General features: G+C 40.7%; 101 protein-coding genes and 2 tRNA genes (2 of these 103 cut by a window edge). 35 read left to right on the forward strand and 68 right to left on the reverse strand.

Features of this window, described 5'->3' with window-relative positions; all coding sequences use genetic code 11:
- From ABTV71_RS27195 to ABTV71_RS27215, 5 genes are all read left to right on the forward strand, one after another.
- Positions 1-657, forward strand: the 3' portion of a protein-coding gene (locus ABTV71_RS27195) for a glycosyltransferase family 2 protein (RefSeq protein ID WP_433901707.1). It extends 216 nt beyond the left edge of the window; the window shows 657 of its 873 coding nt (coding positions 217-873); the start codon falls outside the window, past its left edge; it ends in the stop codon at positions 655-657.
- 3 nt (positions 658-660) lie between these two features.
- Complete coding sequence (locus ABTV71_RS27200; protein ID WP_433901708.1) at positions 661-1,575, forward strand: glycosyltransferase; 915 nt, start codon at positions 661-663, stop codon at positions 1,573-1,575.
- Between the two features lie 2 nt (positions 1,576-1,577).
- Positions 1,578-2,333 (forward strand): glycosyltransferase family 2 protein, encoded by a 756-nt coding sequence (locus ABTV71_RS27205; protein ID WP_433901709.1) that lies wholly within the window; start codon positions 1,578-1,580, stop codon positions 2,331-2,333.
- The gene (locus ABTV71_RS27210) at positions 2,333-2,548 is read left to right on the forward strand and encodes a DUF3820 family protein (RefSeq protein WP_046673143.1); all 216 of its coding nucleotides are present in this window, start codon (positions 2,333-2,335) and stop codon (positions 2,546-2,548) included. Before ABTV71_RS27205 ends, ABTV71_RS27210 begins: the two co-directional genes overlap by 1 nt.
- Positions 2,549-2,642: 94 nt before the next feature.
- Entirely contained in the window at positions 2,643-3,623 is a 981-nt protein-coding gene (locus tag ABTV71_RS27215) for a rhodanese-related sulfurtransferase (RefSeq protein ID WP_121121273.1), read from the forward strand.
- 150 nt (positions 3,624-3,773) lie between these two features.
- Here the strand turns inward: ABTV71_RS27215 and ABTV71_RS27220 are convergent, their stop codons facing one another.
- The 5 genes from ABTV71_RS27220 to trmB form a co-directional block, all read right to left on the reverse strand.
- Entirely contained in the window at positions 3,774-4,454 is a 681-nt protein-coding gene (locus ABTV71_RS27220; RefSeq protein ID WP_433901710.1) for a DUF937 domain-containing protein, read from the reverse strand.
- 134 nt (positions 4,455-4,588) lie between these two features.
- Positions 4,589-6,115 carry a DUF5689 domain-containing protein gene (locus tag ABTV71_RS27225; RefSeq protein WP_433901711.1) on the reverse strand — a complete coding sequence of 509 codons (1,527 nt, stop codon included), beginning with the start codon at positions 6,113-6,115 and terminating at the stop codon, positions 4,589-4,591.
- A 10-nt stretch (positions 6,116-6,125) separates the two neighbouring features.
- On the reverse strand, positions 6,126-7,658 hold the full coding sequence (locus ABTV71_RS27230; protein ID WP_433901712.1) for a SusD/RagB family nutrient-binding outer membrane lipoprotein: 1,533 nt from the start codon (positions 7,656-7,658) through the stop codon (positions 6,126-6,128).
- A 12-nt stretch (positions 7,659-7,670) separates the two neighbouring features.
- A complete protein-coding gene (locus tag ABTV71_RS27235; protein WP_433901713.1) occupies positions 7,671-10,934 on the reverse strand; it encodes a SusC/RagA family TonB-linked outer membrane protein in 3,264 nt (1,087 codons plus the stop codon).
- A gap of 652 nt (positions 10,935-11,586) precedes the next feature.
- Positions 11,587-12,243, reverse strand: a complete 657-nt coding sequence (gene trmB, locus ABTV71_RS27240; RefSeq protein ID WP_433901714.1) for a tRNA (guanosine(46)-N7)-methyltransferase TrmB — start codon at positions 12,241-12,243, stop codon at positions 11,587-11,589.
- Positions 12,244-12,300: 57 nt separating this feature from the next.
- Here trmB and fcl point away from each other — a divergent pair, with 57 nt between their 5' ends.
- A complete protein-coding gene (fcl, locus tag ABTV71_RS27245) occupies positions 12,301-13,239 on the forward strand; it encodes a GDP-L-fucose synthase (protein WP_433901715.1) in 939 nt (312 codons plus the stop codon).
- Here the strand turns inward: fcl and ABTV71_RS27250 are convergent.
- The 3 genes from ABTV71_RS27250 to ABTV71_RS27260 all read right to left on the reverse strand — a co-directional run bounded on the left by ABTV71_RS27250 (position 13,236) and on the right by ABTV71_RS27260 (position 14,549).
- Entirely contained in the window at positions 13,236-13,739 is a 504-nt protein-coding gene (locus ABTV71_RS27250; protein ID WP_433901716.1) for a hypothetical protein, read from the reverse strand. The two genes, fcl and ABTV71_RS27250, sit on opposite strands and share 4 nt — an antisense overlap.
- Entirely contained in the window at positions 13,732-14,151 is a 420-nt protein-coding gene (locus ABTV71_RS27255) for a hypothetical protein (protein WP_121120998.1), read from the reverse strand. Before ABTV71_RS27255 ends, ABTV71_RS27250 begins: the two co-directional genes overlap by 8 nt.
- 128 nt (positions 14,152-14,279) lie before the next feature.
- On the reverse strand, positions 14,280-14,549 hold the full coding sequence (locus ABTV71_RS27260; protein WP_104383581.1) for a YtxH domain-containing protein: 270 nt from the start codon (positions 14,547-14,549) through the stop codon (positions 14,280-14,282).
- A 239-nt stretch (positions 14,550-14,788) separates the two neighbouring features.
- Here ABTV71_RS27260 and ABTV71_RS27265 point away from each other — a divergent pair, with 239 nt between their 5' ends.
- Positions 14,789-16,333 (forward strand): YifB family Mg chelatase-like AAA ATPase, encoded by a 1,545-nt coding sequence (locus tag ABTV71_RS27265; protein WP_433901717.1) that lies wholly within the window; start codon positions 14,789-14,791, stop codon positions 16,331-16,333.
- Here ABTV71_RS27265 and ABTV71_RS27270 read toward each other — a convergent pair.
- Genes ABTV71_RS27270 through rsfS form a run of 4 tightly spaced genes read right to left on the reverse strand, consistent with a single transcriptional unit; the run spans position 16,330 to position 20,168 of the window.
- Entirely contained in the window at positions 16,330-16,953 is a 624-nt protein-coding gene (locus ABTV71_RS27270; RefSeq protein ID WP_121121002.1) for a rhomboid family intramembrane serine protease, read from the reverse strand. The two genes, ABTV71_RS27265 and ABTV71_RS27270, sit on opposite strands and share 4 nt — an antisense overlap.
- Positions 16,954-16,955: 2 nt before the next feature.
- The gene (locus tag ABTV71_RS27275) at positions 16,956-17,603 is read right to left on the reverse strand and encodes a LutC/YkgG family protein (protein WP_121121004.1); all 648 of its coding nucleotides are present in this window, start codon (positions 17,601-17,603) and stop codon (positions 16,956-16,958) included.
- 57 nt (positions 17,604-17,660) lie between these two features.
- Entirely contained in the window at positions 17,661-19,745 is a 2,085-nt protein-coding gene (gene ftsH / locus ABTV71_RS27280; RefSeq protein ID WP_121121006.1) for an ATP-dependent zinc metalloprotease FtsH, read from the reverse strand.
- A gap of 48 nt (positions 19,746-19,793) precedes the next feature.
- Entirely contained in the window at positions 19,794-20,168 is a 375-nt protein-coding gene (gene rsfS, locus ABTV71_RS27285) for a ribosome silencing factor (RefSeq protein WP_077437259.1), read from the reverse strand.
- A 47-nt stretch (positions 20,169-20,215) separates the two neighbouring features.
- Between rsfS and ABTV71_RS27290 the strand changes: the two genes are divergently transcribed.
- From ABTV71_RS27290 to pfkA, 4 genes are all read left to right on the forward strand, one after another.
- Entirely contained in the window at positions 20,216-20,986 is a 771-nt protein-coding gene (locus ABTV71_RS27290; RefSeq protein ID WP_433901718.1) for a biotin--[acetyl-CoA-carboxylase] ligase, read from the forward strand.
- Between the two features lie 123 nt (positions 20,987-21,109).
- The gene (locus ABTV71_RS27295) at positions 21,110-21,559 is read left to right on the forward strand and encodes a protein-disulfide reductase DsbD N-terminal domain-containing protein (protein WP_108634657.1); all 450 of its coding nucleotides are present in this window, start codon (positions 21,110-21,112) and stop codon (positions 21,557-21,559) included.
- Between the two features lie 86 nt (positions 21,560-21,645).
- Entirely contained in the window at positions 21,646-23,352 is a 1,707-nt protein-coding gene (locus tag ABTV71_RS27300; RefSeq protein ID WP_433901719.1) for a protein-disulfide reductase DsbD family protein, read from the forward strand.
- Between the two features lie 196 nt (positions 23,353-23,548).
- Positions 23,549-24,523: a 6-phosphofructokinase gene (pfkA, locus tag ABTV71_RS27305; RefSeq protein WP_121121012.1), complete on the forward strand. Its 975-nt coding sequence runs from the start codon at positions 23,549-23,551 to the stop codon at positions 24,521-24,523.
- Between the two features lie 118 nt (positions 24,524-24,641).
- Here the strand turns inward: pfkA and ABTV71_RS27310 are convergent, their stop codons facing one another.
- The 5 genes from ABTV71_RS27310 to ABTV71_RS27330 form a co-directional block, all read right to left on the reverse strand.
- Complete coding sequence (locus tag ABTV71_RS27310) at positions 24,642-25,088, reverse strand: hypothetical protein (protein WP_433901720.1); 447 nt, start codon at positions 25,086-25,088, stop codon at positions 24,642-24,644.
- A 235-nt stretch (positions 25,089-25,323) separates the two neighbouring features.
- The gene (locus ABTV71_RS27315; protein WP_121121277.1) at positions 25,324-26,463 is read right to left on the reverse strand and encodes a TlpA disulfide reductase family protein; all 1,140 of its coding nucleotides are present in this window, start codon (positions 26,461-26,463) and stop codon (positions 25,324-25,326) included.
- Between the two features lie 74 nt (positions 26,464-26,537).
- Positions 26,538-27,329, reverse strand: a complete 792-nt coding sequence (locus ABTV71_RS27320) for a TPM domain-containing protein (RefSeq protein ID WP_245971233.1) — start codon at positions 27,327-27,329, stop codon at positions 26,538-26,540.
- Positions 27,330-27,349: 20 nt separating this feature from the next.
- On the reverse strand, positions 27,350-27,778 hold the full coding sequence (locus ABTV71_RS27325) for a TPM domain-containing protein (protein ID WP_317125718.1): 429 nt from the start codon (positions 27,776-27,778) through the stop codon (positions 27,350-27,352).
- A gap of 157 nt (positions 27,779-27,935) precedes the next feature.
- Positions 27,936-28,514 (reverse strand): LemA family protein, encoded by a 579-nt coding sequence (locus tag ABTV71_RS27330; RefSeq protein WP_108635100.1) that lies wholly within the window; start codon positions 28,512-28,514, stop codon positions 27,936-27,938.
- A 166-nt stretch (positions 28,515-28,680) separates the two neighbouring features.
- On the opposite strand from ABTV71_RS27330, the gene ABTV71_RS27335 reads away from it, so the two are divergent.
- Positions 28,681-30,225: an NAD(P)/FAD-dependent oxidoreductase gene (locus ABTV71_RS27335; protein ID WP_433901721.1), complete on the forward strand. Its 1,545-nt coding sequence runs from the start codon at positions 28,681-28,683 to the stop codon at positions 30,223-30,225.
- Between the two features lie 59 nt (positions 30,226-30,284).
- A tRNA-Gly gene (locus tag ABTV71_RS27340) sits at positions 30,285-30,357 on the forward strand.
- 52 nt (positions 30,358-30,409) lie between these two features.
- Here ABTV71_RS27340 and ABTV71_RS27345 read toward each other — a convergent pair.
- From ABTV71_RS27345 to sufB, 4 genes are all read right to left on the reverse strand, one after another.
- On the reverse strand, positions 30,410-31,633 hold the full coding sequence (locus tag ABTV71_RS27345; RefSeq protein ID WP_121121281.1) for an MFS transporter: 1,224 nt from the start codon (positions 31,631-31,633) through the stop codon (positions 30,410-30,412).
- A 420-nt stretch (positions 31,634-32,053) separates the two neighbouring features.
- A complete protein-coding gene (sufD, locus tag ABTV71_RS27350) occupies positions 32,054-33,361 on the reverse strand; it encodes a Fe-S cluster assembly protein SufD (RefSeq protein ID WP_433901722.1) in 1,308 nt (435 codons plus the stop codon).
- A 60-nt stretch (positions 33,362-33,421) separates the two neighbouring features.
- Positions 33,422-34,180, reverse strand: coding sequence for a Fe-S cluster assembly ATPase SufC (gene sufC / locus ABTV71_RS27355; protein ID WP_433901723.1), 759 nt, complete (start codon positions 34,178-34,180; stop codon positions 33,422-33,424).
- A 63-nt stretch (positions 34,181-34,243) separates the two neighbouring features.
- Complete coding sequence (sufB, locus tag ABTV71_RS27360; RefSeq protein ID WP_433901724.1) at positions 34,244-35,695, reverse strand: Fe-S cluster assembly protein SufB; 1,452 nt, start codon at positions 35,693-35,695, stop codon at positions 34,244-34,246.
- A 330-nt stretch (positions 35,696-36,025) separates the two neighbouring features.
- Between sufB and ABTV71_RS27365 the strand changes: the two genes are divergently transcribed.
- On the forward strand, positions 36,026-36,496 hold the full coding sequence (locus ABTV71_RS27365) for an Lrp/AsnC family transcriptional regulator (protein ID WP_028071042.1): 471 nt from the start codon (positions 36,026-36,028) through the stop codon (positions 36,494-36,496).
- Between the two features lie 13 nt (positions 36,497-36,509).
- Complete coding sequence (locus ABTV71_RS27370; RefSeq protein ID WP_433901725.1) at positions 36,510-37,583, forward strand: DUF6695 family protein; 1,074 nt, start codon at positions 36,510-36,512, stop codon at positions 37,581-37,583.
- On the opposite strand, the gene ung is transcribed toward ABTV71_RS27370, so the two are convergent.
- Positions 37,580-38,254 (reverse strand): uracil-DNA glycosylase, encoded by a 675-nt coding sequence (ung, locus tag ABTV71_RS27375; RefSeq protein WP_121121029.1) that lies wholly within the window; start codon positions 38,252-38,254, stop codon positions 37,580-37,582. The two genes, ABTV71_RS27370 and ung, sit on opposite strands and share 4 nt — an antisense overlap.
- Before the next feature lie 232 nt (positions 38,255-38,486).
- Here ung and ABTV71_RS27380 point away from each other — a divergent pair, with 232 nt between their 5' ends.
- On the forward strand, positions 38,487-39,026 hold the full coding sequence (locus tag ABTV71_RS27380) for a tetratricopeptide repeat protein (RefSeq protein ID WP_108634647.1): 540 nt from the start codon (positions 38,487-38,489) through the stop codon (positions 39,024-39,026).
- A gap of 81 nt (positions 39,027-39,107) precedes the next feature.
- Here the strand turns inward: ABTV71_RS27380 and ABTV71_RS27385 are convergent, their stop codons facing one another.
- Both ABTV71_RS27385 and ABTV71_RS27390 read right to left on the reverse strand, forming a co-directional pair.
- Positions 39,108-39,572 (reverse strand): hypothetical protein, encoded by a 465-nt coding sequence (locus ABTV71_RS27385; protein WP_121121031.1) that lies wholly within the window; start codon positions 39,570-39,572, stop codon positions 39,108-39,110.
- Between the two features lie 68 nt (positions 39,573-39,640).
- On the reverse strand, positions 39,641-40,123 hold the full coding sequence (locus ABTV71_RS27390; protein ID WP_121121033.1) for a DUF4293 domain-containing protein: 483 nt from the start codon (positions 40,121-40,123) through the stop codon (positions 39,641-39,643).
- 243 nt (positions 40,124-40,366) lie between these two features.
- On the opposite strand from ABTV71_RS27390, the gene ABTV71_RS27395 reads away from it, so the two are divergent.
- Positions 40,367-40,885, forward strand: coding sequence for a hypothetical protein (locus tag ABTV71_RS27395; RefSeq protein WP_433901726.1), 519 nt, complete (start codon positions 40,367-40,369; stop codon positions 40,883-40,885).
- Between the two features lie 3 nt (positions 40,886-40,888).
- Here ABTV71_RS27395 and ABTV71_RS27400 read toward each other — a convergent pair whose 3' ends face one another.
- The 3 genes from ABTV71_RS27400 to ABTV71_RS27410 all read right to left on the reverse strand — a co-directional run bounded on the left by ABTV71_RS27400 (position 40,889) and on the right by ABTV71_RS27410 (position 45,013).
- Positions 40,889-42,652, reverse strand: coding sequence for an ABC transporter ATP-binding protein (locus tag ABTV71_RS27400; protein WP_433901727.1), 1,764 nt, complete (start codon positions 42,650-42,652; stop codon positions 40,889-40,891).
- Between the two features lie 8 nt (positions 42,653-42,660).
- Complete coding sequence (gene truA / locus ABTV71_RS27405) at positions 42,661-43,416, reverse strand: tRNA pseudouridine(38-40) synthase TruA (RefSeq protein ID WP_433901728.1); 756 nt, start codon at positions 43,414-43,416, stop codon at positions 42,661-42,663.
- Positions 43,417-43,711: 295 nt separating this feature from the next.
- Positions 43,712-45,013 carry a UDP-N-acetylmuramoyl-tripeptide--D-alanyl-D-alanine ligase gene (locus tag ABTV71_RS27410; protein WP_433901729.1) on the reverse strand — a complete coding sequence of 434 codons (1,302 nt, stop codon included), beginning with the start codon at positions 45,011-45,013 and terminating at the stop codon, positions 43,712-43,714.
- A 182-nt stretch (positions 45,014-45,195) separates the two neighbouring features.
- Here ABTV71_RS27410 and ABTV71_RS27415 point away from each other — a divergent pair, with 182 nt between their 5' ends.
- The 11 genes from ABTV71_RS27415 (at position 45,196) to ABTV71_RS27465 (ending at position 59,736) form a co-directional block, all read left to right on the forward strand.
- A complete protein-coding gene (locus tag ABTV71_RS27415) occupies positions 45,196-45,486 on the forward strand; it encodes a hypothetical protein (RefSeq protein ID WP_433901730.1) in 291 nt (96 codons plus the stop codon).
- Positions 45,487-45,584: 98 nt separating this feature from the next.
- Positions 45,585-47,255 (forward strand): glycoside hydrolase family 28 protein, encoded by a 1,671-nt coding sequence (locus ABTV71_RS27420; protein WP_433901731.1) that lies wholly within the window; start codon positions 45,585-45,587, stop codon positions 47,253-47,255.
- Positions 47,256-47,262: 7 nt separating this feature from the next.
- Complete coding sequence (locus tag ABTV71_RS27425) at positions 47,263-49,179, forward strand: glycoside hydrolase family 88/105 protein (RefSeq protein ID WP_433901732.1); 1,917 nt, start codon at positions 47,263-47,265, stop codon at positions 49,177-49,179.
- Positions 49,180-49,183: 4 nt separating this feature from the next.
- Complete coding sequence (pelA, locus tag ABTV71_RS27430) at positions 49,184-50,221, forward strand: pectate lyase (RefSeq protein ID WP_121121048.1); 1,038 nt, start codon at positions 49,184-49,186, stop codon at positions 50,219-50,221.
- Between the two features lie 14 nt (positions 50,222-50,235).
- Positions 50,236-51,753, forward strand: coding sequence for a tagaturonate reductase (locus ABTV71_RS27435; protein ID WP_433901733.1), 1,518 nt, complete (start codon positions 50,236-50,238; stop codon positions 51,751-51,753).
- 12 nt (positions 51,754-51,765) lie between these two features.
- Positions 51,766-53,412 (forward strand): UxaA family hydrolase, encoded by a 1,647-nt coding sequence (locus ABTV71_RS27440; protein ID WP_121121052.1) that lies wholly within the window; start codon positions 51,766-51,768, stop codon positions 53,410-53,412.
- A gap of 14 nt (positions 53,413-53,426) precedes the next feature.
- Positions 53,427-54,827 (forward strand): glucuronate isomerase, encoded by a 1,401-nt coding sequence (uxaC, locus tag ABTV71_RS27445; RefSeq protein ID WP_433901734.1) that lies wholly within the window; start codon positions 53,427-53,429, stop codon positions 54,825-54,827.
- Between the two features lie 5 nt (positions 54,828-54,832).
- Entirely contained in the window at positions 54,833-55,858 is a 1,026-nt protein-coding gene (locus ABTV71_RS27450; RefSeq protein WP_433901735.1) for a PfkB family carbohydrate kinase, read from the forward strand.
- Positions 55,855-56,499, forward strand: coding sequence for a bifunctional 4-hydroxy-2-oxoglutarate aldolase/2-dehydro-3-deoxy-phosphogluconate aldolase (locus tag ABTV71_RS27455; protein WP_433901736.1), 645 nt, complete (start codon positions 55,855-55,857; stop codon positions 56,497-56,499). The genes ABTV71_RS27450 and ABTV71_RS27455 overlap by 4 nt, the downstream gene beginning before the upstream one ends.
- A 103-nt stretch (positions 56,500-56,602) precedes the next feature.
- Positions 56,603-58,045 carry an MFS transporter gene (locus ABTV71_RS27460; RefSeq protein ID WP_394342578.1) on the forward strand — a complete coding sequence of 481 codons (1,443 nt, stop codon included), beginning with the start codon at positions 56,603-56,605 and terminating at the stop codon, positions 58,043-58,045.
- A 71-nt stretch (positions 58,046-58,116) separates the two neighbouring features.
- The gene (locus ABTV71_RS27465) at positions 58,117-59,736 is read left to right on the forward strand and encodes an NADP-dependent glyceraldehyde-3-phosphate dehydrogenase (RefSeq protein ID WP_121121060.1); all 1,620 of its coding nucleotides are present in this window, start codon (positions 58,117-58,119) and stop codon (positions 59,734-59,736) included.
- Between the two features lie 176 nt (positions 59,737-59,912).
- Here ABTV71_RS27465 and ABTV71_RS27470 read toward each other — a convergent pair whose 3' ends face one another.
- Positions 59,913-60,680, reverse strand: a complete 768-nt coding sequence (locus ABTV71_RS27470) for a rhamnogalacturonan acetylesterase (protein WP_433901737.1) — start codon at positions 60,678-60,680, stop codon at positions 59,913-59,915.
- 218 nt (positions 60,681-60,898) lie between these two features.
- Here ABTV71_RS27470 and ABTV71_RS27475 point away from each other — a divergent pair, with 218 nt between their 5' ends.
- Positions 60,899-61,909, forward strand: coding sequence for a LacI family DNA-binding transcriptional regulator (locus ABTV71_RS27475; RefSeq protein WP_121121064.1), 1,011 nt, complete (start codon positions 60,899-60,901; stop codon positions 61,907-61,909).
- Positions 61,910-61,970: 61 nt separating this feature from the next.
- On the opposite strand, the gene ABTV71_RS27480 is transcribed toward ABTV71_RS27475, so the two are convergent.
- From ABTV71_RS27480 to ABTV71_RS27490, 3 genes are all read right to left on the reverse strand, one after another.
- Complete coding sequence (locus tag ABTV71_RS27480) at positions 61,971-64,394, reverse strand: TonB-dependent receptor domain-containing protein (protein ID WP_121121066.1); 2,424 nt, start codon at positions 64,392-64,394, stop codon at positions 61,971-61,973.
- A 145-nt stretch (positions 64,395-64,539) separates the two neighbouring features.
- Positions 64,540-66,210 (reverse strand): PspC domain-containing protein, encoded by a 1,671-nt coding sequence (locus ABTV71_RS27485; protein WP_121121068.1) that lies wholly within the window; start codon positions 66,208-66,210, stop codon positions 64,540-64,542.
- The gene (locus tag ABTV71_RS27490; RefSeq protein WP_104383543.1) at positions 66,203-66,574 is read right to left on the reverse strand and encodes a PadR family transcriptional regulator; all 372 of its coding nucleotides are present in this window, start codon (positions 66,572-66,574) and stop codon (positions 66,203-66,205) included. The genes ABTV71_RS27485 and ABTV71_RS27490 overlap by 8 nt, the downstream gene beginning before the upstream one ends.
- A gap of 154 nt (positions 66,575-66,728) precedes the next feature.
- Between ABTV71_RS27490 and ABTV71_RS27495 the strand changes: the two genes are divergently transcribed.
- Positions 66,729-67,112, forward strand: coding sequence for a VanZ family protein (locus ABTV71_RS27495; protein WP_121121070.1), 384 nt, complete (start codon positions 66,729-66,731; stop codon positions 67,110-67,112).
- Positions 67,113-67,141: 29 nt separating this feature from the next.
- Here the strand turns inward: ABTV71_RS27495 and ABTV71_RS27500 are convergent, their stop codons facing one another.
- The 6 genes from ABTV71_RS27500 to ABTV71_RS27525 all read right to left on the reverse strand — a co-directional run bounded on the left by ABTV71_RS27500 (position 67,142) and on the right by ABTV71_RS27525 (position 74,135).
- Positions 67,142-67,843, reverse strand: coding sequence for a ComF family protein (locus ABTV71_RS27500; protein ID WP_433901738.1), 702 nt, complete (start codon positions 67,841-67,843; stop codon positions 67,142-67,144).
- A gap of 42 nt (positions 67,844-67,885) precedes the next feature.
- A complete protein-coding gene (gene rlmN, locus ABTV71_RS27505) occupies positions 67,886-68,986 on the reverse strand; it encodes a 23S rRNA (adenine(2503)-C(2))-methyltransferase RlmN (RefSeq protein WP_433901739.1) in 1,101 nt (366 codons plus the stop codon).
- Positions 68,987-69,061: 75 nt separating this feature from the next.
- A complete protein-coding gene (locus tag ABTV71_RS27510; protein ID WP_108634623.1) occupies positions 69,062-69,643 on the reverse strand; it encodes a tRNA-(ms[2]io[6]A)-hydroxylase in 582 nt (193 codons plus the stop codon).
- 71 nt (positions 69,644-69,714) lie between these two features.
- Positions 69,715-70,755, reverse strand: a complete 1,041-nt coding sequence (locus ABTV71_RS27515; RefSeq protein ID WP_121121074.1) for an Atu2307/SP_0267 family LLM class monooxygenase — start codon at positions 70,753-70,755, stop codon at positions 69,715-69,717.
- 77 nt (positions 70,756-70,832) lie between these two features.
- Positions 70,833-71,501: an AcvB/VirJ family lysyl-phosphatidylglycerol hydrolase gene (locus tag ABTV71_RS27520; protein WP_433901740.1), complete on the reverse strand. Its 669-nt coding sequence runs from the start codon at positions 71,499-71,501 to the stop codon at positions 70,833-70,835.
- Between the two features lie 39 nt (positions 71,502-71,540).
- The gene (locus ABTV71_RS27525) at positions 71,541-74,135 is read right to left on the reverse strand and encodes a phosphatidylglycerol lysyltransferase domain-containing protein (protein WP_433901741.1); all 2,595 of its coding nucleotides are present in this window, start codon (positions 74,133-74,135) and stop codon (positions 71,541-71,543) included.
- Positions 74,136-74,257: 122 nt separating this feature from the next.
- On the opposite strand from ABTV71_RS27525, the gene ABTV71_RS27530 reads away from it, so the two are divergent.
- Complete coding sequence (locus ABTV71_RS27530; protein ID WP_433901742.1) at positions 74,258-75,496, forward strand: glycosyltransferase; 1,239 nt, start codon at positions 74,258-74,260, stop codon at positions 75,494-75,496.
- Here ABTV71_RS27530 and ABTV71_RS27535 read toward each other — a convergent pair whose 3' ends face one another.
- Together ABTV71_RS27535 and dcd are read right to left on the reverse strand one after the other, a co-directional pair.
- Positions 75,497-76,606 (reverse strand): MBL fold metallo-hydrolase, encoded by a 1,110-nt coding sequence (locus ABTV71_RS27535; RefSeq protein ID WP_433901743.1) that lies wholly within the window; start codon positions 76,604-76,606, stop codon positions 75,497-75,499.
- A gap of 1 nt (position 76,607) precedes the next feature.
- Entirely contained in the window at positions 76,608-77,144 is a 537-nt protein-coding gene (gene dcd / locus ABTV71_RS27540; protein WP_433901744.1) for a dCTP deaminase, read from the reverse strand.
- Positions 77,145-77,310: 166 nt separating this feature from the next.
- Here dcd and ABTV71_RS27545 point away from each other — a divergent pair, with 166 nt between their 5' ends.
- Positions 77,311-77,952 carry a 4'-phosphopantetheinyl transferase family protein gene (locus tag ABTV71_RS27545; RefSeq protein ID WP_433901745.1) on the forward strand — a complete coding sequence of 214 codons (642 nt, stop codon included), beginning with the start codon at positions 77,311-77,313 and terminating at the stop codon, positions 77,950-77,952.
- A gap of 111 nt (positions 77,953-78,063) precedes the next feature.
- Positions 78,064-78,135 (forward strand) — tRNA-Glu (locus ABTV71_RS27550).
- Between the two features lie 98 nt (positions 78,136-78,233).
- On the opposite strand, the gene ABTV71_RS27555 is transcribed toward ABTV71_RS27550, so the two are convergent.
- The 5 genes from ABTV71_RS27555 to ABTV71_RS27575 all read right to left on the reverse strand — a co-directional run bounded on the left by ABTV71_RS27555 (position 78,234) and on the right by ABTV71_RS27575 (position 88,615).
- Complete coding sequence (locus ABTV71_RS27555; RefSeq protein ID WP_433901746.1) at positions 78,234-79,577, reverse strand: ankyrin repeat domain-containing protein; 1,344 nt, start codon at positions 79,575-79,577, stop codon at positions 78,234-78,236.
- A gap of 19 nt (positions 79,578-79,596) precedes the next feature.
- Positions 79,597-80,790 carry an ankyrin repeat domain-containing protein gene (locus ABTV71_RS27560; protein ID WP_433901747.1) on the reverse strand — a complete coding sequence of 398 codons (1,194 nt, stop codon included), beginning with the start codon at positions 80,788-80,790 and terminating at the stop codon, positions 79,597-79,599.
- Between the two features lie 198 nt (positions 80,791-80,988).
- On the reverse strand, positions 80,989-83,778 hold the full coding sequence (locus ABTV71_RS27565; RefSeq protein ID WP_433901748.1) for a sugar-binding domain-containing protein: 2,790 nt from the start codon (positions 83,776-83,778) through the stop codon (positions 80,989-80,991).
- Between the two features lie 8 nt (positions 83,779-83,786).
- Positions 83,787-87,155, reverse strand: coding sequence for a DUF5107 domain-containing protein (locus ABTV71_RS27570; RefSeq protein ID WP_433901749.1), 3,369 nt, complete (start codon positions 87,153-87,155; stop codon positions 83,787-83,789).
- 71 nt (positions 87,156-87,226) lie between these two features.
- The gene (locus tag ABTV71_RS27575; RefSeq protein WP_433901750.1) at positions 87,227-88,615 is read right to left on the reverse strand and encodes a sugar porter family MFS transporter; all 1,389 of its coding nucleotides are present in this window, start codon (positions 88,613-88,615) and stop codon (positions 87,227-87,229) included.
- 126 nt (positions 88,616-88,741) lie between these two features.
- On the opposite strand from ABTV71_RS27575, the gene ABTV71_RS27580 reads away from it, so the two are divergent.
- Positions 88,742-89,635, forward strand: a complete 894-nt coding sequence (locus ABTV71_RS27580; protein WP_433901751.1) for an AraC family transcriptional regulator — start codon at positions 88,742-88,744, stop codon at positions 89,633-89,635.
- A 133-nt stretch (positions 89,636-89,768) separates the two neighbouring features.
- Here the strand turns inward: ABTV71_RS27580 and ABTV71_RS27585 are convergent, their stop codons facing one another.
- From ABTV71_RS27585 to ABTV71_RS27700, 24 genes are all read right to left on the reverse strand, one after another.
- Entirely contained in the window at positions 89,769-90,551 is a 783-nt protein-coding gene (locus ABTV71_RS27585) for an enoyl-CoA hydratase/isomerase family protein (protein WP_433901752.1), read from the reverse strand.
- Positions 90,552-90,555: 4 nt separating this feature from the next.
- Positions 90,556-93,048 carry a DUF5686 family protein gene (locus tag ABTV71_RS27590; protein WP_433901753.1) on the reverse strand — a complete coding sequence of 831 codons (2,493 nt, stop codon included), beginning with the start codon at positions 93,046-93,048 and terminating at the stop codon, positions 90,556-90,558.
- A 174-nt stretch (positions 93,049-93,222) separates the two neighbouring features.
- On the reverse strand, positions 93,223-94,599 hold the full coding sequence (locus tag ABTV71_RS27595; RefSeq protein ID WP_433901754.1) for an NADH-quinone oxidoreductase subunit N: 1,377 nt from the start codon (positions 94,597-94,599) through the stop codon (positions 93,223-93,225).
- A gap of 18 nt (positions 94,600-94,617) precedes the next feature.
- Positions 94,618-96,060: a complex I subunit 4 family protein gene (locus ABTV71_RS27600; RefSeq protein WP_433901755.1), complete on the reverse strand. Its 1,443-nt coding sequence runs from the start codon at positions 96,058-96,060 to the stop codon at positions 94,618-94,620.
- A gap of 15 nt (positions 96,061-96,075) precedes the next feature.
- Positions 96,076-97,998, reverse strand: coding sequence for an NADH-quinone oxidoreductase subunit L (gene nuoL / locus ABTV71_RS27605; RefSeq protein ID WP_433901756.1), 1,923 nt, complete (start codon positions 97,996-97,998; stop codon positions 96,076-96,078).
- A 19-nt stretch (positions 97,999-98,017) separates the two neighbouring features.
- On the reverse strand, positions 98,018-98,347 hold the full coding sequence (gene nuoK, locus ABTV71_RS27610) for an NADH-quinone oxidoreductase subunit NuoK (protein WP_121121104.1): 330 nt from the start codon (positions 98,345-98,347) through the stop codon (positions 98,018-98,020).
- Positions 98,347-98,844, reverse strand: coding sequence for an NADH-quinone oxidoreductase subunit J family protein (locus ABTV71_RS27615; protein ID WP_121121106.1), 498 nt, complete (start codon positions 98,842-98,844; stop codon positions 98,347-98,349). Before ABTV71_RS27615 ends, nuoK begins: the two co-directional genes overlap by 1 nt.
- A gap of 11 nt (positions 98,845-98,855) precedes the next feature.
- Positions 98,856-99,365, reverse strand: coding sequence for a NuoI/complex I 23 kDa subunit family protein (locus ABTV71_RS27620; protein WP_433901757.1), 510 nt, complete (start codon positions 99,363-99,365; stop codon positions 98,856-98,858).
- Between the two features lie 12 nt (positions 99,366-99,377).
- Positions 99,378-100,421 (reverse strand): NADH-quinone oxidoreductase subunit NuoH, encoded by a 1,044-nt coding sequence (nuoH, locus tag ABTV71_RS27625; RefSeq protein ID WP_433901758.1) that lies wholly within the window; start codon positions 100,419-100,421, stop codon positions 99,378-99,380.
- A 9-nt stretch (positions 100,422-100,430) separates the two neighbouring features.
- A complete protein-coding gene (locus tag ABTV71_RS27630; RefSeq protein ID WP_433901759.1) occupies positions 100,431-101,450 on the reverse strand; it encodes a 2Fe-2S iron-sulfur cluster-binding protein in 1,020 nt (339 codons plus the stop codon).
- Between the two features lie 30 nt (positions 101,451-101,480).
- Positions 101,481-102,836, reverse strand: a complete 1,356-nt coding sequence (nuoF, locus tag ABTV71_RS27635; RefSeq protein WP_433901760.1) for an NADH-quinone oxidoreductase subunit NuoF — start codon at positions 102,834-102,836, stop codon at positions 101,481-101,483.
- Position 102,837: 1 nt separating this feature from the next.
- The gene (gene nuoE / locus ABTV71_RS27640) at positions 102,838-103,359 is read right to left on the reverse strand and encodes a complex I 24 kDa subunit family protein (RefSeq protein ID WP_121121113.1); all 522 of its coding nucleotides are present in this window, start codon (positions 103,357-103,359) and stop codon (positions 102,838-102,840) included.
- Positions 103,352-104,587: an NADH-quinone oxidoreductase subunit D gene (locus ABTV71_RS27645; protein WP_183078586.1), complete on the reverse strand. Its 1,236-nt coding sequence runs from the start codon at positions 104,585-104,587 to the stop codon at positions 103,352-103,354. Before ABTV71_RS27645 ends, nuoE begins: the two co-directional genes overlap by 8 nt.
- 10 nt (positions 104,588-104,597) lie before the next feature.
- Positions 104,598-105,092 (reverse strand): NADH-quinone oxidoreductase subunit C, encoded by a 495-nt coding sequence (locus tag ABTV71_RS27650; RefSeq protein ID WP_433901761.1) that lies wholly within the window; start codon positions 105,090-105,092, stop codon positions 104,598-104,600.
- Positions 105,093-105,095: 3 nt separating this feature from the next.
- Positions 105,096-105,647 carry an NADH-quinone oxidoreductase subunit B gene (locus ABTV71_RS27655; RefSeq protein WP_104383484.1) on the reverse strand — a complete coding sequence of 184 codons (552 nt, stop codon included), beginning with the start codon at positions 105,645-105,647 and terminating at the stop codon, positions 105,096-105,098.
- Between the two features lie 61 nt (positions 105,648-105,708).
- Positions 105,709-106,083 carry an NADH-quinone oxidoreductase subunit A gene (locus ABTV71_RS27660; RefSeq protein WP_121121117.1) on the reverse strand — a complete coding sequence of 125 codons (375 nt, stop codon included), beginning with the start codon at positions 106,081-106,083 and terminating at the stop codon, positions 105,709-105,711.
- A gap of 119 nt (positions 106,084-106,202) precedes the next feature.
- Positions 106,203-108,008 (reverse strand): tetratricopeptide repeat protein, encoded by a 1,806-nt coding sequence (locus tag ABTV71_RS27665; protein ID WP_433901762.1) that lies wholly within the window; start codon positions 108,006-108,008, stop codon positions 106,203-106,205.
- 25 nt (positions 108,009-108,033) lie between these two features.
- The gene (locus ABTV71_RS27670) at positions 108,034-108,960 is read right to left on the reverse strand and encodes a PstS family phosphate ABC transporter substrate-binding protein (protein WP_183078587.1); all 927 of its coding nucleotides are present in this window, start codon (positions 108,958-108,960) and stop codon (positions 108,034-108,036) included.
- Between the two features lie 329 nt (positions 108,961-109,289).
- Positions 109,290-110,180: a TonB family protein gene (locus ABTV71_RS27675; RefSeq protein WP_108634594.1), complete on the reverse strand. Its 891-nt coding sequence runs from the start codon at positions 110,178-110,180 to the stop codon at positions 109,290-109,292.
- 33 nt (positions 110,181-110,213) lie between these two features.
- A complete protein-coding gene (locus ABTV71_RS27680; RefSeq protein ID WP_433901763.1) occupies positions 110,214-110,771 on the reverse strand; it encodes an ExbD/TolR family protein in 558 nt (185 codons plus the stop codon).
- A 24-nt stretch (positions 110,772-110,795) separates the two neighbouring features.
- A complete protein-coding gene (locus ABTV71_RS27685; protein ID WP_121121125.1) occupies positions 110,796-111,458 on the reverse strand; it encodes an ExbD/TolR family protein in 663 nt (220 codons plus the stop codon).
- Between the two features lie 103 nt (positions 111,459-111,561).
- Positions 111,562-112,386: a MotA/TolQ/ExbB proton channel family protein gene (locus tag ABTV71_RS27690; RefSeq protein WP_121121127.1), complete on the reverse strand. Its 825-nt coding sequence runs from the start codon at positions 112,384-112,386 to the stop codon at positions 111,562-111,564.
- 432 nt (positions 112,387-112,818) lie between these two features.
- Complete coding sequence (locus ABTV71_RS27695) at positions 112,819-113,169, reverse strand: translation initiation factor (protein WP_121121129.1); 351 nt, start codon at positions 113,167-113,169, stop codon at positions 112,819-112,821.
- Positions 113,170-113,173: 4 nt separating this feature from the next.
- Positions 113,174-114,052 (reverse strand): diacylglycerol/lipid kinase family protein, encoded by an 879-nt coding sequence (locus ABTV71_RS27700; RefSeq protein ID WP_433901764.1) that lies wholly within the window; start codon positions 114,050-114,052, stop codon positions 113,174-113,176.
- Positions 114,053-114,358: 306 nt separating this feature from the next.
- Here ABTV71_RS27700 and metK point away from each other — a divergent pair, with 306 nt between their 5' ends.
- A protein-coding gene (gene metK, locus ABTV71_RS27705; protein WP_121121133.1) for a methionine adenosyltransferase crosses the window boundary here: on the forward strand, positions 114,359-115,343 show its 5' portion. The gene runs 269 nt beyond the window's last position; only the first 985 of its 1,254 coding nucleotides appear in the window; the start codon lies at positions 114,359-114,361; the stop codon falls past the right edge of the window.

The following is a 115,343-nucleotide window of genomic DNA, read 5'->3' on the forward strand; positions in this document are numbered from 1 at the left end:
GGGTTGACCATCGCCCTGAGGGAAGATTATGACTACGCCTTTTTGGTCAATCAGGACGCTTGGGTAGATCAGAACTGCATCGCCAACCTGATCAAAGTGAATACCACAAACATTGGCATTATTTCTCCCATCCACTACGATGGTACGGAGGAAAAACTCGACCATGGATTCTCAGTCTATACGAAACATACGCAGTTTGAAAATTCCTACCGAACCTGCTCATTCGTCAATGCTGCTTTTTGGTTGATACCTAAAGCTGTCATCAAAAAAGTCGGCGGTTTTTCTCCAATTTTCTTCCATTATGGAGAAGATAAAGATTATGCCAACCGCATCCATTATTATGGACTGAACTTTGTGCTGGCTGAAGATGCCCGGGCTTATCACGACAGACAGCAGCGCCAAGTAGATCGCAAAGTTTTTCTAAAAAGCGAATTCGTTTATCATCTGACGGAATATTGCAATATCAATTATACCTTTACAAAGGCTTTTTCGATGGCTATATTGGCGAGCGTAAAGAAAATGCTGTCTTCTTTGGGTAAAGGTCGTATTTTTGAAACAAGAAGTTATCTCAATATCGCTTTTAGACTATTAGGCAAGACCGGAGAAGTCCGGAATACCCGTCGGGCTAATAAAAAAGCTTTTAACAAAATTTTTTGACAGATGGATAGTCCTGCTCCAGTTTTACTCTTTGTGTATAATCGTCCGTCGCATACGTTAAAAACACTCGCTGCCCTGGAGAGAAACAAGTATGCTGATCAGACTGTTCTCTATATTTATTCGGATGCAGCAAAGGATGAACGCGCGGCTCAGGCAGTCGAAGAAGTCCGTAGGATTATTAAAAGACCCTGGCATTTTCAACAGATTAAAATTATCGAACGGGACAAGAACTGGGGCTTGGCCGCCAATGTCATCGATGGTGTGACGAAGGTCGTGCATGAACATGGGCAGATTATCGTTTTAGAAGACGATCTTGAAACATCTGCATTTGCGCTTGATTATTTTAATAAAGCGCTAGACCGTTATCGGGAAGATGAACAGGTCATGCAGATCAGTGGCTACGGTTACCCTGTACAAAACCTACATGAGCTTCCTGAAACGTTTTTCTTTCGGGTAGCCAATAGCTGGGGCTGGGCAACATGGGACCGTGCGTGGCAACATTTTAACCCAGACATCGATGAGCTTGTTTCTGATTTTTCGGAGGAACAGATTCACCAATTCAGTATTGAAGGAAAAGAGAACTTTTGGAAGCAGGTACAGGAACTTCGCAGCGGAAAGATCAACTCCTGGGCAATCCGTTGGTACGCTTCGGTATTCAAAAAAAATGGACTAGTTTTGTATCCGAGGAATTCGATGACACAGAATATCGGCAATGATGGTACTGGCACCCATACAGCAGCAGAATCAACCTATCAGGTTACATTAGCTGATCGTCCTATAGTTTTTTTTCCAACAGAAATAGTGGAGAATACGCAGGCCTATAAAGCGATCAAATATTTTTACGCACATCGGAAAGGTTCTTTACTCAGTCGGGGCATCCGGTTCCTCAGAAAGAAAATTAACAAACTCAATAAATAGACATGGCTGCTCATCCAAAATTTTCAATCATCACTGTCGTTTACAATAATGTGCGGGATATTGAGCACACCATCAAATCGGTTGTTAACCAGACTTACGACAATATTGAATACATCGTCATTGACGGGGAATCATCCGATGGCACTTTAGCCATTATTCAAAAATATCAGGATAAAATTTCGGTCATATTATCTGAAAAAGACAAAGGAATTTACGATGCGATGAACAAAGGCCTTGCTTTGGCTACGGGGGACTATGTCCTCTTTTTGAATTCCGGCGATGAAATATACGATCTCAACAGCATCGAAAACCTAGCAAAGCTCAGTGGTGACGCCGATATCCTCTATGGTGAAACGATACTGATAGATGGCGATAGGACTATTATCGGTGAACGAAGACATAAGGTACCCGCAAATTTCGACTGGAAGAGTTTTCGTTATGGCATGAATATCTGTCACCAGGCCATCTATATCAAACGGAGTATTGCAGAACCATACGACCTCAATTATAAACTCTGCGCGGATATAGACTGGGTCATTCGCTGTGCTAAAAAGGCAAATAAATCTGTTAATGCGCATCAATATGTCGCACGCTATCTCGTCGGCGGGATGTCAAAACAGCGACATAAGGAGTCTCTAAAAGAACGCTTCGCCATCTTCAAACACTATTACGGCACCATTCCCAATTTATTCAATCATGGGATCATCGCTTTAAAAGCGATCTGGTACCGCATTAATTACGGCAAACCCCAAGACTGATGCTAAATCCTGAAATCCTCACTGAACTTGTCACAGTTAAAATGCCTTTCGGCAAATATCAAGGCTACACGTTATGCAATCTTCCGGAGCCTTATTTGGTTTGGTACAATCAAAAAGGGTTCCCTAAAGGCAAATTAGGTCAGCAACTGGCCACACTGTATGAGATCAAGCTAAACGGCCTGGAATATCTTCTGGAACCTTTGAAGAAAAGGTGACGAAGGTCATTTTCTTCCATTTATTATTTTTCGTAGCTTTGCAGTGAATTTATTTTTGCATTAAACGCCGTTTGCAGCGGTATCAATGAATATCATGACACAATATCAAACATTGCTGTACTATTGTTACAGCCCTATCGAAAACGCAGAACAATTTGCGACTGATCACCTTGAATTTTGTAAATCACTTGGCTTAGTAGGACGTATTATCGTCGCTGATGAAGGCTTGAATGGTACCGTTTCGGGTACGATTGAGGCTTGTCGGCAATATATGGATGCCATTTATGCGGATGGTCGTTTTAACAAAACAGAATTTAAGATCGACAATGTTGAAGAACCTTCTTTTATCAAAATGCACTGTCGCTATAAAGCTGAAATCGTGCACTCTGGCCTAAGAGATCCGAAAGAAATCGATCCGAACCGACAAACAGGTGTGCATCTGGAGCCAAAAGATTTCTTGGCCATGAAAGACCAGGAAGATGTCGTTGTATTGGATGTGCGTTCAAACTACGAACATAGTGTAGGTCGCTTTAAAAACGCAGTGACCCTGGACATCGACAATTTCCGCGAGTTTCCAGAAAAGATCAAAGAGCTGGAACAATATAGAGGAAAAAAAATATTGACTTACTGTACTGGCGGGATCAAATGTGAAAAAGCTTCTGCCCTACTATTAAAAGAAGGTTTTGAGGATGTTTACCAATTGCATGGTGGAATCATTAAATATGGCAAAGAAGCGGGTGGCGAAGATTTCGAAGGCCAATGTTATGTCTTTGACAATCGTGTTACAGTAGATGTCAATTCGGTCAATCCATCTGTGGTATCAACCTGTTTCAATTGTGGTAAACAGACCACCAAGATGATCAACTGTGCCAACCCCGTATGTAATGAGCATTTCACCCAATGCGATGAATGTGGCTGGGAAATGGATGGCTGTTGTTCGGCGGCCTGTAAGGAAAGTCCGAATAAGCGGGAATACGATGGCACAGGATACTATGTAAAGATACCACAACCCGTCAATGTAGACAAAATCAGCAAGAGAAAACATAAGAATTTCCCACCTAAAGTGAAGGTCTAAAATTAATTCAATAAAACCTTCATGATTTCGCTAGCACCAACAGCTATGGAAGCAAACTGAAGGTTCTTTCTTGCCAATAGAAACAAATACTTTCATAAAAAAAGTCGGTAACTGATCAGTTACCGACTTTTTTTATGTTGTAAGATTGCTTTACTTCGCAAACATTCCTGCGATTGAATCGAGGATATTTCCTTTGGATTGGCCATCGTTACTTTTGTCAAAGAAACTTCCAGCCAGACCGCCCAACATATCAGTCATACTGCCACCTGCGGAAGCCTGTTGTGTTTCTTGTGCAGGTTCTTCCTGTCCGCCACCTAAAAATGAGCCAAGGATTCCCCCTAGCATACCACCACCTGCACTTTGCTGTCCGCCGCCACCTAGAACAGATCCGATCAGGTCACCAATGCCGCCGCCGTTGGACGTCTGTTTTTGCTGACCAAGATATCCCATGACAATAGGTGCTAGTGTAGCTAGAACACCTGTGACCTGCGCTGAACTGATACCAGCTTTATCGGCAATATTCTGTGTCACCACTTCTGTATTTTGCCCAAACATATGGTTGACAATCTTGTTCCCGTCGTCGGATCCGCCCTGACCAAATAAATCACCTATCTTATCGAAGATACCGCCACCGCTATGTTGATCGATCGCTTTGTCGATGTTTTCCGATTGGCCTTTGTTTTTCGCATTGTAATTCAGTGCTGCGATCATCAAAGGAACAGCCGCTGCCACAATCCATTTTGCTTTGGATTCACTGACGCCTGTCATTTTAGAAATGGCTTCTATTGCTTTCGAGCCAACTCCTCCTGTAACTAAGTCTGTTAAGTTCATAAGTCTTCGTTTATAGTTAAGATGAAGATAACGATTTTTTATGAGGAGTTTAGAAAATATATGCCAACAACAAAAAGCCCTGTGGAGTCTTAACTACACAGGGCGTTTACATCATCAATCTATGCGATATTGTATTACTCGATCAACTTTGTTGAGAACTCATTTTCGATCTCTTTTAACTGCGACTCTTTTGTCAATGAAACATTGTTCTGAACACGGGATTTTGTCCATCGTCCAAGTGTCATATTAAATTCGCCATTAAACTGGATAAAAGTATCCGCTGATGGTGAGACATACACAAATGCTTTGGTATTATCTCCATTTCTATAGAATGGTTGATTGGTTAAATTAACCGGATTAACAATATCGTAAAAATCAGTATTGGCAATGCGGTACCCAGCACTTGCACTGGCTAGAGAACCGCCTGTGCTCACGAAAATGACATCCTCCGGAATAGTTGTATTTATAACTTGAACAGTAGAGAAAATGGCTACTCCAAAAGCATTTCCACTGTTGGCAAGTAAATTACCGGTTTTCGTCCCAAAATCATACCCGCTCTTGTTTGCATAATCATAATTTGTAATCCAATGAGCAGCCGATATATCCGTCGATTTCTCACCACTAATCAATTTATTTGTTCCTCCCACGTAGAAAAACTGACCTTTTTTTACGGAACCAGCAGTCAGATTAATTTTGTATGTTCGTAAGCCGCCTGTAGCCCAACCATCGGTAGGTACGCCTGTCGGAGTTGAGGCATTTGCATTATTCGTAGTTACAACGCTGAAGGGGGTTTTAGAGAAATCGATATCTTCTGTTGCTAAAAACTGCATGTATTCATAGTTTGCATCTGTTGAGCCACTAGGATCATTCAGAAGCCCAGTGACAATAGCCTTCGGAGTTTTGTATTCTGATTTGATCTGTACAAGATCTGACTTTGTTCGCAAGGATTGATAAGGAATAAGGCTATCACCTGACATCTCATTAAATTGAATTCCCCAATAATTCGCCATTTTATATTGAGGCAAATTTGCTAGTTCAGATTTGGGATTAGTTCTAACCGTAATAAAACCGAAGCCGTCATTGATTTTTTGGTCACCAGATAATGTCTGCCCTTCACTTGGAGTATAGCTAAATCCTCCTTTCACAAGAACGATTAATGTACTTTCGTATTTTGTCGGATCTTTCAGGATTTGATCTGCTGTGACACGGAGCGCTTGGTAGCGATTATCACCGGAAATTTTCTCAATTTTACTGCTGGGGAGATCAGTTATCTGCAATATTCCGTTTAACCGCTGCAGTTTACCGCCAACCAAGTCGACTACGATAGAATCTCCCGGAGAGTACTCCTTTGCTTTCTCCCCCAACTGAATTGAGATACCACGCAATAAATCTAATCTCCTACGATCTTGAAGCACTAACACCCCTTCCGGTAAATTGCCAGCGCTATGATCCGAAGTGACAATCCCCGTTATTTTTGAAGACCCGCCCAAAGTCTCTAAATTTAAGTCTATGGGTGCTCCTTTGAATATTGTCCGCACATCATAGATACCAATATAAGGGCTAATCTCACCTCCGGGATAATTTGGACTATCTTTCTTACAGGAATTGAAAAAAAAGATCCCAACAATTCCTAGCATTAAAAAAATTATATGTTTTTTCATGTTTTCTTAATTATGGTTTTTGCCACCAAACTTTGGTATTAATTTCATCAGGTCCTTGCTGCTGAACAGCTAATTTGTAATTGGTCGGATTCGCTGATTGGACAATCACTGGATAATACATCCGTGCAGGCATTTCCCCATTATTCTTTAATCCTTTACCTTTTGGTAGTATAGGATGTCCTGTTCTGCGATATTCATACCATTGTTGCATATCAGCCATAAATAGTGCTTGATATTTCTGAAAATGTATTTGCTCCATCTTCTCAGCGAAAGATACATTATCCTTCCATTCCCTATCCGATTTCGCTAAATGCTCTTTCGCAGTTACCGTCCAAGTTGGTATCCATAATTTTATATTATTTTCAACTCCACTATAAAAGTAATCCTCTATATTTCCTTCAATCCATCCCTTTAATACAGCTTCTGCTTTGATAAATTGCAATTCGGCAAAAGGCATAATCATACCAGTTAACGGTTCAGTCTGCAAACTATTGACACCATTATTTTGATCAAAAGAATAGAAATAGGACATTTTAGAATAATCTTCCGACCCAGCTGCATAGCCACTAGGCACCCCCACATAATTACCTGAGACCGGAGCAATCCCCATTCGATTAATTCCTGATGTTCCATAAGTTGGAATATCAATACGAGGATCGTTAGTATCTCTTAAATAATCTAAGAAAAATGAGCACAACGCAACTGCCCTGAAATCCTGCGCGCGGGTTGACTTAAACGGTGAGATGTATGCTCCATCGTTCGTCCAACGCAATATTGCCGAATCGTCATTGCTGGCCATGATGGGATATCGATCTTTTTCTGTAGAAAGAATTCCTTTAATTTTATCCAATACATAATTTTGATTAGGACTCTTCTTATCAGCAACACGCAACAGCAGCCTTAAATATAAAGAGTTGTTAAACTTTCTCCATTTAGTCAGATCACCTTTATAAATTGGATCATTGGTTGCGTCTATTGTTTCGGTAGATTCTTTTATTTGAAGCAAAGTATTCGCAGAGTCTAACCGGTGCAACATATCAAAATAAATATCTTCTTGTTTGTCAAATTTTGGTTCCAATATCAATGAGTCCCCAGCGAGGTTAGACTGAGAATACGGGATATCTCCATACATATCGGTCAAAATAGAGTACAGCCACACTTGCCCAATAATAGCAATGGCTTGATAAGACCTATTGAAAGTGACTGGCTCTATCGCCTTTTTATACATTTCCTTGAAGTTCGTGATCTCGGAATAATGTGCGCCCCAAATGTAGTCTGCCCAACTCCTTCTAAAATCGTAACGAAAGACTTTCCCGTCACCATCACCAATTGAAACCGTAACTTGCATTAGCTCATTGTTAAACGACCTATTTCTGCTCATGTTTGCAGAAACCGAGTTAATAAATGCATTTGCCATAAATTGATAGGGATATGCATTCTCAGTTTCGTTAGGGTTCGTATTAGTCTCTATAAAATTCTTTGTACAAGATTGCATCAATCCCACAACAAGAATTCCGATTATTATTATTTTAAAATTCTTCATGATTATCAGATATTAAAAGCCTACAATTAAATTAAACCCATAAGTTCTCGTGGAGGGAAATTGAGCAATTTCAAAACCTTTAACGATATCTCCATTATCCAGAGTTCCAAATTCAGGATCAAAAGCAGGCCATTTCGACCAAATAAATAGGTTCCGCCCATATAAGCCCACTGTCAACCGTTGAAGGCCATACTTCGAAATTATTTTTTTGTTGAATGAGTAGTCTAACCTTGCTTCTCTAAATTTGATAAAATCTGTTGGATAAGTGCTCCCTTCAGCATTATCTTGCCCAAAATGTGAACGATAATATTCATCGATATTGGTAGCAATAACGTCATTTTTCCGATATGTCCCATCACCATTGTCAATAACTCCGTTACCAATAATACCACTATAACGACCCGGAAGCGTATTCTTAGTTTTACCCTGCTCCGCCAATTTATAATGTGTAAGTGAGTGCCCCACCCCACCCCATTGAGTGTCAAAAAGAACATTTAAATTGAAGCCTTTATAGCCAAAAGTATTACCAAAGCTGATTTTACCTTTTGGGAGCGTATTACCTAAATAGATAATATTACTCGTTAATTTAGCGTATCCTGTAGATGGGTCGTAGATCACCTGGCCATCGGGCGCTCTTTCATAGCCTATTCCGTAAAGGTCACCCATACTTCCCCCTTGTTTTGCTACAATCTGTCCTGACCCCACGGACCTATACTGTAGTACTAATGAGGAATCTGGCAAATCAACAATTTTATTTTGGTTAGCTGTATATGTAATTAAACTTGACCATCTGAAACCATCTTTTTGATTGATCTGAGTTGTATTCAACGACACTTCAACGCCTTGGTTCCGAACCGCTCCCATATTGGTTTTAAATGTTCGATAGCCAGATGATGGGTCTAAAGAACGATTTAATTGCTGATTAAACGTCTTCGAACTATATAACGCTAAATCAAAATTCACCTTACTCTTAAAAAACTTTAGCTCAGTTCCTACTTCATAAGATCTTGTTTTTAACGGTTGTAAATTCGGATTTTTCAATAGACTTGACGCTGTCACAGATCCCGGCAACAGTCCATTACCTCTTTCATACAATTGTTGCAACATATAAGGGTCTTGTCCACCATTTCCCACTTCCGCTATAGATGCTCGAAGTTTTGCGTAATTAATTACTTTCGGCAATTTCACAACTTCCGAGAGAATAAAACTACCATTTAAAGCGGGATAGATCAATCCCAATTTTTTTTGTGGATTAACAGGTGTTGCCATTGTACTATTCCAATCCATCCGTCCCGTCGCATCCAAATAAAGGAAGTTCTTATAAGATGCTGTGACCATACCATACGCACTGTTCGTCACAAACTTATAAAACTTCTGATCTGAAATTACACCATACTTGCTATTTGCTAAATTATACACACCGGGATATGTCAGTCCATCTGCCGTATATGCTTCCCTTTTATAATCATTATGAAGTGTGCTTCCACCCACTGTAGCAGAAAATTTAATATCTTTATTTATATCTTTCTCATACTTTAATAGAAAATCCAGTACTGTTTCCTTTGAAAATAAGGACTGTGAACGATAACTACCTTCCGGTAATTTGGTCCCTGAATCATAGGGTCTTTCCTGAGCACGATCTTCTACGAAGAAATCTAAAGATGAGCGCACCATTAAACTTAGTTCTTTGTTAAACTGATAATTCGCTGAAGCATTACCCGTGAAAGTATTACGATCATTTCTATTAATAAATTCATAAGATATCGCAAATGGATTTTCAGGATATGAACTAAATGGATATTGAATTGCCTTGTCTTCTAATCCAAGTTTCCAATAATTTCTCAACCAGTTATAGTCAGCATTGGGTTGCCAGAAAATAAACCAATACATGAGAGACTGATTACCATACCCAGCTCCAGGGAGGTTATCTGACCACCGTCTATTATAATTAATCTTTGCATTTATTGTTAGCTTATCTGAAATTTTTGAGGTCGCAGATAAAGCAAATGCAGTCTTATCATAACCTGTATTAGGTGTAATCCATTTATTCCGGACATCCGTATAAGAAAAACGCGCAGATGTTTTTTCGGATCCACCATCGATTGTTAATGAGTTTGTAAATGTTCTTCCTGTCTGAAAGAACTCTTTGCTATTTGAGTACGGTTGCCATAATGTACGTTCCGCACCCTGCGCTTGTGTAAGTGGATCATATTGAAAAAAATACTGACCATCAAATTTAGGTCCATATGCAGAGCTGGTACCACTTGTACTGCTGCCATCTGCTGAACTCCCGAAAGAATAGTAATTTGCCCCACCGGTGCCCTGTCCATATTCATATTGAAAATCTGGCCAGCGATTGACAGATTCCAACGCTGTATTACTATTAAAAGTAACCCCTAATCCTTTCCCTTTTTTTCCTGACTTTGTAGTAATAATGATAGCCCCGTTTGCACCACGTTGACCGTACAGGGCTGCTGCGCCAGGTCCTTTTAGAACGGTAATATTTTCAATATCTTCAGGATTAATATCATCCATCCCTGATCCATAATCGGCAGGCATGTTATCAGAGCCCGTTCCATAAACCGAGCCTGAAGATCCCCCTACACGTCTACCACTTCCCCCATTTATCACAATTCCATCTACGACGATTAACGCTCCTGCATCTCCATTTAGATTAGCTTCTCCTCGTAAAATAATCTTGGTGGATCCTACTGGTCCTGCATTCGATCGCATTAAATTAACACCAGCAACTTTACCGGACAATGCATCCATCCAATTGTTAGATAGCGCTCCTGTTAAGTCATCCCCTTTTAACACTGTTGCAGAATATCCCAAAGCCCTTTCTTCACGCTTAATCCCCAGCGCAGTGACAACAACCTCTTCAAGTGCTGCAGCTGTGGGACTTAATGCAATTTGAAGATTATTTTGAGATGTTTCGAATACCTTTGTTTGAGCTTCATAACCAATCAATTGAAAACGTATCTTTCCACCAGCCTCAACATCCACCTCAAAATTACCACTCCTGTCGGTCGTACCTTTTGCGATTCCCCCTGACAAAATGGAAACCGAAGCTAGCGGCTCCTGTGTCTTGCTATCTACAACTTTTCCTTTAATTCTAATCTTCCCCTGATTAAAAATGTGTGTGGCTCCGCTACTGTTTTCCATTGGAACAGCCGCCGCAGCTACATCCAGATTGCAGGCAACTATCAGCGCTGCAAATAGCACTTTCGAGGATGAGTGCCTTAGATTAATTTGGATAGGGTTAATACTAAACATAGATATTAGTGTAAATTGTTAATTTTCAATTTGGGACAAAAGTATATTCTTAACAAAAAGTTTGTCTTAACTTAATGTTTTCTTTTTGTTAAGAATTGTTTCGAATATTATTTCCTTTAAGGAACATCTTTCCCGATTTACATCTTATAAAAATGCTGAAGAATCCATTTAGACAGGAATTTCACGCATTAGGTCTAAAAAGCACTTCCTTTATTTTGGTTATTTCATTATTATAGAACCGAAAATAATTAATATTCTATAAAAAACGAAATAAATCGAAATTATTTAAAATAAAACAATCCAATAAGAAACCAGCATTCAACAAATTAATAGTAAGGAAACACAACAAAAGAAAAAAAACAATGCTATTGGCACTCAAAGCAAACTCGCAGCCACACATTTTAAACCCACTAAGATTTGGCTAAAGTACATTCTTACAATACTATATTGGATACTACATCAATGCTGTAACAACATGACAACTATATTTCAATGTAGCCGGTCGAGATAATATTATTATATACAAACAGGTGTATAAATATCAATTAGTTTTAAATTCTAGAAGCTAAGTTACCGATACATTTTACTCCGGCTAAAAAAAAGAAAGCCCAAACTTTCGTTTGGGCTCCCCTCTATAATGAAAACGCAGATGTTAACATTGCTCGAAGCTCCATTTCACATAGTTTATATTCTTATCGTCAGCAAGATACTTTTTCTCATAGTATGTCTTGATTGATAAAACATTATCAACCAATTCCGAGTGATACAGATCTGCTGTCTCTTTATATTTCTTGAGTTTCTGTAACTCTATTTGCTCAAGGGTATAGGCATAAAAGCCATCATTATCTGTCTTTAGATTCATCATACCTTCTGGCTTCAAGATGATTTTGTAGCGATCTAAAAATTTAGGTCCGGTCAGACGTTTCTTCTCACGGCTATCCTGCGGCTGTGGATCTGGAAAGGTAATCCAAATTTCATCAATCTCATTTTCGCCAAAGTGCTCAAGAATTGTTTCAATCTGTATCCGTAAGAAGGCTACATTTTTGATACCATCTTCTAATGCAGTTTTTGCACCACGCCAGATACGGTTGCCCTTAAAATCAATACCGATAAAGTTCTTATCCGGAAACATGCGTGCCAAGTTCACCGTATATTCCCCTTTACCACAGGCGAGTTCCAAAACAACCGGGTTCGTATTTCCAAATTGCTTCTCCGCCCATTTTCCTTTATATTCTTTGCCGGCATCGAGCTGGATGACATTCTCAAAAGTCGCTACTTCGGCAAATTTACGTAGTTTATCCTTTCCCATTTTTTAATTAATATCCCGCAAAAATAACCTTATATTTGCAGGAATCAATAACTTATCGTGGAAAAAGACGCTAAAATTTATGTAGCAGGCCATCGAGGAATGGTCGGATCGGCAATATATCGCAAATTAACAGAACTGGGATACAGTAACATCGTGACCCGTACGTCTCAAGAATTAGATCTGCGCAATCAACAGGCAGTTGCTGACTTTTTCAACGAAGAGAAACCTGATTACGTTTTCCTTGCAGCGGCTAAGGTTGGCGGTATTATGGCGAACAACACCTATCGCGCAGATTTCATCTACGAAAATATGGCGATACAGAATAACGTCATTAAGTCCTCCTACGATAATGACGTTACAAAGTTGATGTTTTTAGGTTCAAGCTGCATCTATCCTAAAATGGCGCCACAACCTCTAAACGAAGACTTATTGTTGACAGGCACCTTGGAACCTACCAATGAGCCTTATGCCATCGCCAAAATAGCGGGTATTAAAATGGCGGAAGCTTTCCGTGATCAATATGGCTGTAACTATATATCAGTTATGCCAACTAATCTCTATGGTATCAACGATAATTATCATCCACAAAACTCGCATGTTTTACCAGCCCTGATCCGTAGATTTCACGAAGCAAAGATAAATAACCTTGATGAAGTTGTTATCTGGGGTACCGGTACTCCCCTAAGGGAATTTCTTTTCTCGGATGACCTAGCTGATGCCTGTGTCTTCTTAATGAATAATTATGACGAAAAACAGTTTGTCAATATCGGCATCGGTGAAGATTTAAGCATAAAGGATCTTGCTGAACTCATTAAGGACGTCATTGGATATACCGGCAAAATCTCATTTGATACAAGTAAACCTGACGGAACACCACGTAAGTTAATGGATGTATCTAAATTACATGCATTAGGCTGGAAACATAAAACCAATCTTCGCGAGGGAATTAAATTAGCTTATGCTGACTTCCTGAAAATAGAAGAAGCGGATTCTTAATAGGTCTCGCTATAGGAAGGGATACCATACTCATTGACTTCATCTTTTATTGCAGTCTCACTTTCAATTTGCACACCTTTCTTTTTCTTCTTTTTGGGACGGATAAAGTTAGTGAGCTTACTGATTAAACCACTGATTTTATCCTGATTGATCTGACCGACAGCCCGCTCAGACAACAACAGCATCAGCGCCTTTTTTAGTACGCCTGTGTTCTTCAGAAACAGTCTGTTCATAATAAAAGGAACGCCTATACGCAGGGTTTTTGTCAGCCAATCCGAATCGGGATTATTACTTTTTGCAAATAATTGCTGGACGATGTTTACTCCGGGAATATTATTTTTTAACGAATTGAAAAATCGGATCGGAGCTTCAATCTTATTGTTAAACAAGGTAAATTGTGCTTTCAAGTAAGCTTCCTGTTCGTTTTTAAGCTCTTTCAAACGAGCAATTTCTTCCTTAAGCTCCTTTAAATTGCGTATTTTCGTCTGCTTATTATTCATTTGTAGCCCCTTCTCTATCAAATTTTTCCTTGTTTTTCAATTCTTCTTCCTCTTCTTCAATCTCGTCGTTCCATTTGGCCAAAAAGCGACGAATAGAAAGATCCATAAACTTGGCTTCCAAGGCTGGCTCAAAAATTCGTATGATCACGATAATCACCATAAAAATAGCCGCTGTTGCCAAGAATCCCAATGAATAGCTTCCTAATAGTTCACCTAGCCAAAATCCCAATGCTAAACATAAAAAAAAGACAACAAACAAAGTAAAGATTAATTTGGTCGCGTCTACTACTAGACTAGCAATCAGGCGTGATGAACGCTCGATTGTCTTCAATTTAACAAGCTTAAACTGGGAATCTACGTATTCCTTGGTTTTCTGGAAAGTACCACTAAGTGAAAATTTTTCTTCTTCCATTCATCTTAAATTTATGTAGGCTATCTCAAAAGTCCAATATCAACTTCTTAATTGTCTAAATTCTGTCTTTTGAAATAGCCTATAATGCTATGTATTTCACCAAATCGTCCCAAAGGACAACTTGCACTTTATGCATGCTCGATGATATCATCGTCTACAATCTCCTCGGCCTGATTTAATTTACCTTTTAAGGTGGAGACAATTTTTTCTTTAAATTCATTCAACTGATCGAATTGTTCTTCAGCTCTCTCACGAATAGCATCACTCAAATCGCTTAATGAATCATTGATCTTATCTCTTGTATCTGATCCTTTATCCGGAGCAAATAAAACTCCCAAAGCTGCCCCCGCAGCAAGACCTGCCAACAACGCCAAAGCTACTTTACTTGTGTCATTCATTTCTTTTTCGTTTTAAAGTTCTAATTCTATTATACGATGAATCTAGTCTTCGATAATAATACAATTTATAAAGCAAATCGTTTGCCAAATACCGCATTTTATCCATTATTTACTAGAAACTATCCAATTACAATATAGTCATTTTCCAACAATTCCCTATCGATTTACAATAATTTGCCACAACATTATTATTTATAATTTAATATTTAGTATCTTTAAATCAACCGATTACAAAATTAATGTTGAACAAAACCTATTGTAGTGCCGTCTATGGAATTGAGGCATGTACCATTACCGTTGAGGTCGTAGTTTCTACAGGACTACATTATTATATCGTCGGACTTCCTGACAATGCTGTCAAAGAAAGTCTCAGACGCATTGAAAGTGCCATTACTTCCTGCCAACTTCACATGCCACGCCAGAAAATTGTGGTCAACTTGGCACCAGCTGACATCAGGAAAGAAGGTTCCGGCTATGATTTGTCTATCGCGGTCGGTATACTAGCCTCTTCCGGACAGTTGATAAGCAATCTGTTGGAACATTACCTGATCTTGGGTGAATTATCTTTAGATGGCAGCATAAAACCCGTCAGAGGTGTCTTATCCATCGCCCTACAAGCATTAAATGATGGATTTAAAGGAATCATACTTCCTCAGCAAAATGCGCTGGAAGCCGCCATCGTTACCGGAATTGATGTGATCGCTGTCGAAAACCTCAGCGATGTGGTCCAGTTTCTCAATAATTCGAAAAGTATTGCTCCAACCAGAGTCAACATCCAATCCTTCTTTCACACCGAAACAAATAGATATGATGTTGACTTTTCGGATGTTAGTGGACAGGAAAATATCAAAAGAGCACTGGAAATCGCTGCGGCAGGAGGGCACAATGTCATTCTAATAGGTCCGCCGGGAGCGGGAAAGACCATGCTGGCTAAAAGATTACCAACAATTCTGCCGCCGCTCACCCTCTCCGAATCGCTGGAAACAACCAAAATTCATTCCGTTTCGGGAAATCTCAAAGCGAAAGATGCTTTACTTACGAATCGGCCATTTCGCGCCCCCCACCATACCATCTCTGACGTTGCCATGGTCGGTGGTGGCTCCAATCCGCAACCCGGTGAAATCTCCTTGTCGCATCACGGGGTACTATTTCTGGATGAACTTCCTGAATTTAAACGAAGCGTACTTGAGGTCATGCGACAACCGCTGGAATCCCGAAACATCAACATATCCCGGGCAAAATTATCCATTGATTATCCGGCCAGCTTTATGTTAATAGCAGCAATGAACCCTTGTCCCTGTGGATACTTTAACCATCCCGAAAAGGAATGTATCTGCGGCAGCAATACCGTTCAGCGATATTTAAGTAAAATATCAGGTCCTTTGTTGGATCGCATCGATCTGCATGTAGAAGTCACACCGGTACAATTTGAAGAATTGAGTGGCTCCCGTCCTATTGAAAACAGTCTAATGGTTCGTAATCGTGTCATTCAGACAAGAGCGATCCAGAAAAAAAGATTTGAATCCTACTCCGATATTCATTGTAATGCGCATATGAGCACAAAACTTACCCGAGCTATCTGTCAGATCGGTGAATCGCAAAAGCAACTACTTAAAACAGCCATTGACCGCTTGAATCTTTCTGCAAGAGCTTACGATCGAATATTAAAAGTAGCCCGTACTATTGCAGACATGGAAAATAGCCCTTCGATAGAAAATCACCATCTCGCAGAAGCGATCCAGTATAGGAATTTAGACAAAGAAACCTGGGGTGGAAAATTTTAAAACTGCGCTAAGCAATGTTTGATGACCCAGGGAAAGCAGATAATCGTCAGGATCAATCCGGATAATGCACCATAGAAATGCGCATCATGATTAATCCCGTCCTGCGCCTTTTTGGAAGCCCAGATGCAATACCCTAAAAACAGGAAAGCAAATAAATAAGCCGGCAAACCAATGATAAACATAACCCCTATCTTCGTCCTTGGATCAAAGAGGATATAGCTAAATAACACGGCACAGATAGCACCGGATGCTCCTAAGCTGTAGTATCCATAATTATTTTTTTGCTGAACAATTGTTGGAATGTCACTCAGCACCAGACTACCAAAATAAACGACAGCAAAGAAGAGATGTCCATAAGGGCTGGCCTGTGCCAGTATCATTTCCAATCGAAATGCGAAATAATAAAAAGTGATCATATTGAACAGCAGATGCCCCCAGTCTTTATGGATAAAACCACTAGTCAATATTGTATATACCCGCTGTTTACGAGCGATACTATATGGATGGAGCATTAACTTGCCATAAAGCTGTTCATGAGAAAAGGTATAGATACTCGTGACAAGCGTAAAAAAGAAAATAGCGCTCGCTACGGGAGCCTGTTGTAAGTATAAAGTAAGCATGCCTAAAAACGGTCTTCTAAAAGTAAAACATAAAGTTCTTTAGGGCCATGAGCACCCAGAACTAATCTTTTCTCAATATCAGCTGTCCGCGAAGGACCTGTAATTGTTGAGATCATCGTTGGAATTTCCTGTCCATAACGCTTTTGGATGTATGTCAGAGCATCTTTCACATCCCAAACTAACTGAGAAGCTTTAGCAACAACAATGTGAATCGGAGGATAGATACTCAACCGGCGCCCGGAAGCATTGGCATTGCTGACCATAATACTACCATTACGCGCAATCAACGCTTCACATGAAGTAATACTCGCATTGGCAGACTCGAAGTCTTTCTCCGTTTTGAAAAAAGGGAAACCATAGGGACTCAGCAGATTTTGGATCCCCTGCTCCCAGGCATAGATATTTTTTATATTGTTTACCTCGGTTAAAGCAATCAGATTCTCAATGAGGCCGATCTCACCATCGCAATAAAGAAACTTACCGCCAGCGGCTGTCAGTTCGCGAACAAAAACAAGATCAACCAACTCATCCTCTTCTTTGTAAAGGGGTGTTTCTTTGAAATTAGGATGGGGATTATCGTTCTTTTGAAGTAATGCCTGACGTATGCGTTTTAACATTACCTCCTTCGCTGTCGCGTTCTTCACATTCATGGCTCAATAGCAATATAAATACAGCGCTAGAGTTTTTCTAGCGCTGCAAAATCTAAATTAGTTTAAACTACCTGACGGATTATTGTCCAATCGCCGGTCATCTTTTGAAGTTGCCTCCTCGGGGTGAACATCCAATGGTAAATCGGTCTGTGGTACACCGCCACCGTCAGCCCCGTTGACAAACTCATCATAAGTTGTCTTGGTATCGAAAGGACGCTTACCTAATATCTCTTCAAGATCGGACTGGAAAAGAATTTCTTTTTCCAATAGTTTCTCTGCAATCTTAATCAAACCCTCGCGTTTATCCAATAAGAGTTGTTTTGTACGTGCATAGACATCAGTAATCAGATTACGAACTTCAGCATCAATCAGCTCTGCCGTTTTGTCAGAGTATGGTTTTTGAAAAGAAGCTTCTGAGCTATCACGGAAAGACACATTTCCTACCTTATCATTCATACCATAAATAGCGATCATTGCATAAGAAAGCTGCGTAATACGTTCCAAGTCATTCTGAGCTCCTGTGGAAATTCTACCAAAAGTAATATCTTCTGCTACACGTCCACCCATAGTCATACATAAGCTGTCTACCAGTTGTTCTGTTGTATATAAGAACTGTTCACGAGGAAGATATTGTGCATATCCCAAAGCCGCTACCCCACGGGGAACTATAGAAACTTTAACCAAAGGATCGGCATGTTCTAAAAACCACCCAGCAATGGCGTGCCCTGCCTCGTGATAAGCAACAATACGTTTTTCTTCAGGAGAAATGATTTTATTCTTTTTCTCAAGCCCCCCGATCACACGATCTACGGCATCCTGAAAATCCTGCATATCTATCTCAGATTTGTTTTTACGTGCAGCAATCAGCGCAGCTTCATTACACACATTCGCGATCTCTGCTCCTGCAAAACCCGGTGTCTGTGCTGATAATTTTTTGGCATCTACTTCTGCAGATAACTTCAATGGTTTTAAATGCACTTTAAAAATATGCTCACGACCTATCAAATCTGGTTTATCAATTGAAATCTGACGGTCGAAACGTCCCGGACGCAATAAAGCTGTATCCAATACATCGATACGGTTTGTAGCGGCTAGAATAATAACGCCGGAGTCTGTACCAAAACCGTCCATTTCCACCAACAACTGGTTCAATGTATTTTCACGTTCGTCGTTGCCACCCATCATTGAGTTTTTACCGCGGGCACGACCGATCGCATCGATCTCATCAATGAAGATAATACAAGGGGCTTTCTCTTTGGCTTGCTTGAACAGGTCGCGGACACGTGAAGCACCCACACCGACAAACATCTCCACGAAGTCTGAGCCCGATAAAGAGAAGAAAGGCACCTGTGCTTCGCCCGCAACAGCCTTTGCCAATAACGTTTTACCTGTTCCCGGAGGGCCTACAAGTAATGCTCCTTTCGGAATTTTACCGCCTAGATTCGTGTATTTACGTGGATTTTTCAAGAAATCCACGATTTCCATAACTTCTTGTTTTGCTTCTTCTAAACCTGCAACATCATTAAAGGTGATATTGATTTGTGATTCTTTATCAAATAATTGTGCTTTGGATTTGCCTATATTAAAGATCGCGCCCCCACCGCCACCTGCACCACCGCCCATGCGGCGCATCAAGAAAATCCAGATCGCTGCCAATACCAACAAGGGCAACATAAACGTCACAAACCAGCTCGCCCAAGGATTGGAACGGTCGGCATATTTCAATTGCACTTTAGGTGTTCCCGGAGCCAATTCAGCCTGCGATGCCGCTAATTTCTTCTCCAGAACCTCTGCTGAGGCATCCTTAAAGATGTATTGAGGTCCTGTTTCCTCTTGACCAGCAAGACTGGGAATAGGATCATTACTCTTGGTTACATCTTTAAAACTTGGATTGTCTTTCCAACCTTTTTTTAGATAGACTTCTACCTCGACAAGATCATTTTTCTTATATGCTTCCAGACGCTCAACAGCTCCGGTTTTTAACATGCGTGTTTCAAAATCACTATAGCTAATTTCCTTAGCCGGGTTTTCTCCAAAAACATATTGCAAGGCAAAAAAACCTAAAAACATGGCAATCATAAGCCACACGAAATTGAATTTCGGCGGTTTTGGGCTTACCTTACTACTTGGGATTTTTTTCATTATATCGTAATTATATTTTCTGTATAAACTATTGTATTGAGGCGGTTATTAGGCGCTTTGAAAATGCTGAATCTGCGCATCTCCCCATAAATCCTCAATGCCGTAATGTGCTCTCTTCTCGGTCTTAAAGATATGTACAACCACATCCACAAAATCCAAAATCAACCATTCTCCATTTGATTGTCCTTCTTTATATTGGGGTTCTTGACCAAAAGCTTTATAAACTTCCTCCTCTACACTCTTGGCAATAGCGTTAACCTGAATGTTCGAGTCGGCATGACAAATCACAAAATAATCAGAAACAGAACTGTGAAGATCTCTTAAATCCAAGCGAACAATCTCGTTTGCTTTCTTTTCCTGCATACCGTGAACGATAATTTCTGATAGACGTTGCGACAATTCTGAACTTTTATTTTTACTCATTAAAAAATATGATAGTTTTGACTTAATATTTATTTAATACTTTCAGTTTGCAAAATAACAATATTTCGGGACTTATCATCGGTCAAAATGTAATATATCTTGACAAAGTTGCCTCTACAAACGATTATTTAAGAGAATTATTGTCAAATTTCAAGCCACTCGCAGAGGGTACTGCCATTTTAGCAGAAGAACAGTTTCAAGGAAAAGGACAACGGGGGAGTACCTGGGTCAGCGAACCCGGAAAAAATCTGACCACATCCATTCTTTTAAAACCTCATTTTTTATCCATAGAACAACAGTTTGCACTCTCAGCCTCTGTGGCTATCGCCATGGTAAAGTGGCTTAAAAGCAAAACCGAGCAGCCTGTAACCGTAAAATGGCCCAATGACATTTATGTCGACAGCAAAAAAGTCGCAGGGGTCCTTATTGAAAATAAGTTAAAGGGAAATAAAATTGATGCTTCTATTGTCGGAATAGGAATAAATATCAATCAGGTCAATTTTGACACACCGATAACAATTACTTCCCTAGCTCTTCTTACAAACAAAGCCGATTATGTCATAAAGGACCTGGCCGTCGAGCTTTTTGAAAGTATACAGCAGGAATACAGCAACCTCTTCAACCAATCCTGGCAGCCTATATTGGATCGTTATAATGAGTCCTTATTTTGGAGAGACCAAGAGCGGCCATTTTTGGTCGCGGGAGAAAAAAAAACAGGGGTCATCAAAGCCGTGGGGATCGATGGCCAACTACAAGTGCTTATTGACAACAAACTGCATAAATTCAACATCAAGGAGATAAGCCATCTTATATCCTAATCTTTACACAAAATCCAGATAAGCCATGTTAGAATATGCTAAATTTGTGAAGCGGATAAATTAAACCTTTATCAACTTTAGTTATCAAAGGTGTATATCGAACTGCAATAATTATTTAGGAAAATGAAAAAATTAGTATTGTTAATAACTGTGGTAATTTTCGCAGTTACCGGAGCCTTCGCTCAAATTCACAAACCTGTAAAATGGACTGTAGCCAGTAAAAAACTGAACAACAACGAAGCTGTTGTTTATGTCAAAGGAACAATCCAAAACGGATGGCACATCTATTCGCAGAATATTAAAGATGGCGGACCTATCCCAACCTCATTCAATTTTGCTAAAGCTGCTGACTACGCATTGGTAGGTAAAACTGCTGAACCAAAACCAAAGGTAAAACACGAAGAGGTGTTCAAAATGGATGTTGGTTATTTCACAAATGAAGTAATCTTTCAACAAAAAGTGAAGTTAAATAAAGGTACTGCAACAGTAAAAGGCACCGTAGAATGGCAGGCTTGTGATGCGTCACAATGTCTCCCACCGGACGAATATGCTTTTGCTGTGACAATCAAATAGTAAAAATGATCATACACGGATAAAATAATAAGGCGATTCTCATCGCCTTTTTTTATTTTTGAAACTGACATCAGAAACAGATACGCATGTTAAAAAACACATTTATTCTATTTTTAATTGCTTTTTTCAGTCTTTCGCTGACTACGACAGCTTTTGCATTTCAACAAGACAGTCTAACGAGCACTGAAGGGCTTCAATTTGAATCTTCACCTGACACCACACCAGCAGTGGAAGCTGTACCGGACGACCTGGCTTTTTCAGAGGCTCCGGATACAACGCTGAGTCAGGATAGCAGCAAATTGGACAAAGCAACAACAACTGTTTCTTCTACGGATTCAGATACAGGAAAAAAATCGCTTTGGAGTATTTTTATTGCTGGATTAATCGGTGGTTTTGCTGCACTTTTGATGCCCTGTATCTTCCCGATGCTGCCCCTGACTGTAAGCTACTTCACCAAACAGTCGGGCACCCGTGCAAGCGGCATTAGCAAAGCACTACTCTATGGCCTTTTTATTATTGTGATATACGTGGCTTTGGGGATGATTATCACAATTGCGTTTGGTTCGGATGCGCTGAATGCATTATCGACGAATGGCATATTTAATTTCTTATTTTTTCTATTACTCGTTGTCTTTGCGGCATCTTTTTTTGGGGCTTTCGAAATCACGCTACCAAGCTCTTTTGTCAATAAGATGGATGCCAAATCAGATAAAGGAGGCCTGGTCGGTCTCTTCTTTATGGCTTTCAGCCTTTCACTGGTATCCTTTTCCTGCACAGGACCAATTATTGGCACGCTGCTCGTTGAAGCCGCGTCAAAAGGCGAGCGTTTAGGTCCGGCCATCGGTATGCTGGGTTTTTCCATTGCTTTGGCGATTCCTTTTGGTCTTTTCGCTATGTTTCCTTCGATGTTAAAGTCGTTGCCGAAATCGGGTGGATGGCTCAATTCGGTAAAAGTGGTTCTTGGATTTTTAGAGCTTGCCTTGGCTTTAAAGTTTTTGTCCAACGTAGACTTAGCTTATCACTGGAATTGGTTGGATCGTGAGGTATTCCTATCCTTGTGGATTGCCATATTTGGTCTCATGGGCTTATATCTTATTGGGAAGATCAAGTTTTCACATGATAGTGAACTGAAATTCCTTTCTGTACCGAGAACGCTATTGGCAGTCATCGTATTCTCTTTTGTTGTCTATATGGTTCCTGGTCTATGGGGCGCACCATTGAAATCCATTTCAGCTTTCTTACCGCCTTCTGCAACACAGGACTTTGACCTTTCGGCTGGAGTGACAAGCACGCCAGCTCACAGCGACGGTAAAGTGAAAAAATATGCAGAAATCTTCCATGAGCGCGGTACCCCAAAAGGGTTTGATCCATACTACGATTATGATCAGGCTCTGGAAGCTGCAAAAGAACTAAATAAACCTGTTTTGATCGATTTCACAGGCTGGAACTGTGTGAATTGTCGAAAAATGGAAGCAAATGTATGGACTGATCCGGGCGTAGCCAAATTGTTAAAAGAAGAATTTGTTATGGCGGAACTCTTCGTTGATGATAAAACAGAATTACCCGCCAACGAACAGTTCATTTCCAAATATAGCGGCAAGAAAATTAAAACAATCGGCAATAAAAACAGTGATTTTCAGGCATCGACCTTCAATAGCAATTCACAACCACTATATGTCATTGTCGATGCTTCTGGGACGGTATTGGTACCACAAACTGGTGCAAACTATAATATTGAACAATACAAAGCTTTTTTACAAAGTGGTATTGATGCTTTTAGGGCAAAAAAATAAGCGGCCCATTCTTGAACTGCTTAAATCGTTTGTTTTAATTGTTGACCCTATTATAAAGTTTACATAAAGTTTAATCTTCATTTAGATTAAATGCAGATCAGATGGCTATTATTTAATTGTTTTGAAGTGATTCATCACTTTTAATAACGGAAATATAATTGTATATAAACACAAAAATAGCTAAGTTTGAGTACGTATGAGTAACATTAAAAAAATTGCTGTTTTGACATCTGGAGGAGATGCTCCAGGAATGAATGCTGGTATTCGCGCTGTCGTAAGGGCGGGTATCTATAACAATCTTGAGGTATTTGGTGTACGCAGGGGTTATGATGGTTTGGTCAATGGTGAAATTATTCCCATGGACGCCAAATCTGTGGCCAATATCATACAGCGTGGCGGAACTATCTTAAAAACTGCCCGCAGCGAAGCTTTCAAGACAATAGAAGGACGCAAACAAGCTTATGATAATTTACGCAGCCATGGAATTGACGCAATGGTTGTCATCGGTGGTGACGGAACATTTACAGGCGCATCAAAATTCATTGACGAGTTTGACTTTCCAATTATCGGCCTACCGGGAACGATCGACAATGACCTGGCCGGGACTGATTTTACCATTGGTTATGATACCGCAATAAACACCGTTATTCAGGCTGTAGATAAGATCCGTGACACCGCAGAATCCCATGACCGTGTTTTTGTGATCGAAGTTATGGGACGTGACTCGGGCTTGATCGCCATCCGTTCTGGTATAAGCACCGGTGCGGAAGCTGTATTGGTTCCCGAGTTTGAGGTGGATTACGATACAATCATGAAAAGGCTGGATAAAAGCCGGAAGAATAAATCTTCACGCATTATCATCGTTGCCGAAGGTGATAAAGAAGGTGGAATGGTCGTTTCGGAAAAAATAAAGGAAAATTTCCCGCATTACGATGTAAGGCTTTCTATTTTAGGCCACATCCAACGTGGTGGGAGCCCGACCTGTATGGACCGTGTATTGGCTAGTAGACTTGGTGTTGCCGCAGTAGAAGCACTCGTAGCTGGACGTAGGGGCGAAATGGCCGGACTGATCTGCAGTGAAGTTAGATTCACGCCTTTCAAGAGCGCGATTAAACATAACGTTAAACTTAACGAAGATCTACTTCGTATCATTGAAATACTTTCCTTGTAAGGGAAGTTTTTCTCCATCGGATATATAAAAAAAGAAACGCGCATGATATTTGTGTCATGCGCGTTTCTTTTTTTGACAATACATGCTATCCAAACCGCCTTTATATTATCTTGAAAGCCTATTTCAGTAGTTTATTGAGATATTCTTCATTTACGGCAGGCAATTGAATCGCCTGTCCAGCCTTAGCCATTGAATCCGCAAAATGATTGGTATTTACGATCGCCTGCTCATAGGCTTTGACAACCTCATCGGAAATATATAAAGACTTGGGATCTTTGATATCAACTTTATATTGATTGTCAGCTAAAGACACATGGTGATAGAAGCGATAGGCAGCTGCCTTCAACAGGCCCAGTTCTTTTTGTGACAACTCATCTATCCGCGCGTTTGGCGGTAATGTCACATCTATAAATTCCGTCCCCTTCGCCAGTGCGTCAATGGAATGATCCAAAGGGATTGCACTGAGGGCCTCAAGGTTTACTACGGGTACACCATTTTCTTTCTTCGAATTACAGGCAACAGCAAAAATAGCCAAGACCATTGCCAATATCAGTTTTTTTTTCATTTTATGTTATTCTGAGTGCACTTCACTCTGTTCAATCTCCACGAACTCCTGCGTAAATGATCCGCCGCACCAGGATTGGTCGGAAGAAGTAATTTTTTAAAGCTGAGTTCATCCTCAGGAGATAACTAAAAGATCAATAGCTGGTTCTAACAAAAAACACCTATTTAAAATCCATCAACAAAGATAAGACTTTAAGTAGGTGTTTCGTATTTCAGTACCGGGCTGAAAGAACAGCCTATTTTAATAGCTCTGCCAACTTAGCTTCCAAAGCTTCTCCTCTCAGATTTGAAGCGACGATTTTACCCGACGGATCAATTAAGAAGTTCTGTGGAATTCCACGTACTTCGTACAATTTCACGGGAGCAGATTTCCAGCCCTGTAAATCGGACACATGTGGCCATTGTTGCAAATTATCATCATGAATTGCTTTCATCCAAGCATCTTTTTTCCCTGGATTGTCCAAGGAGACACCAAACACAGTAAAGCCTTTATCTTTAAATTTATTAAATGCGGCAACAACGTTCGGGTTTTCGTGACGACAAGGTCCACACCAGCTCGCCCAAAAATCCAACAATACGTATTTTCCGCGAAGTGAAGATAAAGAGACATTATTACCTGTAGTATCCGGTAATGTAAAATCAGGAGCTACTGAACCTATGGCAACAGCTTTCAATTTCTGAATACGTTCTGCCAGTTCTTTACCTTTTTCAGAATTTTTTAATTCTGGAGACAACTTATCATAAGAAGCTACATATTCGTTCACATTTTCGCCACTCACGTTTTCGGCAAGCAGATCCAATGTATACCAGCTTTTTGGATTCTTATTGATAAATTCGGCGTCTGCCTTTTCCATTTTTTCGGAAATCTCACCAGCTTGTTTTTGCAAACCTTCAATAAATTTCGGGTCTTGTTTTTGAGTTTCAGACGCCGCATAATATTGTTGATTCAATGCCTCAAATTGATCTGCATATGGTTTTACAAAAGCTTTGTATTGTGTAAAATCATCATTGATAGCTGTACCAGTGATGACAGCATCTTTAAATCCCTTGGAGGCATCTACTTTGATCACACCTTTGGACAAATACAATTGCGAAGTTTCAGGTTGCTTTTGAGCACCTCTTAGTTCTCCAAAGGAAAGCCCTTCGGGAGAATAGATCATGACACCTTTCGTAGGAGAAGCTACCTGACCGTTGAATTTAAACTCACCTTTCACTACTGCTGCCGAATCTAGCTGACGTGTACCATTATTAGCGTACTGCATAAATACTTTAGCTTTGTCAGAAGCAGCACTGACTTTTCCTGTAACTGTATAGCTTTCTTGTGCCATCAATAAGGCTGGTAAAAAGCTTAAACCCATTAATAATCCCTTTTTCATAATTATATACTTGCCATAAATGTAAAACATTTATGTTGCACTAACATGCCATTTAACATTATTTAGCAAAGTTGTTACCAACGTCCCGAGGCACCACCACCACCAAAATCACCACCGCCAAATCCACCGAATCCACCACCGGAACCGCCGCCAAATCCACCGCCGCCGCCACGACTACCACCACCTAGACCATTAAGCAATGTCCACCAGAAAATATCTGAAGAACCACGGCCGTTCATCACACGGCCGCCGCCTTTTCCTCCGCCACCGCGATTCGAAAACATCACGACAAGAAATATCACGACAATAATGACAAATATGATGGATCCCGATCCACCGCCGCTAGGCTGTTTGGGATCAGCTTTATATTCACCCTTGGCATAGGAAATCAGGGAGTTCGTCGCTTTGTCAACTCCACCGTAATAATCCCTCTGGCGGAACGCCGGTTTGATATCATTCTCTATAATACGATAAGCGATCGCATCTGGTACCGCTCCTTCAATCCCATAGCCGGTCTGAATCGTAACAGCCCGATCGCCCAATGCTGCCAGCAATAGAATACCGTTATTGTATTTTTTATTACCGACCCCCCACTTCTTCGCCAGACGGACAGCGTAATCTGAAATATCATATCCTCCCGTGGAGTTCATCATAACCACAGCGATCTGTGTAGATGTAGAATCTTCAAATGCCAGCAGCTTTTGTTCCAATTGCTGCTTTTGACTGGCAGTCAGTGTATTAGTATAATCATTTACAAGTCTATTCGGTGCCTCCGGAAAATCCTGACCTATTGCTGTCATGAAAGTCAGTGCCCAAAGCAACATCACCATGACCGGAATCCGAACCCGGGAAAATAATTTCAACATAAGTTTTATTTTTTTATTGACTAGCGATCACCAAAAACTATATCATTTGGCAATTCATTGATATCGTCATGTTCACGGGGAAAGAATTTCGCCAATTGCTTGCCTGCATGTTCAATCCCTTTCACCAGTCCCTCCACAATTTTATCCATACGGAATTCCTCAACCATAAGATCTTTGGTGCAATTCCAAAAGCCCACTTCTACGCGTTGATCGATTCCCTTATCACCAATGATGGAAAATTTATGATCTTCCAATGCAATATAAATAAGAACCCCATTCTTCAGCACAGTTTTATGCATCCCTAATTTGGAAAAATAGTATGTTGCCCGGTCATGAACTTCATCCGGGCAGTGGTTTTCTATCACAACACGAATTTCTCCTGACGTCTCGTTTTCAGCCAGATTAATGGCGTGAACGACTCTTTCTTGCTCTTCTGCGTTTAAAGCCATAATATATTTTCATTTATGTTCACATTTAGCAGTCCGCCCCTTCGGCACTACTGCAATGCAAACATCTAACATAAAGCATTTTGTATAAAAAAATGGATGAAGGGCCATACGCAAGCCGCATCATCCATCATTTCGTCCATTTCTAACAAAGAAGTTATTAAAATGATACGGTAGGGGCCTTATCTGAACCAGGGGCAGCAGTAAATGTACCTTTGGCTTTAAATCCGAACATGCCCGCCATTAAATTATTTGGAAAGCTACGTACAGTCGTATTGAATTGCTGCACAGCTTCATTATAAGATCTACGTTCCGTCGAAATACGGTTTTCCGTACCTTCCAATTGCGCTTGCAATTCCAAAAAGTTTTGATTTGCCTTTAAGTCCGGATAGGCCTCTACCGAAGCTAACAGACGGCTCAAAGAACCACTGAACTGATCTTGTACTTTCTGGAATTTAGCAATATTCTCCTCCGATAAATCATCCGCATTGATGGTAACCGACGTTGCCTTAGCGCGCGCTTCAACCACGGCAGTTAATGTGCTTTCTTCATGTTTCGCGGCACCTTTTACAGTGTTTACCAAGTTTGGAACCAGATCAGCCCTACGTTGGTAAGCATTTTCAACCTGTGCCCATTTCCCTTTGACATTCTCATCTTGAGAAACCATCGTATTGTAACCACATGAGTTTAATGATACTAATGCAAATAAACCGCATAGGGCTACTAAAAATCTTTTCATTTTCATTGTTAAAAGAATTAAATACTATTCAAATTATATGGATACACTATCAAAGCATATACCAAGCTCCTACTAAGATAAGAATATTTTTATTTCCAAATCGGCAAACAACCAATATTACGTAACTTTGTGGTGGTTTTGGGATAAAAACCCAGCCCTTTATCTTATGCAAAAAGAAATTGAAATTGCTATCCTTCCCGAAAAAATCGAAGATGAGCAATATATTCTACAAGAAGGTGTAAAAGCATTGCGCCTAAAACCACAACAGGTCAAAGGATTTAAAATTCGTAAACGTTCTATTGACGCCCGCGGCAGACAGGTGGTTTATCGAGCAAGGGTCATTTTTTATATCGACGAACTCCCGTTACCAGAGATTTATGAAAACCACTTTAAATCTGTCCAGGATGGCAAGCCGGTCATTATCATAGGTGCTGGCCCTGCAGGTCTATTCGCGGCGATCCGCTGTATTGAACGAGGTCTCAAACCAATTGTCATTGAAAGAGGCAAAAAAGTTCAGGACCGAAGACGCGATCTTGCGAAACTAAACCGCGAAGGTATTGTAAACCCTGAATCCAACTACTGTTTTGGAGAAGGTGGTGCGGGAACTTACTCAGACGGCAAACTTTATACCCGCTCAAACAAAAGGGGGGACGTAGACAAGGTTCTCAAACTTTTTGTATCTCATGGAGCGACAACAGACATCTTAGTGAATGCCCGCCCCCATATCGGCACAAACAAGCTCCCTCATATTATTGAGGCGATGCGGGAAAGTGTGATCGAATTTGGCGGTGAATTTCTTTTCGACGAACGTGTAGATGATATATTGGAATCCTTTGGTCAGGTTCGTGGTGTAAAATTAGCCAGTGGGGAAGAAATCAAAGCTGATCATGTTATCGTGGCTACAGGTCACTCCGCAAGAGATATTTTTGAACTGTTTCATCGCAACAACTGGCTGATCGAAGCAAAAGCCTTTGCCCTAGGCGTCCGCATAGAACACCCACAGGCTATTATTGATCAGGCACAATACCATTGCCATGTCAGAAGTGAGCATTTACCGCCAGCCTATTATAGTCTGGTCGAACAGGTTAATGATCGTGGTGTTTTTTCATTTTGCATGTGTCCGGGTGGCGTTATCGCTCCCTGTGCAACAGATCGTGATGAAATTGTGGTCAACGGATGGTCCCCTTCCAAACGTAATAATCCACATGCCAATTCAGGCACTGTCATCCAGATCAACCTCGAAGATGTACCTAATGCCCTAAATGATCCCTTTGCTTTACTTGATTTTCAAAAGCAAATTGAACGCAGAGCTTTCGAGGTTGGTGGAGGAAGTCTTGTTGCCCCCGCACAACGAATGGTTGACTTCGTTGAGGGACGGGTCTCGATGGACCTACCGGAGAATTCGTACAAACCTGGGACATCTTCGGCAGACTTGCGAGAGGTTTTACCGACTTTTGTACATGAAGCCCTTCGGGGTGCCTTACCAATATTTGGAAAGAAGATGAAAGGGTATTATACAAATGATGCAATTTTGGTCGGTGTAGAATCGAGGACATCTTCACCCATACGTATACCGCGAAACAAAGAAAATCTGCAACACCCTCAGGTCAAAGGACTTTACCCTTGCGGGGAGGGAGCCGGCTATGCAGGGGGTATTATTTCGGCTGCTATAGATGGGATTAATTGTGTCGATGCAATTGATTTAAGTTAAGTTTTTTTACTTTTTCTCTTGCAGAATAAGAAGAAATGCCTTACTTTTGTAGCATCAACGCGAAAGTAGCTCAGTTGGTAGAGCACAACCTTGCCAAGGTTGGGGTCGCGAGTTCGAATCTCGTCTTTCGCTCTAAATAAAAAACGCTTCCAAAATTTGGAAGCGTTTTTTATTTGTGCTCAACTTACTTTTCCGTGCGCCCTAAACTCATAATTGATGCATTGAAAAAAGATAGCAGTCCCACCAATACAACAATAAGACCCGCAATAATAAATGCCGTCGCTACTCCGATCACATCTGCGATAAAGCCTGTAAAGAGAAGTCCTATCATACTTGGTAAAATGGCGATGCTAAAATAAAGCGAGAACACACGACCCAACATTTCCGCCGGCACCTGCTCTTGAATAATTGTCATAAATGAGGCCGAGAAAATGGACATTGAAACTCCGCCCAGGCCGGTCATAATGACAAAAGGAATAAACCATGTAGAGGGAAACCAACCTGATAGGGCAAATGTGAGTCCCAAAACAATATGCATACTATTAACCAATGCCACCTTGGACACCGACACTTTTGCAAGTCCCAGAAAGCTTCCTCCAATAAGCATACCTATCCCCCAAATAATCTCAATAATGCTCATTTCCCATTTGCCGCCACTATAATGACCAATGGTCAATAACGGAAACATGATCGCAACGGGCATAATACAGAAGGTCGCCACCATGGCATAAATAAATAACATTTTTAAGCCCTTATTATGATAGATCGCTCTCATTCCTTGCTTAAGATCTTCCAAAACGGCAGCAATCGAAGGCTTCACATCCGATCGGGAAAGATGTGGGATAGTTACAAAAAATAAAGATGTGATGGCCACCGCAGCACCAATGACATCCAGGTACAGCACTTGTGAAATCGGGAAATAACTAATTGCCAACGTCCCCAATGCAGGGCCTGCAATACTACTTACCGACTGTAGCATCTGATTAATACCTGAAACACGGAGTAATTTATCTTCCGGTACGAGAAGTGGCGCAATTGCCTGCATGGCTGGCGAGTGAAATGCTGAACCGATCGAACGACAAGCCATCAACAGATAAATCAGAAACATATTGGTACCATCGCTTTTGAGTACAAAGGTCATTCCTAATGTACAGAGTGCGATAAAGCTATCTGCAAAGATCATGACTTTCTTTCTATCCCACCGATCAATATAAACACCAGCAAATGGTCCGATGATCGCTTGTGGCAATAAACCTGCGATTGCAGCAAAAGCCAATACTTCAGCAGACTTGTGCGTCAAACTCAACCATATCATGATCGAAAAGTTGACCGCTGAACTGGACAGTAAAGAAATAAATTGTCCAATCCATATATAACTATAGGTACGAAACCAGTTATTTTTTTCCATAAAATTTTAAATAAAAAATACAACAGGTGCATGATCAAGAATGATCAGCACAATAAAATAAAACGTTTATGACACCTACCTAATCAGCAAATGAAAATAGAGGATCGCGCGCCGAGTATCAGACCTGTCAAAGCTGCAAGTAGATACCTCAGAGAGCAACAATCCATTCATTAAACGAACAGGTGTGTCCAATGGAGAATTTAAAAACGTAAATGAGCTATAAAACCCAAGGTTTATAAGCGTAAGCTGTATATAAAGACATGTTCATAATGGTACAAAAGTAGGAGAAAAGAAACAAAAACACAACTCCAAGGCTTCTACCTATTTCCACCGAATCTTTAAAGAGAAAACTTGATCAAAAAAATAGGCGTTTACCGGTTGGTAAACGCCTATTTATGTTTATAGTTTGTGTGATTTTATTTAGTTCGTTCTCAGACTTTCTTCCACAAGCTCTTCAACATATTTCCGAACAACCTCGTTTGAAAAACGGGTCGTTACATCAAATGCAAAGGCGTGAACAAGTAGGATACGCGCCGATTCCTCACCGATTCCGCGTGCCCTCAAATAAAATAAAGCTTCATTATCAAACTGACCGATCGTACATCCATGTGAACATTTCACGTCATCCGCAAAAATCTCCAGTTGGGGCTTGGTATACACCGCTGAATTATCCGACATCAGCATATTATTGTTCTGTTGGAAAGCATTGGTTTTTTGTGCATCTTCACGAACGAAGATCTTTCCGTTAAAAATAGCCGTAGATTTATCCTGTGTAATATTCTTATACCATTCGTAAGACTCACAATGTGGCTTAAGATGATCCACAACAGTGTGATTATCGACTAATTGATCTCCTGCAGTCAGGTTAATACCGTACAAATGACTTTCTACATTTTCAGCATCCAAACGCACATTAATATTATTGCGGATAAAAGATGCACCAGGGAAATTACAGTTGTAGTTATTGTAAAGGCTGTATTTTTCTTGGTATACTTCCGTATGATTAAAGTAACGGCTTACAGATTGAGCCACTTGAAGATAGTAATGTTGAACTTTAGCATTCTCTTTTACGACAATCTCCGAAACTTTATTATGCACATTGCTTGCGGCACCATCTGCCGTAATAAAGCTCTCGATCAGTTCAAGTTCAGCATTAGCTTCAACAATAACCAAATTCCGCGTTTGAGCAAAGAAATCTTCTTTCCCAGTCGCTACATGGATAATCTGAATTGGCTTATCAAGTACAACTCCTTTTTTCAAATGGATAAATACACCATTCGTAAAAGCAGCCGTATTAAGCGCCACCATGATATTATCGGACTTATCAGCATATTTTGCGAAATGTGCCTGAAATGCAGGTTCAGTAGCAGCGTCATCCATCGGAATAACAACAAGTCCTTTTACCTTTTCCAGTTCACTCACTGCCAATACATACTGGCCATTCACCAGAATAATACGGTAAGCATCCAAATTTGGGATCTCTCCCGCACTAAAATCCAAGCCCTCGATATCCACATCTACATCAAGCGCGTAAGGCTTATTTATAATACTGTGAATGTTTGTATATTTCCATTCTTCATTCTTAACTGTGGGAAAGCCTGCTGCTTCGAAACGTTCGAATGCTTGTTGACGTGCTTCCGTAAAGAAAGCAGGTCCGTCTGAAACACCTTGCTCTTTAAAAGCTCCCAACACTTGTTGAAGTAATGATTCTGAAACTAATGTACTCATGTTATTTTTTAATCAAATCGCCAAAATTCTCCTCTACTCCTATTTTACCGGTGTAAAAGATTAGGCGTTTTGTGTATCATATTCTTTTAACCAATCGTATCCTTTTTCTTCGAGCTCTAAAGCCAATTCTTTAGGGCCTGATTTCACGATACGACCATTGTATAATACGTGAACAAAATCTGGAACGATATAATCCAATAAACGTTGGTAGTGTGTGATGACAATAAAAGCATTGTCTTTAGAACGCAACTGATTCACACCATTTGCAACAATGCGAAGTGCATCGATATCCAAGCCTGAATCTGTCTCATCCAAAATCGACAATTTAGGATTCAACATCGCCAATTGAAAGATCTCGTTACGTTTTTTCTCACCACCGGAGAACCCTTCGTTCAAAGAACGGTTAGCTAAGTTGGCTGAAAATTCAACCAGCTTTTGCTTGTCTTTTACCATTTGTAAGAACTCTTTCGCTTCCATCGGAGGCAAACCTTTATATTCACGAATATCATTCACTGCTGTTTTCAGAAAATTGATATTCGAAACACCCGGGATTTCAACAGGATATTGAAACGCCAGGAACAGTCCCTCACGCGCACGATCCTCTGGAGAAAGATCCAATAAATCCACGCCATCCAAAAAAGCAGAACCTTCACTCACTTCGTATGATTCACGTCCGGCCAAAACATTACCTAAGGTACTCTTTCCAGCTCCATTAGGTCCCATAATAGCGTGAACTTCCCCTGCTTTAACTTCCAGGTTTAATCCCTTTAATATTTGTTTGTCTTCTACAGACGCATGTAAATTTTTAATGCTTAACATTTTATTCTTATTGAGTATTGAACGATAGGCCAGTATTAGCTAGCTTGCTCAATTATTTATTATCTATCCTACTGAACCTTCTAAAGAAATCGCCAATAATTTTTGTGCTTCCACAGCAAATTCCATCGGCAACTGATTTAACACCTCTTTAGCGTAACCATTAACAATTAACCCAACCGCTTTTTCGGAGTCAATACCGCGTTGGTTTAAATAAAACACTTGATCTTCACCAATTTTTGAAGTAGTTGCTTCGTGCTCTAATTTTGCAGTCTTATTACGGTTTTCGATATATGGGAATGTATGTGCACCACATCTATTGCCGATCAATAAGGAATCACATTGGGTAAAGTTTCGGGAGTTATCTGCATTAGGTCCGATTTTCACCAAACCTCTGTAACTATTATGGCTTTTTCCAGCAGAAATTCCTTTTGAAACAATTTTAGACTTCGTGTTTTTACCTAAGTGGATCATTTTTGTACCTGTATCAGCAACTTGGTAATTACGGGTCATCGCAACGGAATAAAATTCACCGATTGAATTATCTCCTTTTAGAATTACTCCCGGATACTTCCAGGTAATTGCAGATCCAGTCTCTACCTGAGTCCACGAAATCTTGCTGTTATCGCCTCTACAAATACCACGTTTCGTCACAAAGTTAAAAATCCCCCCCTTACCATCTTTGTCACCGGGATACCAGTTCTGTACAGTAGAGTATTTAATCTCTGCATCGCGTTCAGCGATCAATTCCACCACAGCAGCGTGTAGTTGATTTTCATCACGCATAGGTGCAGTACAACCTTCCAGATACGACACGTAGGCCCCTTCGTCCGCAACGATTAATGTACGTTCGAACTGACCTGTATTTTGTGCATTAATACGGAAATAAGTTGACAACTCCATCGGACATTTCACGCCCTTCGGAACATAAACAAATGATCCATCCGAAAACACGGCAGAATTTAACGCAGCATAAATATTATCTGTCTGGGGAACCACTGTTCCCAAATATTTCTTTACGAGATCAGGATGCTCTTGTACGGCTTCGCCAAATGAACAAAAGATTACCCCTTGCTCCTTTAGCTTCTCACGGAACGTTGTCTTTACCGATACCGAATCAAAGACCGCATCAACAGCTACCACACCGGCCAAAATCTTTTGCTCATCCAAAGGAATACCCAACTTTTCAAATGTAGCAATTAATTCAGGATCAACTTCGTCCATAGAATTCAATTGGGGTTTTGCCTTTGGGGCAGCATAATAAGATAGATCTTGAAAATCAATCTCTGGAGCTCTGAAATTTTGCCAAGTAGGCATCTTTAACGTCAAGAAATGACGAAAAGCTTTCAATCTCCACTCCAATAACCATTCAGGCTCATTCTTTTTTGCCGAAATGAAACGCACCGTATCCTCTGTAAGGCCTTTGGCTGCGATTTCCATTTCGATATCTGTCGTGAACCCGTATTTATATTCTTCGAGCTCCAGCTCTTTTAATAAATCGTCGTCTTTAGTACTCATATTTCGCTCTCACGGTTTAACTAATCGGGAGGGTCTAACCTCCGCACCTATCGAACTGCAAAGTTACAATTTCAAAGCCAATAAAATACATTTTATGTATCCTCAAACAGGTATTTTTAATAAAAAAATGACATTTATCACTTCATTTCATTGAAATGCGCACATTTCAAACGATTATGACAGTCAAATGATTTTAAATCAATTAAAATTATATCACAACATCTATTATATAAACAAAATCTATTTATCATCAATAATTTTGTTTATTTTTAAATTTCCAAATATAATTTTGTATATTTACAAATACTATTGATTATTAAGACTTAAGATATGCCGTTTGCACCAGACAAAACAGATTTAAAAATTCTTAAACTATTACAAGAGAATGGCCGTATTACCAATTTGCAATTAGCATCAAGTATCGGGCTCTCTCCTGCACCAACTTTAGAACGTGTAAGAAAACTTGAAAATTCGGGCTTTATCAAGAGTTATCATGCTTTTGTTGACGAAGAAAAATTAGGACTAGGCATAAAATCCTTTATACAGATCTCGCTGGATTTCCACACACACAACGCAATTCCAGAATTTGTTGCTGCCGTAAAAATGATCCCGGAGGTAACAGAGTGCCACCATGTCACCGGCAACTGCGATTTTATTCTCAAAGTTTACGTAAAAGACATAAAAGCCTATGAAGGTGTTATCATGGAAAAGATTGCCAAGATTCCTTTTGTAAAGACATTTCAAACTATGATGATTATGTCCACAAGCAAAAAGGAACCGATCATTCCATTAGAATACTAAAAAAGAAAAGCCTATGAAAAAATCATCCGAATATCAGGATCTCGCAATGATCCTTGCCTGGCCTGACGCTACGATCCGTGGTGACGAAGCATGGATGATGTTTTTCAAGAGAATAGGTCTTGTTAAAAATCTAAACTTTAAAGTCGGCCACACGGGCATTGTCCTTATCGAACGTAATACAGGCAGACTTTGTTTCTACGATTTTGGCCGGTATATCGCCCCAAGAGGATACGGGAGAGCACGTTCAGAAGATTCTGATCCAAAATTAACGATTAAACTTAAAGCACAAATTGAACGAAACCACATCCTTAACCTGCCGGAAATTGTCCGGCATTTTGAAGAGATGAAAGATGCCATGCAAGGAGTCGGCGATCTTTATTTTTCTATTGTCCCAAAAATAGATTTTTATCGCGCAAAAGCTTTTGCTGATCAATGGGTACGCCGGGGATCATATCCCTATGGCGCCGTAGCCTACAATAACAATAATTGCTCCCGATTTATCGTAAGACTCCTTATCCACGCCTCCAATAAGTTTCATTTCTGGCATCCAATCAATTTCCCGGAAACCATAAAAGCAAGCCCAATGAGCAATATAGTAAACTCTTGCTCCGACGGGTTGATCTATAAATATACGACATCAGGTGGCCTGCAACGTATAAAAATGGGGCGATTCACATCATTGCTATTCCTGCTTAAAAAACTAAGGAGTAATATTTTGACTCGTTACGCCAAAACCTTACCTGAAGATATTACAATTGGCGGAATGCTGCAGAAAGATAAACCCTGTCACCTCCCAGCCAGCGCACAGTACTTAGGCGGTGTCGGCGAAGGAGCTTGGTTCCACATAGACCCCATTAGTGCGAATCGGGCAATCATACATCGATTCACGCAACAAGGAGAGCATGAATATAGTGTTCTGGGCGAAATGAACCAGCCCATAGATTTTGAAAGTTCTTATCAGATCACCTACGACAGCCACTTTCTATTCAGTCATCTACGACAAAATAAGAATATCATTCGAGTCAAACATATCCATATTTTGGCGATTGGAGAAACAGGCATTGCTGCCCGAGACAAATATGCTTAAGCCAAACGCCAATCAATAGGAGCCTTACCATGTTCCACCAAATATTGATTGGCCTTTGAAAAGTGTCTGCTCCCAAAAAAACCCCTGTAAACAGAAAGCGGAGACGGATGCACGGCTGTCAAAATAAGATGCTTATGCTTGTCAATCAATGCACTTTTCTTTTGTGCGTAGCTGCCCCAAAGCAGGAAAACTACATGCTCACATTGTTCAGAAATTGCATATATAATACTGTCCGTAAAAACTTCCCAGCCTCTCTTCTGATGCGAACCGGCCAAATGCGCCCGCACAGTCAGCGTCGCATTAAGTAACAACACACCCTGTTTCGCCCACGCTGTCAGGTCGCCCGATCGCGGTTCCGTAAATCCATCGATATCATCCTGCAATTCCTTAAAAATATTTTTTAAAGAAGGTGGTGGCATGATCCCCTCCGGCACTGAAAAAGACAATCCATGTGCCTGACCATCGTTATGATACGGATCTTGCCCTAGAATAACAACTTTAACATTTTGGAGCGGAGTCAGCTTAAATGCGTTCATCACCAGATCAGCAGGCGGAAACACTTTTGTTTGTTGCCGTTCTTGCTGTACGAAGGCAGACAATTGTTTCATATAAGGCTGACTGAACAAAGGTTTCAGTACTGGTGCCCAAGAATCATCATATAGCTTTTCCATAAACCAAACTTAGAAAAAGTTGTATGCAATGGCAAATTTATTCCCCTATCCCAATTCATAAAACACGAACGACAGCCGTATAATTGTTTAGCATAGGATCGTTTTGAATATCTATAGGGATGGGAAATACATAATTTTACAAAATAACCACTTGAACGGGTTGCTTAAACGCCGAAATTAACGGATATTTGCAGAATTAAATTGAACACAAATATTTTTTAAACAAAGATTTATGTCAAATCTCGTTAGAATCATCATTTGCAGTGCATTGCTGATTGGGACAGTTGCTTTATTTTGGACAGGAAATTGGGGATGGGGAATACTGGGCATCTTGATCACAATTCTTGGTTTTGTTACTGTATTTTTTCATGAATACATGCTTATCGCGCAATGGTATATGCGCAAACAAGATATGGCCGCGGCCGAAAAATGGTTAAAGAAAATCACGAATTATGAAAAACAATTAATCCCGCAACAACATGGTTATTATAACATGTTAATCGGTTTGATTGAATCTCAACGCGCGCCAATGCAGTCTGAGAAGTATTTCAAAAAAGCACTCGCACTCGGGCTTCATATGGATCATAATATTGCCTTGGCAAAATTAAGCTTAGCAGGTGTAGCGATGGCAAAACGCAATAAACGTGAAGCCGAGAAATTACTTCAGGAAGCTAAGAAAGCAGACAAAAACAAACTGTTAGCTGATCAAATAAAAATGATGAAAGATCAGATGGGCATGTTAGACAAACAACAGATCCGATACAATAGATAAGAAATAAATTTCAAAAAGCTAAAAAAGTGCTGAATCTTCAAAGATTCCAGCGCTTTTTCTATTTTACATCCGTCCAATCAACTATTTACTCAGCAAGATAGGTACTTCCAAAAACTTACCTTCTTCCTCGCTACTCTCAAAAACAAGCTTGATACTAATAGGCTTATCGGTCTTCTTCCAGTCTTTCACAATTACTTGGATATCTACAGGTTTATCCTCCTCAAGTAAGTAATGCAAATAGTTCTGTTTATCTTCAAAGTTAATCCGGACATTTCCCATCTGAATTGAGGAGAAAAAATGTGGCTGCTTTTTTTGATCCAGAATCTGTGTGGAGAAAGTATTCATTTTATACTCCCGAGGATCTGTACTATAGGATATCGCGAATAAGTTAATAACCAGCTCATTTGTCGTCTTATCCACACGAAAGTCTTTTAAATCGAATTGAATATCATCAACCACCAGTAACGAATCTACAGATTGCGCTTGCGTCGTGCCAGCAATAAAAAGAAAAAGCAGGATAACAGCACAATGGAAAAATTTAGTCATATTATTATATTATTTAAAAAGCCACGCTAACCGTGGCTTCAATCTAGTAAAGATCTATTGAAATCAAATTATGCACGCAAACGGTCGGCTGAGCGAATCAGTTTTTCATCCCGGCGTACTCCGCCCAATGCCAGCGCACAAAAAATAATTGATATTGGCAGCAAAAAGAAACCTACCCCGATATTCCCTGCTCCTAGGAACTGACCAACCGTAGCAAGATGTGTACTTGCGGATGAATAAAGCCAAATTGCGAAAAAGATAATTGCAACAATCTCTACCCATATCAATAAAAGCTGAACCTTACGCTGTTTAAATTTAAATATGGTGAAAATCGGAAGCAATCCCAACAGCGCCGTCACAATGGTCTGCAGGATATAACCGAATCCACCTTCATGAACCGGCTGTCCAGCAGCAACACCATAAACACCTGTCACCTTCACATTTTTTCCCAAACCGACTAAATCACTGTAATTTACATAAGGGAATAAAAATAAGCCGAATATAATTAGTCCTGCCACTAATAAATAAACAGTTTGGATACGTTGAATCATATTTTAATTTTTGTATATCAACAAATATAATAAGCTTTCTTTCTATTTAGAAATCAGAACAATCGAAAGGGCTATTTTGTTGCAAATTTTAGAATGTATCATGCCAAATGTTTGTTGAAATCCGTTAAAGCGATCTTCTTTCCAATAACCGGAAGTAGCACCGACTCCTTTTAGTATATTGATACCGGTTAGCTCATGGAGTTCTTTTCAGAAAGCATTATCTTTGCACAAAATTAAAAGATCATGCTATATATATATGGTGCAACAGCGCATGCAAAAACTGCTGTAGATGTAGCCGAAGATTTGGACATCGAAATCGGAGGGCTTATTGACAAGTCATTGCTGATCGAGGATGTATTCGATTATGAGGTCCAACTTCATCATCAAGTTAAAGATGCTGCAGAAAATTTCTTTGTTGCCGTTAAAAATCCGGGGCTACGCGAAAGGATCGTATCCGAAAATCCAGATTGGAATTTTCAGTCCTTAATTCACCCGAAAGCCTATGTCTCCAAAAGGGCTGAAATTGGCGAAGGATGTATTGTTCTTCCCGGAGCAACGATAGCCCCCGATGTACAGATTGGCAACCATTGTATCATCTCCGGATCGGCAGTCATTGAAAGCAACACCATTATTGAAGATTTCGTAAACATCGGACCAAATGTTTCCATCGGTGCCAACGTACTGGTAGGCCGAGGCTCAGAAATCAAAGCCAACACCCATATCGAGGACGAAGAGACCATCCCCAAAGAGAGTGTCGTTTAAGGATTAAATTCCCGCCGAGTGAAACTGTAGATCGTACAGTTTTTTGTAGTAACCTTCAAAAGACAAAAGCTCTTGGTGTGTTCCAATTTCTTTTATTTCCCCCTTGTCCAAAACAATGATCTTGTCTGCCTTCTGAATGGTGGACAAGCGGTGGGCAATAACAATCGAAGTTCTTCCCCGCATTAAATTGTCGATCGCACTTTGGATCATTTCCTCAGTTTCGGTATCTACGGAGGAGGTAGCTTCATCCAAGATCAGGATTCTGGGGTCATGAACCAGCGCCCGAATAAAAGAAATTAATTGTGCCTGCCCAGCAGACAATGTTGCTCCTCTTTCCTTCACGTCGTAATCATATCCACCGGGAAGCCGCATAATAAAGTCATGTGCGCCAACTTCTTTGGCCGCTTCGATAACTTGTTCCCTCGAAATTGAAGGATCACCCAATGTAATGTTATTGATGACAGTATCCGAGAAAAGAAACACATCCTGCAACACCGTAGCAATGGTATTTCTCAAATAATCAAGATCGTATTCGCGAATATTTGCACCGTCCAGGAGGATTTCACCTTTATTGATCTCGTAAAACCGACTAAGAATATTGATTGTGGACGATTTACCAGCACCGGTAGCACCGACCAAAGCCAATGTCTCGCCAGGTTGTACACTAAAATTGACATCCCTCAGTACCCAGCTTTCATCGTTATAAGCAAACCAAACATGCTTAAATGTAATTTCCCCTTTAATATGGTCTGGTTTTAATGTACCCAAATTAGGAGTCATCTCATTGGTATCCAGCACTTCAAAAATGCGTTCAGCACTCACCATACCCATTTGAAGCGTATTAAACTTATCAATAAGTTCCCGAATAGGCCTAAAAATCATATTGATATACATAATAAAGGCTACAACTACACCGGGTGAAATCACATCGCCCATGATCTGTTTGGCTCCAAACCACACCAACAAGCCTAAGGAAATTGCCATGATAATTTCCAAAACTGGAAAAAAGATAGAGAAATACCAGTTGGTACGAATATGTGCGTTCCGATGCTGCGCGTTAATTTCTTTGAATTTATCCATTTCCTGCTTTTCACGCGCAAAATATTGAATAATACCGACTCCAGTGATATGCTCCTGTAAAAAGGTATTCAAATTAGACACCCATTTCCTAACATCGATAAAGGCAGCTTTCATCGCTTCTTTAAATACATAGGTTGCAGCAATCATCAAAGGCATGGGAATAAGTACGATTAACGTTAATTTCCAATCCGAATAGAACATAACGCCCAATATCACCGCCAACTGCAGAAGATCGCCAATAATCTGAATCAATCCCTCCGAGAAGATATTGGAAAGTGTTTCCAAGTCAGATATCGTCCTTGTAATCAACTTTCCTAAAGCGGTGCGGTCAAAATACTTAAGACGCAGCTGTACAATGTGATTAAACACCTGGATGCGAATGTCCCGGATAACAGACTGTCCCAGCGTATTTGTCATAAGGGTATGATAATAACGAATCAGGGTCTGCACCACGACCAATGCCAGCATGGCTATGAGCATATAGGACAATCCCCCCGTATCAAAATTTAAGATATAGTTGTCTAGCGTATGCTGGATAAGCATCGGTAGCGCCGGGGCCACTGCCGCCAATAGTATTGTTAAAACCACGGATATCCAAAATGTGACATGATAAGGTCGCATATAGCGACTCATACGCCGCAACAAATTGACATCGTAGGTTTTGCCTGTTATTTTATCTTGACTCACGTTATTATTTATATATAAGGGTAAGCTACTTCTGTTAAATACAATCCTTGCGCCGGGACGGATACCCCAGCCTTGCCGCGACTTTTGCTTTTGATCACTTCCTGCATAAAGGAAGCCGGTTTGCCCTTCAGTCCGATCTCCAGCGAAGTACCTACGATCGCACGAACCATGTTGCGCAAGAAACGATCTGCGGTGATATGAAATACCAGATCCTGTTCATCATGCCATAACCATTCTGCTCTACGAATATCACAAATATTTGTAAACACCTGCGTATGAGACTTGCTAAAGCATTCAAAATCTTGCTTACCCAATAAAAATTGAGCAGCCTCGTTCATTCTGTCCACATCAGGGCGGTCACGCATGAAGCAGGAATAAGGATAAATAAACGGATCTTTATGAAAATGAAGGTGGTACTCATAAGATCTATGTGTCGCATCAAATCGGGCATGAGCATCATCAGCAACTTCAATCAGCCTCTTAACCGCAACGTCAAAGGGTAATAATGCATTAAGTGAATGAATAAAACGGTCAGGCTTTGTTAATATCCCTACAGCAGCGGCATCAAAATGAGCATACAGTTGCTTCGCATGTACCCCCGTGTCTGTCCTTCCCGCTCCAGTGGTCTCAATAGGTTCCCGTAACAATGTCGCCAATGCTTTGTTCAATACTTCCTGTACCGAAATCGCATTATTCTGAACCTGCCACCCATGATAAGATTGCCCAAAGTAGGCTATTTCTAAAAAAAAACGTCTTTTATCCATTATACGACACAAAGGTACATTTTTCAGAATGAGCTACATTTTCCCAAAGTATTATTTTGCTTATTTTGGTCAATATTTTAATCCTCAAATGACAAAACTTATAACAACCTTAGTTTTAATCAGGAAATTGCTCAAGTTTAAGTTGTTACCAAATTAGGCCTACTGCACGTTGAGTCCGCGTCGAGTGGCACATCAAGTCCGTCTTTTCAAGCGTACCTACGCAGGGGACGCCCCCATTGAAAGCCAGCAAAAAACGCGCCCTTAACACCTAGTTGATTTTAAGCAAAACAAAAAGCTATAATATATCTATCAGATTTTCAAAAGCCATACCCCGCGAGGCCTTTAATAATACCGTAGCTCCGATAATCGGTCTTTCTTTCAGGGCAGCCTTCGCCTCTAAGGTTGTTTCAAAAAATTCGGCGCCATCATTTTTATGTTCAAAAAATGCCTTTCCGACAAAAATTTTGCGATCAGCGAACATGCTTCCTACGTTATCCACGATTTTACGATGCTCTTCAAAAGATTCAGCACCAAGTTCAAACATGTCCCCCAAAATAACCGCTTTCTTGTTGGCCTCAATAATTCGGACATTATCCAAAGCAGCTGCCATACTGGTGGCATTGGCATTATAATAATCACAGATCACCGTGTTGTGGGGCGTTTTCATGATCTGTGAACGATTATTTGTCGGGGTATAGCTTTCAATACCCAAATTGATCTCCTTTGGCAAGATATCGAAATGTAAACCTACCGCTATTGCAGCCAAAAAGTTTTCTGTGTTGTATGAACCTGTAAGTTGCGTATCTATGATATAAGTCTGGGGGTCTCCTTTCGTCTTCCATGAGATCTGTAACAATGGAGTTGCTTTCAACAATTTACCAATGACATCATTGGTTTCGGAAAACCCATAAGTCACTATTTCAGCTATTTGCCGTGCCGCAGCCATTTCTCTTAAATGCGGGTTATCCGCCTGTAAAAAGAGTGTCCCCTGATGATCTTGCAACCAATCATACAGTTCACCCTTTGTTTTCTTAACACCTTCAAAAGAGCCAAAGCCTTCCAGATGCGCCTTTCCGACATTGGAGATCAATCCATGTGTTGGTTCAGCAATTTCACATAAAAACGCAATTTCACCTAAATGGTTGGCTCCCATTTCTATAATAGCGATTTCAATGGATCCATCAATGGCCAACAGCGTCAAAGGAACGCCAATATGGTTATTTAGATTTCCTTTTGTCGCATAAGTTTTATATTTCTGCGAGACAACGGAATACAATAATTCCTTTGTGGTTGTCTTTCCATTTGTGCCTGTTACACCGATAACAGGAATATTTAATTGTCTCCGATGATAATTCGCCAGATCCTGCAATGTCTTCAATACATCGTCAACCAAGATATACTGTTCGCTTTTTTTATAAATTTCCTCATCAATAACGACATACTTCGCTCCGATTTGGAGCGCCTGTTCTGCAAACGTATTCCCATTAAAATTTGCGCCCTTCAGTGCAAAGAATATACTATCCTTCTCAATCTTACGTGTATCTGTTGTAATATTTGGATACTGTTTATAAATCTGATATAACGATTGAATGTCCATGTTTAGAAATTTGTTGAACAAATATAACCATTCTGTCCGATTTCAAATCAACAGGGATGCACATCTCAAATATTTGGATCACAAACACAATCCCCGATAACGTTTGCGCATTTATTTTAATCAATTTTCTTTAACTAAGACTTTAATATTGGTAATTTCATTGACCAATTAAACAGTTTGGAATGCGGACGATTATACTTTCACTTTTTTCACGTTCTTTCTCTCTTCTTGCCCCAACAGCAAAAGAACAAGGTATCGTTGTTGGGAAAGATGGCTTCTGCAATTTCCAAATCATACAGGTATTGAATAAAAATCCGCTGTATTTAATAGAATATAGGAATAAACAACTTGGTCCTGTGTCACAAAATCGTGTCAAATGGGAACATCTTTTAATAGATGGAGCAGCTGATAGCCTTAATTCTCGGCTTGTATTCAAGGATTGGACACCAATCTTACATCTAATTGCTAAGTAATGACCGGTAACGTTTGCATAAGTTTTTCATCTAAGTTAGGAACAAAGAATGTACAATTGCTTTTACAAATAACCATTTTTAAACCAAAAATGTAAAAAATGAATTCGTTTAAAAAGCACTATTCCCGTACATTGAAACTTGCACTTGGACTGCTTCTCGTGCTGCCACAGCTGTGTATGGCTCAAGAACCTGCCCGTCCTATTATACAACAAGTCGAATTTAAGAAAGACACGTTAAGTATTAGCAATTATGGCGCTAAAGGTGACGGTCAATTTCTTAATACAGCGTCAATCAACCAAACCATCCGTACATGTAGCGAACGCGGTGGCGGTGTGGTACTGGTTCCAGCCGGAATTTGGCTGACAGGGCCTATTGAAATGCGAAGCAATGTAAACCTGCATCTCAAACGAGACGCCATCTTGCTTTTCACAAGGGACTTTGATCAATACAAGCTTGTTGAATCCAATTGGGAGGGTGAACCGGCTTGGCGCAATCAAAATCCAATATCAGGCAAGAACCTATATAATATTGCAATTACGGGCAATGGCATTATCGATGGCAACGGAGGTGCTTGGCGAATGGTCAAAAAAAGCAAACTTACAGCCTCCCAATGGAAAAATCTCGTTGCCTCAGGTGGCACAGTTGATGCCGCCAATGAGATTTGGTACCCCTCAGAAAGCTCACTAAAAGGTTCAAAAGAGAAGAAAGCAGGGGTAATTCGTCCGGGCACAACCATCGATGACTTCAAAGATGTCAAAGATTTCTTAAGGCCCAATCTTTTGGTATTTACAAACTGTAAAAAGGTATTATTGGAAGGCGTAACTATACAAAACTCCCCTGCATGGAATCTACATCCCCTATTATGTGAGGAGCTGACCTTACGAAAGCTCTCGATTCGTAACCCTTGGTATGGCCAAAATGGTGATGGTGTCGATGTCGAATCTTGCAAGAATGTCCTGATTGAGGACTGTACATTTGATGTTGGTGACGACGGCATATGTATCAAGTCAGGCCGGGATAAAGCTGGCCGTGACCGTGGCAAGCCAACCGAAAATGTAATCATTCGCAATAATGTTGTTTATCACGCACATGGTGGTTTTGTGATCGGAAGCGAGATGAGCGGTGGCGCCCGCAATATTTGGGTGGAAGACTGTTCATTTATCGGGACTGATATTGGACTTCGCTTCAAAACGACAAGAGGCCGTGGCGGAGTAGTAGAAAACATATTCATCAACAATATCAATATGATTGATATTCCCGGCGAGGCTATTCTATTTGACATGTATTATGCAGCAGTAGACCCCGTTCCTCTGGCTGGAGAAAAAAGATCTTCCGTAAAAACAGTAACACTTCCGGTTACAGAAGAAACTCCGCAGTTTAAGAACTTCTATATCAAAAATATTGCAGCAAAAGGAGCATCAAAAGGAATTTTCCTACGTGGTCTTCCTGAAATGCATATTCAGAACATCTGGATTGAGGATGCCACATTGGAAGCAAATAAGGGCATAGAAATCATTGAAGCTTCTCATATTAATTTAAAAAATATTGTATTAAAGACAACAGAAAACAATCCGTTGATCGCCATCAACAATAGCTCCGCGATAAATCTAGCTAATATCCAAGCATTGGATGCTCCAGAATTGTATATCAAGGTTGCAGGTGAGAAAAGCAGTGATATCCGTCTCTCGAATTCCAACACAAAAGCGGCTAAGGCTGTCAGTCAATTTATAGCGGGAAGTACGAAAAAATCCTTAACGATCAAAAATTAGGACCGTGATGAGAAAGTTATTTTTAATTCTTTTAAACCTTATAGCACTTGTTCCATTTTCAGGATTCGGCCAACAAAAACCTTTTTCTGAGCAGATGGCCAATACTGTACTTGAACAGCTTTATCCGGATTCCCTATTCAACAGGACCGACAAATTTCCGAAATGGTCATACGATATGGGGGTTATTTTTGAAGGTCTCACGGATGTATGGCGCAATACGGCAGACGCGACCTATTTTAATTATATGCAGACCCGCATGGATGCTTATCTCAGCATTCAGGATTCTATTAAGAACTATGATGCGCAAGATTTCAATATCGACAATATCAAAAATGGTACGGCACTATTAACGCTTTACAAAGTGACCGGTAAAGAAAAATACCTTAAGGCCTGCCACCAATTATATGCACAGCTCCAAAAGCATCCGCGAACTAAAGAAGGAGGTTTTTGGCATAAGAAAATCTATCCCTATCAAATGTGGCTGGATGGCTTATACATGGGACAACCTTTCTATGCAGAATATGCTAGCCTGATGAATATTCCTTCCGCCTTTGACGATATCGCCAACCAGTTTAGCTACATGGAAAAAAACGCCCGTGATGCGAAAACAGGCTTGCTGTATCACGGTTGGGATGAATCGAGAAAAGAACGTTGGTCTGACCCGAAAACAGGTTTGTCACCACACTTCTGGGCCAGGGGCATAGGCTGGTATGTGATGGCGCTTGTCGATGTATTGGACCATTTCCCGGAAGAGCATCCACGTAGACAAGAACTCATTGCGATCTTAAACAGAACGTTATCGGCAATCGTCAAGTATCAAGATGCCAAAACCGGTGTTTGGTATGATATTGTGGATTTAGGCACCAGAAAAGAGAACTACCTCGAATCCTCGGCTTCAAGTATGTTTGTCTTTGCATTGGCAAAATCATTGCGCAAAGGCTATATCCCGGTTTCATTTCAAAAAAGTCTGGACCGGGGTTATAAAGGGCTTGTGAAGGAGTTCATTACTCCAGCAGGAGAAAATCGTGTGAACCTTAACAAAACGGTCCAAGTATCTGGCTTAGGCGGGAAAAAATATCGTGACGGTAGCTTTGCGTATTATATGAGCGAACCCGTCATTACCAATGATCCCAAGGGAATCGGTGCTTTTATCCTTGCAGCATCAGAAGTTGAATTTGCGAAGGCACAAAAGGGTAAGAAACGGCATACTGTCACATTGGATAATTACTTCAACAACGAATATAAAAAGACAGTATCGGGTCAACTTACCCCCTATCACTATCTTTGGGATGGCGATGATAACAATGGATTTTCGCTATTGGGCAGGATATTTGAAAAAAACGGGGCCCAATTAAATACATTAAAGACAGCCCCTACACAACAGAATCTATCCAAATCCAACATTTATATTATCGTAGATCCCGATACAGAGAAAGAAACTGAACATCCACATTTCATGAATGAAACAGATGCCCAGCAGATTTCACGATGGGTTGAACAGGGCGGCGTACTCGTTCTTTTATTAAATGATAGCGGCAATTGCGAAATCGCGAAATTTAATACCCTCGCACAAAAGTTCGGCATTACATTCAATGAAGACAGTCGCAACCGTGTTAAAGGAAATGATTTCCAAACCGGGGCAGTTCTGATCCCGCAAGGTAATACAGTATTTCCAAATACATCCAAAATATATATCAAGGAGATTTCAACGTTACAAGTAAAAGCTCCGGCCCAAACATTGATTAAAGAGAAGGGTGATAACATCATTGCAACGGCGAAGTATGGAAAAGGAACCGTATTTGCAATTGGAGATCCTTGGCTGTATAACGAATATACAGATGGAAGAAAACTGCCTCAGGAATATGAAAATTTTACTGCAGCAAATGATTTAGTGCGCTGGTTAATCAAACAGATCAACAACTAGAACCATGAGAAAAATAGCTATCCTAAGTTTCATCGCGGTATCAGTGTTTCATCACCACTGCATCGGACAGTCGTTGCCGTCCAAAGATTCATTAGCAGAAAAGATGCTCATCTATCAACTACCAAATGGTGCATGGCCTAAACAGCTAGTCGACAAAAGTGTCGTCGACTACCAGCGGCCAATTACAAAAGAAATCCTGCAAAAGATTAAAAAAACAGCTATTGACCATGCCACGCTCGACAACAATGCGACAACCCGGGAAATAAATGGTTTGATCAAGGCTTTTAAGGATACGAAAAATCCGGCTTATCTGACCGCTGCGGAAAAAGGTATCGCATATATCTTATCGGCTCAGTATGAGAATGGGGGCTTTCCTCAATATTATCCGAATAAATCACTCTATAGAGCTGAGATAACTTACAACGATAATGTCATGATCAATGCGTTATTGGTGCTTTACAAAGTTGTCATTAAGCAAGACGGCTTTGAGTTTATCAACCCCATATTTGTGTCAAAAGCACAAACAGCAGTAGAAAAAGGCATAGCCTGTATCCTGAAGACACAGGTCATGCAAGACGGGAAAAGGAGTATTTGGGCTGCGCAATACGATCAGCACACTTTAGTCCCTGCTCAGGCCAGAAAATTCGAACCTGCTTCATTAAGTACGAGTGAATCTGTTGCCATCGTTCGGTTTCTGATGATGCAACCCGCGACGCCAGCGATCCAACAAGCTATTGAACAGGCCATACAATGGTTTCAGCAAAATGATATCGAAGGTTATCGTTTTGATCGCGTACAAAATAAGCTGACAAAGGAGTATGAGCGTAGGCTTGTGGCTGATAGTACTTCAACAATTTGGGCACGATTCTATGATCTGTTTGACAATCGCCCGCTCTTTGGAGATCGCGACAATACCGTCAAATACAATTTTGAGGACGTATCCGTAGAACGTAGGAATGGCTATGCCTGGTTCGGCAACTGGCCAGAGAAACTGATCGAAAAGGACTTTCCGAAATGGAAAAAACAATATAAAATTCAATAATAAATAGTTATCAGATGTTACTCACAAAACATACTATAAATACAATTGGTTCGGATCTGGTCAGTAAGCCTACCGAATCATCTTTCTCTTATCCAGAAAAGATTCTTCAATTCGGCACGGGCGTACTGCTCAGAGGCCTACCAGATTACTTTGTCCATAAAGCCAATCAACAAAGCCTGTTCTTTGGCAGAATCCTTGTTGTAAAATCAACAATTTCAGCCGGTGCTGATGCCTTCGAACAGCAAAACAACCTATATACATTAGCTATTAAAGGTATAGAAGACGGTGAGGAAATTTCACATTACGAAATCAACAATTCGATTTCACGTGTGCTGGCGGCCAACAAAAATTGGTCAGAGATATTAAAAAGTGCCGAAAATCCTGATCTTGAAATTGTCTTTTCCAACACCACAGAAGTTGGCATTGTCATGAGTGAAGATACTATCAATGACGCACCACCGGCTTCTTTTCCAGGTAAACTTTTAGCCATTTTATACCGGAGATTTGTTTACTTCAATGCCGACAAAAATAAAGGTTTAACCATTGTTCCGACCGAATTGATCACGGACAATGGCACTAAACTGAAATCAATAATAAGGGATCTTGCTGAGCTGAATAAGCTCCCGAAAGAGTTTTTGAACTGGCTTGATACCGCCAATGACTTTTGCAACACGCTGGTAGACCGTATTGTTCCTGGAGCATTGCCTTTAGCGGAATACACGAAAACCTGTACCTTACTGGGCTACGAAGATCAATTGATGATTATGGCCGAACCGTTTCGCTTGTGGGCGATAGAAGCTATTTCTGAACGTGTGCAACAACGGTTGTCATTTGCCTTGGCGGACTCAAATGTATTGCTGGTTCCTTCCATTGAAAAATATAAGGAAATCAAACTGAGGCTCCTTAATGGAACACATACATTAAGTTGTGCCCTTGCTCTTCTTGCGGGTTTCAATACGGTAAAGGAGGCTATGCAAAATGCAGCATTCAACCAATTTATACGACTTTTAATGCAAGATGAAATTGGTCCCGCAATTTTAAGCGACAGTATTTCAGTTGCGGACATCAACGATTTCTCATCCAAAGTAATCGATCGCTTTGCGAATCCTCATCTTGAGCACAAATGGGAATCCATTGCTTTAAATTACAGCTCAAAAATGGCGATGCGCAATATCCCACTGCTAAGAAAGTGGTATACAGCCCACCATGAAGCACCACAACTGTTTGCACTTGGATTCGCGGCTTATCTCTATCTATTAAAATCCAAGCTGGACGGCGATCAATATACGCAGGTGATCAATGGACGGACAATAATGCTCCAGGACGAATTGGCTCCAAGATTACATATGGCCTGGACCAATCCAGATAAACTTGTCCATACCGTGCTTTCAGATACGGATTTATGGGGGATCAATTTAACGGAGTTTCCTCATTTTGAAGAAACAGTCAACCAGAAATTACAGCAGATCATTGAAAAAGGAGCATTAAAAGCACTTGAAATTCCATCAGTTCTTGATAATAAAAAGGTATAAATAGCACTACAAATGAAAAACAACGTATTAAAGATACATCCCAAAGACAACGTTTTGGTCGCATTACAAGATCTCAAAAAAGGTGATGTGATTTCATTTGAGGATATACATTATATTCTACAAGAAGATATTCCGGCCAAGCATAAATTTTTTATGCAGGACATGCACTTTGGTGACGAAATCTACATGTATGGTGTACTCGTTGGAAAGGCTCAATTTGATATTCCTCAGGGAAGCATTATGAATACAGACAACACCAAACATGCAGTAGAGCCTTATCATTTCAGACCTTCAAACTATCACTGGGAAAAGCCTGATGTTTCAAAGTTTGAAGGGAGAACTTTCAATGGCTATCTTCGCCCGGACGGCCGTGTTGGAACCGCAAATTACTGGCTATTTATCCCAACTGTATTCTGCGAGAACCGAAATCTTGATGTTATCAAAGAGGCGCTGTATAATGAGCTTGGCTATTCAGTCACTGCAAAATACAAGAACTTCACCCATCAGCTGTTAAAAGCCTATGAAAAAGGTGAAACGTTAGACCTGTCCTCACTAGAACAGCTTAACACGATTACCGAACAGTCTGACCGTGTATTCAAGCACGTGGATGGCATCAAATTTTTGAACCATCAGGGTGGCTGTGGCGGAATTCGACAAGATGCGGCCATCTTGAGCAAATTGCTTGCGGCCTACGCCGACCATCCGAATGTCGCAGGCATTACGGTATTGAGTCTAGGCTGCCAAAATTTACAGCTGAATGATCTAGTCAACGACATTAAGCTACGTAATCCAAATTTTGATAAACCCTTGTACTTGTTTGAACAGCAACAATCAAAAAGTGAGGAGCAATTGCTGAAGGAGGCGATACTGCAAACTTTTATTGGGCTGACAGAAATTAATAAACTCGGTAGACAGCCAGTACCATTGAGCAAATTGACCTTAGGTGTAAAATGCGGTGGCAGTGATGGATTCAGCGGCATTTCAGCCAATCCTGCCGTAGGTTACACCGCCGACCTATTGGTTGCTCTTGGCGGAAAAGTACTATTGGCCGAATTTCCGGAACTATGTGGTGCCGAGCAAAACCTAATAGACCGTACTATAGATCCAAACGCCGCCAATAAATTTATTGACCTTATGACTGCCTACAGCAATGCCGCAGAGGCTGTTGGTTCGGGGTTTTATATGAACCCATCCCCAGGCAATATCCGTGATGGGCTTATCACGGATGCTATAAAAAGTAATGGTGCCGCAAAAAAAGGTGGAACCTCACCTGTTGTAGATGTCCTGGACTATACCGAGGAAGCGACAAAGCCCGGTCTTAACTTAGTCTGTACGCCCGGAAACGATGTGGAAGCAACAACTGGAAAAGCAGCGGCGGGCGCAACACTCATTCTGTTTACAACAGGCTTGGGTACCCCTACAGGTAATCCAATATGTCCGGTCATCAAAGTAGCAACAAATAATGTATTAGCCACCAAAATGGCCGACATCATCGATATCAATACCGGTCCTATTATAGATGGAGATAAATCTATCCAGGCCATGGGAGAGGATATTTTAGAATATTGTATCAAAGCAGCTAGTGGCGAAATAACACCTAAAGCTGTCCAATTAAACCAAGACGATTTCATACCTTGGAAAAGAGGTGTGAGTTTATAAAAATAGGATATTGTATGAAAGCTTTTTTAGACGACAACTTTTTATTAAACACAAAAACAGCCGAAGAGCTGTATCACAACTATTCAAAGCATTTGCCGATTATTGATTATCACAATCACTTGATTCCGGAACAGATCGCTAATAATGTCAAATTTGACAACATTAGCCAAGTGTGGCTGCATGGCGACCATTATAAATGGCGGGCCATGCGCGCCAATGGTATCAATGAACGCTATATTACGGGTGATGCTTCGGATGAAGAAAAATTTATCAAATGGGCGGAAACTGTTCCTTATACATTGCGCAACCCATTACACCACTGGACACACCTTGAATTGCAACGTTACTTTGGCATCACAGATTTGCTGTCTCCAAAAACGGCAGCCAAGATATACGCTGATACAGGTGCCTTATTACAACAAGATAGCCATTCGGTTCGCGGATTATTGAAAATGATGAATGTTGAGGTCGTTTGTACCACCGACGATCCGATCGATAGTCTCGAGTTTCACCAACAATTCGCCAAGGAGAAAGAATCGTTCAAGATGCTTCCCGCCTTTCGTCCTGATAAAGCCATGAACTCGGACGATATCATTGCGTTGAATCAATACATCGATAAACTGGAAGAGGTCAGCGATATTCAAATCAATAGTCTTGGAGATTACTTGAAGGCATTAAAAGCAAGACATGATTTCTTTGCAGCCAACGGATGCAAAGTGTCGGATCACGGCCTGGAACAAATCTATGCAGAAGACTATACCGAACAGGAAATCGTGACGATCTTTGATAAAATTCGTACAAAAAAGGAAATCTCCTTGGCCGAAAATCTGAAATTCAAATCTGCAATGCTGATTTATTTTGCAGAATGGGATCATGAAAAAGGCTGGGTTCAGCAATACCACTTAGGTGCATTACGCAACAATAATGCCCGTATGCATCGCTTGATCGGACCAGATACAGGCTGGGACTCCATCGGAGATTTTAGCCAGGCACGTGCATTGTCAAATTTTTTGAATAAATTAGACAATCAAGATAAGCTAACCAAGACCATCTTGTATAATCTCAATCCGGCGGACAATGAACTTATTGCGACTATGATCGGGAATTTCAACGATGGTTCTATCAAGGGAAAAATCCAGTTCGGCTCTGCCTGGTGGTTTTTAGACCAAAAAGATGGTATGACAAAACAAATCAATACATTGTCGAATATGGGTTTATTAAGCCGTCTTGTTGGTATGTTGACCGACTCCAGAAGCTTCCTGTCATTCCCGAGACATGAATATTTCAGAAGATTATTGTGTGACATCTTTGGGCAGGACATCGAAAAGGGCGAGATACCGAATGATATCGAATGGATAGGGAAAATCATAACAGATATCAGCTATAATAACGCGAAAGAATATTTTGAATTTTAATGAATATGCAGGGTAAAGTTTTAAGCTTTGGAGAATTGTTGTTACGGATCTGTCCCGACATCGAACAAGATTGGATTGAACAACACCAGCTGCCTTTCTACGTGGGGGGAGCAGAACTGAATGTCGCCACAGCCTTAGCATTGTGGAATGTACCATCATCCTATTTATCCGCAATTCCTCAAAACGCCATCTGTGAAGGTATTAACAACTACCTAAAAAACAAAAACATAGACACCTCGACTATGCTGTGGACCGGCGAGAGATTAGGGATTTATTATCTCCCAAAAGGGAAAGATCTAAAAAATGCCGGTGTCATCTATGATCGTGCGAATTCTTCATTTGCAAACCTCAAAGCTGGCAGCATTGATTGGGAAGAGATTTTTGCTGATGTCAAATGGTTTCATTTTTCAGCGATCTGTCCTGCTATTAGTCAAGATATTGCTGATCTATGCCAGGAAGCAGTTATAAAAGCACAGGAAAAAGGCATTTTTGTATCATTGGACCTTAACTACCGCGCAAAGCTTTGGAAATATGGGAAAGCACCGAAAGAAATTATGCCTAAAATTGCCCAAAATTGCAATTTAATCATGGGGAATATCTGGGCTGCACATCAAATGCTCGGCACGCAGCTAGACGAGAAATTCCGAACTTCTTCTTCGGGGTATCAGGAAGAAGACTTACTGGCACAGGCAGATCGTACAAGCAAAGAGATCATTTCCGTGAATCCGATTTGTCAATATGTGGCCAATACCTTTCGTTTTGACCATCAAAGCAAAGGTATCAAGTATTATACCACATTGTTTGACAAAGACAGCCTGATTAAATCAACGGAATATACAGCCGAAGAAATTTTGGATAAGGTGGGTAGCGGCGATTGCTTTATGGCAGGCTTGATTTACGGCTTATACTCCAACCTTTCTCCCAAAGAGACCCTGGAGTTTGCAACACTTGCCGCATTTGATAAACTGTTTATCGCCAGCGATGCGACAACAAGTACAGTGGAAGATATAAAAAATAGAATGATAGCATGAATTTGAAAGAAATTGTATTAGATAAAATCCTTGAACAAGGGATACTTCCTTTGTTCTTCCATCACGATAAGGCCGAAAGTATAGCTATTCTGCGAACCTTATACCAAGCCGGTATACGTGTCTTTGAATTTACAAACCGTGGTCCCGAAGCATTAACAGTTTTTGAGAGTTTAATTGCCGCAAGAAACCTTGACATGCCTGACCTTTATTTGGGTATAGGCACCATCAAATCGGTTGAGGAAGCGCAACAATTTCTGCAAATCGGTGCCGATTTTATTGTCTCTCCGATTGTAAATCCTTTGGTGGGGTCGCTTGTTCATGAGCAGCATAAATTATGGATTCCGGGATGTATGACCCCAACAGAAGTCTATACAGCGCAACAGCAACAAGCAGCACTTATAAAATTGTTCCCTGCAAATATACTGGGGCCAACATTTATGTCATCTATCCGGGACCTTTTTAAAGGTCAGAAATTTATGCCTACGGGGGGTGTAGAAATCGAAATGGAAAACTTAAAAGCTTGGTTCAACTCCGGTGTATGCGCAGTAGGGATGGGCAGTAAGTTAATTGATCCTAAAGACACTGGCAACTTATTTGAGAACACTAAAAAGGCACTTGACTTCGTCTCGAAAGCACGATAACAGTAAAATCCCTCTGGTACCAGCTTTAAAAAGCAAATACGGAGGGATCTTATTAGCGTGAAAAAACAGACGCTTACACTAAAAATAAACTATTAAACCCATTATGATCAACACGGAGAAAAAGGGTAATTACCGTTGGGTAATATGCTCCCTACTATTTTTTGCTACTACAATCAATTACCTGGACCGCCAGGTGCTATCCCTGACCTGGAAGGATTTTATTAGCCCCGAATTTCATTGGACAAATACGGACTATGGTAACATTACGGCCCTGTTTTCAATCTTTTATGCCATCAGTATGCTGTTTGCAGGTCGCTTTGTGGATTGGATGGATACAAAAAAAGGTTTTCTATGGGCAATTGGAATCTGGTCCTTTGGCGCAATACTGCATGCCTTCTGTGGTATAGCGACGTCAGGAATTGTTGCTGGTGAATGGTTCGTTGGTTTCGAAGGCGCAAAAGAGGCAATTTCTCATGTCAACAACGTGGGGTTAGTAATCAGTGTCAGTGTCAATCTATTTATCTTTGCCCGCTTTGTTCTTGCGGTCGGAGAGGCGGGGAATTTTCCTGCAGCGATTAAAGCCACTGCGGAATATTTTCCGAAAAAAGACCGTGCCCTCTCAACGAGTATCTTCAATTCAGGTGCAACTATTGGCGCCTTGGCAGCTCCCTTAACCATTCCTGTAATCGCCGCGCATTGGGGCTGGGAAATGTCTTTCATCATCATCGGTGCATTAGGATTTGTCTGGATGGGTTTTTGGATGTTTCTCTATAAAAAGCCAAATGAAAACCCAAAAGTCAATGCGGCCGAGCTGGCTTATATCAATCAAGATGACCATGAACAGCAGATCACACCTACTGGCGATACCAAACTTCCAAGAACGACCATTTCTGAATGCTTAAAATATAAGCAAACCTGGGCATTCGTCTTTGGAAAATTTATGACTGACGGAGTCTGGTGGTTTTTCTTATTCTGGATGCCGGCTTATCTTTCTGCCGTCTACGACATAAAATCATCGGATACAGAAGGACAGCTCGCAATTTTTGTGCTTTATGCAATTACCATGTTGTCTATTTATGGTGGATGGCTACCAACCTATTTTGTTGACAAAAAAGGAATGAACGCTTACGAAGGGCGCATGAAAGCCATGCTGTTGTTTGCTTTTGTGCCATTGGTCGTACTCTTTGCACAGCCTCTGGGACATATCTCCTATTGGATACCTGTCATTCTTATCGGTTTCGCCGGAGCCGCACACCAGTCCTGGTCCGCCAATATCTTTTCGACTGTTGGAGACTCTTTTCCAAAGCGCTCCATTGCAACCGTTACCGGAATTGGGGGGCTCGCGGGAGGTGTAGGAGCCTTTATTATCAACAAAACATCAGGATGGCTATTTGATTATGCCAAAGAAACCCAGATGACTTTTATGGGCTTCAAAGGCGAGGAAGCAGGTTATTTCATTATCTTTTCCTTCTGTGCCATTGCCTATTTAATTGCATGGGTCGTAATGAAAACACTAGTTCCTAAACTTATTTTAATAAAAAATTAACATATATTGCAAAATTTATATTATATTAGCAATATCTTTATAAATATCAATCTAAACCATTTTTAAAAACAATGAGCTTAAACTTAGAAGGTATCTTCTACGAGGAGAAAGACATTCCCGCAGAATTTACGCTCGACGAACAGGTCGATCAAAGAGAGTTCCTTTCCAATGGAGAAATGATTTCTTGGACGGGTCAAGTAAACGAAGTTTTTTCACCTATTTGTGTGAAGACTAAGGATGGCTTGAAACGTAAGCGCATCGGTAGTTTCCCTGTTTGTACAGAAAAAGAGTCCATGGAAGCCTTAGACGCTGCTGTAAAAGCATACGACAATGGCCGTGGAGAATGGCCGACAATGAGCGTTGCCGATCGTATTACTTGTGTTGAAAATTTCACACAAAAGATGATTGCCAAGAAGGACATTGTCGTCAAGCTTATTATGTGGGAAATTGGCAAATCCTACGCTGACTCCGTGAAAGAATTTGATCGTACGGTAGAATACATCTATGCGACGATCGATGCACTGAAAGATATAGACCGCGATTCTTCACGTTTTCAAATCGAACAGGGTATCGTTGCCCAAATCCGAAGATCTCCATTAGGAGTCGTACTCTGTATGGGGCCATTCAATTATCCGTTGAATGAGACCTTTACGACATTGATTCCCGCATTGATCATGGGGAATACCATGTTATTCAAACCACCTAAACATGGTACATTATTACACTATCCTTTATTAGAAGCTTTTAAAACAAGTTTCCCTAAAGGTGTTGTCAATACGATCTATGGCCGTGGCAATAAAATTGTCCCTAGTCTAATGCAATCGGGAAAGATCAATGTATTAACGCTAATCGGTTCAAGCCGTGTAGCTGACGAACTTAAAAAATTGCATCCAAAAGTGAATCGCCTCCGTGCAATTCTTGGTTTGGACGCAAAAAATGCAGCAATCATTACCAAAGATGCAGATTTAAATCTAGCAGTTTCTGAAACAGTATTGGGTTCACTTTCATTCAATGGTCAGCGTTGCACGGCACTTAAAATTATCTATGTGCACCGTAGCTTGGCACAAGAGTTCCTGAAACGTCTCTCTGCTGAAGTTGCTAAATTGAAATATGGAATGCCATGGGAAAAGGGAGTATCTTTGACTCCGCTTCCTGAAGTCAATAAACCGGCATATTTGACTGAATGCATTGAAGATGCAAAAGCATACGGTGCGAAAGTAGTGAATGAGAACGGTGGCCAAGTCGCTGAATCATTCTTCTATCCGGCGATTGTTTATCCTGTCAATTCACAGATGAAACTTTATAGAGAGGAGCAGTTTGGCCCGGTTATCCCAGTCGTTCCTTTTGATGACCTGGAAGAACCTATCGAATACTTAATCGGATCTTCGCATGGACAACAGGTAAGTATTTTCAGCAATAATGCAGCTGTTGTTTCATCGCTTATTGATCCACTGGTCAATCAAGTGAGCCGTGTAAACATCAATTGTCAATGCCAACGCGGCCCGGATACTTTCCCTTTCACAGGTAGAAAGGACAGTGCTGAAGGAACGTTGTCAGTAGTCGATGCCTTGCGTTCATTCTCCATACGTTCTTTAGTGGCGACAAAATTCACTGAGGAAAACAAAAAACTATTAAATGACATCGTAAGTGAAAATGAATCAAATTTCTTAAGCACGAAATATATCTTCTAGTATACGGATGATACAAAAAAGCGACATCGAGATTATCGATGTCGCTTTTTGTATTCATTTTTTCAGAAATTCTCAAATACTTTTCATATCCACTGCATCTTTTTACGACAGCCGTCCCTCTGTCAATCAAATTGATTTGAGTCTATGCTTCTTCCTGATTTTATAACGTCCTAAAGTTACTTCAGAATCAGATTGTCTTGAATAGGTAACTGTAAATCGCGAATCCCCTCGGCAATGAGTCTTGCCACTTCTTTAGCACCAAAAGTATTCAGATGCGTATCATCTTTCTTTCCCTGTGGATAATTCTTTTCACCGCTGTTCACATGCAAAAACAATTTCTTACTGTCCTCTACTCCGTAGGACATGACAAGTTTTGTTGTCTTATCCTCCATGTCAATCAAAGGAGTTTGCATATCCCTAGCAACCTTACGGATAATTGCAGGATATGTTCCATGGGTTTTCACGAGCACGTCATTTTCAAATTTACGCCGTACTATCGGTGTCAAAAGAATCGGAATACCGCCCTTCTCTCTTGTTTGATTGATATAGAAAGTCAAATTCTGTTCGAACTCTTCCAACGAAGTTCCCACAGCAGGTTTATGGATCTTTTCATCATTATGTCCAAACTGAATGAACACATAATCTCCTAGACGAAGGTTTTCAAAAATAGGCTTCCAATGATTTACAGCACTTCCATCTTTGCCCACATCATGTTTAAAGGATTTGGAACTACGCCCATTTAATGCACGGTTATCGACCTTCACCTGTTGATTGAACATCTTTGCAAAGGCCATTCCCCAACCAGTTTCTGGAAAGGTATGGCTGTCTTTATCCGCAGCTGTAGAGTCGCCAATTATATAGATTGTGCGGACTTGTTCTCGCTGTAAAGCCAAGAGAAAAATTATCATCACACAGCCCGAAATAAGTGTACCGATTTTTTTCATATTTTTAGGTATTTAAATAAAATGATTAAATTACTTTTGCACGAACTGCATGGATATTTATTTGGTTATCCTATAATCAAGTTTACAAAGTATATTTCACTTGTTAATGCCAGTATCATTAATAAAGTTGTGCAAACGTTGCCGATAACGTTTGCACAGGGGATTTAATTAGGTTTTGTAATTTTTTTTGATTAATATTATAGTCTATTTTGCCGATTATGAAATTCGAAAACTATACAATCAAAGACATTGCTAAAGCGCTTAATTTATCAACTTCTACCATCTCCAGAGCATTAAGAGATAGTTATGAAATAAGTCCTGAAACAAAAAAAGTTGTATTGGAATATGCCGAAAAAATCAATTATCGTGCTAATCCCATTGCGAGGAGCTTAAAGGAACGTCGAAGCCACTCCATTGGTATCATTGTCAGTGAAATAGCCAATAATTTCTTCTCCCAAGTCATCAACGGCGTCGAATCTATTGCTTATGACAAAAATTTTCAGATCATTATTTCACAGACACATGAGTCTTCGGAAAGGGAACGGCTTAATGTGGAGTACCTAACATCCAGAGGCATAGATGGCCTACTGATTGCATTGTCTTCAGAAACCGAGGACATTTCCTATCTCCATCAATTAAAAGAACGTGGATTTCCAATTGTATTTTTTGATCGAATCCCAAAACAGTTTAACACGTACAAGGTCGTGGTCAACAATCAGCAAGGGGCCTACGATGCGACCCAGCATCTTATAAAACTCGGAAACAAGAAAATCGCGCATCTGACAAGCTCAAAATCCTTGTCCATAACAAGAGATCGCTTAGAAGGATATAAAAAGGCATTACTGGCAAATCATATCGATTTTGCCCCGAATCTTGTCAAATATTCTCAATATGGGGGTCTGCATTTAGACGAAATTGAAAAAGCGATCGAAGAGCTTATCCAAATTGGTTTTGATGCCATTTTTATCTCTGGAGACAAATTGACCACGGGATACCTTCATGTTACAAAAAAAAGAAATTTCGGCGCCGCTAGCAATATCGCTATTGCCGGATTTACAAATTCTAATGTTGTCGAACTATTTTCGTCCAAAGTCACAGCAATCAGACAACCTGCTTTCGAAATGGGGAAAATTGCTACCGAACTGCTGATCAAACTGATAGAAGCCAAATATCCTATTACAGAATTTGAGACCCGTGTATTACCCACCGAACTGATCACCAATGATTAAATAAAAAGCCGTAAAAACAAGAAATTCTTACGGCTTTATACAATTAATTAACGAACAGTAATTATTGCGCTCTTTCTTTCTCTTCGTTGCTTGTATCTTTCTTACGGTAATTATTTTTAAGGTTACCAAATTTGTATGAATAGGTCAGCCGTATAACCCGACGATCTTGACGTTGCCTGATCTGAGAATCAAATTGACCAAAAGTAGTGACCAGGTTTTGATTGCCAGTATTGAATAGATCACTCACCGCCAATTTTAAGGAACTACGCTGATCTTTAAATGTTTTGGTCGCTCCCACTTCCATGTCCCATCTTCCCTCTAAGTCATACACACTGTATTTAAAAGGTGAAAAATAGCGTAAATTAACATTAGCCGTAAGACTCTTACTTAATTTTAGATTATGCATGGAATTCGCTTGAAGGAGAAATGATTTCCTTTTGATCGGAATGCCTGAAATCATACCATCAAAATCAAAGTAGATTCCAGTGATATTATTATTCATGCTCCAGATCTTCAATACCGTAATGGGAATATTTAGATTTAAATAAGAGGTTAAATTCCGACCTAAATTCTCCCGCACAACCCAAGTCTTATCTCTGACGGAGTCCTGTCCCATGCTTTCTACAATTGCGTCTTTCACATCATTGACACCCAATGTCACATTATAACGCTGCAACAAGGTATAATTCAATGTGAATTCATTGGAAAATTGGGGATTTAGATACGGATTTCCGCGCTCAAAGGTCAACTTGTCAATATAATAATCAAATGGATTCAGTTGACGATAATTAGGACGGGTCACTTTTCTGGTGTAACCTATAGACAATATATGATTCTCATTTAGCGAATAGGTCAAATTAGCGTTGGGGAAAAGTTGAAAATAATCACGTTTCACACGCTTGCTCTTTGTTAATGAGTTTCCATCTGACATCGTATACTCTCCCCGCACACCAGCTTTTAAACTCCATTTTCCAATGCTTGTATTATAATCGAGATAGCCCGCCACTATTTGCTCCTTATAGACAAAATGATTTGTACGTGTCGTATCATTTATCCAGGAGCTATTCTGTAGGGAGTCTTTCTGCAACATTTCAAAAAGCAGATCATTATCAGACTTTACATTCGAATATTTCCCCCCCATCTCAAGCTTGGATTTTTTTGATAAGGGATGTTCGTAATCGAACTTTGCAACATAGATATCGATACCGATTGGCATTCCACTGCGTTCATTTTCCAACGGGGAAACTGGCTTCATACCGGCATCAAAATATTCATTGCGATAGGTGACACGTTTATTGCTCCTAAATTTGCTCCAGTCCAAATCAACAGTCAGTTTCCGTCCATTGGAATCTATCTTAAACTCATTATTCAGATTAGCGGAGTAGCGGTCAAACAATTCTTTGAAAGAGGACGATGAGCTTAATATCGTATCATAAGCGGATACGGTAGTACCTATATTCGTCCTACTGTCATTGTCATTGTATTCGGTATTATTTGACCCATTGAATTGCAGTGTTAATGTATTTCTTGAAGATGTCTTTTGTTCAACGCCAAAACGGTAGGAATGATTGCGTTCATCTTCATCCAATATTGATTTTTGATTGAAATATTTCTTTTTACCATCATTCTGTATAACCCGGTCTATATACAGCTTACGGTAAGACTTTTCATCCGAATAAGCATAGGAACCAAACAGTGTTGTATTATTCTTTTTGTAATTTAATGAAAGGGAACTATTTCCCTTGAATTTTTCACCGCTTCCTGCCGTCAGGTTAAAGGTCCCGTTAAATCCTTCCATACGATTCTTCTTAAGGACGATGTTGATTGTTCCTACAGCCCCTTCAGCATCATCCTTAGCGGATCGTGTCGTAATCACTTCAACGGATTTAATCTGATTACCATCCGTGCTTTTTAAAAAGCTCAAAAGTTGCTCACCGGACATATAGGTTTGTCGTCCATCAATGGTAACGGCCACCCCCGATTGTCCCATCAATTGCAAATTATTGTTGTTGTCCAAGCTAACACCGGGCGCACGCTGCACGATATCCAGTGCATTGTTGCCGGCAGCCAATGGAGAATTCTCTACATTTAGGATCAACTTACCGGGCTTACTCTCGACCATAGGACGTTTACCTTCCACGGTAACTTCCTCTAATTTTCTGTTATCCGCGATCAACTCGATCACAGCAGGAGAGTAATCGGACTTATCGATAGCAAAAGAGCTACTTCGGTTTGAAGTATATCCCACCATCTTTGCTTCAACGAGATAATTTCCGGGCCCCACGTCCGTGAATTGATATTCTCCGTACTCATTGGTGACTACCGCCTTTAAGACAACAGCAGAATTAGCTTTCATTAGGTAGGCCGTTGCTAAAGGCAGCGGCAAATGATCTGCCGAGTGCACTTTCCCAGTAACTTTCACTTGCGCATGGGCAAAGGAGACAATTAAAAAATTTACCAGTAAGAAGTAAAAATATTTTTTCATTATTAGGATAATCTTGTTTAACGTAATGAAACTTCAAAAGGGCCATCGTCATCTTGTTACAAGTTGACCTCAGCGCTAAATGGCATCATCATGGTATTGGCTTGTATGATCTGTCTTCCGCCCGGTTGAAGCGGAAGACAGCTTATTATTTATTTTTTATTTGAACGGACACGCCATCTTTTTTCGCGTTGATGATGGTATCCCGACGGATCACAATGGAAGTATCGGCAATAACAACTTCATTACGGTCAGAATCTTCTCCCTCCTCTTCATCTGATTTTTTTGGAGGCAAAGCACATTTAACACCGAGCGAAGTCACAATAAATTCCACATCCTTGACATCCCTTAAATCTTTATTATAGCGGTCGCGGCAATCGTAAAATGAAATATCGCGCAATTTACCTTCCAAATTATCATTGATCACCAATTTTGTTCCGACAGGCAAAAACAGAGTAACATTCACTTCCTGATCACGGTAGCGTTCACCTTCGCTCAATTGAAAAGCACTGTCAAAAATCAACGCAGCAGTATCTTGCTTCAGTGCATAATTGATCTTTGCAGCTCTATCTGTAGCCATCTTATAGGTACTGCCTTTTGCAGAATATTCATAACGTACATAAGGTGCCTGCAAAGAGTCAATACGTTCTATGCGGATCCGGATATCCCGTTTCAGATAGGACGAAAGATTCTCGCTTTTTATTCCGATACCAGTTTTCACTCCATTTTTTAAACGGATAACCCGAACATCATTTTCACTTAAAAAGTATACAGGCTGTCTTTGTAAAGGTTTTTCTTCGACAATCGTACTCGACTCCCTAAATTCTTTTGCAACCGAGGTTGAATAATAGATAATGGCTCCTATAGATGCCAACCACACCAAGAAAAGTGTTGTTGTCAAATAGTTATTCATCGGTTTCTTTTCGAAGAGCACACGTAAAAGCAGGTAAAATAACCCTGCTAGCGGAATGAATATGGACAAAAAGCCCGCAATCAAGGCAAATGGCACATCACTGGGATCCATTAAATAAAACGGTCCGGAATCGTCCATCACATCAGGAATCACGTTTACAATAGCTAATGCAAAGAATATCAGCCCGATAATCAATCCGATAAGCGTTATCCCGACAAGGATGACAAAAAAGACACCGATAGCTTTCACGATGATTTGCAATAGCTTTGTCACCCCATCTCCTGTACGATCCAGTCCACGTGAAAAGGTATCTCTCACACCACTCATTTCTTCATCAAAAGAGCGCTTAAAATTCTGGATATTAGGCGCTTCACCACGCATCTCCATTTTGTCCGCTCTTGTAATCGCTGGCGGCATCACGATCCAAAGTATCACATAAACCAATAGTCCCGATCCACCGATTATGACAAAAAGTGCAAAAAGTAACCTTACCCATTTGGATTCAATTCCAAAAAAATGGCCAAGACCACTACAGACTCCACTGAAAACGCGATCGTCGGGATCCCGCATTAATTTCTTACCGACCTTAAAACCATTGGTATTCGGTTCATGCCGAAAGGAGCTATAGTCATCCTGATCTTCCGACTCAAAGTCACTAACCCTCCCCATTTGATCAATAACTGCATTTACATCTTCCATATTGAGCACCTCTTTACTGCCCGCCTGGATCTTCTCTGTAAACATCTCTGAAATACGGTTCTCAATATCCTGCAAAATCTCACGGCTGTCTTCCGACTGACCAAAATGCTTCTGTATATCAATCATGTACGACCGCAGTACCTCATAAGCATCCTCCTCAATATGGAAGACGATGCTATTTATGTTGATAATTATTGTCTTATTCATCGCTATTGTCTTTAACTGGTTTAGTTGAATCATTGTTTCTACCCACCAATGATGTGTTTACAGCAAACACCAATTCATTCCAGGTAATGTCCAATCTTGAAAGGACATCAAGTCCTTCTTGGGTAATTTCATAATATTTTCTAGGCGGACCTGAAGTCGATTCCTTCCATATATAACTCAACAAGCCATTATTTTTTAGACGTGTTAAAAGCGGATATAAGGTTCCTTCCACAACCAACAATTGAGCTTTCTTCAGTTCGCTGATAATATCGGAGGCATAAATTTCTCCTCGAGAAATTATGGATAGGATACAATATTCAAGTATCCCCTTCCTCATTTGGATTTGTGTATTTTCAGCTATCATAACAATACAAAGATATATGTATTTTATGGTACCATGCAATACATAGTACCATATAAAACAAAAAAATATATTAACAGACTGATTATTAGGCAAATAATTTTTTAAAATTATTTACATTTCACTTCTATCAAGAAATTTTTGGATATTTATCCCCATGATTAAAATCCTACTGGACTACAAATGGTGTTTTATTTGGGCCATCATAGTCATTGTTTTATGTACGCTCCCCGGAAATAACTTTGATACAGTTCCCAGCTACCCCGGAATGGATAAACTCGTTCATGCGGGCATGTTTTTTGTTTTTTGCACACTGATGTACAACGGTGTTATCCAACAATTTAGCGGAAAACCAACACGCTGGTTACCCATCTTTATTGTCTCTTTTTTCGGTTTTCTGTTTGCAGGATTGACGGAATTACTTCAGCTCTATATTTTTACTTACCGTAGTGGTGACTTGTGGGATTTATTTGCTGATTCTGTAGGGATTGGGATGGCCGGATTTGCCTATCTGTTGAATTATGTCGACAGGAGGCACTGATTAGCGATAAACCCGGCTATCGAATAAAACTATTGGGCTCGGGCCAAGGTTACCACGGACACTTTACATCCGAGGGATTCCTGCAGCGTAATTGCGGCCGAGACAATAGTAGCACCGGTTGTCAGTACATCATCAATAAGTAAAATATGTACATCTTGTGGCATTGAAAGCTCCTTGCAGGCAAAGATATCTTCCACATTTTCATAACGCGCTAAACGGTCCTTACCTGTTTGTGTCATTGTTGCCCGTTTACGTATCAATACGTCCTCCCATAAGGGAATATGCATCACCCGCGACAGTCCACGACCAAAATAGGCCGATTGATTATACCCTCTTTTTCGAAGCTTACTCGTATGTAATGGTATTGGAACAATAGCCGATAATCCAACGTACAGTTCGGATTGAAGGAGCTTGTGGCCACACTGATAACCAAAATATTCTGCCAAAAATGGCTGGTTATTATATTTAATCTGGTAGATTAGCCGCTCTACACGACTCCCCTTTTGTAGGAGGAGAAAAGAGCAAGCCTCTTCTATAGGCGCTTTGCCCCAAAGCTGCCTAGCGGTATCGTTATCCGAATACGTATGAAAATTGGTATAAGGCAGATGATAATCACAGGCAATACAGATATATTTTTCCTGATATTTTAGCACACAGCCACAACAGGCACATTCTTTGGGAAAGAATATGGAAACAAAATCACCAAGAATATTCCGTAGATCAAATGGCATAATGCTAACTTCTTCAGCTAAAGATAGCAACAATCTTGCAAACTAAGCCTCAGCAGTCTCTTTATCCTTGTCTTTTATTGCCAATTGTCCGCATGCCGCGTCAATATCCTTTCCTCGGCTTCGCCTTACATTGGTGATAATTCCCTGGCTTTTTAGGTAATTCGCGAATACGTCTATCTTGTCAGCTTCGGCATTCAGGAAGTCGGCCAGAGCAATTGGGTTATATTCAATCAAATTTACTTTACAGGGGACATGCTTACAAAATTTAACAAGCTCCTTAGCGTCTTCCAACTCGTCATTGAAATTATTGAATACAATATATTCAAATGTTATCGGACTCTTTGTCTTGGCATAAAAGTATTTTAGCGCTTCAGCTAGTGCAGCTAAAGAGTTCTGCTCATTGATCGGCATAATCTCATTACGCTTTTTATCATTTGCCGCATGTAATGAAAGAGCAAGATTAAACCGTACCTGATCGTCTCCTAGTTTCTTGATCATTTTCGCAATACCGGCTGTTGACACAGTGATTCGTTTCGCAGCCATATTAAGGCCGTCCGGAGCTGTGATCCGCTCAACAGACTTCATCATATTGGCGTAATTCAATAGTGGCTCACCCATACCCATATAGACAATATTTGTCAAAGGCTGACCATAGTTTTCTTCAGCCTGTTTACTAATAAGTACCACTTGGTCATAAATTTCATCTGCATTAAGATTACGTTTTCGATCCATGTAACCTGTTGCACAAAATTTACAGGTCAGGCTACAGCCCACCTGCGAACTCACGCAGGCAGTCATACGCTCAGGTGCAGGAATTAATACGCCTTCTATGATATTACCGTCATAGAGCCTAAAGCTGCTTTTAATGGTTTTGTCCGAGCTGATTTGTGACTCTTTAACTTTGACTGCATTAATCGTAAAATTTTCCTTCAGCTTTTCACGCAGGGCCTTACTCAGATTACTCATTTGATCAAAATCTGTACAAGATTTTTCCCATATCCACTCATAAATCTGCTTTGCACGAAAGCCCTGTTCACCCAACGCGGTCAGTTGATCTTTGATCTGACTCAAAGACAAACTCCTGATATCTATTATTTTACTTTTTTCGATCACGGTACAAAGATAAGAATAATTAAGTGACAAAAAATCCCGTTCTAAAGAAAATAGAACGGGACAACTGTTATGTATGTGTTTTAAAATAGGTAGATTCGCTATCCATTAGCCATGTATGGCTTCTTTATTTCCGTAAGACTGGATCAGTTTACCTTCAAAATCCAACCACTCTTTCCAGCGTTTTTCCACATCGACATCTACGGAATACTTCCTTGCAAAATTCAGAAAAGTTGTATAGTGGTTCGCTTCGGAAACCATCAAATCGTAATAAAACTGAGCAAGCTCCTTGTCCTGGATATTTTGAGACAAGACCCTAAACCGCTCACAACTACGCGCTTCAATCATTGCAGCAAATAATAGTCTATCGATAAACGCCATATTGCGGCTACCGTCCTTTTTGGAAAATTTCATCAATTGACCGACATAGTCATCTTTCCGCTCGCGACCCAATGTATAGCCCCGTTCCTTAATGATGTCAATGACCATTTTGAAATGCTCCATCTCTTCAATGGCTATAGCTGTCAATTCATGAACCAAATCCTCGTGCTCTGAGTTGTTTGTGATCAAGGATATTGCGTTTGAAGCAGCCTTTTGTTCACACCAGGCATGATCTGTCAAAATCTCTTCCAAATTTCCTTCCGCGATATTTGCCCATCGCGGATCTGTCAACAACTTAAGTCCAAGCATCTTACTTTCTAAAATAATTTAAAGCCAAAGGTAGTTAATATCTCTGCTTAAAAAAAATGATAATGTTTTCTTTAGCTATCTCTATTAAGTATTGACCTAATTTTAGGTGCTATTTTTTCGCCATAAATTTCAATTGACCGCAACATCTCTTTGTGTCCCGGAGCGCCAACGTCCATATGCGCGGAGAAACGTGTCAATCCAAATTTTTCATGGATTGCCAAAATTTTATCAACGGCATATTCAGCATCTCCAACAATAAGATGTCCTCTTGAAGACCTGCCAAAGTCATATTGTGTCCGTTGATAAGGTGGCCATCCGCGGCTTGCTCCAATACGATCCATCTGTGCCGAGTAAATGGGATAATAGTAGTCCGCAATCTGCCCACTGTTATCGCCAAAAAAAGCGTGCATATGAACCCCGACTTGAAATTTTGCCATATCGTGCCCATTATCTTCGTAGGCCTGACGATACATCTCGAACAAATGGTCGAAACTTTCGTACATCCCCCCAATAATCGCGAACATGACAGGTAAACCTAGTTTTCCAGCACGGATAACAGATGAAGTGGTACCTCCTACTGCAACCCAGATTGGCAAAGATCCATTCTTTGGTCGCGGAAAAATCTCCTGATTGATCAAAGGAGCTCTAAAATTGCCACGCCAGGTAACCGGATTCTGTTTATTCAACCGAAGTAGAAGTTCCAGTTTCTCCTCAAACAAATCCGCATAATCCTTTAAATCATATCCAAATAACGGAAATGACTCAATAAATGACCCCCTGCCAGCCATGAGCTCTGCCCGACCATCGGACAAGAGATCTACTGTTGCAAAATCTTGAAATAATTTGACGGGGTCTGCCGAACTCAATACGGAAACAGCGCTACCCAACTTGATGTTTTGGGTCACTGTGGCTGCCGCCGCCATTATAATCTCCGGAGCAGCAACGGCATAATCTGCCCGATGATGCTCACCGATCCCAAAGAAATCCAATCCAACCTGATCCATCAGTTTGATTTCTTCGATTATTTCTTTCATTCTATCCTGTGGCGCCTGGATCTGACCTGTACCGGGGTCTATCCTCGAGTCACCAAACATTCCTATTCCTAATTCCATGTCTCTTCTCTATTTAAAAACTAACTCAAAAATAGCGGCTCCATTTCATAATTTAGTTGATCTAGGATAAGAAAATATCAAAAAAGAGATAATGTTGTTTTAACGACCTGCTCCGCATTGCCGCTAAAACGATGTCCGCCCGAAAGATAGCTCTTATTAAAGTTTTTTAATGTAATCTTTTTTACCGGAAACTCAGCCTCATCATCTCCTAACACCACACTTGTTTTGATGCCTTCTATCCGGTTTATCTCAGCAACTACATCAAGGCTCCGTTTGGTGCTGCTTCTGCCCAAAATATCGGCAATATGTATCTCCAGATCGGTCGATACTGATGGTTCCAGTAACACAATGCTACGTACATTTTCCTTTATTAAGGGATCAATACGATTTATGATAAAAGGTACCGCATCTGCTCCAAAAGAATATCCCACAATAAAAAACTGGTGGTTCTGTCGAGACAAAATCAGATTTTTGAGTGTATTTGACATATCCGCAGCGATATCCTTAGGTGTTTTTTTCCTCCAAAAATAGCTCCTGGAGTCAATCGCTGCCACAGCGTATCCAGCATCGGCAATTAACTGACATATCTTATTCGAAAAAGAATTGAAACCACCATCTCCACTTAAATAAAGCACCAGAGGCAATACTGTTTTGTTGTTCCAATATTTCATCTCGACCAAACGTTGTTGCGCAAAAGTATGAAATGCCACGCAGCCGATTATACATAAAATGGTCAATTTTTTCATCGGAATAGTATTACACGCTGGATACCGCTCAAGATGACACTAATCATTCGGTTTCATTACTTTAACTAGCGCTGCCGGAAGCTGTATCAGATCAAAATCGTTATCAAAGATAAGGTATTTATTTTCCCAAAAAGTCGCATACTTCTCTTTAAAATCACGTAAGCTGTGGTAATGTTTAAAATTCCCAAGTCGCGTTGACGCAAATTTCATAATCTTTTCTGCAGGGCTCTCCGTTGCTTCCAGTCCCGTCATCGGAACCATCCCCAGATTCAGGTAACTATATTTTTGAGCTTTTGCATAACTGATCATCTCTACTATCAACGCATCCATGCTCCCGCTGGGTGCTTCCAGTGATTTTCGGATCATATCGTAAGTGCATTCATCTTTGGCGTAATCAGGAATGACGTTCAAGAAAGCGACGATTTTGCCGTTCCCATTTTTAAGGACAATAATATCCTGTTGGATCAGTTCTTCGGTATTGAACATTCCCTGAGAAAAAACCATTTCTTTTTTATCGAATTCTCTCAGCCATTCATCCGAAACAGCCCGAAGTTCACCAAGGACTGCTGCACGCTGCGGAGCCTTCAGCACTGCGGTTGTAAATCCCTTTTTCTGGATTGCATTCAGTCCATTGCGCAATGATTTACGCTCTTTTCCTTCGAGCGTAAATGTTTCCAGTTCCAAAACAGCTTCTTGCCCAATGGTTATCTTCTGTTTACGAAGCGATGAGAAATGAACCAAGCTGTTTTCATCGACCCGATAATAAATCGATTTTAATCCATTTGCATAACAATAACGATCAAACTCCTCGACAAGCTCTTCTTTATCCCCCTGTTCACATACCGGCTCATCCAATACTATGGCAAACTCATTTGCCAATCTATAGGCTGTAAACCCTTCGGAAATCTCAGAGAAAAAAAGATATTTGTCTTTCCCGAGTTTGAAAAAATCCATGGCAGACTGTCCGAATTCATCCAGTAGCTGTTGCGCCCGTTCACGCTCGGATTTACTAGAATCTTCATCTATGATCAGGCGTGGGCGAGCGAGCGCGTAGATCAGAACGAACCAGCAAAAAATCCCCAGGACCTGTGTAATACGTAAGAACTCCTGCCCAAAATTGGTATGTGGCATCAGATCATCATCAATGAACAACAAAAAGCTTTTTGCGGTATGATAAATGGACTGCCGCCAAGTAAATTCAACCCCAAAATGTTGCTTATCAATAAAGTAGAAACTTAATACGTCGAACAAACACACCGCGACCAATGCAACGACGAATGTTACAAACCCGATCCTCACCCAGCGAATATTGCTTTTAATTGGATATTGCTTATAACTGATCCCCAAAAAAACGAGTGTCATTAACGCTACCGATGCCTCTTCATAATCCAACGCTTTAAACACATGTCCAAATAACGACAGCGCACTAAAAATAACTGCGATCCAAAAGGCTACACGAAAACCTTTGATTAAATAAGCCGACGTAACCAACAAACCGACTCCTAGAACAAAAACCATAAACTTAGATGCATGGATCGCTTCAAGGGGTAAATAAAACCGATCCAGCTTCATTCGATCAGCCAAAGGCGGCGTCAGTACCGAAACAATATTAACCATGCCCAAGAAGAAGATCAGCAACGCTGGCCCTACACGCGCCAAAAGCTGTCTACCCCGCCAGGCGAAAGCGATTAACCCTAACAATAGTGGCAGCCAAAATTCAAATACGCGATAAAGAATAGTTATTCCCAAGCCTTCTGCCTGACCGTAGCCATAGGCCTTGAAGATATACAGCATCGTTAATTCTACGGCTCCTAAACCTCTTAGAAAAGGTGACACAATCATTAAAACCACCGAAACGGTATAGGCGATAGCCGCTGCTTCAAAGGAATGATCTAAGCCCAGTGCATACATACTGACAAAAGCATGGACTATCCCACAGCATTCAACAACCATAGACGCCAACACGGTACCCAGAAGATATTTCATTTTTACTTCCCCAGAAAATATCTCGTCTATATTGGAGGCAACAGCAGGAAATTTTAGTTCTACCCAACGGTAAATTCCTTTGTGTGTACGGAAAGACCATATGAACCAGAATACAACACCCAGCAGTATACCCAAAATTAACAATGAAATCCAGGCATCACCAAAATTTTTATTGTCCAAAATGGTATACAATATGACGGGGACACCAATCATAAAGACAGTTAACAGTCCTACATACCCGTACAGCGCACCAGCCTGATGAATCTGCGTCGTATTCAGATTCCGCTTTCGCAACTGAGTAGTTGTATAAGCGAGCGAACTAATGCCGCCCGCAGGAAGAAATACACTGAGCAGATTTCTTTTTAGGAATAGATCTATGGCAATTTTCAAGTTGATCGAAAGACCAATGGCTTTGAAACTCTGCACATACATTACACCTTGTAATAGGACATAGAGCAGGGTTATACAAATGCCGACCGAAACCCAGGTTAGATCTGCCGCTTTTAACTGCGGAATAATGGCAGCGAGTTCTTTCCTTTCATTTCTAAAAAAAACAAAAGCCATTAAAATAACCAAAACAGCTATTAGTTCCTTCCAATAGGTTTTTGGTGAAAAACGTCTAATGCGTTGAACAATAGTCTTGCCCATATTATCGTTTATTGTCTAATAACCGTACCGTATAATAAACACGAAATAAAGCTAATCGTTTCAAAATGACAAATTGTTAAGTTTTCGTCAATTCTTTTGACATTAATCAGTAATTTTCACCCATGAAAGAGAAAAGGGTATTATTCATCGGGCTGGTTTGGCCGGAACCAACATCATCAGCCGCCGGTTTTCGGATGATGCAACTGATCGAGACATTCCTGGATCGTTCTTATCAAATTACTTTTGCTTCTGCAGCAGCCAAATCCCCCTATAGTGCCCCATTAAAGTCGCGAGGTATTACCGAACAAGCTATTGTGCTCAATAGTGATAGTTTTGACGAATTTATTGGATGGTTACAACCCGATATTGTTGTATTCGATAGGTTTATGATCGAGGAGCAATATGGCTGGAGGGTGGCTCAACAGTGTCCCGGTGCACTTCGGGTACTCGACACCGAGGATCTCCATTTCTTACGACAGGCACGGCAAGCGTGCGTCAAAAATAAAGACGATTTTTCCTTTCAAGAATTGTTTACAGAAACAGCAAAGCGGGAGATTGCTTCCATATTGCGTTGTGATCTATCATTAATTATCTCGGAGTCTGAAATGAAAATACTGACGGAAGTCTTTCGGATCTCGCCTGATATTCTATACTATCTACCTTTTCTGGAAGATGAAATTACGGTCGACGAGGCGAATACCTGGAAGTCATTTGAAGAACGAAGAAATCTGCTATTTATCGGCAACTTCATCCATGAACCCAACTGGCATACCGTGCAATATCTAAAAACAACGATTTGGCCAGTTCTTCGTAAAATTCTCCATAAAGTAGAGTTACATATCTATGGGGCATATCCGACACAGAAAGTCCTTCAGTTACATAATCCCAAAGAGAATTTTCATATCAAGGGAAGAACAGATTCTGCAAAGGACACCATGTCCAACTACAGACTATTGATTGCGCCGATTCAATTTGGCGCAGGAGTGAAAGGCAAATTTATCGACGCCATGCATACTGGCACCCCCACCGTCACGACATCGATTGGCGCTGAGGCGATGAAGGGCAACCTATCCTGGAATGGTTTTATTGAAGATGAACCCGAAGCTTTCTGCCAAAAAACCATGGCACTTTATAACGACAAAGTTGCCTGGGCAACAGCGCAGGCCAACGGTATCCGTATCATCAACGAACGTTACGAGAAACGCAAATATCAAGCGGACTTTATGACCAATCTATCCTTACTTAAGGTACAGCTGGAGAAACATCGGCAACACAATTTTATTAGCCAGATACTCTTGCATCACACTGTACAGAGCACAAAATATATGTCGTTGTGGATTGCTGAAAAGAACAAGCAATAATTAATTAACCTCCCGCCACCAAGGGGAATATACAGTATCCAATTTATTCAGATGAACCAGTTCTCCTATCTTTGGGGTAATAAGTTTACTATGTTCCTTTTGAGCAGTTTCATAAAACTTTTCCATTGGCTCTTTCCATCCGTGCATGGCCAAAGCAAATTTTGACGAGTGGACAGGCAAAGTGACTTTGGCTTGTAAGTCTCTGGTTTCAAGCCCCCACTCTTCGGGTAAAGAGTGAATATAATGCCAGGCATCATTGTACTGCCCGTTCTCCAGTATAGCCAGATCGAAGGGACCGAATCGCTCGCCTATTGTCTTGAAATGCTTACCATAACCACTGTCACCACCTAGAAACAAATTGTATTTCCGTGTTTTCAGGACGAAGGAAGTCCAAAGAGTATTGTTTCTCGTGATCCTACGTCCGGAAAAATGTCTAGCAGGCGTAAAAGTTACCTGAAAATCAGGCACAAGATTTATTTGATCATACCAATCGCCTTCGATAATCTGTTGTGGTTTATAACCCCAAGATTCGAAATGCGCACCTACCCCCAAACCGCAGATGACCTGACCAACTTTATCACGCAGTTTGATTATGGTCTCATAATCAAGATGATCATAGTGATCATGGGAAATAAATAGATAATCTATTTTTGGAAAGTCTGCTGCAGTATAATCCACAGCGATTTTAAATGCCTTGTTACTCCCCGGAACGGGCGAGGCGTTTTCGCTGAATACAGGATCAACGAGCAGCAGTTTGCCATCAATTTTCAGCAGATAAGAAGAGTGTCCAAACCAGACCAAAATATCCTGGGCGGGCAGTTTTTTTAGATCACATTTCATGGCCGGTAATGCATCCAATGGCTTAAGTCCCGGCTTTTTATTAAAAAGAAAATCCCACATTAAAGAGACGATGTTTACATCACTCTTCAAGGATGGTGTCACCTCAAGATTATGAAAGACACCATTTCTGAAATTAGGCGATTGCTTCATCCGCTCCAATCGCGCACCTTTAAAGCTTCCGCCAAACATCGGATGGACAAAATAATAGAGCAACCCACTGACCAAGACAATCAATAGCATCCCTAAAATAATCCATCCAACGTTCTTCATTTTAGAAACTATTCTTCCACATCATGGATTCGACAGGACGGATAGTCTTGCCATTATATTTTGCATTACCCTTTGTATTGTAAAACGTCTCTATATCGCCTTCTACAGCAAAATAAATCAATTGACCGATTGGCATACCTGCATAGACTCTGACGGGTTGTGCAACAGATATCTCCAATGTCCATGTATTACAAAAGCCCACATCGCCTTTACCAGCTGTTGCATGGATGTCAATTCCCAAACGACCGGTACTGGATTTTCCTTCCAAAAAAGGAACATGTTTGTGCGTTTCGGTATATTCCTGAGTGACGCCTAAATAAAGAGTATTAGGTTCTAATACAAAACCCTCTTCTGGAATTTCAAAATGATTAATTTCATTATGCTTTTTGGCATCCAATACGCGATCCGCATAAGTTGCCAAATATTTACCCAAATGAACATCGTAGGAATTTGTTCCTAAGCACTTACGATCAAATGGTTGAATGACAATACTGCCATTTTCAATCTCTTCAAGAATTCTTTTATCCGATAAAATCATGTGTATCAAGATAGCAAGAGCATCAGGCCATGCTATATAAATTCAAAAATACGGTTCTCACTCAAATTTTTACGCTATTTTTTTATTTAAAAAACAAACCCATCAATTTTTCAGATCGCTTGGTATTGATTGTACGATATCTGCGATTTGTTTTTTAAATTTGGGTATGAGTCTAGTGTATTTACGTGAAATAGATAGCCAAACCAAATTTGCCATTTGGCGAATTGAAGAATCGGATGATGATTTATTGTCAAAACTCCAGTTGGATGAGCGTGAGAAGGCCAAACTAGGCTCTTTTAACAAGGGTAAGCGGCGCTTACATTGGCTGGCTACGCGTGTGTTGTTGCGGACTTTATTGAATACTTCGCGTTATATTGATTGTCCTTCCGATGCTAATGGTAAGCCTTATCTTGCCAACTTCCCACAGAAGATATCCCTTTCACACTCTTTTGACTATGCCGCAGCAATGATAAGTACTAAAGGGGAAGTAGGTATTGATATGGAGATCATCAAGACGAAAGTTGAGCGGATCCAGCATAAGTTTCTCAAACCCATTGAACTTGCTTTTATTACGCAAAACGATGCACGATATGAGCAGCTATATGCCTGTTGGTGCGCCAAAGAAGCAATCTATAAACTTCAGGGGAATTCAGGGGTTTCTTTCTTAAACAACATGACCATACAACCCTTCGAATACCAAAACCAAGGTGTCTTAAAACTTGAGCTCGACAGCAACCACGATCAACAGACTTTTGAGGTACATTATGAAAAATTCAATGAATATATGCTTGCATATGCCGTTGGCTAAGGTCGCCTAAAAAAATAATTTTTCTCAATTTCAGCGAATTAGCGACATAAGCACACTTTTTTTTTGTGCTTATTGAAAAAGCTTCTATATTTGCAGCATCACAAAGGAAATGGCCCGTTCGTCTAGGGGTTAGGACGCAAGATTTTCATTCTTGAAACAGGGGTTCGATTCCCCTACGGGCTACAAAAAAAGAAACACCTGCAAGTCGAAGCTTACAGGTGTTTCTTTTTTATCTCCTTTGACCATTTATCTATTTCCGAGATTCATTTCAATAGTTGTATTTAAGACTTTAATATCTTCGCTTTCTCCAAATCAAACTCGTCCTGATTGATAATACCGGCATCCAACAATTCCTTTAAATCAAATAAAGCTTGTTTCTTAAGTGAGATGTCCACTCCTGCAACCACTTCGGGTACCTTTTTCTCTTGAAGTACAGGCCCATCATCAACAGCATTGGACTGCGCTCCAAAGTCGATCAATAAAGCGGTTATCTCATTAAAACCTTGTACGTTTGAGTAGTCTATAGCCTTTTGTTCCAATACGTTTGCGATATCCGTGAGCGCCCCCTTGGACAAGAGATACCGCAAAACATCCTTTTTACCATACGCTGCCGCATAATGGACGGCGGTATTGCCTGAGGCATCTTGCTTATCAATTGTCGCACCACTATCCAAAAGCTGCTTGACCAACGAAAGATAACCCATTTTTGTTGCAGTCTGTAATAGTGTTTCACCGGCATAATGAGGTTCAAATCCAAGAATAAATGTACGTCCACCAGTGCGCTCGATCAGCTTTTCCATATACTTCCCATCCTTTCCATCAAAGGAATCCACAGGACGTGCGTAATCCGCAGAAAGACCCCGTTCCAAAAATAAGGCCAATAGCTCCTTTTGGTTGCTATTGCAGACATACCACACTGGGGAAATCCCTTCGGCGGACTCAACAAAGATATCACTTCCTTGTTCTATCAATTTCTGCGCAAGGACGCGGTTACCCATTTTTACTGCATGCAGCAGAGGGCCTTCGCTCAAGTCATTCAATAAATTGACTTTTGCACCATGGTCTAACAAAATATTGACAATAGGTACTGCCCCCAATGCCACAGCTAAATTCAAAGCTGTGTTTCCTTCCTTATCAGTCGCGTCCACACTAGCGCCATGCACAACCAAGAGCTGTACTACTGGCGGATATTTTGCCTGTACGGCCAGCAATAATGGCGATTCAGCATTATTATTTAGCACATTTACATCTAGCCCCTGTTCAATCAGTTTTTCGGCCATCTCCTGTTGTCCGGTCTGTGCGGTGATATGCAATAAGCTATTACCCAAGAAGTCATTGATATGAATATTGGCATTTTTGTCCAGTAAATAAGCCGCAGTTTGCTTCTGCTTTTGTAGCAGGGCAAAATACAAAGGTGTCTCACCGCGATGGTCTTCATAATCAATAATTGCTCCAGCCTCGACCAATTTTTTCACCAAGTCCAAGTAACCGCGATGAGCAGCATAATGCAATGCTGTACGCCCTATTTCGTCCGTATAAGATACATCGACTTGATTCTTTTCCAACAAGATTTCTGCAATTTTGCGTTTACCGCCTTCACAAGTAACTATAAATGATTGAGACATAAAATTTTATTTTTCGTATTTATTGTTTCAACAGCCATTCTACTGTCTTTACTTTGAGATTATCTTCCATTGCGTAATCGACCGCTTTTTTGTCCTTGATATTTTCTACCTGAGGATCAATACCCTCGCCGACCAAATACTTCACCTTTTTGTAAAGATCACGCGCTTTACTTTCATCATAATTGATATCAACTTGACACACCTTATGCAACATTGTATTTCCTTCGTTATCTAAATAATTGATATCCAAATATCCTCTTTCCATAACTTCTTGCAATGTAGCCGCAGATCGCTCTGAAAGCCAGTCAACACCTGTTTTCTCTTTCTGATACCAAAGTGATGCTACCGTCGGATCTGCCCCCTGTTCCAGCAGCAAATTTAGGATTCTAAGGTTAGCTTCGCTGTCCGAAGGCATCATTCGAAGAAATGCATTGAGCAGATTTTCTCCCTGCTTATTAACCCCATGGAAGTCCGGTACACCATAATTTAGCAGCAGCTCCAATAAATCGGGATTGAATTGTCTTGTGACAGCGTAATGAAAAGCGCTTTCACCGTGCCAGTCCTTCAGTCCGGGGTCTGCACCTGCGTCCATTAACTTGACTACTACCTCCATTTTTATCGTGTCCACGGCCATGTGCAACGCTGTCTTCTGCTCGACATTGCTGACATTAGGATCGATACCCTCCGATAGCAACCAATCCACCAGCTCAACAATGCGATCCACAGGTTGCATACGAAGACTACAAACCTTGAAAAGCAGTGTCTGTCCATATTGATCCATACGCTGCACATCTGCCCCAGCCTCCGCAATAACTTTCAACAGTGTAATGCTGACATTTTCTTGTAATGCATATTCAAATAAAGTCGTACCGCCAACCTCTTCGTTAATATCATCGATCTGTTCTAGATATCCTTTAAACCAGACCAAATAGCTTGCTAGCTGGTCGGTTGAAATCTGTGGCTTTAATAAAGCATGGAAAACGGTTGAACTGAAGCGATCGTAATCATATAGATCCTTAGAAATGAAACCCTTATCAATAAATTTATCCAAGACACCATAATGCCGAGACCTAATCAATTGGCTAACAGCACTATTCAATTCGTAATCTTGAAATTCAGCCTTACCGCTTGCCGAGGCTATAATCTGCTCTATCGCCGTTACATCGCCTTTACGCGAACACTCTGCAAGTGCTCTTAACTCGTTATTCGTCATTTTTTTTTCTATTAAACTAAAGAAAAAGATAGTAATGTGGTTCTTTTAAAAACGAGTTAAACAAAAGAATAGTATCAATAATGAGCAAAATCAACCGATACAACGAACAGGCTGCCGTACTGATCAGAAAACTATAAAAAAACCGCTCCGAGAATGGAGCGGCTATAATTTGTCCTGATAATAAATGTCACTATGGGACTAATATATAGCGACGGGAGCTGCCTTTTCCTGCGGCTCTCTATATTGCAGAACCTTTCGTAACACCTCAGGATTTTCGATAACTTTTGGCGCAAACCTCGAACTATTCATATAGGTGAGTATGGATTGTAGCATCTGTCTTGCGACGGGTCTGTTGTTTAAATCAATCGCCAGATCAAATGAGGCCACCATCAGTTTGCCTTTCCCCACCGAACCTTCAAAGAGTGTGGCCAGATTTCTATTGTTCGCAAAATTATCGATCATCTCTACAAGGGTTTTGCCGCCTTTGATCTGATCCATCAACATTGTTGTCGATTTGATCTGTAGGTCCCACCATTGCCAGTCGGTATGTTCCTCTGTCGGAAAATTAGCGAATACAGCGTGTTTTGGATCGCAGAGCAATCCCATTGTACCAGCCTGCTTCGGAAAATGTACCGGGCTCCAGAATACTGGAACAAACTTGCCTTCAATACCTGTAATTTTTTTCCAGTCAGGATTTAAAAGAACCTTTTTTCCAGCCTGCAACAGCCCTAAAGCTTCGTCTAGCTCCCTAGTATAGCTTACTTCAGTAAAATCAATTTGATTTTCTTTGGGATACACCCATATATTCCAGTGATTTTCATAGCTTGTGCCTTTGAGGTTAATATGAACTGTCAACTTTTTGGCTTGCTGTATGGCTTGAAATGGTACTTCAAAGCGGCCTACATGTCCATTGTACCCCTGACCTACGTTTGTTTGAAAGTGACCTTTTGCAAGAGTTTTCGTACCATCTTTCATAGACCACTCGACCAACTGATCGCTCAACGCTGCAGCTCCATAATTGCTGATGTCTAAAATCCCCTCAAATACTTCATCATTGGTATATACGGCTTTGGAAAACTGGAGCAAGGGAACTATTGGCGCACAAAACTGTCTGAATTCAGCTGCTGAAAGAATATTCTTACTATCCCAAAAGGCATCCAATAGCCCCACCAAAGCTGTACCTTGGCCTGGAAAATCATGGAGATCCAATAGTTGATAACCACTGATACCCGGTGTTTTTAAGGCCCGTTCCAGCTCTTCTTTATAGAGAATTGCTGCCAACTTGCCTGAAGACGTGGCATATTCCTTCGCTTTATGCAATAAACCCTTGCGTTTCAGATCTTCGGCTACAGCAATAAAGTTCAACGGCTTTAAAACACCTGTATACTTTTTGATCTCCGCCAAATTGGGATAAACAGCATATTGTCCGATCTCATGTGTAACGACAGGAATAGAAACGCCATCCAATGAAGCGCTGTAATTTTTATTAAAGACAGGAGGTTCACTATTAAAGACCCCCTGCCCTCTCACCCATCCCTTTGCCGTCCACTGCGTAATCAGAAAATCGTCAAAGGGTTCGCCGACAATTCCATGTCCTTGTTGAAAAGTAAATGATGTCGCCGTATACAAATGTCTCTTATCTTTTTCCTTTAGGTTTTTTACCAGTGCGTTAAGGGCATCGAAGTCACCACTTAGCTCATTTCCCATACTCCAAAAGCAAAACGATGGATGATTGCCATATTGCCTGATCATCTTATCAGCTTCCTCATATAAAAAACGTAGCACCGCATCATCCTTACCAGCATTATTTTCCCAGATAGGCAATTCGACCTGAAGATAGAATCCCATTTCATCAGCTACAGCAAAAGCAGCTTCCGGAGGGCACCAAGAGTGGAACCGTAAATGGTTGAGTCCCCATTCCTTTGCTGTCAAAAACACCTTCTTCCATCCCGCTTTATCCATTGGGGGATGCCCTGTCAACGGAAAAATGCTGCATTCCAATGTCCCCCGAAGAAAAAGGGGCTGCCCATTGATTTTCATGACCGTTCCCTCCCTTGACAATTCACGCATACCAAATGATGTACTCATCACATTGACTCCCTCACCCGATTGGCACACCACTTCGACATCATAGAGATTTGGTGAAAATTCGCTCCATGACCGGATTTTTGCGCCCAGATCATAGCTTAATTGTATGTTGGAATCACCTGGGGCTAATAAAACCTCCTTTTCTATTGTCGGAAGATACTCGCTATCACCCTTAAATTTGGCTCTTACCCGGAGTGTACTACCTGTATTTCCTTGTGTTCTATTCGAAAGAACTACCCGCAGGTCTACACGTTTTGCTGTCAAAACCGGAAAAGTACTTACTTGCTTGATATGAACCCGATCCAATGCTTCAATACACATCGAACCGATGATACCGTTCCACATAATCTGGGTATGATCCGTATAAGCATGTGCCATATCATCGACACTGATCGCCAGCTTCTTGCGGTTATCAATGCGGATAGTCAAACGCTGCTTTCTCCCAGCCTTTAAAAAAGAACTTAAATCAAATTCATGCGAACCTACCAGACTGCGCTGTTTTTGTGGAATTTCTACTCCGTCAACCCAGACATTAGACTCCCATATAATCCGCTCCAGTTTCAGGATCATTTCTTTACCCACCCAGCCTTTCGGAATAAATAGCTCCTTGCTGTACCAGGCTGCCCCCACATACCGATGTTTCCTTGTCAGATGCGAAAGTTGGGGGTTTGTTAGTGCCGGTGTTAAGCTATTCGCAGTTCCCAGTCCTGCATCGTCGGTTGTCCCAGGTAATTTAATGGCTGTTGTGAAAGACCTATTAGTCCAACCGTTCTTCACCCCCACATCCTCTGGATCAAGTTGTACACTCCATTGTCCGGCAAGATTGAGCTGATGCCCTCCGAAGGCCAAAACGCTGTAGCTCTGTAGAAGAGCAAGCAATAAAATGAGATAACGATGCATGTCTGAATTTAATTATTTAGGGTGACTTCCGCTATGAAAGAGCGCAATATTGACAAACAGCCTTGATGATTGGGTTCTAGTTGCCACACTTGTGTAAGATAATCCTTAGCCAGGTCCAAATCGCCTTTACCTAAGTAACCTAACCCCATTACGTACAAGCAATGAATCTTATTTTTATGGTCAAGGTCATCCTCCCAGATATCCATATCAGGCAATGAAACTGCAAAATAATCGATTTTAAAAGGTTTGTCCAAATAGGTTTTACCATGATCAATTAGGCTTTGAAAACATTGTTCCGCTTTTTCTTCTTGTTTGAGTTCGAGCCAGGCCAATCCTTGAAAAAAGATCTTGTCAGGTTGTGGATCATTATAAAAAAGAGCCTGTTGGGGTTCCTGAGCCCCCATAGTAGCTTTGATGAGATAAGCTGTTGCTTCCTCCTCATTTCCCAATGAACGGTATGCAACGCCTTTATAATAATCAATATCGTTCTCCTCCATGGTAATCAGTTTACCCTCACCGAGATTATGCGGATAGCTGTCAATAGCTGTTAACAGGGCCAAGGCTCCCTTCGGATCGTTGGCTTTTAATCTTTCTTTTGCCAGTTCCAGATGGCAGATTGTATATTGACGGGACACTTTCCCTTCTCCTCCTTCCCAAGGTTTAAACTGTCGGGAAGCCAATAATTGCCGAGCTTCTTCGTATCGTTCCAGAAGATTGAAAAGTGAAATCCGTTCCAGGAAAAGATCGTCTCGGCTGACAGCAAGATCTGCATATCGATCCAATAGCGTCAGTCTTTCCACATAATTGTATCCTTGTTTCTTATAGAGCTGGTGCAGTTCCATCAGCAGTCGTGCATCTGTTTCATCCAATGCGAATGCTTTTTCTAACAATGCAACAGCCTCCGTCTTCCTGTCCATCCGATTATAATAGGCCAGAGCCAAATTTCGGAAAACGGTAGGGAATTGTTGATCCAATTGTATTGATTGCTCCCAACAGTCTACCGCATCTTGATGTTGTCTCTTGCCGTACCATAGATTCCCCAGGTAGTAATATGCTTTTGCATCGTGATTATTGTGCAGGATCGCGTCCTGAAGTATAACGATCTCTTCCAACCGATTTGGGAAGCAATAAGTCGGGTCCATGATACGAGCTTTGTCATAATAGGCTTTTGCTTGATCATTTTGTCCGATACAGGCGTTAAAATAACCTAGTCCATAATATATCATTGGATATACTGCTTGCGGATCATCGATTGTTTTTTCCAATAACAGGATGGCTTCTTCATACAGACCAGCTTGAGCAAAATCCAACGCATATTCCACCACACTCTGTACATTGACTTTACATAAATTTAGAATAGGCGCTAATATAGCCTCGTCCTTTGTCAGCAAATACCATTCGAATTGACAGCCCATATTAAATGGATCTATTTCCAAAGAATCTTTAATATAACCCAACGCTTCCTCTACCCGTCCCAGTTTTCTTAAAATCGAAGCCTTTAATTGCCGTGCTTTATGATGTTTCCAATTTCGGTTTATTGAACGTTCTATTTTTTCCAGAGCAACGTCCCACTGTCCACGCGTTGCATCGATCTGTGCAAGGCCAAAATAACCTGCATCCTGCCAGACAGCATTCCAGGTTGCCTTGTAAAAAGCGGCGTAAGCTACATCCAGCTCACCGGATAGCTGTAATGCCAATCCAAGGTTATAGTAGGCCTCACCATCGTAAGGATTTGGATTACGTTCAGTAAGTCGCGCGATTGCGGTACGGAAGTAAGGGATGGACTCGGCTATCTTTCCATTTCTCAATAAAAGAGCACCCATTGCATTGTTACATCGTACATCATGCGGATCCCGTCGCAGAGCCTCAATATAGTAATCCATGGGATTATAGGTGGCGTGCCGGTATTGTTCAAGATGTTGTCCTGCCAGGAATAACTCCTCCGTCGAATGAACGAATTGTGGTGCTGAAACAGCCCGTGCCGGTTCGGGGATAGCTGTGCTATCCTTTTTCTTTTCCAATTGATATTGCAGCATTTCGTTACCATTGCTATCATAAACGGAAAGGATCAAATCAAATGGATTACCCTGTAAATCAGAAACAGTTTGTTTATAGATATCACGAGGAGAACAATAGATCCTTTCCTCCAGATAAACTCTTCCTTGCTTATCCCGCAGAACAATATGAAGTCCTTCAAATGCAGCTGTAGCATATAGAATAATGTCGGCACGCTGCTGATGGACCTCCATATTGAGGACAAGATCTTTTGTTGCATTCTTCACATGACCAACAGCCGCGTAAGGCATAAAATATTGTGACCATGATTTCACCTCATAAGGCTGTAACCAAGCAAAATCGGGCTGATTGTCGGTGTAAACACCTGCCATTAATTCGATATAAGGACCATTTTCGTCTGTCAGATTCCGGTCCCAAGCTAAGCCAAAATCACCGTTTCCCCATGTCCATTGCTTCTTTCCCGGAGAAATGTGGTGATCCGCAACGTGTAACATCCCTGCATTGGTGTCTCCGGCTTCATAACCTCCCACAAAATTATATTTTGATTGGATGGCCATATAGGATGTCGGAACAGGAATATTTTTGTATTGTGCGATATCAACTCCAGCTGAATAATCGTATTTATAATAGGTTCCTGTCGCGATCGGAAATGTTGAAACTTCTCTTTTGCCATGATCAAACACAGCGTTTACATCGGGAGGAAAAACCGAATAATAATCATCATTGACGACAACGGCCGGATTGGCCCACCATAGGAAAGTTTGCGGCAAGGCGGTGCGGTTGTACACCTGAACCTTTATTTCAATAAAGGCTTTGTCGGGATAAAGTGTAAATCCCTGCATGGCCTTCATTCGAAACATGCGTTCGATTTCATTGCACCATACAGTCACACTGCCATCGGCATTATGTTCAACTAAATATTCTGTTGGCATAAAGGTCGTCGGACGGTGATGCTGAGGCCAGTTGAATTCGATTCCACCAGAAATCCAAGGACCTGTAAGCCCTACTAGAGCTGGCTTTATCACCTCATTATAATAGACAAAATGCCGTTCTCTAACCTTATCGTAGGCCATATGAATTCTTCCACCAAGTTCAGGCAGAATCATTACTTTGATATATTCATTTTCTAAAAATAGTGCCTGATATACCTTGTCCGTTTTCTCGTCGCTAATTTTTTCGATAATGGGATAGGGATATACCACCCCGGAGCTACCTTGGTACACGCGTTTTTCAGCATAAATCGGATTTTTTTCCATCGCGCCAACCTCGTAGGTTGGTATCGCCACAGATTCCGCCCAAACTTTTACTATACCGCGCTGATCGACTGTAGATTTAATCAGGTAACGTGTCAATTCTGTCATGTTCTAAAGAGCTATTAGGTTATATACTGTAAGTTGATTTAATTATAAAAATGGATTTCTATATGCAAAAATCAGGGTATTATGGCTTCATCAGACCATTCCTGTTCAATTTCCTCGAGACTCTTGCCTTTGGTCTCTTTCAATTGTCCCCACAAAAACACATAGCCAATCAAGCAGACTATTCCATACAGCCAGAATGTGCCCGCCGCCCCCAAGCTTTGGTTCAACATCGGAAACGTATAAGTAAGTACAAAACATGCTATCCATAACAGCGAGGTAGCTATAGCCATCGCTTGAGCTCTAACTGCCGTAGGGAAAATTTCAGCAATAATAACCCAGGTCACTGGCGCTAATGTCATCGCATAAACCGCAATTCCAGCTAATACCAAAAGAAGCACAAAGATTCCACTGCAATTGAAATAGTAGCAAGCACCTAATGCCGCATAAATACCAAAAAGCCCCGCCGAACCAAACAACATTAATGCGCGACGCCCGACCCTATCGACCATATACATTCCTACGAAAGTAAAGATCACATTGATAACGCCTGTTATAATGATATTGAAGAGCATCCCCGAAACTGTGTATCCCGCGGCTGTAAAAATTTCTTGTGCATAGTTAAAGATCACGTTGATGCCGCACCATTGCTGAAACACGGCGATAAAACTTCCGAGCAGCAATAACTGCAATAATTTCCCCTTAAATGGGCTCCTTTTCTTCGGTGTATCTTGGTTTCGTTTAGCCGCATCAATGGTAGCCATGCTTTCTTTAGCATAATAATCACCACCCATCCGCAAAAAGATACGTCTGGCCTCTTCATGTTTTCCCTTGTTGTATAGCCATCTGGGGCTTTCCGGAATCAGGAAAAGCAGCAATAAAAAAATAACCGCCGGAATCGCTCCCGCCCAAAACATCCACCGCCAGCCCTGCTGCCCGTTCCATGTTGAGGCTATAACTTCTTCGGGCAACACGGGCTTTGCAATCAGCCAATTGACAATTTGCGCTGCGAGTATACCCAATACAATCGTCAGTTGGTTAATCGAAACAAATTTCCCACGGCTCTCCGCGGGAGCTATCTCGGCAATATACATCGGCGCCAAATTGGAAGCTACGCCTATACCTATTCCTCCGAGCACCCGATAGATAATGAAGATGTTAAGGTCAGCAGCCATACCTGTCCCTACCGCAGAAATAATAAATAGAATTGCAGCTGTATAGATCAATGGCTTTCGTCCATAACGGTCTGCCAAGCCACCCGAAAGTAATACGCCGATAAAGCTCCCTACAATTGCTGACGACATCGCCCACCCCTGAAGTGCGGGAGCAGACTCCAAATGAAAATATGCCTCATAGAAAGGCTTCGCCCCTCCAATGACAACCCAATCGTAGCCAAAAAGAAAGCCACCAATAGCGGCCACAAATGTGATTAACAGCAAATACGTTGTCTGGGTCTTTTGCATAAGAATTTACATATTTAGATTTATTGACGTAAAATTAGTGGAATACTGTATGTAAATCATGTAAGTGAACACGATAAACATGTAAAATATTACTATTTTTATAGCATATACCAAATTTCCTGATTTATGAATAGAGATACAGATGTGATGGCAGAAGGATTCAAAGGTGAGAAGGCAATTGTGCTCCCTTATTCCGTGTGCAACTACCAAGCTGCCAATACAATTACTTCAAAATTACACATCACACATATTGGCTACTATCCGAATGCAAAAAAGCATTATCGTGACCGTCAGGAAGGCTGTGCAGAATATATTTTGATTTATTGCGAAAACGGCCATGGGTGGATCAAACAGGATGGAATAACTTATAATATCGCCAGAAATGATCTTTACATCATTCCTAAAAACACAAGGCATTCTTATGGTTCCAGAGCCAACGACCCCTGGAGTATTTATTGGATCCACTTTCAAGGTACTGAAACATCTCTTTTTGAAAATATCATCGGACAGATCACTCACATGGATGACAACCACACAAACAAGCAAAACGACCGACTTCAGCTATTTGAAAGTATATACCAAAATCTGGAAATGGGCTATAGTCCAGAAAATTTAGAATACACAAGTTTTTGCTTTCAATATTTTTTGGCGTCCATCAAATATTCGACACAATACAAAGAAAGCAATCCGATTAAGGTAGATAATATCATTCAGGATATCATCCTGTTTATGAAGGACAATCTGGAAAATAACATTAGCCTGGACGAGATTGCTTCACATTTTAACTATTCGAAATCGCACTTGATCAACTTATTCAAACAGAAGACCTCTTATCCGCCCATGGTATACTACAATCAATTACGCATGCAAAGAGCCTGTTCATATCTACAATTTACGCTGCTAAAAATTAAAGAGATCGCTTTCAAGCTGCATTTCTATGATCCCTTTCATTTTTCCAAGGCGTTTACCAAAGAGATGAAGATGTCCCCCCAAGATTATCGGAGAAAGTATCAGAAATAGTGCTGATTTCTTATAGTGTCTTATTTAGCATAGGGCTATTTCAGATAGGTTTCCAGTCTAAAGCCTACCCTCGGCGAAAGAAGATCAACCTAACAATTTGTGGCGCCGAGTTACCGCTAGGATAGAACCATTTTTACAATGGAAATTTAGGCGTTCTTTTTTCAAGAAAAGCGGAAACTCCTTCTTTGAAGTCGTCTGTTCCGAACAAGTGACCAAATGCATCCATCTCCACCTTACTACCATCGCGCTTTTTATCACCAACGGCATTGATGGCATCTATGGCGCTGGCAACCGCGACACGTGAACGTGTAAATATTTTCTGAAGTATCTCTTCGGCACGCGAAATCAGCTTTTCCTGTGGAACGACTTCGTTCACCAGTCCCATTTCATAGGCTTTATGCGCATCAACCATATCGCCGGTCAAAATCATCTGCATAGCATGCCCCTTCCCGATCAAAGCTGGTAAGCGTTGTGTCCCACCATAACCCGGAATCAGTCCCAAAGAAACTTCAGGAAGTCCCATTTTTGCATTTTCAGAAGCAATGCGCATATGACAGGCCAGTGCCATCTCAAGCCCTCCACCTAAAGCGTAGCCGTTGATAGCCGCAACAACGGGTTTTGGCGCTCCCTCAATAAGATCCGTAAATATAATATGACCGCGCTCGCTTAGCCAGCGGGCCTGGACAACAGACAGGTCTGTAAACTCCTTAATATCCGCCCCAGCGACAAATGCTTTCTGCCCTGCTCCCGTCAATATAATACCACGGACATGACTATCTGCATTAAAGTGCTTAAAAATATCCTGTAGTTCATCAAGTGTCTCCTGATTCAGGGCATTCATTTGAGGTTCGCGATCTATTAGGATATAGCCAATGCTATCTTTAACCTCATATTTTAAATTCGAATAATGGGTCATAAAGCTAAAAATTAAAATGTATGGATGCTGTAAAGGTATCTAAAGGCACCCCTTCTCCACCTTTGTAGCTCAATCTCTTTTTATACTCTAATCTAAGCAATTTAAAGATATTATCCACACCGACCAAACCTTCAACATAAGGTTTATTGCGCAAGGCCTTTGTTTGGACAATACCATTTTTATCGGCTTCAAATTGAATATTTTCAGGCGTTACAAAAGGGTTATTCACATCACTCAGTTTTCCATAAAAAGCTTTAAAACCTGTCAGTTCACGCCATTTCAGTTTTCTGAACAAAGGGATTCTATTAAAGAAAAACCCGTTCCAGTTATGATGATAGGTCAATTTTAAAAACTGGTCGGATGCAAACTCTGAAGTGGCCATCAAATCAAAGTTGACCAGCGGCCCCGCTTTATCTCTGGAGACATCGGGGAGCTCCAACAGCGTATACGGCAAATGTTTTCCCCAGATCCTTCCTCCGGAAAACTCAAAATCTGCCTGTCCGGCCGGAGATAAAAACATCCGCTTGAACACACTGAACCTTAAGGCATCATAACTATAATCTGCTCCCCAAAAGCCGGTCAGCCCCCTGTTATATTGAAGTGTAAAAATCGGGTATTTATTTTCTACTGTACCACGATCTAGGTTATGGTAGGTAAAATCTTCATTTGGAGCCCAGCGTAGGATAACTTGTAGATCGTTTGTATTTACCCTACGGATCGTATCGGGGCTGGGTAGAGTATTGATGTAAAATAAATCACCCCTTGGCTGTCTCCGGGTATGAGTAAATGCAGTGGCGATACTGACATGGTTACCAAACTCAATCAGATGATCGAGACGATAGATATCGTTAAATTGCCATTTATTTGGCCTATTCTTTCCAAAAGATCGGAAAAATCCGTCGCCTTTTAGAAAGCCCAGATTACGACCCGGCTCCATGACATCGTGCTGTACAGTAAAGCGCAGATAGTTTGCAGGAAACTGAACTATACGCTCGCCATTAAGGGTAAACGCTGTACTTAGATAATATTTTATCTCCTTATCTTTATCGCCATAAGCGGTATACCCTTCTATAAATGCCTTTTCGGAAAACAGACGTGTAGTCCGACCACTCAGCCGGATACGGTTACCTTCATAATTATTCCGGCTATAGAGGTACTCCAACGGCCCGAACTCAAATTTTCCGGCATTGTAATAGCCTTTTGCCAATAAGTAACCTAAAGCAACCAACTGGTTGAAGGAGCGCATATTCTGAACGGAATCCACTTTTTGGTAGGCCCCCAATTCAGCTTTGCTCAGTGGCGCAGGTCTGACTTGAATCATCGGAACCTTTGCCGAGGATTGAAGCAGGTATCTTTTTTCAACGGGAACCCCCGCAAAGTTATCATTTGAGATTGAGTCTGTCCGGTGTCCTAGGTATTGCGTTTCCCTACGTCCATATAAAACATCCGATTTGCTTGCACCAAACAATATTTTTAAATCGGTATGTACCGGAATCATACTCCCATTTTTAAATTCGCTGTAGCCCAAATCGATCTGTACATCATTGATCCAGTTGATATTTGCCGCCTTTCCAATATTCAATGTGGCCCGCTGAACAGCAAACCGCGTATCGTCTGAGATAAGGAGAACACCGTAGAAAAGCAAATCAATCTTGGATTTACCCTCAAAATGAAGTTCGATATAGTCTTTACCAGCAATCTGGACGGTATCCTCTATACGGTATTTATAAAAGGCGGTGGCACCTGTAGCTATCGGACTCAAAATCCCCTTATTCGCAATCTGTATGGTATTCTCGTAGAGATCGACATTCCGAAGTATGGTCTGGAAACGGGTCTGCCAATTGTCGTTATTAAAAAAACGGGGATTTAGTTCTGTCTGATTGTGGCTAGTGACAATCTTTTTGCTCCGGTTAGGGTCGTGCGATGAATAGACGTTTGCATAATTTTCTTCCATATAGAACGGAGCTATCGTTACACCTCGAAATACCGAGGAGTCAATATTTTCAAAAAGAAACCGGAAGGGTTTTGGAACTTTTTTTGCTTTATCTTCTGGGTCCACAAAGCCAAATTGCGTCTTCTCATACTCATCAAAACGGATCTCGGGAATACGAGTATAGTGATTTTGCGGACGATGAGCAATGACCTGTTCTATCAGCGCAATCGCAGGATCTTTTGGTTTCCTATTCTTTCGATTGATGACAACCATATCCAGCGTATTGTCTTTCGAAGTCAACCGAACAGTCATCAAAGTATCAGGGCCCCGGTGTACGTCTATCGTCCTTCGCTCATATCCCACTGCCCCAAATGTCAATTGCCGATGTTGCTTTATATCCTGAATCTTAAAGTAACCAAGTGTATCGCTGGTACCTCCTCCCCCCTCTCCGACCCAGTTTATCGATACGCGAGCAATTCCCTTGCCCGTCTGTGCATCAACAACCTTACCGCGAAGAAATTCTTGCGCAATCACTTCCCCCCCGAAAAGCAGGAATAATAACACACTAAAAAAGCTTATTGAAAAAGATTTAACACACACTTTAAACACCATCTTCAAACTGATAGGATTTCTTTTTTACAATATACAATTTGTATTCAAGAGTTATACCAATAAATATAAAAAAAGCATAACGAAATCGCTATGCTTTAATAAACAACAAGTATTTTAACAGAAATTTTATATTAACTTTATAAGACAGTCTGGATATACGCCGATAAGAATGGTCAATCCAACCGCTAGCAATAGAATGAATGAGTAATTCCATTGCACATTTACACAGGATTCTTCGCTGTCTCTAAAATACATCGCAACCACCACTTTCAAATAATAATAGACTGCGATAGCGGCATTGATAACCGCTAACACCAATAACACAATATGGTAATTCTCCATGACCGAGGAGAACATCATAAACTTACCAATAAACCCTGCAGTTAACGGAATACCTGCAAGTGAAAGCATCGCTACAGTAATCGCAAATGCCAGCATTGGATTTCGTTTTCCTAATCCGTTAAATGCTTCAAAATGCTCTGATCCCGTTGTTTTCTTGACAAGGATCAACCCAGTGAACGAAACAATTGTTGCAAGTGAATACGCTAGCCCATAAGCGAAAATACTATTGGCTGAAGTAGCCCCGACCGCTATAATAGCGAACAGCATGTAACCTGCGTGCGAGATACTGGAATAAGCCAACATGCGCTTGAAAGAAGATTGCATGACAGCTGAAATATTTCCAATAAACAATGTGATAATCGCTATAATCAAGAATACCGGCTCCCAGAAATCTTGTAAAGGAACTAGGCTGTAACTAAATAACCGTAATAAACCTGCAAAAGAGGCCACTTTGACCACTGTACTCATATAACTTGTGATCAGAATAGGCGCCCCATCATACACATCTGGTGTCCAAAAGTGAAATGGAGCTGCCCCTACTTTGAAAGTCAGGCCGACAATAAGCAATAGGATACCCCCATAAAATAAGGGTGAGATCGCATGCGGATTATTCACAACATAGTCTTTTATCTCATCCAAATTGAATGAACCTGTGGCTCCATATAATAACGCAATACCAAACAGTAAAAATCCAGTCGAAAATGCGCCCATTAAAAAGTATTTCAGTGCGGCCTCATTTGACGCTTTATCCCGCTTACGGATACCGACTAAAATATAAAGCGCAACGGACATGATTTCTATACCCAAAAAGAGCATCGAGAAATTGTGATAGCTATTGACCAAAACAGCCCCCGTCAACGAAAATATCAGTAATGAATAATACTCTGCGACTTGTCCCCCTTCATCAAAATACCCCTTTGAGATAATAAATATGCACAAAGTAACGGCGATGCATAAGACCGAAAAAGCAATCGCATAATGATCGAAATGAACCATCCCACTGAAAAGAGGCCCTTTGTCAGCTGTCCAATCATTCAATAGAAAACCAATCGCTACCAAGAATCCAAGGATGGAAACCGGTAAAAGCAAGGCTTTCGCTTTGAACAAGCCAAGATAAAGAACAACTAATGCTAATATTGAAAGTGTAATTATAGCTCCCATACAAATTGATATATCTATTTATCTGCCTAAAAATGTGCTTAAAACTTCCACTGAACCCGCAGAAAGATTCAATAGGAAATTCGGGAATATACCGATATAAAGAATCAAGAAGGAGATCAAACTCAATACAACGAGTTCTCCCCCTTTTACATCTTCAAACCGCATGGTTTTGTCCGTAGTTTCCCCCAACATCGTCTGCTGATAAAGGCGAAGCGTATACACAGCCCCTAATATTAACGTTAGTCCGCCGAAAACTGCAAACCAGAATCCATATTGAAATACACCTTTCAATAACAGAAACTCACCAATAAAACCGTTGGTTAGAGGCAGTCCAACTGCACCCATACAGATAATCATAAAAAAGATCGCTAATTTTGGAGCTTTGCTCGCAATTCCGCCAAGTTCTGAAAGACGACGTGTTTGCGTACGTTGCTGCACGATATCCAGTACATAAAAAAGCCCAATGACCGAAATACCGTGATTTAACATTTGTATTGTTGCGCCACTTAAACCATTTGTATTCCAAGTGAAGACCCCCGCACTGATCAATCCAACGTGTGCAATAGAGGAGTATGCAATCAACCGTTTGGCATCGTCCTGCTTAATGGCAATGATAGAAGCATAAACAATTCCAATGATACATAAGATCATGGCAAATTGCCCATACAAAGCAACCCCCGTGGGAACCACAGGCAATAACCAACGCATTAAACCATATACCCCCATCTTCAACATAATACCAGCCAACAACATGGTTCCCGCCGCCGGTGCATTCGTATATGTATTCGGCTGCCAAGTGTGAAACGGAAAGATGGGAATCTTAATCGCAAAGGCAATAAAAAATGCCCAGAATAACCAACGTTGTGTGTTATCCCCCAGCTCCAAAGCGATAAAAGAAGTCCATTCAAAATCATGACTTGGTACTTGTTGATAGAGATAAAGAATTCCGATCAACATCAAAAGACTTCCCAAAAAAGTATAAATGAAAAACTTTAGATTAACCCGAATACGATCACCTTCGCCCCATAGTGCGCAGATAAAATAAATCGGAATCAAAGCGATTTCCCAACCCACATAGAACGTAAAAGCATCCAACGCCATAAACACAAGCAGTAATCCAGCTTGCATAAAAGCCATCAACGCATAAAAATTGCCCCTATAGTCTTTAGAAAAAGTTGTTGCAATAATGAAAGGCATCAATCCATTGGTCAATAGTATCAGCGGCAAACTAATCCCGTCTACCCCAAGATGAAAATGAATATGCAGAGCAGAAATCCATTCCCAATTTTTTTCGAATTGCATTCCGCCATTCGGATCAAATTGACAAAGGAATGGGATCGTCAATGCGAGCGATACTATTGATAAAATCAATGCTATTGACTTGGCGACATTGGTCTTTAATAACGCTAAAATCAATGCGCTGATTAAGGGCAATAAAATAAGTAAGAAAAGGTTATCCATCGATTATACTAAATATTAAAGACTCAAAAATCCATACACGAAAATAGCAATCACTCCAATTACCATCATCAATAAATAAAACCCAACATTTCCATTTTGAAGCAAGCGGAGTACTTTTCCTGTATCAAATGTTGCTTTACCGGCTCCATTAACAACACCATCAATACCACGTTGATCCACGACCTGACCAAAGAAAGTCGATAGCCAGTTGATCGGGCGTACAACGACAGCATCATAAAGTTCATCCACATAAAATTTATGGTAGGAAAGATTTGCCAGAAATCCCCGTGGAGCTTCATCTCCAGCAGGTATTTGCTGACGCTTCACATAGACGTTGTAGGCAAGGCCAACCATAATGAATACACCAACTACAGAAACTGCCATTAACATATATTCCGTACTATGCTCCAAATGATGTGCCGCAGGAATCAATGCCTTCCCCTCAGCAAATACAGGCGCAAGAAAATGCTCCAACCAATGGTTTCCACCTAGCGCTGCGGGTAAGTTTATCGCGCCACCAGCAACAGAAAGCACTGCTAACACCATCAAAGGGATTGTCATACTTTTTGGTGATTCGTGAAGATGATGCTTTTGTTCCTCCGTGCCTCTAAATGAGCCAGAGAATGTCATGAATAGCATTCTGAACATATAGAAAGCTGTCATTAACGCTCCCAAAAATCCTAGGCCCCATAAGAGCGGATTGGCAGCGAATGCATTGGCCAATATTTCATCTTTAGAGAAAAATCCGGAAAATGGAGGGATACCTGCAATTGCTATTGTTCCAATGAGCATGGTGATATAAGTAATTGGCATCGCTTTCTTCAATCCACCCATTTTTCGCATATCCTGTTCATCACTCATCCCGTGAATAACGGATCCTGCACCAAGAAATAATAAGGCTTTGAAGAATGCATGAGTCAATACGTGAAAAAATGCACCCGTAAATGCTCCTACGCCTAGACCAAGAAACATATAACCTAATTGAGAAACTGTCGAATAAGCCAGTACTTTCTTAATATCATTTTGCGTTATTGCGATTGCAGCGGCCAGCAAGGCAGTACAAATCGCGATAATGGAAATCAATTGTAGGGTAATCGGTGAAAGTACGAATAATACATTTGACCGTGCAATCATGTAGATACCTGCCGTCACCATGGTCGCGGCATGTATCAAAGCCGATACAGGCGTAGGACCAGCCATAGCATCCGGGAGCCAAGTAAACAAGGGAATTTGTGCTGATTTACCTGTTGCGGCTATAAATAGCAATATGGTGATGCTCACGACAGCGATGTCTCCCGCGGCAAAATTCTTCGCCCCCGCAAATACCGTAGAAAATTCAAGTGATCCGAAAGTTCCCAATATCAGAAATACCGCCAACAAGAATCCTAGATCACCTATTCTGTTCATCACAAATGCTTTTTTCGCAGCATTTGCATAAGAAGTATTTTTATACCAAAATCCAATGAGCAGGTAAGAGCAGAGTCCTACACCTTCCCAACCAATAAACATGACCAGATAGTTAGAACCCAACACCAACAACAGCATGAAAAAGATAAATAGATTCAAATAAGCGAAAAACTTACCAAATCCGTTATCGTGATGCATATACCCAATAGAATAAATATGGATCAAAAATCCAATGCCAGTGACAATCAACAACATAATTGCACTTAATGGATCCACTAAAAAGGAAAGACTTATTTTGAGATTTCCCACAGAGATCCAGTCAAATACATGTTTTTCGACAATTCCTGCCTGTCCCGCCTGTCTTGATTGATATACTTCGGAAAAAAGGATACAACTGCAGATAAAAGAAATAAGCACCACGGCGCTGCCCAAAGCACCGATCATACTTTTGGAAAATGCATTCCTGCCCAATCCATTCACTATAAACCCGATCAAGGGCAAAAGGGGAATCAACCAAATTAATTCACTCATCGTATTTATTTCTTAAGTTCTACCAACGAAGTTTATTCAAGGAATCGATATCCACAGACTTCGTATTCCGATATACCATAATAATAATAGCCAAACCGACCGCTACTTCCGCGGCTGCAAGTGCCATAATAAAGAAGACAAACACCTGTCCTGATGAATCACTATGCTGCACCGAAAAAGCTGCTAACAGCAGGTTGACAGCGTTAAGCATTAATTCGATCGACATCATAATAATGATTACGTTACGACGGATAAGCACACCGACCACGCCAATAGCAAAAATAATCGTGCAAAAAATCAAATAATGATTTATCGGTACACCCTGCAACTGTTGAACAATTGTTTCCATTAGATTTGTTTAGGTTCTTTCTTAGCTAATAAAATCGCTCCAATCATGGCTGTCAATAATAATAAAGAAGACAGCTCAAAAGGAAGCAAAAATTCGTTAAACAATACCTTGCCCAGATTTTTTACCAGTCCAATTTCAGGATTAACGATTGTCAAAGGGTTAGAGATCTCAAACACACGGTATACTCCAAAAAAGGTAACCACTAAGCAACAGCCAGCAATTACCCCCATAAATTTAACCAGATTGGACTTCATCGGTTCGGTATCCTTATTTAAATTGAGCAACATGAGTACAAATAAAAAGAGTACCATGATCGCCCCCATATACACAATAAAATTGACTACAGCCAAAAACTGGGCATTCAATAAAATGTAATGCACCGTAAATGTGAAAAAGGTAATGACCAGATACAATACACTATGCACAGGATTCTTTGTAAAGATGGTCATCAGCGCAAAGAAAATAGACAAGAAGGCTACAAAATAAAATACTGTCATAATTTCTTGAATTAGCTCTTTAATTTGGTAATATCAAAAATTGGCTCGACCAGCTTATCCTTCCCATAGATAAAATCCCTACGTAGATAATCTGCTGTCACATGTGGACCGTCCAAATAAATAGCTTCTTTTGGACAGGCTTCTTCACAAAGACCGCAGAAAATACAGCGCAACATGTTAATTTCATAAACTGATGCGTACTTTTCTTCACGATAGAGGTGTTCTTCCCCCTTTTTTCGTTCAGCAGCAGTCATTGTAATTGCTTCGGCAGGACATGACAACGCACATAATCCACATGCGGTACAGCGCTCGCGTCCCTCCTCATCGCGCTTTAGCGAATGTTGCCCCCTAAAATTCTTCGAATAAGGTCTTATTTCCTCAGGATATTTAACAGTGGGGATTTTCTTAAAAAAATGTCTCAATGTAATACGCAGGCCCCTGACTATTGCCGGAAAATAAATTCTTTCCGAAAAGGTCATTGGTTTTTGTTCGATTACTTTCTTACGATTGCTTAGTTGCATAAAAATCCTTTCTTATGATGAGAAATAAGTATCTTTTATCAATGTAAATACCCCTGTAAGTACAATATTGGCAATAGCCAAAGGAATCAGCATTTTCCAGCCCAGATTCATCAATTGATCATAACGGAACCGTGGTAATGTCCAACGTACCCACATAAAGAAAAAGATAAATCCAAATATTTTAAGGAAGAATACGATTACCCCAATAATGGTGATCCAGTTTGCGGACAGCCCAAGGTCATTCATAAAAGGGAAATTATACCCTCCAAAATAAAGTGATGCCATCAATGCCGAAGACACAAACATATTGATGTATTCGGAGAACATATAAAGCCCCAATTTCATGGAAGAGTACTCTGTATGATAACCGCCGACCAATTCAGTTTCACATTCGGGTAAATCAAAGGGAACACGGTTACACTCCGCAAATGCACAGACCATGAAAATAATAAATCCCAGTGGCTGTGCCCAGATATTCCAATTGACAAAACCCGATTGTTGGGCTACAATTTCTCTAAGTGAGAGACTTTGGGTCACCATCAACAATGCGATAATGGAAAGTCCCATGGCAATTTCATAACTGATACTTTGTGATGCCGCACGAATTGCGCCCATTAACGAAAATTTATTATTGGACGCCCATCCGCCCAGCATGATGCCATATACGCCCAATGCGATGACACCAAACATGTACAATATACCGACATTGACATCTGCTACCTGTAGCGAGACCACACGATCGCCGATCTGTAATTCCTGTCCCCAAGGGATAACAGCCGAACTAATACAGGCCGTGATAATCGCAATAGTCGGCCCGACAATAAAGAGCACCTTATGTGCACCTGCAGGAATAATCTCTTCCTTAAAGAAGAACTTTCCACCATCGCACAATGGCTGTAGGAGACCAAATATACCAGCCCGATCCGGACCGTATCGATCTTGCATAAAACCTGCTATTTTACGCTCGGCAAGTGTTGAATACATCGCAATCACCAAGGTAATAACGAAGATTACAGACACCAATATTAATTTTTCTATAACAAAAGACCACTCCATGATGCGTGCTTATTTCAATTTTTCTGTTCTAGCCAACTGTTCTCGATTTTGTTGTTGAAGTATCGGGTTCTCCTTCACCACTTTTGGCGGATTAAAAAGTTCATAATGATTGGCCGAGATAACAGATTGCGAATCAATTTCTGTCGGTTCATCCAAGATCCAATCACTTGTTTTTTTCTGATCAAAACGACAGGTATTACAGATAAATTCTTCTACCTCACCAAATTCATCTTTCCGTGCAGTTACACGGATAACTTCTTCCCCTTTATACCATAATGTCACTTTACCAGAACATGTCGGACAATCACGGTGCGCATCTATCGGCTTTGTAAACCAGACCCGGTTTTTGAAACGGAAAGTTCTGTCAGTCAAAGCCCCAACTGGACAGACATCAATCACATTCCCCGAAAAATCATTGTCGATTACATTTTCGATATAAGTAGATATTTCCGAATGATCTCCACGCCCCAAAATACCATGCACGCGTTGATCCGTCAATTGATTCGCCACATAAACACAACGGTAACATAAGATACATCGGTTCATATGCAATTGGATTTTGTCCCCAAGATCGATTCGTTCAAAAGTACGGCGTTCAAACTCATAACGTGTATCTGCACTGCCATGTTCATACCCAAGATCTTGTAACTTACATTCCCCAGCCTGGTCGCAGATCGGACAATCCAAAGGATGATTGATCAAAAGAATCTCAACGACGCCCTTTCTTGCCTCAACGACCTCTGGTGAGGTAATATTCTGCACTTCCATACCATCCATCACCGCAGTCCGACAGGATGCTACGAGTTTTGGCATAGGCCGAGGATCCTTCTCGGAGCCTTTCGAGACCTTCACCAAACAAGTACGACACTTCCCACCACTGCCTTCCAGTTTAGAATAATAGCACATTGCCGGCGGAACGATGTCGCCACCAATTTGCCGTGCTGCATTCAATATGGTTGTCCCCGGCGCGACCTCTACTGGTATACCGTCGATTGTGACCTTAAACTTTACATCTTCCGCTTCTGCCATGATATTTATAATTTATCGTTACAGCTTTTATTATGATACAATTGGTTGTAAAGGATCCGCATAATGCGCCAATCCGTAATTTTTTGTTTGTGACTCCTCCGGGTGTAGTATATGCCATTCAAACTCATCTCTAAAGTGCCTGATCGCCGCAGCAACAGGCCAAGCAGCCGCATCACCCAATGGACAGATCGTATTCCCTTCAATCTTGCGTTGTACATCCCAAAGCAAGTCAATATCGGACATAGATCCATGTCCACTTTCAATTTTATGTAACACTTTTTCCATCCAGCCGGTTCCCTCACGACAAGGCGAACATTGTCCACAACTTTCATGGTGATAGAACCGAGCAAAGTTCCAGGTATTACGAACAACACATTGGTCCTCGTCAAATACGATGAAACCACCCGAGCCAAGCATGGTTCCTGTTTGGAAGCCGCCATCAGCTAACGATTCGTAAGTCATGAGACGACTGTTTCCGGCAGCTGTCTTCAGGATAAGGTTTGCTGGTAGAATCGGCACCGACGACCCGCCGGCCACAACAGCTTTCATCCGTTTTCCGTTAGCTATTCCACCACAATATTCTTCCGAGTAAATAAACTCCTCCACCGGTAAGCCAAGTTCGATCTCATAAACACCAGGTTTGACGATATTTCCACTGGCTGAAATCAATTTCGTTCCTGTACTACGCTCGACACCGATCTTTGCGTACTCTTCCCCACCCAAATTAATAATGGGAACGGTCGCCGCAATGGACTCCACATTGTTTACCACAGTTGGGCAATTATATAATCCCGCTATAGCCGGGAAAGGGGGTTTAATACGTGGATTACCACGTTTACCTTCCAAAGACTCCAATAATGCAGTTTCCTCCCCACAGATATACGCACCTCCACCCGGTTGGACATAAATCTCCAGATCATAGCCTGAGCCCAATATATTCTTACCTAAAAATCCTTTCTCCTTTGCTTCAGCAATGGCGCGCTCCAAAATTCTGATCTGCGGCATCATCTCACCACGCACATAGATATAGGAGGTATTTGCGCCAAGGGCAAAACTAGACACAATCATCCCTTCGATCAAAGCATGCGGGATATGTGTCATCAAATAACGATCCTTGAATGTGCCTGGCTCAGACTCATCCGCATTACAGACCAAATAACGGGGAACACCCTCTGGTTTTGCGAGAAAAGACCATTTCATTCCTGTCGGGAAGCCTGCTCCACCCCTTCCGCGTAGTCCCGATTTTTTCACCTCCTCAACCACATCTTCGGGAGACATTGTTTTTATTACTTTTTCAACAGCTACATAGCCCCCTTTCTGACGATAAACCTCAAAGGTATTGATGCCCGGGACATCGATATGTGTCAATAAAAGTTTACGTGCCATATTATTCTGTTTTAGCTTTTAAATTATCAATCAATTCATCCACCTTAGCCTCATTCAGGTTTTCATAGAAGGTATATTCGGGACCAATCTGTAAAACAGGCCCGAAACCACAGGCAGCCAGACATTCTACACCTCGCCAGGAGAAAAGTCCATCCGCCGTAACCTCTCCCTCTCTTACGCCAAGCTTTTGCTCTAAATGCCCCATGATCCGTTCTGCCCCCACTAAACAACAAGGACCGGTACGACAGATTTCCAAGACATATTTACCTTTAGGTTCCAACAAAAACATGGTATAAAATGTTGCGACCTCATAGACTTCGATCGGTAAAATATGAAGATAAACAGCTACTTGGTCCATTGCGTCCGCACTAACCCAACCAAATTCCGCTTGAACCAAATGCAAAATAGGTAACAGACCTGATTTCTGCTTTCCTTCAGGATAACGGCTTACCACCTCTCCAAACTTGGCAAGCAACTCGGGAGAAAACGTTACATTTTCATTATGTTGTTTTACACTAAGCATCTAATTCTCCTGCTATAACGTTAAGACTACTCATGTTAATAATTGCGTCAGAAATCAACATCCCTGCGCTCATAGGCGCAAACATTTGATAATTGACAAAAGAAGGCCTTCTAAAATGAAGACGATAGGGTGAACGGCCACCGTCATGGATCAAATAAAAACCCAGTTCACCATTTGCTCCCTCTACCGAATGATATACTTCGGCTTTAGGTGTGTCGACCTCGCCCATAACAATTTTAAAGTGATATATCAGTGCCTCCATATTGGTATAGACCTGCTCTTTCGGTGGTAAGTAGAAATCGGGGACCTCGGCATGGAATACGCCTTTCGGTTCCTTTTCGATTTTTTCCAAGGCCTGCTCAATGATGCGAAGCGATTGCCACATTTCCTCGTTTCTAACCATAAAACGATCATAGACATCCCCCGTTGTACCCACAGGAACTTCAAAATCAAATTCTTCGTAAGAACAATATGGGTTTTGTACCCGAACATCATAGTCCACGCCTGTAGCCCTTAAAATAGGGCCGGACCAGCTATAATCTAAGGCTTCCTCCGCAGAAACGGCAGCGACACCAGAAGTTCGCTCAATAAAAATTCGATTCCGAACGAACATTTCCTCAAACTCTTTCAATACAGGAGGATAACGTTTTAAAAACTCACGAATCTTATCAAAAGCAACGGCATTAAAATCCCGTTCAAATCCGCCAATACGGCCGATATTTGTTGTTAGACGTGCACCGCAGATCTCTTCGAAAATCTCATAGATAAATTCACGTTCCTGCATCACATACAAAAAACCTGAGAAAGCCCCTGTATCTACCCCCAAAATTCCATTACAAATGATATGATCGGCGATACGAGCAAGCTCCATCACGATAATCCGCATATATTGCACCCGTTTTGGTATCTCGATTTTCAACAGTTTTTCAACGGTCATGTGCCAACCCATGTTGTTAATGGGCGCCGAACAATAATTTAAACGGTCCGTTAATGGAGTAATTTGATAAAAAGGCCGATGTTCAGCGATTTTCTCGAAAGCTCGGTGGATATACCCTATCGTAGAAACACCACTCACAATTCGCTCCCCATCTATCTGAACTACATTCTGGAATACGCCATGAGTAGCCGGATGTGTGGGGCCAATATTAAGGGTGATAAGCTCATCCTGCGGATCATTATCATCGAAAATAGGCTGATTAGAAGTTATCTTGCTTATAAAATCGCTCATATCATATAAATTAACGGCCGAAATACAAATCTTTTTTATCTACTCGATTTGGATCTTCCAAGGGATACTCCTTCCGCATTGGAAACACCTCCATATCGTCAACATTTAGGATTCTTCTCAAGTCCGGATGACCTATAAAATTTACACCAAAAAAATCATAAGTCTCACGCTCCATCCAATTTGCCCCTTTCCAAACAACTGTAGCAGTTGGAATTTCGGGATTTGGACCAAACAAAAACACCTTTACACGTATCCGAATGTTGTGAATCAAACTATGTGCATGATACACAACGGCATATTCTTTCTCTAAATGGGGAAAATGTACCGCAGTGATATCAGTTAAATGAATAAACTGTAACTCGGGGTCCGACTTCAGAAAGCGCAACACATCTATTATATCCTCGGCATCGACAAGGATGGTCAATAAATTATGTGCATCTGGAATTTCTACAATCTTTGCCGGGAAATTTCCTTGGAGTTTCTCCAATAAAAAACTGCTCTCCATCCTCTATTTATTAGTATGTATACCGTATTTTTCTAATAGCGCCCTATATTCAGGCGTATTTCGTCTATTTAAGGACTCATTTTTAACGATATCCTGTAAGCGCAATACACCATCCAAAATAGCCTCGGGCCGAGGAGGACAACCGGGCACATAAACATCCACAGGAATAATCTCATCGATACCCTGTAACACAGAATAGGTATCAAAGATCCCGCCACTGGAAGCACAGGCCCCCACTGCAATCACCCAACGCGGCTCGGCCATTTGCACGTATACCTGTCTCAAGACAGGAGCCATCTTCTTTGCAATAGTTCCCATCACTAACAACATATCCGCCTGACGTGGGGAAAAACTAGGCCGCTCTGCCCCGAATCTGGCTAAATCGTAGGTGGAACCCATCGTAGCCATAAATTCGATACCACAACAGGATGTCGCAAAAGGCAAAGGCCACAAAGAGTTTGCACGCGCCAATCCGATCGCTTTATCCAAACTTGTCGCAAAGAATCCCGCACCTTCTACTCCCGGAGGAGCTTCTGCCAATTTTATATCACTCATGAAAAGACGATTTATAAGGTTTAAGTACAATTGACCATTACAGCCAATGTTACAGGACAACTTAGTCCCAGTTTAATGCTTTTTTCTTAATGACATAGATAAAGCCCAACAAGAGCAATCCCATGAAAATAAACATTTCGATCAAGCCCTGAAAGCCCATTTCTCTAAAGTTGACAGCCCATGGATACATGAAAATAACTTCAACATCAAAAATGACAAACAGGATTGCCACCAAAAAATACTTAATGGAAAAGGGTTGCCGCGCGTTTCCTACGACTTCAACACCAGACTCAAACGCTCCGAGCTTATTTTCTGTCCTAACTTTCGGCCCGATAAGGTGTGTGATAATTATGGTACCTACTCCGAATCCTACCGCTACGATAAGCTGTATGAATATAGGTAAGTAATCTATCGGCATACTATTGGCGTGCTCCATCTCAATCAAAATTTATATTGGTAACTGTCTTTAAATATAGAGATTCCGTGACTAAAATCAAAACAAAAAAGGCGCAGATCGTACGATCTGCGCCTAATTTAGAATCATTTTAGTTAAGCTTATTTTAAAGCTTCTAAGTATCCTTTGACATCCTCGTTAGTAGGATCAATCTCCACTACCTTTTGGAAGTTTTGTTTTGCTTTCGCTGTATCTTGTTTCAAATAATGGAAAAGACCAATATAAGTATAACCATCCACTAAGTACGCTTTATTCTTTTCTTGTGTGCCTCTTTGGTTGATTGTATCAATCAATTTTTGGAATGCCGCCACGAAGTCTCCTTTTGGCTGTGCCATATCATCAGAGCCCAAAGCTGAAAAAGCTTTATAATATAACGCATTAACTAAATACTTATCTTGAGCCTCTTTATTGTCAGTTGTCTCAATGATCGTAAGCTCTTTTTGCGCATTAGCAAAATCAGCGATAGCTTGATTTCTCAAATCTTGATTAACATAGTTCCCTTCAGCATCTTTCGCTTGAGTATCTTTTTTGAAACCAATTTGATAGCTACCCTCACCAGCGTAATAGTGCGAATCGAAGTAATAAGGAGAATCTTTATACTCACCTACAAGTCCAAATAGTGAAACTGCGGTTTGTAATTCTTGCTCCTGATATTTTGCAAAAGCTAGCTCTGCAACCTCTCCCAACAGCTCTTTATCGCCTTCGATCGCTTTTTTAATATTTGCAATTCCCTTTTGAATATTAGCTTCGTTTTCAGGAGTCAGAACTGGAGCTGCCACGGCAGCTGTGCTATCTGCGCCAGCGGCTGGAGTAGCGGGTTTTGGACTGTTAGTAGCAATTTCAGCCATACCCAGATACATATAATCCAAAGGAATAACACGATCTTTCTCCATCTTGCTAAACATTTGATTTAAATACTCTAACGCTTTTGGATAATCCTTTGATTTTTGGAACGCAATATAACCTAAGTAACGATAGATCTTTGGATCTATCGATGGATTTTTAGCCAATTCTTCTGAAACTGTTTTCAACTCGTCATATTGACGCGCGTAAACCAAGAAGTCAGCATAACGAATTTTTGCTTCTAGTGTATTATCACCAGCTACTTCCAAATATTTCTTGTATTGCTCAACACCTTTTTTGTTCAGTTCAACATATTTTTCATCAGTCGTTCCAGGCATTTTCGACCATTGATAATACGTTTCAGCCAACTCACGGTAAGTAGGTGCATAAGTAGGAGTTTCAGCAACAATTGCTTCCAATTGTGTTACAGCCTCATCATAGGCTTGAGCGCCTCGAACGATAATTGCCTGACCAACTTTGGCTTTAACCGAATTTTGATCAATATCCATAGCATCCCCATAGCTTGTATAAGCTAATGAACCTTCTCTCAATCCACGGTATGCATCACCTAAAGCTAAAGGAATAGCAATATCTTTGGTATTTTTTGCTTTCGCCTGTGTCAAATATTCCAAAGCTTTCGCATAATCCGGTTCTGGTGTATTAATATATGCACGACCGATTTCCAATAATGGCTCGTAGTCCTTTTTACCTAACTTTGCTGTTGCTAAAGCAAACTTCGATTCTGCACTAGCTTTATCTTTTTTCAATAAGTCAACATAGCCTAATCCGACATTATTGATAGTCGCTTTTGGATCATTAGTCAAACCTTGGTTGAAAATCGCAGCGGCAGAGTCCGCTCTGTCGTTTACCAAATAAACTTGACCCAAATAGAAATAATTATCTCCATTCTTAGGTTGCTTAGTCACTAATTGTTGAAGAATAGTTTTCGCTTTACCATAGTTTTCAGCCTCGATGGCTGCTCTAGCATCTTTCAAACTCTGCGCACTTATTGTGCCCACAGATCCAGCCAATAAAAGACTAAATAATAATTTACTGTTTGTCATAATCTATTTTTGTACTATTTATTATCTATTTAATATAACTCTCATCTCTAATAATGATCTCTCGTCCGGGCATTGTTTCAGGGACCAATCCCGCTTTTAATACAATGCGCTGTCCGCGATCTCCTGTCAAAAATGCGCTAAAGCCTAAGCCCAAACCCATATTTGGTTGATAATTCATGATGTAAACCGGTCGTATGAACGGATACACTCCGTCCGCTATGGTTGACTGTGATGGCTTATAAAAAAGCCCTTTAGACTCTCCTTCACCCACATTTTCAATGCTCAATGTACGAATTTTCTCCAATAATTGCGAATTTTTTTCAACAGCTTTTAAAAACCAATTATAACCGATAACGCCCACAGAATTTGTATTCTCACTGATATACCTCATTACGTCCTCACTATCCTTCATGGCTGAAATGGCCTTTGGATCAATTTTATCCAATTTATAATAGTCCTTTAAAAAACGCAGCGTACTTGAATTCGCATTGTCAAAAATCAAACGTTGGCCACTTAAATTACCCTCCAACAAAGACTTAACGTTCTTTTGGGACATTATAGTATCAGCACTGCTACGATTATTGATTAATACAACAGCGTCGGATGCCATCTGGAAAATTTTAGGCTGAATACCGCGCTTCTTAAAATAGTCGCCCTCCTTATCCGTTAGCTTTCTGGTTAACACAATAACATAGGCAGAATCTGCCAGCAATGCATTGACCGCTTTTATTTCTGGTCGTACCATAAGCTCAAGGCTGGAATTCGGATAGGAACTCTCAAATACATCAGCGGATTCTTTGATGACCGGCAATAATGTCTGATCGACCAAGACGGGCAATTTGCCGGTTAGGATATCCTCACTCTCTCTTTTGCTCTTCGACTTGTCTTTACAAGATTGAAATAACCCTGCACAGAGAACAAGCATCACAGGAATTATACTATATTTTCTCATACGATACATCATACAATAAGACAATTAAAATAAATGAATAGTTTAATTTTTGAAGAGAGTTGATTAAAATTAAAAAGAGCGCCAGCTGCTAATTAAAATTGTTTTGCCAAAGTCGTACAAACCGCATAAAAGAATAGAGAATCAATACAACGCCAAAAACTGTTTTGTACGTCGGATTTATCTCAATGGGAAAATTATCCCAAAAAATAATCAGTAGACCCAAAACAAAATAAAAGGCAAACATAAATAGTCCTAAAATAGACAGAAATCGCTTTAAAGGCGATTTCTGTCTATAATTAGAATTATTATTCGAATTAAAATCTGTCATTCTAATTTTGAATAGTATTCAAACGAATTGGCAAGGTGTAAGCGACACGAACTGGACGACCATTTTGAATACCTGGCTTCCATTTTTTAGCCTTTTTCAACAGCTTAACAGCTGCATCTCCCGTACCATATTTCAAATCACGTTTTACGTTGATATCAGTCAAACTACCATCTCTTTCCACGACGAAAGAAACTTCCACAACACCGTTGATTCCATTTTCTAATGCCGCTTGAGGATAATCATAGTTAGAAGAAATCCATGACATAAACGCTTTCATACCTCCAATTGGCTCTGGATTCACCTCTACTGCCGTAAAGATTTTATCGCCATTTGGATCACCATTTGGATCACCCTTTGAAACACCAGTGATTCCACCGTCCTGTTTCTTCGAACCAAACTCACCACGTGCTACTGAAGTACCTGTAGGACTACCCTTCAACGTAATGCGTGCCGGTGTTTTATTTGGATCTTTCAACTCTTCTTGAGAAGCAACTTCCTCCACAACTTTATTAGCAGGAGCTACTTTTGGCTCAGGAAAACGAATCAAATCCTCTTTTGGCACATCCATCGCCACTTGCTGAGGTTTCTCTTCCGGTTCTTGTGGAAGCGGCTCCTCTTCTGGTGGTTCTGGCGGTTTGATCTCTTCAAGGTCTTCCAAGGTAACTTCTGTTACTGCCGGAGGTGCTTCAACAGGTTTCTTCGGAAAAATTTTATCTCCGAAAAGACGAAGAAGGCTGGCAAGAACCACTACGCCGATAACGACAAGAAGTCCTCTATTCGTCGCTTTAGGGGCAAGTTTACGTAGCTCATACGCGCCGTATTCCTTGTTACGTCCCTGAAAAACGACTTCAAGCCATTCTTTCTTAAAAATATCTAATTTTGACCCTATCATATTTTTATACTTTATCGTGCTATCTAATAATGATTAATCATTGTAGATATTATCACGTTTTAAAACCTCCACTTCTTCTGGACTGATTTTAGCAATCATGTAACGTTTGATATCAACGATTTTCATTTCGTCAAGAATATCTACCAAGTTACGTTGCGTGCTTTTATCGCTCGGTCTAATGATAACGATCAAATCCTTACCGCCAGCAACGCGCGGTACATAGGCTTTCTTCTCCATCAATACCTTGCGAATACCATCAGCTCCGTAACCAACAGTCGTTGGTCCTTCGATAGGATTTTTTACTTGTCCGTAAATCACAGAGACTTTGTTATCAGATCCCAATAAAACTGTCAATGAACGGTTATCAGCTGTCAATAAATCGGGCTGAGGCTCATCCTTAACTTTATTTTTATCTGGCATCGCCACGTCCATCGCTTGTGGTTTATTTAAAGATGTGGTCAACATGAAAAAGGTAATCAATAAGAAAGCCAAATCCACCATGGCTGTAAGGTCGACCTTACCGCCGTTTCTCTTGGACCGAACTTTCCCGCCTTTGCCTTTTTTACCACTATCCTGATTTAATTCTGCCATTTTTTGTTCTTATTAAATCGTCAATTATTTTTCCTCAGCACGCATACCAGTGATGAAACTAAATTTGTTTTGCTTTTGATTGCGCAATGTTTCAATAACCTGGTTTACAGAAGGATATTTTTCATTCGCATCAGCTTTGATCGCAATTTTCAAAGGCCCCGGGTGAACAAAGTTCTTGTCCGATGATTCCTTTTCCTTATTTACCTCTTCAGCTGCTAAACGTGTGTTTTGAACCCAGTAATACAACTCATTGGAAGTATTTTCTGTACTGTCAATCGGAATACCAGTTTGTACACCTTTTTCTGTACGTTTACCTGCGTCCAAAGCCAATAATCCTTTCAACTTAGACATTGGTACACCAAAGTTTTCCATCAGTTTGAAATGATCATAATCTTCTTGTGAAAAGCCAATGCCATATTTTGCAGACATTCTTTCTAATGCTTTCACGCGAACCTGTTGATCTGTCGTTCCGAAGAAAACTTTTCCACCATCACCGATTGTAATCATACCCACATTAGAGTCAGGTAATTTATCTTTCGTAGTTGATGCTGGGGTATCCACCGTCAATGCTTCCGGTTGGCGCGCTGTCGCCGTTAATACGAAGAACGTAAGCAGCAAGAACGATACGTCACACATCGCTGTCATGTCGATCGACGTACTGGCTCTTTTTACTTTTGCTTTACCCATTTTTAATTCTTCTTTTTAAATTAATTAAACTCAATCTTCTAATCTATGATGCTTTTGATTTTTGATTTCCATAAAATAAAATCAAAAATTTTCATCACAGTTCTTATTTGTGGTTTGCAGCGTATGTTTGTACGATTGAGAAACCAGCTTCGTCGATAGAGTAAGTTAATTTATCGATTTTTGCAGTAAAGATGTTATACAATACGATAGCGAATGTTGAAGTCGCGATACCCGTAGCTGTATTGATCAAGGCCTCAGAGATACCGTTTGCTAATTTAGCTGAATCTGGAGCACCGCCGGTTGCCAACGCCGAGAAGGCTTTGATCATACCTGTTACTGTACCTAATAGACCACATAATGTACCGATAGAAACTAAAGTTGCGATTACGTTTAAGTTTTTCTCCAACATCGGCATTTCTAATGCTGTAGTTTCTTCGATTTCTTTCTGAATTGCAATAGTAGCTTTTTCAGTATCGACATTAACATCAGCTGATACGGCTTTGTATTTCAATAAACCAGCTTTTACTACGTTTGCAACTGAACCTTTTTGTTTGTCACACTCAGCGATAGCTGAATCGATGTTTCCACCATTAATCAAAGATTGAATTTTTCTAACAAAGTTTCCAACGTTTCCTGTACCAGAAGCTTTGTTGATAACGATTAAACGTTCTACCGAGAAAACCCAAACCATTAAGAATAAACCAAGCAAAACAGGTACGATAGCCCCAGCATGGTAAACCATTCCTAAGTAGTTACCTGGATTTGGAGCATTTTCAGGATTGTTGTCAACGAAGTTAGTCGGATTACCCATCACAAATTTCCATACACAGAAACCCACGATGAAACAGATGATGATTGCAGCTTGAGCAAAGAAAGATCCTCCGTTGTTGCTCTCTTGTTTTGCAGCAGTTTTAGGTGCGTTTGCCATTTTTCTAATTTTTAGTTTTTTACTGTTGTTTAAATATATAATGTTGTTTAAATTATATGCACTCTTATTCGCTTTCGAAATCAATTTTGCAAAGCAAATTTAATATTTAATGTCAAATTTAAAATATTCATCTCAAATATATGTAAAAAATCAAATTTGTTTTTTCAAACTGAATACACCATCCAATGGTGTCATTTTTCTCAGCAGTTCCCGTATATAATCATTATTACCATCAGCTAAATCGCTTATTAGCAATAATTATTTTACAATGAAAACCATTTTTTTTTTGATATGCAAGAAAAACGAGGATTTTAAGCGACAAAAAGTAAGTGATTACTCATATTTCCTGATAAATGACTCCGTTTATTCTTTGTCATATCCACCTAATAAACAACCCATTAGATTTACTATAATTCACACAGATATAGTTGTTTAACCACCAACTAATTTCACCCGATACCCTTCCTTAAGTAACAAATCATAGATCTTCTGCTTAAATTCACCCTGAATAACAATTTCCCCGTCTTTCACCGTCCCCCCTACTCCACATTTTTGTTTCAGGAATTTACCCAAGGCCCCCAGATCTTCCGCTTGTCCTATAAAACCCGTAACTAGGGTCACAACTTTGCCCTTCCGCATTTTGCGGTCAAGCTGCACTTTAAGGTTCTGCTGGTTGACAGGTAATGTCTCCGCTTCCTGAAAAAGATCGGCAAGCTGATAGTTAAAACTATCATCCGTTGAATATACAACGCCTTCGTAAGACTGTTTCTTATTTTTACTCATGATTTTAACAAATAATTTTTATCGCCTTTGGCATAATCGAAATATTTAGCTTATCGCCAAGTTCGATAGGCTCGCCATCCACATGTACCGGCGACGTCGTATCTACCTCAATTTCAATACTCTTGCCCGGGATGATCTCAACATAGCTTGACTGATCCGCGGATTTATTAAATAGGTGAAAAATCATTTTTGGTAGGATATATAAAGGGAACTTGTGCACGATACAAACATCCAATATGCCATCGTTGACCGAAGCTTGCGGTGCGATATAAGCATTATTCCCATACTGGGGCGAGTTGGCGACACTGATCATAAAGGCCTGTCGTTCGTAGACTTTTCCATCTATCGTTAATTTATAATGCGCCGGCTGGTATTTGCTCAGCACATTAAAAACAGATTTCATATAGCCCAATGGACCGCGGATATTTTCGTTGGCAAAGTTTTCACTCACCGATGCATCAAATCCGAGTCCCGCTATATTAAAAAAACGTCGGTCATTGATAACACCACAATCAACTTCTATAGATTCAAAACGATTTATACGGCGGATAGCTGCAGCTTCATTCATCGGGATACCTAAGTAGAGTGCCAGACCATTACCAGATCCTTCCGGAATGATACCCAAGGGTATGCCTGAACCAACTAAAGCAGACCCCAGCTCATTGATCGTTCCATCTCCACCCACCGCAATCACCGCATCGTATCCTTCCTGAACGGCCTGCAAACCGATTTCATAAGCGTGATTGGGCCTTGCAGTTTGCTGAAATGTAGGATCAAATTTCTGCAAATCCAGCACATCCAATACCTGCTTCTTAAAAGACGTTTTACGCTTTCCTCCTGAAATAGGGTTAATAACAAACAATATTTGTTTACGTTCTGACATATCCAAAGATAACGGAAATTACCAATTTCTTAAAATAATGTAATCTTTGTACGGCTTTAGCATCGCTTCCTACTCTTTTTAAAATTAAAAGACAAATTTGATTTTAAATATCCCACAAAGTATTGTAGCTTTGTCGCAACAAAAAATAGAATGTGGACTGATTTGCGTGCTGTTGCCTACACAAGCAACGACAAGGAGATTGCAACCACAGTAAAAAAGTGCTAAAAACCCTTCGCTATCACGGCTCTTATCACTTTGCTGTTATTTCATTTCTAGCGCAAATCCAATATTAAAATTACGTAAGGCATGGCTTATTTATTTACGTCAGAATCTGTTTCTGAAGGGCATCCAGACAAAGTTGCGGATCAAATTTCAGATGCATTAATAGACAATTTTTTAGCATGGGATGAAGATTCACGTGTTGCTATTGAGACTTTGGTAACGACTGGACAGGTCGTTCTCGCTGGTGAAGTTAAATCGAACATCTACTTAGATGTGCAGAAAATAGCCCGCTCTGTTATTCAAAGAATTGGCTACACAAAGTCTGAATATATGTTTGAAGCAAATTCTTGTGGTGTATTATCCGCAATCCATGAGCAATCTGCAGATATCAATCAGGGCGTGGACCGCAAAACAAGACAAGAGCAGGGGGCTGGTGATCAAGGCATCATGTTTGGTTATGCCAACAATGAAACGGACAACTTCATGCCCTTAGCCTTGGATCTTTCCCACCGCCTTTTATATGAGCTAGCAGAACTGCGTCGGGAAAACAATGAAATACAGTATCTACGTCCGGATGCGAAGTCACAAGTAACCCTGGAATATGGTGATGACCACAAACCAAAAAGAATTGACACCATTGTCATTTCTACACAACATGATGACTTCGCCACCGAACCGGTCATGTTGGACAAGATTACGCAGGATATCAAAACAATCTTAATCCCTCGCGTAAAGGCACAACTGAAGCCGGAGCTTCAGCTGTTATTCAATGATGAGATTAAATTTCATATCAATCCCACAGGTAAGTTTGTTATCGGGGGGCCGCATGGCGATACAGGGCTTACTGGCCGGAAGATCATTGTTGATACGTACGGAGGTAAAGGTGCCCATGGTGGCGGTGCCTTTTCAGGAAAAGATCCGTCAAAAGTGGATCGCTCAGCGGCATATGCTACCCGTCATATTGCCAAAAATCTCGTTGCGGCGGGTGTAGCAGATGAAATCCTTGTTCAGATCTCTTACGCAATTGGCGTAAAAGACCCAATGGGTATTTATGTGAACACCTATGGAA

This window comes from Sphingobacterium puteale (assembly GCF_050986225.1).
Taxonomy (GTDB): domain Bacteria; phylum Bacteroidota; class Bacteroidia; order Sphingobacteriales; family Sphingobacteriaceae; genus Sphingobacterium; species Sphingobacterium puteale.

Excerpts from the sequence above, each read along its gene's own strand:
- ABTV71_RS27200 (WP_433901708.1), top strand. The coding sequence starts at position 661 with ATGGATAGTCCTGCTCCAGTTTTACTCTTTGTGTATAATCGTCCGTCG.
- ABTV71_RS27205 (WP_433901709.1), top strand. The coding sequence starts at position 1,578 with ATGGCTGCTCATCCAAAATTTTCAATCATCACTGTCGTTTACAATAAT.
- ABTV71_RS27210 (WP_046673143.1), top strand. The coding sequence starts at position 2,333 with ATGCTAAATCCTGAAATCCTCACTGAACTTGTCACAGTTAAAATGCCT.
- ABTV71_RS27215 (WP_121121273.1), top strand. The coding sequence starts at position 2,643 with ATGACACAATATCAAACATTGCTGTACTATTGTTACAGCCCTATCGAA.
- ABTV71_RS27220 (WP_433901710.1), bottom strand. The coding sequence starts at position 4,454 with ATGAACTTAACAGACTTAGTTACAGGAGGAGTTGGCTCGAAAGCAATA.
- ABTV71_RS27225 (WP_433901711.1), bottom strand. The coding sequence starts at position 6,115 with ATGAAAAAACATATAATTTTTTTAATGCTAGGAATTGTTGGGATCTTT.
- ABTV71_RS27230 (WP_433901712.1), bottom strand. The coding sequence starts at position 7,658 with ATGAAGAATTTTAAAATAATAATAATCGGAATTCTTGTTGTGGGATTG.
- ABTV71_RS27235 (WP_433901713.1), bottom strand. The coding sequence starts at position 10,934 with ATGTTTAGTATTAACCCTATCCAAATTAATCTAAGGCACTCATCCTCG.
- trmB (WP_433901714.1), bottom strand. The coding sequence starts at position 12,243 with ATGGGAAAGGATAAACTACGTAAATTTGCCGAAGTAGCGACTTTTGAG.
- ABTV71_RS27250 (WP_433901716.1), bottom strand. The coding sequence starts at position 13,739 with ATGAATAATAAGCAGACGAAAATACGCAATTTAAAGGAGCTTAAGGAA.
- ABTV71_RS27255 (WP_121120998.1), bottom strand. The coding sequence starts at position 14,151 with ATGGAAGAAGAAAAATTTTCACTTAGTGGTACTTTCCAGAAAACCAAG.
- ABTV71_RS27260 (WP_104383581.1), bottom strand. The coding sequence starts at position 14,549 with ATGAATGACACAAGTAAAGTAGCTTTGGCGTTGTTGGCAGGTCTTGCT.
- ABTV71_RS27265 (WP_433901717.1), top strand. The coding sequence starts at position 14,789 with ATGTTGAACAAAACCTATTGTAGTGCCGTCTATGGAATTGAGGCATGT.
- ABTV71_RS27270 (WP_121121002.1), bottom strand. The coding sequence starts at position 16,953 with ATGCTTACTTTATACTTACAACAGGCTCCCGTAGCGAGCGCTATTTTC.
- ABTV71_RS27275 (WP_121121004.1), bottom strand. The coding sequence starts at position 17,603 with ATGAATGTGAAGAACGCGACAGCGAAGGAGGTAATGTTAAAACGCATA.
- ftsH (WP_121121006.1), bottom strand. The coding sequence starts at position 19,745 with ATGAAAAAAATCCCAAGTAGTAAGGTAAGCCCAAAACCGCCGAAATTC.
- rsfS (WP_077437259.1), bottom strand. The coding sequence starts at position 20,168 with ATGAGTAAAAATAAAAGTTCAGAATTGTCGCAACGTCTATCAGAAATT.
- ABTV71_RS27295 (WP_108634657.1), top strand. The coding sequence starts at position 21,110 with ATGAAAAAATTAGTATTGTTAATAACTGTGGTAATTTTCGCAGTTACC.
- ABTV71_RS27300 (WP_433901719.1), top strand. The coding sequence starts at position 21,646 with ATGTTAAAAAACACATTTATTCTATTTTTAATTGCTTTTTTCAGTCTT.
- pfkA (WP_121121012.1), top strand. The coding sequence starts at position 23,549 with ATGAGTAACATTAAAAAAATTGCTGTTTTGACATCTGGAGGAGATGCT.
- ABTV71_RS27310 (WP_433901720.1), bottom strand. The coding sequence starts at position 25,088 with ATGAAAAAAAAACTGATATTGGCAATGGTCTTGGCTATTTTTGCTGTT.
- ABTV71_RS27315 (WP_121121277.1), bottom strand. The coding sequence starts at position 26,463 with ATGAAAAAGGGATTATTAATGGGTTTAAGCTTTTTACCAGCCTTATTG.
- ABTV71_RS27320 (WP_245971233.1), bottom strand. The coding sequence starts at position 27,329 with ATGTTGAAATTATTTTCCCGGGTTCGGATTCCGGTCATGGTGATGTTG.
- ABTV71_RS27325 (WP_317125718.1), bottom strand. The coding sequence starts at position 27,778 with ATGGCTTTAAACGCAGAAGAGCAAGAAAGAGTCGTTCACGCCATTAAT.
- ABTV71_RS27330 (WP_108635100.1), bottom strand. The coding sequence starts at position 28,514 with ATGAAAAGATTTTTAGTAGCCCTATGCGGTTTATTTGCATTAGTATCA.
- ABTV71_RS27335 (WP_433901721.1), top strand. The coding sequence starts at position 28,681 with ATGCAAAAAGAAATTGAAATTGCTATCCTTCCCGAAAAAATCGAAGAT.
- ABTV71_RS27345 (WP_121121281.1), bottom strand. The coding sequence starts at position 31,633 with ATGGAAAAAAATAACTGGTTTCGTACCTATAGTTATATATGGATTGGA.
- sufD (WP_433901722.1), bottom strand. The coding sequence starts at position 33,361 with ATGAGTACATTAGTTTCAGAATCATTACTTCAACAAGTGTTGGGAGCT.
- sufC (WP_433901723.1), bottom strand. The coding sequence starts at position 34,180 with ATGTTAAGCATTAAAAATTTACATGCGTCTGTAGAAGACAAACAAATA.
- sufB (WP_433901724.1), bottom strand. The coding sequence starts at position 35,695 with ATGAGTACTAAAGACGACGATTTATTAAAAGAGCTGGAGCTCGAAGAA.
- ABTV71_RS27365 (WP_028071042.1), top strand. The coding sequence starts at position 36,026 with ATGCCGTTTGCACCAGACAAAACAGATTTAAAAATTCTTAAACTATTA.
- ABTV71_RS27370 (WP_433901725.1), top strand. The coding sequence starts at position 36,510 with ATGAAAAAATCATCCGAATATCAGGATCTCGCAATGATCCTTGCCTGG.
- ung (WP_121121029.1), bottom strand. The coding sequence starts at position 38,254 with ATGGAAAAGCTATATGATGATTCTTGGGCACCAGTACTGAAACCTTTG.
- ABTV71_RS27380 (WP_108634647.1), top strand. The coding sequence starts at position 38,487 with ATGTCAAATCTCGTTAGAATCATCATTTGCAGTGCATTGCTGATTGGG.
- ABTV71_RS27385 (WP_121121031.1), bottom strand. The coding sequence starts at position 39,572 with ATGACTAAATTTTTCCATTGTGCTGTTATCCTGCTTTTTCTTTTTATT.
- ABTV71_RS27390 (WP_121121033.1), bottom strand. The coding sequence starts at position 40,123 with ATGATTCAACGTATCCAAACTGTTTATTTATTAGTGGCAGGACTAATT.
- ABTV71_RS27395 (WP_433901726.1), top strand. The coding sequence starts at position 40,367 with ATGCTATATATATATGGTGCAACAGCGCATGCAAAAACTGCTGTAGAT.
- truA (WP_433901728.1), bottom strand. The coding sequence starts at position 43,416 with ATGGATAAAAGACGTTTTTTTTTAGAAATAGCCTACTTTGGGCAATCT.
- ABTV71_RS27410 (WP_433901729.1), bottom strand. The coding sequence starts at position 45,013 with ATGGACATTCAATCGTTATATCAGATTTATAAACAGTATCCAAATATT.
- ABTV71_RS27415 (WP_433901730.1), top strand. The coding sequence starts at position 45,196 with ATGCGGACGATTATACTTTCACTTTTTTCACGTTCTTTCTCTCTTCTT.
- ABTV71_RS27420 (WP_433901731.1), top strand. The coding sequence starts at position 45,585 with ATGAATTCGTTTAAAAAGCACTATTCCCGTACATTGAAACTTGCACTT.
- ABTV71_RS27425 (WP_433901732.1), top strand. The coding sequence starts at position 47,263 with ATGAGAAAGTTATTTTTAATTCTTTTAAACCTTATAGCACTTGTTCCA.
- pelA (WP_121121048.1), top strand. The coding sequence starts at position 49,184 with ATGAGAAAAATAGCTATCCTAAGTTTCATCGCGGTATCAGTGTTTCAT.
- ABTV71_RS27435 (WP_433901733.1), top strand. The coding sequence starts at position 50,236 with ATGTTACTCACAAAACATACTATAAATACAATTGGTTCGGATCTGGTC.
- ABTV71_RS27440 (WP_121121052.1), top strand. The coding sequence starts at position 51,766 with ATGAAAAACAACGTATTAAAGATACATCCCAAAGACAACGTTTTGGTC.
- uxaC (WP_433901734.1), top strand. The coding sequence starts at position 53,427 with ATGAAAGCTTTTTTAGACGACAACTTTTTATTAAACACAAAAACAGCC.
- ABTV71_RS27450 (WP_433901735.1), top strand. The coding sequence starts at position 54,833 with ATGCAGGGTAAAGTTTTAAGCTTTGGAGAATTGTTGTTACGGATCTGT.
- ABTV71_RS27455 (WP_433901736.1), top strand. The coding sequence starts at position 55,855 with ATGAATTTGAAAGAAATTGTATTAGATAAAATCCTTGAACAAGGGATA.
- ABTV71_RS27460 (WP_394342578.1), top strand. The coding sequence starts at position 56,603 with ATGATCAACACGGAGAAAAAGGGTAATTACCGTTGGGTAATATGCTCC.
- ABTV71_RS27465 (WP_121121060.1), top strand. The coding sequence starts at position 58,117 with ATGAGCTTAAACTTAGAAGGTATCTTCTACGAGGAGAAAGACATTCCC.
- ABTV71_RS27470 (WP_433901737.1), bottom strand. The coding sequence starts at position 60,680 with ATGAAAAAAATCGGTACACTTATTTCGGGCTGTGTGATGATAATTTTT.
- ABTV71_RS27475 (WP_121121064.1), top strand. The coding sequence starts at position 60,899 with ATGAAATTCGAAAACTATACAATCAAAGACATTGCTAAAGCGCTTAAT.
- ABTV71_RS27480 (WP_121121066.1), bottom strand. The coding sequence starts at position 64,394 with ATGAAAAAATATTTTTACTTCTTACTGGTAAATTTTTTAATTGTCTCC.
- ABTV71_RS27485 (WP_121121068.1), bottom strand. The coding sequence starts at position 66,210 with ATGAATAAGACAATAATTATCAACATAAATAGCATCGTCTTCCATATT.
- ABTV71_RS27490 (WP_104383543.1), bottom strand. The coding sequence starts at position 66,574 with ATGATAGCTGAAAATACACAAATCCAAATGAGGAAGGGGATACTTGAA.
- ABTV71_RS27495 (WP_121121070.1), top strand. The coding sequence starts at position 66,729 with ATGATTAAAATCCTACTGGACTACAAATGGTGTTTTATTTGGGCCATC.
- ABTV71_RS27500 (WP_433901738.1), bottom strand. The coding sequence starts at position 67,843 with ATGCCATTTGATCTACGGAATATTCTTGGTGATTTTGTTTCCATATTC.
- ABTV71_RS27510 (WP_108634623.1), bottom strand. The coding sequence starts at position 69,643 with ATGCTTGGACTTAAGTTGTTGACAGATCCGCGATGGGCAAATATCGCG.
- ABTV71_RS27515 (WP_121121074.1), bottom strand. The coding sequence starts at position 70,755 with ATGGAATTAGGAATAGGAATGTTTGGTGACTCGAGGATAGACCCCGGT.
- ABTV71_RS27520 (WP_433901740.1), bottom strand. The coding sequence starts at position 71,501 with ATGAAAAAATTGACCATTTTATGTATAATCGGCTGCGTGGCATTTCAT.
- ABTV71_RS27525 (WP_433901741.1), bottom strand. The coding sequence starts at position 74,135 with ATGGGCAAGACTATTGTTCAACGCATTAGACGTTTTTCACCAAAAACC.
- ABTV71_RS27530 (WP_433901742.1), top strand. The coding sequence starts at position 74,258 with ATGAAAGAGAAAAGGGTATTATTCATCGGGCTGGTTTGGCCGGAACCA.
- ABTV71_RS27535 (WP_433901743.1), bottom strand. The coding sequence starts at position 76,606 with ATGAAGAACGTTGGATGGATTATTTTAGGGATGCTATTGATTGTCTTG.
- dcd (WP_433901744.1), bottom strand. The coding sequence starts at position 77,144 with ATGATTTTATCGGATAAAAGAATTCTTGAAGAGATTGAAAATGGCAGT.
- ABTV71_RS27545 (WP_433901745.1), top strand. The coding sequence starts at position 77,311 with ATGAGTCTAGTGTATTTACGTGAAATAGATAGCCAAACCAAATTTGCC.
- ABTV71_RS27555 (WP_433901746.1), bottom strand. The coding sequence starts at position 79,577 with ATGTCTCAATCATTTATAGTTACTTGTGAAGGCGGTAAACGCAAAATT.
- ABTV71_RS27560 (WP_433901747.1), bottom strand. The coding sequence starts at position 80,790 with ATGACGAATAACGAGTTAAGAGCACTTGCAGAGTGTTCGCGTAAAGGC.
- ABTV71_RS27565 (WP_433901748.1), bottom strand. The coding sequence starts at position 83,778 with ATGCATCGTTATCTCATTTTATTGCTTGCTCTTCTACAGAGCTACAGC.
- ABTV71_RS27570 (WP_433901749.1), bottom strand. The coding sequence starts at position 87,155 with ATGACAGAATTGACACGTTACCTGATTAAATCTACAGTCGATCAGCGC.
- ABTV71_RS27575 (WP_433901750.1), bottom strand. The coding sequence starts at position 88,615 with ATGCAAAAGACCCAGACAACGTATTTGCTGTTAATCACATTTGTGGCC.
- ABTV71_RS27580 (WP_433901751.1), top strand. The coding sequence starts at position 88,742 with ATGAATAGAGATACAGATGTGATGGCAGAAGGATTCAAAGGTGAGAAG.
- ABTV71_RS27585 (WP_433901752.1), bottom strand. The coding sequence starts at position 90,551 with ATGACCCATTATTCGAATTTAAAATATGAGGTTAAAGATAGCATTGGC.
- ABTV71_RS27595 (WP_433901754.1), bottom strand. The coding sequence starts at position 94,599 with ATGGGAGCTATAATTACACTTTCAATATTAGCATTAGTTGTTCTTTAT.
- ABTV71_RS27600 (WP_433901755.1), bottom strand. The coding sequence starts at position 96,060 with ATGGATAACCTTTTCTTACTTATTTTATTGCCCTTAATCAGCGCATTG.
- nuoL (WP_433901756.1), bottom strand. The coding sequence starts at position 97,998 with ATGAGTGAATTAATTTGGTTGATTCCCCTTTTGCCCTTGATCGGGTTT.
- nuoK (WP_121121104.1), bottom strand. The coding sequence starts at position 98,347 with ATGGAAACAATTGTTCAACAGTTGCAGGGTGTACCGATAAATCATTAT.
- ABTV71_RS27615 (WP_121121106.1), bottom strand. The coding sequence starts at position 98,844 with ATGACAGTATTTTATTTTGTAGCCTTCTTGTCTATTTTCTTTGCGCTG.
- ABTV71_RS27620 (WP_433901757.1), bottom strand. The coding sequence starts at position 99,365 with ATGCAACTAAGCAATCGTAAGAAAGTAATCGAACAAAAACCAATGACC.
- nuoH (WP_433901758.1), bottom strand. The coding sequence starts at position 100,421 with ATGGAGTGGTCTTTTGTTATAGAAAAATTAATATTGGTGTCTGTAATC.
- ABTV71_RS27630 (WP_433901759.1), bottom strand. The coding sequence starts at position 101,450 with ATGGCAGAAGCGGAAGATGTAAAGTTTAAGGTCACAATCGACGGTATA.
- nuoF (WP_433901760.1), bottom strand. The coding sequence starts at position 102,836 with ATGGCACGTAAACTTTTATTGACACATATCGATGTCCCGGGCATCAAT.
- nuoE (WP_121121113.1), bottom strand. The coding sequence starts at position 103,359 with ATGCTTAGTGTAAAACAACATAATGAAAATGTAACGTTTTCTCCCGAG.
- ABTV71_RS27645 (WP_183078586.1), bottom strand. The coding sequence starts at position 104,587 with ATGAGCGATTTTATAAGCAAGATAACTTCTAATCAGCCTATTTTCGAT.
- ABTV71_RS27650 (WP_433901761.1), bottom strand. The coding sequence starts at position 105,092 with ATGGAGAGCAGTTTTTTATTGGAGAAACTCCAAGGAAATTTCCCGGCA.
- ABTV71_RS27655 (WP_104383484.1), bottom strand. The coding sequence starts at position 105,647 with ATGAGTGATATAAAATTGGCAGAAGCTCCTCCGGGAGTAGAAGGTGCG.
- ABTV71_RS27660 (WP_121121117.1), bottom strand. The coding sequence starts at position 106,083 with ATGGAGCACGCCAATAGTATGCCGATAGATTACTTACCTATATTCATA.
- ABTV71_RS27665 (WP_433901762.1), bottom strand. The coding sequence starts at position 108,008 with ATGACAAACAGTAAATTATTATTTAGTCTTTTATTGGCTGGATCTGTG.
- ABTV71_RS27670 (WP_183078587.1), bottom strand. The coding sequence starts at position 108,960 with ATGAGAAAATATAGTATAATTCCTGTGATGCTTGTTCTCTGTGCAGGG.
- ABTV71_RS27675 (WP_108634594.1), bottom strand. The coding sequence starts at position 110,180 with ATGATAGGGTCAAAATTAGATATTTTTAAGAAAGAATGGCTTGAAGTC.
- ABTV71_RS27680 (WP_433901763.1), bottom strand. The coding sequence starts at position 110,771 with ATGGCAGAATTAAATCAGGATAGTGGTAAAAAAGGCAAAGGCGGGAAA.
- ABTV71_RS27685 (WP_121121125.1), bottom strand. The coding sequence starts at position 111,458 with ATGGGTAAAGCAAAAGTAAAAAGAGCCAGTACGTCGATCGACATGACA.
- ABTV71_RS27690 (WP_121121127.1), bottom strand. The coding sequence starts at position 112,386 with ATGGCAAACGCACCTAAAACTGCTGCAAAACAAGAGAGCAACAACGGA.
- ABTV71_RS27695 (WP_121121129.1), bottom strand. The coding sequence starts at position 113,169 with ATGAGTAAAAATAAGAAACAGTCTTACGAAGGCGTTGTATATTCAACG.
- ABTV71_RS27700 (WP_433901764.1), bottom strand. The coding sequence starts at position 114,052 with ATGTCAGAACGTAAACAAATATTGTTTGTTATTAACCCTATTTCAGGA.